Genomic DNA, 114679 nt, shown 5'->3' with positions numbered 1-114679 from the left:
CATTTTCCTTAGCCGTCAAATTCGCTACCAAATTGTAAAATTGAAAGACAAAGCCCACATCATCACGGCGGTAATTGGTCCGTTGACGTGAATTGTACTGGGCAATGTCCACTCCGTCAATAATGACCTGTCCCTCATCATTGGTATCCATACCTCCCAAGATATTGAGAATAGTAGACTTCCCAGCACCTGAAGATCCGAGTATAATGACCAACTCTCCCTTTTCAATCTCAAAATTCACATCCTGATTCGCAACAATTGTGTTGTCACCAACTTGATAATACTTAGAACTATTTTTCACTTGAATATAGGCCATACGACACCTCTTTCTAACTTTATTATAGCATAGAAAATAGAACCTGACCGGTTCTATTGTGTCCTATTTTACGACTGCCAAGGCAGCTTCGTAATTTGGATGCTCGTTGACATTTTCAAGATATTCTGTGTAAAGAATCTTGTTATCTGCATCTAAGATCAAAACAGCACGCGCTAGTAAATTCCATTCTTCCATGAGAAGGCCGTAGGTTTTCCCGAAAGAATGATCATAGTAGTCCGAAAGGGTAATAGCATTCTCTAGCCCTTCTGTCCCACAAAAACGAGCCTGTGCAAATGGCAAATCAGCTGAAACTGTGATAACTGTCACGCCCTCCATGTCTGATAATTCTTGGTTAAAACGGCGAGTTTGAGCAGAACAAATTCCTGTATCTACAGACGGTAAGATACTGAGCACTTTTACGCCTGAAAAGTCTGCCAGGCTTTTCTTGGTCAAATCATTAGCCATCAAAATAAAATCTGGAGCAATTTCTCCAACTTGTGGCTGTTTTCCTACTAATGTTACTTCTTTTCCGATAAATGTTGTCATGATTCTCCTCGCTTTCTAATGTTATTGTAAGCGTTCTATAGAAAAAATACCAATCATTTGACTGGTATTTTCATCAGATTTTAACAGCTTTCAAACGCAGAGCATTGAGCAAGACAGAAACGGAGCTCAAACTCATGGCTGCACCGGCTAACATAGGATTGAGGAGTGGTCCGCCAAAAATATATAGCAAGCCCATAGCAATAGGAATGCCTACTACATTATAGGCGAAGGCCCAGAAAAGATTCTGCTTGATGGTCCGCATGGTCGCACGACTAAGCTCTAAGGCACGAGCCACCACTCCTAAATCTCCTTGCATCAGCACGAGATCTGCCGACTCAATCGCCACATCTGTTCCAGTTCCCATAGCCATCCCGACATCTGCTTGAGCCAATGCGGGAGCGTCATTGATTCCATCACCCACCATGGCAACTCGTTTCCCTTGCACTTGTAAATCAGCAACAGCTGTCGATTTCTGCTCGGGAAGCACTTGGCTGATAACCTTTGAGATACCGATTTCTTTGGCAATAGCTTGCGCTGTCACTTCATTGTCTCCTGTCAACATGACCACATCTAGTCCCATGTCTTGTAGGTGTGCTATAGCTGTACGACTAGTTGATTTGACAGGATCCGCTACGGCGATAAGCCCCATCAATTGTCCCGCATAAGCCACGAAAACAGCTGTCTTTCCTGCTTTGGCATAGGTCTGGCTGACTGTCTGTCCTTTCGAAATGTCCACACCAATTTCTTCCATCAGTGCCTGATTTCCTAGATAGACTTGCTTTCCATCTAAGATTGCTGAAATCCCACGTCCAGACAAGGCTTCAAACTCTTGGCAGTCTTGTAAGGTTAGCCCTCTTGCCTTGGATCCTGTTAAAATTGCCTGACCCAGAGGATGTTCAGATCCTCTTTCTGCTGATGCTGCCAGAGTCAATAGGTCGGTTTCCGACACCCCATTGACCGTAAAAATATCTGTCACACTAGCCTGACCTGCTGTAATGGTTCCTGTCTTGTCAAGGACAACTGTATCTATCAACTGAGCCTGTTCCAAAGCTGAACCCGACTTGATGAGAATCCCTTTCTCCGCACCGAGACCTGTTCCCACCATGATAGCTGTTGGAGTCGCTAGACCAAGAGCACAAGGACAGGCAATCACCAGAACAGAAATGGCGATATTGAGGGCAAAGGTCCAGGACTGGCCACCAAGGAAAAACCAAGCCAGACCAGCCAAGGTCGCTAGGATCATAACCGTCGGAACAAAGACCGCTGACACCTTATCCGCCAAACGGGCAATAGAAGCTTTTGACCCCTGTGCTTCTTCGACCAACTTGATAATCTGCGACAAAACGGTATCCTGCCCAACCTCGGTTACCTGAAAAGTGAAGGAGCCATTTTCATTGATAGTCGCTCCAATCAACTGATCTCCCACTACTTTTTTAACGGGTAGACTTTCCCCTGTCACCATGGACTCGTCCACACGAGATTGACCTTCCAATAAAAGACCATCCACAGGAATTTTTTCTCCAGGACGAACCTGTAAAATATCCCCAATCATCAAATCTGAAACAGGAATATCTACTACCTGATCCCCCTTAATGAGGTGTGCAGTTTTTGGGGCAAGACCTACTAAATGTTGAATAGCTGTAGAGGTTTTTCCTTTTGAAACAGCCTCCAAGTATTTGCCCAAAGTGATGAGGGTCAAGATGACACCCGCAGACTCAAAATAGAGTTCGGGATGATGGCCAAAAGAAATCTTCCCAATCATTCCTAACAGCGTCATCACCAGACCCTGTCCTAGCGCAGCCATTGTCCCCACAGCAATCAAACTATCCATATTGGGATGACCTAGAAAGAGACTGCGCAAGCCATTTTGATAAAAAGAACGACCAAGATAGACGATGGGTAAGACCAGGATCAGTTGTAAAAAAGCAAAATGCAGAGGTTGCTGCATGGGTTGAATAACTCTAGGCAAAGGAAGACCAATCATACTGCCCATAGCAACATAGAGTAAGGGTAGGCAGAAAATTGTCGACCAGATAAATCGTTGCCACAAAATTTTTTCGCGTGATGGTTTATCGACTTCTTTTTCCTTTTCTGGATTTAAAACTAGATGGTAGCCAGCTTTTTCAACAACTTGTGCAAGATTTTCAGGCGATAGTTTCTCTTCATCAAAACGTACCGTTAACTTTTCTGTCGCTAGATTGACAACAGCTTGATCTACACCAACCTGCTTGCCCACAACTTTTTCCACCGTCATGGAACAAGCTGCGCAAGTGATTCCTTCAACTTTGTAGGTTTCTAATGCCATGATGTTCCCCCTTCTCGTTTTTTCATTTTAACAAATTTGATTACACTTGTAAACAAAAATGAAATAAAAAAGAAGGTTTCCCCTCTTTTTATTTACCTTTCAGCATACCTGTAATGCCACGTACCAGAATACGTCCTGCCTCACGCCCCACTACACTCATGATATTTTTTGTGAAGCGGTCCATAGGGCTGTCTGAGCAGCGACTACTTGTCTTTGCAGATTTTTGACTGGCTTTTTCTTGAGCCTCTGCCTGTCTTTCAACTTCTTTCTGAGCATCCTTTTCAGCCTTTTCTCGGGCTTTCTTAGCTTCCGCCTCTTCAGATTCTTTGATCAGTTGAGCTTCTTTTTCTTGAGTCATAGCGGCGATTTGCTCATGAGCTGACTCGCGGTTAATAGCTTCCGCATACTTGTCCATTAAACTCGAATTATTGAGCAACGACAGCACTACTACTGGGTCTGCAGTCCCCAAAAGACTTTTTGGTGGGTAAATCATCACCCGATCCGCAAAACTTGGGGTACCATCAACACCTAAAGTTGATACGACCGCTTCTCCCACCTGTAATTCTTGGATAACCTTGGCCAAATCCAACCCATCCTCTTGACGGAAGGTTTCGGCAACTGTCACAACTGTTTTCAGCTCTTTGGGAGTAAAAGCACGCAAACCATGCTGAATCCGATTGCCCAATTGACTAGCCACGCTGTCTGGAATGTCTGTTGGATTTTGAGTAACGAAGAAAACACCGACACCTTTTGAACGGATGAGACGGACAATAAGTTCGATTTTTTCCAAGAGAACCTTAGGCGCATCTTTGAAAAGAACATGAGCCTCATCAAAGAAGAAGACCATTTTAGGCTTATCCAGATCTCCCACTTCAGGCAAGGTTTCATAGAGTTCTGCTAGGAGAGACAAGAGCACAGTGGAGTAAAGTGTAGGCTGGTTGAAGAGCTGAGTAGCATTGAGAATGTTAATGATACCACGACCATCTTGATTTGTTCTCATCAAATCAGCAATTTCCAAACTTGGCTCGCCAAAGAAAATCTTGCCGCCCTGTTGCTCCAAAACGACCAGACTACGCAAGATTGCCCCAACGGAACGAGCAGGAATATTGCCATAATATTGACTCAACTCTGCGGCATGCTCCGCGACATAATTGAGCATAGCACGTAAGTCCATCATATCGATGAGCAAGAGCCCCTTTTCGTCAGCAACACTGAACACAATATTGAGAATGCTTTCCTGGGTCTCATTGAGTCCTAACAAACGTGTCAAAAGGACCGGTCCCATCTCAGAAATAGTCATCCGAACAGGCAGACCATTTTCCCCCATCACATCCCAGAGCTCAACAGGGTAGCTAGCTGGACTGTAGTCATCATAGTGGGTTGCGGTCAAACGCTCCGCAGCAATATTACCTGTATTTTCCTGAGTCAGACTAGTCAAATCACCCTTGATATCTGACAAAAATACTGGAATCCCTGCATCACTCAACTGCTCCGCCAAGACCTTCAAGGTCACTGTTTTCCCTGTCCCCGTCGCACCAGCAATAATACCATGGCGATTGAGGCGTTTTAGCACTAATTGCGCAGTCGCCTTCCCGTAACCAAATTGAATTGTATCAGACATAAGGTCTCCTTTTTTCTTGTATACTTTTCTCTATTTTACCATATCAAAATAGGATTTTCCTCTTGGAGACACGAAAAAAGAACTTGGACCAAAGTCTCAAGTTCTTTTACTTAGAGAAAATAGTTACCGTTCATATCTTATGAACCGAGTCCAGTCTCTCTTAAGCCACTTCTTCACTGGCTTCGGTGAATTGGCTGTTGTACAAGTCAGCGTAGAAACCATTTTGCTCCATGAGTCGGTCGTGGTTTCCTTGCTCAATGATATTCCCGTCTTTCATGACAAGAATGAGGTCCGCATTGCGAATGGTTGACAAGCGGTGAGCGATAACAAAAGAAGTACGTCCTTCCATGAGTTTATCCATCGCTTTCTGAATCAATTCTTCCGTACGTGTATCAACCGATGATGTCGCTTCATCCAAGATAAGTAATGGTGAATCTTTCAACAGAGCACGCGCAATGGTCAAGAGTTGCTTTTGTCCAACTGATAAGGTCACTGAGTCGTCCAGTACTGTGTCATAGCCATTTGGCAAGTTTTTTATAAAGTGATGTACACCGACAGCCTTGGCCGCAGCCTCCACCTGCTCATCGGTAATGTGATCTTGGTTGAAAATGAGGTTATCCTTGATAGTTCCCTCAAAGAGCCAAGTATCCTGCAGCACCATTGAAAAGGCATCGTGAACTTCTGTACGGCTCATATCGTGAACATTAACACCATCAATGGCAATCTGACCAGAATTAATCTCGTAGAAACGCATGAGCAGATTAACGATTGTCGTCTTACCAGCACCCGTTGGACCAACGATCGCCACCTTCTGACCTGGTTTGGCTTCAGAGGTAAAATCGTGAATAATCGTTTTCTCAGGATTGTAACCAAAGTGAACATGGTCGAAGGTTACATGACCTTTAACAGCTTCTAGCCGATTGGTCTTCCCTTCTTCTACTTCCATTTCCTCTTCATTAAGGAATTCAAAAACACGTCCCATAGCTGCGCTAGCAGATTGCAACTGGGTAATCCCTTGTGCAATTTGTCCGATAGGTTGCGTGAAAATACGCACGTAAGTCATGAAGGCGACGATGGTTCCCATAGTAATAGTCCCGTCAAGCGCAAGTGCCGCACCGACCACACAGACCATAACATAACCAAAGTTCCCAATAAACTGCATAAGTGGCATCATAATTCCTGAGAAAAATTGTGATTTCCACATAGAGTTATAGAGTTTGTCGTTAAGGTTTTTGAAATCAGACTTGGCTTGCTGACGGGCATTGTAGCTAGTTACTACATTATGTCCTGTATAGATTTCTTCCACATAACCAGAAATATTAGCTAGGTTGACTTGTTGCTTTTTGAAAAGTGGCTGACTTTTCACCATAATAATGGTAGAAAGAGCAAATCCTGCAAAGACAGAGAGGATAGCCGTTGTTGCCAAATGCCAGTCTGTCTTAAACATCATGAAGATAGAGCCAATCAAAAGCACAACTGAGGCCACCATAGCTACCAAGGACTGGTTGAATGATTGAGTCATCAAGTCCACATCATTCGTGACGCGAGAAAGAGTATCTCCTTGTGAATGACTATCAAAGTAACCGAGAGGAATTTTGTTGATTTTATCCGCAATCGCATTCCGCATGCGTTGCGCAAAATGTTGGATAATGGTAGTCACGATAAAACTAGCTGAGTAAGAGACGAGAGCACCAGCTACATAAAGGAGGGCCAGTTGACCTGCAATTTCACCGATTTTGGTTAGATTGATATCACCTGTCAGTCCCTTGATCATGAGGTCTGTCATTTCCTTGAGACGGTCAGGACCGATAACCGTGATGATACTTGAAATAACTGCTAGGACAACCGCTGCTCCAAAGAATCCCTTGTAGCCTTTGATATAGGGAGCCAGATTGGCAAATAGGCTTTTTTCTTGTTTTTTATTTTCCATTTTCCAACTCCTCCTTAGACAATTGTGAATAGGCAATTTCTTGGTAGACTTCATTGGTCGTAAGAAGTTCCTTGTGCGTTCCTTGACCAACAACCTTACCTTGATCCAATACCAAAATCAAATCCGCATCCATAATGGTTGAAATCCGTTGCGCTACAATCAGTTTGGTCATTTCAGCCGTTTTTTCCTTCAACTCTTTGCGCAAAATGCGGTCTGTCTTGTAATCCAAGGCAGAGAAAGAATCATCAAAGATGAGAATTTCGGGTTTACGAGCCAAGGCACGGGCGATAGCCAAACGTTGTTTTTGACCACCAGAGAAGTTTGTACCGCCTTGGGAAACTTCTTCGTCCAAACCTTTTTCCTTAGCTTCTACAAAGTCTTTAGCTTGCGCCAATTCCAAGGCTTCCCAGATTTGTTCATCGGTCAATGGAGACTGTTCAGACAAACCAAATGTCATATTAGAACGAATAGTACCACTAAAGAGCACTGCTTTTTGTGGAATGTAACCAACTTTATTATTGAGGTCATCATGTGAATAGTCATTGACATTGACACCATCCACCTTAATCCAGCCCTCCGTCGCGTCATAAAAACGTGGCAAGAGATTGACCAGAGTTGACTTCCCTGAACCAGTTGACCCGATAAAGGCTACGGTCTGACCTGCTTGGGCGGTAAAGGAAACATGCTCGATCACCGCACGAGAATTTTTGGTATAACGGAAGGAAACATCGTGGAATTCCACTTGCCCTGTTTGACCATTTCCTTCTTTTGAGCTTTCTGAAAATTGAACAGATGGTTCTAATGCCAACACTTCATTGATCCGACGTGTAGATACCAAAGCACGAGGCATAATAATGAAAATCGCAATCATCATCATAAAACCAATAACAACCTGCATGGCGTAAGATGAGAAGACCACCATATCAGAAAAGAGTGAAACACGGTCGCCAATGGCATCCTTTATGGCTAAAGCAGAAATTTGCATGGCTTCTGGACTGGTTTGATTGATGGCTGGAATCTTGATGTCATTGACCAAATGAGCCCCAATCCAGTAAATGGACAAGGTCAAGCCAGATGCTACTACTGTCATAACTGGATTCATGAGCGACATGAGACGGAAAACAAAGAGATTGAGTTTGGTCAAACCTGCATTCTCTTCCTTAAATTTCTCAGTTTGATAGTCCTCTGCATTATAGGCACGAACCACGCGTACACCTGATAAGGACTCACGCGTTGTCGCATTGAGGGCATCTGTCAAGCCCTGCACCTTACGCTGTTTTGGAAAAGCAAAGACCAGCAAAGTCGTCAATAGAATGAGCACTATAAGCACGGCAACTGCTACCGCACTGGTCCATTCATCACTCTTACCCCAAATTTTAGTCAAAGCCCAAACCGCCATGATTGGACCACGTGTCACCACCTGCATCCCCATTGTGATGAGAATCTGTAGCTGGGTCAAGTCGTTGGTAGTTCGTGTCAAAAGAGAAGGAATGGAAAATCTCTTGATTTCCGCATCTGAATAATCCATGACTTGATTAAAAATATCCCCACGCAGACGAGTAGTAAAGCTAGCTGCCGTACGAGATGCCAGAAAACCGACAGCTACCGCAATTAAGAAACTTCCCAACGAGAAGGCCATCATCTTAGAACCTGGTTCTAAAATATCCTTCACTTCTGTTCCCTTAGTCTGCAAGAGCGAGGTAATATCTGACATATACTCTGGACTCTTCAAGTCCATCCATACTGCTAAACAAATGAGGGCCGTACTCAAGGCAATCATTCCCCATTCTCTAGCATTCAACCGTTTAAAAATCTTAAACATGCATTACTCCTTTAAAAAGTGAAGAATCCTAAATTCCTTTAGGATTCGATATCATCTAATTGAATATTTTGAGATAATTTCTTCATCACACCACGAGCAACTTCTGTCTCTTCACGACTGATATCCGCTAACATGGTCTCATGAATGTAGACTACAAACTTCTCAAACTGAACTGCTTTTTCTCGGCCTAAGTCCGTCAAGGCAAGGTATTTGACGCGCTTATCTTTCTGGGATGGTTGAACTTGGATAAATCCATTTTTCTCCATCCGTTTGACCAAATTCGAAGCAACTGACTTGGAGATTTTTAATGAATCTTCAACATCTTTAATCGAATAAATCTGCTCAGGATTTTTATAGAGCAACTTCACAATAAAACCTTGCGGGCCTGCTAAATGCTCCACACCGCAATCGATTGCTGCTTTATCTAAAAATTTTTCAACCTGATTGACCAACCTCCGAAGCTGTTGAAGTGGGGTTTCCATGACTATCTCCATTCAATTAGTTATCATGATAACTATTATACACTAGATAGGGATAAAGTCAAGAAAAAAGTTCTCATGAAAACTATTTTTTTCAAAAAACTTTCTGAAAACAAAAACACTCCCATCAAAGAGAGTGTTTTGCCGAGTTTTCTTTTTAGAAGTATGAAACTAATTAATTTTTATCTCCTTTCTTTTTTGACCAGAAAAAGATTCCAGTCATTGCAGCCAAAATTGCCAAACCTAAAGCAAATAAGTTACTGCTTGTTTCACCTGTACGAGGTAAAACTTTTGCATTGCGTGTAGCCGGAGTTACTGGCGTATCTGTTGAAGTGACTGACACTACTTTACGGTAAACATGTGTTGTGTTGCCCTCTTTATCAGTAGTTGTTGTCACATACTCATAGCCTGGTAATTCTGAAGAAGTCTTCGTATCTTCTGTTCCTTCTTCATCGTCAGCTACTTTATTACCTTCTTCATCAACATGGTGGGTTACAACTGTCTTAGCAGGTGTTTCTTTCAAGCGATAAACATAAGTAATTTCAGTATTTCCTTTTACAACTTTACCAGTTTCTGCACCAATTGTTGAACTTGGTACCAACTCATAGGTTTTACCATCAAATTCAATTGTTGACGGTTTGTTGTCCGTGGTATCGTAGTCAGTATCTACTGGCGAAGCTGGGGTATCTGTCACAGAAGATGCGATGGTTTTACCATTTTCATCCACATAATGAACCATAACCATTCCCTTTGGTGTTTCTGGAGTTGGGCTTACAACTTCGCAGTATTGGTAAACAACGTGTTGTGTACCTTCTGCAACTTGACCATTTGCTGGCGCTGAGGTGTCTGAAATCTTCACAAACTCATAGGTCTTACCATCTTTCACCAACTTGTCTCCTTCAAGAGCACTTGTGTTGTAACCTGTACCAACTTCTTGGGCAGTAACAACTGGAGTTGTACCTTGGAGGCTACCAATAACCGTACCGTCTTTATCAACGATTTGGTGTTCGACGGTTACGCTACCTTTTGGTGTTTCTGGAGTTGAGGTTACAACCTTACGGTAAACGTAAGTTACTGTCTTAGTGCCTTCTTCAACATTGCCTGTTGGTGTAGCTGAACCGTCTTTTGGCTCTTCTTTTACCAACTCATACTCAATACCATCTGTTGAAGTTACTGTCTTAGGACGGAAATCTTCTGTTGTGGTGTCGTAAGGATTACCGTTTTTATTTACAGGAGCGTTTTCTTTAACATTTTTAGGAGCAACACCTGGAATTGGGTTACCCGCTTCGTCAACGTAATCTACAACCACGTTACCGATTACTGGAACGTATTCGAATGTAACTGTTTGTTTGCCAGCAGTGACTGTACCAGTTGCGTTGTTGTCCTTACCATCTGTATCACCGTTTGACTTGTAGGCATTGCCCTTATTGTCATAGAGATAACCTGGCTTAGGTTGTGTTTCGTAAGCTTCATCAATCGCTGAACCAGCTTCTTTAACAGTTGCCACAGTCGCTGAACCGTCGGCTGTTACCAATTCTTTATCCGTACCTTGGATAACGTGTTTTTCAACAACTTCACCACCAGTTTTCACTTCACGGTATTGGTAGATAACGTGTTGAGTTTCAGCTTTTACTTCACCATTTGCTGGCGCTGAAGTTGGAGCAACTTTGACATATTCATAAGTTTTGCCATCTTTTAAAAGCTTATCCCCAACGAGCGGTTGTGTAACATAAGCAGTACCAACTGTTTCATTTTCTTTCACAGTGGATTCTTCTGCTAAAGTTCCGATAACAATTCCAATATCGTCAATAATTTGATGTTCAACAGTCACTTTACCAACATTAGGCAAGCGGACTGACATACGGAAGAGATCATCATTGGAAAATTCAGTAAATCCATAACGCCCGAAATCACTCCAAAATTTATTGGCTCCATTAACTCCATCCGTATAGATTTCGTGTTCGCGTACACCGATATGCTTATCAAAGAAGGCTTTACCTGTTCCATAGGTAGCACTAGAAAATGCAGAAAACGGTACTGCGTCATGTGAAAGCTTAAAAGTTACTGTTGTAACTGTACCTTTTAATTGTACTGTCCCTGTTCCTGCTGGCACAAGTTTTAGAGACTGTGTCAATGTTCCTGCCTCTGTATGGTCTCCTTCATCAAGAACTGAACGATAGTATGTATTTCTTTCTGTAACTTTTATAGTCTTATCTGTAACAGTCAGATTAGTAGTTGACAGGCCAACTAGATTTACATCCTGATCTGAATTGATCAATTCAAGAACTGTATTGTTGAAAGAAGCACGAGCCGCAGTATTTGAATGATTTGCACTTTGAGCATATCCCCCCAATACCAGACAAGTCTATAATCGGATCTGTAATAGGTTCACTGAAAGTATAGGTCAGTGTTGCCATTTCCACTGCACCATTACGATTCAATATAGGCTGGATATTAGCAAACGAATCATCACCAATAAACTGTGGAGATTGGACCATAATACCCAATGCTGGAATTTCTGCTGGGTTAGGATTACCTGCAAATTGATTTGCTGTAGCTAAATAAGAAGACTGGTTATTACCATCAGTTAGATAACTTACTCCCTCAGCATTACTTCCAAGTGGTGCAATCGTCACTGTAACACTTACAACCGAACCATTATTTCTCTTTATTTAGTGGTTGCAGATTTATATTCAGGACTTCCTGCAATATTTCCAACAGAGGGATTGTTAATCTGATTTGATAACGACCAAGTTGAACTAAAGTTACTATAATCTTCAACCGTCGCGGCCTCAACAACTGTCTGTTGATATGTAAAAACGACATCAGCTACTCCTGCACCTAAAAACAAGGCTGTGCCAATGGTAAACCGAAGCCAGTCCACGCTTAAATCTACGCAATGAAAAATATTCTTGTTTATTAGCAAATATTTGATGTTTGTTTTTCATTTTATTCTCCTTTATTTCTAGATTATAGCTAGTGTCTATCCTAAGAACACGAAAAAAACTGCGAACTTTTCTCATTTCACAGATAAACTACAATTTCATTGCACTTTTAATATAGCAGACTATCAATTATAATTACTTGTTTTTTGAATATATTTTTATTCTATGAACAAACGTGATTTTTTATTCAATCGCGTTGAATATTCGGTTCAACAGCGAATTTTCCGAATATTCCATTTTATAAGAAATAATAATTCTCTAGTTAAAATATTTTAAAACTACAAAATAAAACAGGCCGAAACCTGTTTTACTGAACCTTTTTAGCCAACATGGTCGCAAAACGGAGACGGATTGGATTCCCATTTTCATCCAACTTATGGAGGTGACCGAAGTCTTCATTGTATTTGATAAATTCCCAGTCTTTGTAGTAATTACGTAATTCTCCTGCCTTAAAAGTGAATGGAAAATTCATAGTGCAGGGTGCATCTTCTGTATCCATGGCACAGACAATCAGATTGTAGCCACCAACCGCTGTTGATTCCTGCATATTTTTGATAATCGCAGGCACAGCCTCGGGATTGAGGAACATGAAAACAACCGTTGATAGGATGAAATCATAAGTCTGACGGAGATTAGCAGCATTGATATCATAGAGACCAAAGTTCATGTCCATATCTTCTGCATCAAGGACATTGGCTAGCATTTCCAGACTGACTTCGTTACGGTCCACAGCTGTCACATCAAAGCCCTTTTTAGCAAGGTAAAGAGCATTTCGCCCCTGACCACAGCCCAAATCCAGTACCTTACCCAGCGCCTTGACCACTTCCATGGCTTCAATCACTTCTGAATGCGTCCGACCATAATTGTATTTTTTTGCAAAATAGTCTTCTGGTTGACAGAAAAATTCCATAAAAAACTCTGTGTCATCTGTCAAAGGTATTACGCGGTGCCATGCTTGGGGTTCCACCATGGGAATATCCAAACGACGGTCAAAGACAAAGGTGTCCGTCGCCTCTCCCTCATCAGAAAGAGCTTCAAACTTAATCTGCCCCTTCAGAACCTTGATTTTCTCCCAAGTCCCCACCTGAGTATTGTGTTTATGGGTTATTTCTGTCGGAACCGTCTCCTTGGTCCAAACTGGCATTCGCTTATAAGCAACTAATTCTAACATGTCACTTCCTCAACTTCTATGATTTCTTCTATTATATCATAGATCAAAAAAGAACTAGATTTCTCTAGTTCTAGCGGCTATTAATCGACTTCATGGTTCGTTTCAAGTCACGTTCTTGTTCACGGCGCTTAATAGACTCACGCTTATCATAAGCGTGCTTCCCTTTGGCAAGTCCGATGAGAACTTTGGCGAAGCCGTCTTTGATATAAACTTTCAGAGGAACGAGGGTCATACCTGTGCCTTTGACTTCATTTTCTAATTGCTGGATTTGCTTTTTCCGTAGCAAGAGTTTCCGCGTTCTGGTTGGATCTTGATTCCAGATATTGCCCTCATCGTATGGGGCAATATGAACATTAACCAACCAAACCTCACCCTTTTTAATCTGGGCAAAGCCGTCTTTCAGGTTGATACGATCTGCACGGACTGACTTGATTTCTGTCCCTGTCAGTACAATTCCCGCCTCAATGGTATCGACAATGGTATAATCATGACTCGCCTTCTTATTTTGCGCGACGACGTTTCCTTGACCCTTGGCCATTTTTGCCTCCCTTCTTGGCTACTTCCTTGTAAAATGCTTTCTTTTTCTTCTTGTCTTTCCTTGGAGAATGCGGCTGTTCAGCTGATTTACGATACGATTTGCCCTTGCCTCGGCCTGACTTATCATCTCGGTCTCGGCTGGCGCGGCCTGACTTTTTACGATTAGACTTGGCAACTTTTTCCACCACATCAAGGTCCGACGGCAGGTACTCAAAGTCAATTTCTCCTGTCATCTTATCCGCCTTGGTCAGCTTGATTTTTATAGCCTGTCCAACTCGGAAAACAACACCAGATTTTTCCCCTTGCAAGGTCATGGTGCGCTCATTGTAGCTGTAATATTCAGGCAAATTAGTCACGTGAAGCAAGCCTTCTACCGTATTTGGCAATTCCACAAAGAGACCAAATTTTACAACGCTAGAGACCACACCGTCAAATTCTTGACCCACAAATTCCTGCATGTATTCCGCTTTTTTCATAGCTTCCACTTCACGCTCTGCATCAATCGCACGGCGTTCACGGCTAGAAGTTTGCTTGGCAATTTCAGGAATTTCTGCTTCAAAATGTGCAACTTTTTCCTCTGTCAGCTGACCATATTCCCGAACCATACGGTGAACCAAAAGGTCTGGGTAACGACGAATTGGGCTGGTAAAGTGAGTATAGAACTCCGCACCAAGTCCGTAGTGCCCTGCATTGTGCTCAGAATAACGTGCCTGTTGCATAGACCGCAAGAGCATCATGCTAAGCACTTCTGCATAGGGCTCACCTTCCACGCGCGCCATCAAATCCTGCAAGGCTTCTTGACTAATCGAGCTAGCAGTTCCGTAAATTGGCAGACCAAAAGTGCTCGCATAATCAATGAATTTCTGCAGTTTTTCAGACTTAGGCTCCTCATGGATACGGTAAATAAAAGGCAATTCTAACTTAGAAAAATGCTCCGCCACCGTTTCATTGGCTGCCAGCATAAAGGACTCAATCATCCGCTCCGCAATGCCACGTTGACGAAGGACAATATCCACAGGAAGACCGTCCTTGTTGACAATAATCTTGGCTTCACTGGTATCAAAATTCAGGGCACCGCGACCTGTCCGCATGGCTTCCAAGGTCTCATGGAGTTTGACCATAAGCTCTACACTTGGAAGAATTTTCTTAAACTGAGCAATCTTTTCCTTATCCCCAGCAATCATATCATTGACATCTGAATAGGTCATGCGGAAAGTTGTCTTGATAACAGTCTGTCCAATCCAATGCTTGACGACACGCCCCTTACGGTCAATTTCCATAATGGCTGACTGGGTCAAGCGGTCCACATTTGGATTAAGAGAGCAAATACCATTTGACAAACGCTCTGGCAGCATAGGCACCACGCGATCCGTCACATAAACAGAGGTTCCACGATTGAGGGCTTCCTTGTCAAGGACAGAACCTTCCGTCACATAGTAGGACACATCCGCAATGTGAACCCCCAATTCTAGGTTGCCATTTTTCAACTGCTTGATATGAACGGCATCGTCCAAGTCCTTGGCATCCGCCCCGTCAATGGTGAAGATAATTTCATCTCGTAAATCCAGGCGACCTTCCATATCCTTTTCAGACGGTGCTTCTGGAACCCGATTGGCTTCAGCTAATACTTCTTCTGGAAATTCGGAAACAATATCCATGGATTCCAAGACCTCGAGAACATCAATCCCCACATCATCCTTATGGCCTACGACATCACGCAGAGTCGCTACAAAATAATCATGCTTCTTACTTGGGTATTTTTCAATGTCTACCTTGATAATCTCCGTCCCTGTCAGAATAAGTGGCGATTTTTTCACATAAATTCGTTGCTGGATTTTTTGATTTTTAGACTTGATATAGCCAGCATACTTGGGCTTTTCTTCATCCAACACCAAGAGACCCACCGCAGTTTTTAGCGCATGGTCCAAAATATCAATGACCCGTGCTTCGGCCGCTGTCCCCTTGAGACGATCTGCCACCTTGGTAATGGCAACTTCTACCATATCGCCTTCAATAGCATGGTTGACATCATTACACCCCACAAAAAGGTCGTCCTCTTCCTCATCAACCGTTACAAAACCAAAACCGTTTTTATGAGCACGGAAAATCCCTTTAATGGTAATGGCTTTCTTTTCTTTCTTTTTCGGAAGGGAAATCCGCCCCTCCTTGTCAAAATGCAATTGCCCCTGGCTTTCCAACTTGGAAACCAGTTTGATCAATTCTACAAATTCCTTGGAGGAGCTAGCCCCCAGTTGGTCAGCAAGTTGGTCCATAGTTACAGGACCTACCTCTGCCAAATAATCTTTAATATCTTTTTTCATGATTCCTCTACAAAAAAAGGGACTGACAAGTCCCTGTACCATCTATTTACTTGAAATGATTACCAAACCAAGCGCTACCAACATCCATAAAAATACAAGGATAGCTGTCAAACGTTGCATAACCGCTTCAAATCCACGCGCCTTTGTACGTTCAAACAAGGCACCTGAACTCGCGTCAAATACATTACTAGATTGGTTTTTAGCGGGTTGTAAAAAAATCACCACTACTGTAATCACTGATAAAACTAAAAGAATGGTTAATAAAACTTGGTACATTTTTTGTTCACTTTCTTCAATAACTCTCTACAGTATACCATAAGTTCTATTTTGTTTCAAGGTGAAGGGTTACTTTTCTTTCCTTGGGACAATATTTGAGAACTTCTATTTTCTGAGGATGAGTTTTGCTGTTTTTACTGGTCAGATAATTCTTACTGCCACATTCCGAACATTGTAAATTGATTTTTACTCTCACACAATTTCCTTTACTTTGAGATAGTTTCTAAAATTGGTCAAACTCCAGCTAAAGTTGAAAAAGACAATGGCTGCTGTCACATAAAATACCATGCGGTAACCTAGATGCGTTGCCACCATGGAGCCGATAAAGGGACCAGCCACTTGTCCCATGTAGCTAAACATTTGGTTGTAGCTGAAAATCCGCGAAATCCCTTCTCTTGGTGTAATTTTACTAAGAAGTGAATTGATACTGGGCATGAGTGCCCCTACACCAAAACCGTACATAAAGCGCAAGATTCCCAACTGCAAGGGTGTTTGAGCCAAGGCACAGAGAAAATACATGGAAAAACTGTAAAAAAGTGCCAAGAGTAAGAGACGATGATTGCCAATACGGTCACCGATTTTTCCAAGAAAGGACGAGCTCAACATACTCGAAAAACCAAGAGCTGACACAATCAAACCTGATACAAACATGAGATTGCTGGTCTGCCCCAGATGACGAATGTAGAGCGTTAAAATCGGCGCAATAGACTGGGCAGAAATCTGGATAATCATACTGGTCACGAAAAGTCCCACCATAATTTGCAAACTTTTAACCTGCTTAAAGACCTCTCGCGTCGGCATAATATCTTCTCGTGTAATGGGTTCAAAATCTTCCTTCACCATAAAAATTGTCATGAGAGTACAGATAAGAAGGATAAAACCAACCAAGAGAAAAACTTGACGTATACCCAGCCATTCTGCCAACAGTCCACCGAGCAGAGGACCTATCAAGCTTCCACCTGTCACACCTGTCGCTAAGGTTCCGAGAGCATATCCCGAATGTCCCTTGGGCGCCTGACTCGCAATCAATGCAGTCGAATTAGGCACATAGCCTGCAAAGACACCATTCAAAATCCGTAAGACCAAGAGCCAGTAAACATTGGGTACAAAGGCCAAGCCTCCCATAGTAAAGGTCATGACCAAGGCTGCTCTAACCATCATAGGCTTGCGGCCAAAGCGATCCGCCAAGCACCCCCAAATAGGAGACACTAGGGCGGAAGCTAGAGCAGATAGAGAAACAGCTAAGCCCGCATACCACTCCACCTTACTTTTAGGAGCTCCCAATTCCTCCACATAGAGGACCATAAAGGGCATAACAAGTGAAAAGCTTGCCCCAGTAAAAAAATTACCAAGCCAAGCTACTTTTAAATTTTGACGCCAATTTACTGTATTCGTCGAAATAAGTCATCATCTTCTTTCTCTCTAAAGTCTTTGATTATTATAACACAAACAGACTATAAAGACAGATTTTTTAGGATATTCTTTTTAGAGCTTGATCAATTTGGGCAAATGTTTCTACCAAACTACCACTATTGTCAAAAATGACCTGGGCAAATGGTCGCTTCTGTGCAAGAGACATCTGGCTGTCCAAGCGTTTTTGAGCCTCATCATCAGTATAGCCGTTGCGCTCTTTGAGACGTTGCAACTGGATTTCTTCATCAACTGCTACTAGCCAGATTTCATCAAACCAGCTCACATAATCCGCCTCAATCAAGAGTGGAATGTCCATGAAAATCAAGTCCTGAGTCTGAGCTAGTTGGTCTTTTTGTCTGGCTAATTCTTTCCGGATGATCTCACTTTGCAGACGAGCAGACTTATTTAAATTTTCTTGGGAAGAAAAAATCAACTGCGCCAAGGCTGGACGATTGAGATTGCCGTCTCCATCCAAAATGCTTTCACCAAGCCAGCCAATCAGCGCTTCATAGAGTTTGCCCTCCTTGGCCTGCAGGTCATGGACCACTTGGTCCGCATCAATAACCTCATATCCCAACTGCCGCAAATACTTGGTCACGGTTGACTTTCCAGAGGCAATTCCACCTGTAATTCCGATGATTTTACTCATTTTTCCACCTGACACTGGGGACAAAAATGCGTTCCCCGACCTCCCAACTTAAATTTCTCAATGGGTGTCCCGCAACGCGCACAAGGCTCACCCGTCTTGCCATAAACCTGCAAGTAATCCTGCATAGTCCCATCCATGCCCAAGGCATTGCGATAAGTTCGAATGGTGGCCCCCCCTTTTTCAATCCCCAGCTGCAAGATGCGAATAATCTCCTGACGCAGTCCTTCACTTTCTTCGTTATTTAGGGACATAGCAGAGCGACTTGGATGAATGCAACTAGCCCACAGAGCCTCGTCTACATAGATATTCCCCAGTCCGACGACCAAGCCCTGCTCTAGCAAGAGCGGTTTGATTGGTTTTTTAGACTTGCTCAATTTTTCCTGGAATGGCGCCAGCGCAAAATCATCCTCCGTCGGTTCAGGGCCTAGCTTTCTCTTCTCAAAATACAATTCCAGTTCTGATTCTTTCAGCAATTCCATTGTCCCAAACTTGCGCACATCTTGATAGACCAAGGTTGAACCGTCTGTTAATTTGAAAAAGACATGAAAATGCTTATTATCAGGTACCGCGTCAGGAAAGAGCAGATACTTACCCTCCATCCGCAAGTGCGAAATTAAGACAAAATCTGTCAAGTAAAATAGCAAATATTTCCCACGACGACCAACAGACTGGATGACCTGACCAAGCAAAAAAATTGTAAACTCCTCAGCCCCCGTCACAATCATCTTTGGCACACCCACTTGAACAGAACGAATTTCTTTTTCAACGACAAGTCGCTCCAGCCCACGACGCACCGTTTCCACTTCTGGTAATTCTGGCATAGATTTCCTTTCTAATCTTCCTTAGAGTAACTTAAAATATCCCCTGGCTGACAATCTAAGGCCTGGCAAATAGCTAGTAAGGTCGCAAAGCGAATCCCTTTGACCTTTCCCGTTTTTAATATGGACAAGTTAGCTTGAGTTATCCCTACTATTTGCGCCAATTCCTTGGAACTAATCTTCCTCTCAGCCAGCACTTTATCAAGATTCACCTTAATCTCAGCCATTAAATAAAACCATCCATTTCTTTTCTTCTTTTAGAACTGTCCCATTTTTGACAATCACTGCTAAACAGGCAAATACCAGTAACAAAATCACATTATCTAAATATGGAAAAACATAGTTTAAGGCAAAGGTATCTAGACTTGTAAATGGCACATAACTAATAAAAATATCGTCAAGCAAACTGCAAATCATCATGAGGGCAGAGACCTTAAAAATCTCTTTTGAAAGCCGAGAAACATGTTCAGTAAATAAATTGCCTTCCAGTAGGTTCAAAAGAAATTTTCGAATACGACTGAGTGAGACAATAGGCAGCATTTCTGCCCACAACATTTGGAAGACCATTCTGAGCAGTTCTTTAGCAGGCTCCACCGTCTCATTCCAATCTAAAAATAGAAGCACTACTCCTAGCAGTCCTCGACCGATAATCCAAGTCAACAAGAACCAAGAAACAAATTTCTTACTTTTTTGCAAGCTCATAAGAACCTCCTGTTATTGTTTTAAAACAATTATCTCTTTTTAAAATTATCATCAAACAATAATTTTAAAAGTCAAGAAAAGCTGAGCCAAGCCCAGCTTTCTTTAATGTCCCATAGTAAAGCTATCTGTGAAATATTCTTCTAACATCAGCTGATGCTTAGCTGATACACTATCCAATTGCTCAATTTCCTCACGAGAGAAAAATTGTAGTTTCAGCGTTTCTTCATTCTTAAAATTCTCAATAGCGATGTCAGATAAGGCCTTTAATTCATAAATGAAAACCACTGTTTGAACGGCATCCCCATTAGGATATGCTTCCTCAAAGTTGGTGTAGACATTCAGCAATTGAACCGCCTCAACTGCAACACCCGTTTCCTCAAAAAACTCACGTTTGCAAGTATCGAGTGAAGACTCTCCTAACTCCATTGTGCCGCCTGGAATCGACCACGTCTTCTTATCCTCACGCAACTGCAAGAGCACCTTCCCCTCATCATTAGCCAAGATACCACCAGCGAAGTTAAGGATAATCTTATCATGCCCAACTTTTGAGCGGAGGTAGGAAATATAGTCTTGTGCCATTTCTTGTCTCTCATTCCTTTATAAGCTCGGGTTAAAAAATGATTTGTTATTGTCCTATGTTAATTTTAGGGGAATTTACAGTTTGACGCAGTGGTTGAGTGGTCTCTAATGCGTTGATAAATCAACTTTTACAGACCTACTCAACTTTGCGGAGGTGGGACGACAAAATCGAAGACTTAGTCTTACCGATTTTTGTCCCACTCTCAATACTCTTTCTCATTATAGCCAAAGTCAGCCAAATCTAACTTCTTATCACGCCAGTTTTTCTTGACTTTCACCCATGTTTCAAGGTAAACCTTGTCACCCAGCATGATTTCAATGTCACGACGAGCCATTTTACCGATTTTCTTGAGCATGTCACCTTGTTTACCAATGATGATGCCTTTTTGGCTATCACGTTCCACCATGATAGTCGCACGGATGTGAACTTTATCCGTCTCCTCGTCACGTTTCATCGAATCAATGACAACCGCTACTGAGTGCGGCACTTCTTGCTCCGTCAATTTGAGGATTTTCTCGCGGATCATTTCAGACACCAAAAAGCGTTCTGGGTGGTCTGTAATCTGGTCTTCTGGGAAATATTGGAATCCTTCCTCCAAGTTTTCTTTCAAGAGAGACAAGAGAGTTTCTACATTATTGCCTTGAAGGGCAGAAATTGGCACCACTTCCTTGAAATCCATTTGGCTACGGAAGTCATCAATCTGTTCCAAGAGTTGGTCTGGATGGACCTTGTCAATCTTATTGATCACCAAGATAACTGGAATTTTCGCCGCCTTGAGGCGTTCGATAATCATATCGTCACCCTTGCCACGTTTCTCATCGGCTGGCACCATAAAGAGAACGGTTTCTACTTCACGGAGAGTGCTATAAGCTGACTCCACCATGAAATCACCCAAGGCAGTCTTGGGCTTGTGAATACCAGGGGTATCGATAAAGACAATCTGCTCTGTCTCTGTCGTGTAAATTCCCATGATTTTATTGCGCGTCGTTTGCGCTTTATCGGACATGATGGCAATTTTTTGCCCCATGACATGATTCAAAAATGTTGATTTTCCAACATTTGGACGGCCAAGAATAGCCACAAAACCTGATTTAAAGGTCATACTTTCTCCTTAAAATAATAAATTCCAAATTTTCGGAATAAAAATAATCATCCCTGTCAACAAAGCAAAGCCAGAAACAAATAAAACTGCGCCTGCTGCCATGTCCTTGGCATTTTTTGCAAGCATGGAAAAGTGATAACCGCTAGCCAGGTCCACCACATTTTCAATAGCCGAATTGACAATCTCAAAAGCGATAACCAGGCTAATGCTCAAGAGCAAGAAGAGCCACTCGGTCACCGACACACGAAAAATCAATCCTGCTATCAAGACCAAGATAGCTGACACCGTATGCTTGCGCATGTTGCGCTCTTCCTTAAAAGCCGTAAACAGACCAGTGATGGCAAATTCCATACTGGCTACTAAATCACGGTTTTTCCACTTTTTTTGTGAGTTATTCTCGTGTAAGTCCATAAGCAGTCAAAATCTCTTCCTGTAGTCCAAACATTTCTGCTTCTTCTTCTGGTGTGTAATGATCATACCCGTTGATATGCAAGAAACCGTGTACCGCTAAAAATCCCATTTCCCGTTCATAAGAATGACCGTAGTCTTCCGCTTGCTCACGCGCCTTATCAATGGAAATGTAGAGCTCACCAATGTAGCTGTCAAACTCGTCCATCATCTCAGCCAATTCAGGATTGTCCACCAAGTCCTCCTCGTCAAAGAGGATTTCCTGCTCTGGCTTATACTCCAAACTCACCACATCTGTTGGGCGGTCAATCCCACGGTATTCCAAATTGACTTCGTGCACCCGTGTATTATCCACAAAAGTGACAGCCATTTCCTTATTTTCCTTACCAATCTTGCTAGCTGCAAAATTCAGCAACTCCGTAATTTGTTCCTGCATTTGAGACGATACTTGCCCCGTCTCATCCACCATTTCAATATACATGTTTTTCTCTTTTCTGTCTTTTTTCCATTATACCACAAAGCCAACCAATGCCGAAAGAAAAAAGGGACTGGGACAAGAGTACCTAACCTCTTACTTTTATATAATCTGATTTTCGATACGCAGTGATTTAGAGAAATTCTGTTACCATTTGCCAACCTAGAATTTCCCTTGCACAAACTTTAGTACCAATGAATCACTGCATAGTTGTCATTATAGAAGCTGGATTAGCGCTATTATCAAAAGCATCTTCTATAATTACCGTTTCTACACTAAAAAGATTTCCACCCTTGATTACCCCTACACCAGTACAAGCCAACACTGCTTGACCATCACCACTAGTAAGTCTCATCATTCATCGTTATATTACCAATAGAAGTCAGTGAATTGGCTAGACAATAGTCTTCAAAATTTGTTTTGGAGTTGTCTAAACATTATCAAAAAGATTAAGAATAGGACAGAAACAGTCTCACAAATATACAACTAAACCTATTTTAATTAAGAGTTGGAAAATATCTCACAACCCTTTTATTGTATCATGAAAAAAAATTAAAAAAATAGACTTGATTTTAATTTAATACGGATATACAATCAAGGTGTAAAATTTGTTGGATTAGCTTGTTAGAAAGGAGTTTTTTAAGAAGAAATCAAGCTGACTCCCCTATAAGATTATTTTTTAGAAAGGATTACAGTTATGAAGCGTTTTTTTCAAAACAATATTATTATTTACTGCCCTCAGTGGTGTAGTTACTCCATTTATTCAAGCAAGTACGATTTATGCAAATGAAAATACGAATGCTGATGGTGTTACTGTCTCTTCAGTAGAAAATAATTACTCATATGAGGATGAGAAATTATTCGACAATGGTACGTTAATTTTAGGAAACGAGGAATTTGAAGTTTTAAGTGCAATTGAAAATATACCAGATGAAGTAATAGCAAGTGGCTCAGAAAGAATAAATCAATATTTTCATGAGAAAGGGATTACTCGAATAAGAGTAAGTGATAAAATAAGACAAAAAAGAGGAACTGTAGGGTGTATTTCTGCCGTAGGTATTGCATTGGTTGTAAATCTCACACCAGCAAAAATTGCTAAGGCAAAAAGTGCATTAAAAGCCTTAGGCGGTGCTGCTAATTTTGTATATAAAACGGTTGGTCTCTATAACAAATTTAAAGCAACTAGAGCAAAGTTGGCAGCTGCTCAAGCTGCGGTTTCAGCGGCTGCTGCTAATGTTGGTGGACGCGAAATACTATTAGAATTGTTTTCACTAGGTAGTGTTTATTCAGAATGCTTTGAATAAAAAGATATTATATGAAAAAAAGAATTATTGATAATATCATTTTAATTTTAATCGCAACTTCTTTTATAATGAGTTATTTTATTAAAAATGATAGCAAAGAGTTTCTCTTAATTATTATTTTTCTGTTTGTATTATTTCTAACCTTTTACAAGCATAGAAAGTAAGGTTTTAATTTTTATATCGAATAAACCAAAAGACCTCGAATGAACAAGGTCTTTTGGTTTTGGGTTCAGCGAAAAGAGGAATAATTTCATTCTCCTAAGCCCTACTTATCGAAAATTAGACTATAAAAAAGCAATATGTGATATAATCGCAACCTTACAATCAAGTTACAAAATTATTTTTACCGAATATTCACGAAACAATAACTCCACATGAACAGCAAGAGCGTTTTTCCACTTGGAAATTGGCTCAAAAAAACTTTTTTACGAACGTTCTGCGATAGAATGAAGTCACAAAATATTTTTGACGCTACTCACACTCGGTAATTAGATCAAAAAAATTTTTTACCGAATCTTCCACGAGGAAATAAAGCCATTTTAAAAATTTTGAGGCTATTTTCACTTGAACACACACTAACTCACAAGCGCCAGCTTTCTCTTCGTTTGGATAAGAGTTCCATCTTGTCCAAGTTATAGTGATAGCGTTCTAAAATAGTTGGATTGAGAGTCCCATTTTCAAGAGCGGCTTTGACCGCACACTTGGGCTCTGTCCTGTGCTGGCAATTGCTAAATTTACAAGCTACAGCCAAGTCATCAATGACTGCGTGTCCATAGCATAATGGCTGTCAATTCCCTTGAATCCAGGCGTATCCACCACATAGTAATCTAAGTCTGAGCAGTAAATAAACGTACTGCTAGTCGTCGTGTGCTTGCCTTTTCCATCCTGTCTTTTAACGGCATTGACCTTGGCAGAGAATTCTTCCTGTAAGAGATTGACCAAGGTGGACTTGCCTGCTCCAGACGTCCCGATGAAAAGACCAATCCCACCCGCTACTAAATTTCCTTTTAGCGTATCAATAGAGTCTCGATCCTCACTGCTAATGGCCACTAGAGTAATATTGGAGTAGAGTTGCTGGATTTCCTCCATGACAGTCGCATAGTCAGGGCACAGATCCTTCTTACTCAAGACAATGGTCAAGTCGACTTCCTGCTGAGAAAAGACGAGCACGTAACGTTCTAACTTTGAGAGGGAAAAATTTTGGTCCAGCGGTATCAAGATGAACAGTTGGTCAATATTGGTCGCTAGCACCTGGTCTTGTTCTGAAAAATGATAACTTTTAGCCGTTGTATTGCTGGCTTTTTGAATCCTATTTTTCCGCTCAATCAATTGCAATTGCTCATGATTCCCTTCTGCGGATAAGGCAACAATGTCCCCCACAAACAAGTCTTCCTGTCCCTGTTTTTTAGGAATGTCTTCCACATGACCATCCGGCAAAACCTAAAATATAATTCATCTTATTTTCTGAAATAATCCGTGCACGTTGAAGGTTATCTTCTGTAAGAGCAAAATAATATTTTGGCATATAACTCCTTATTTCACCGCTTTCGTCGCAATAAAGGTCTTGATGTTGAGTTCATGGAGACGACCTACGCCATTGGTATCTTCGTATAGGTCTTGGAGCAGGAAGCCTGCTTTCAGCTGACCACCGATTTGCTCTTCTAGCGTATGCGAAAACTGCATGCCACAATCTTCTACCTCCATAAAGGCTCTAGCTTTTTCATCTGTCGTTGGGTCAAAAGGCATAGCCCAAATGATTTTTTCTTCATTTTCATCCACAAGATAGTTGACCCCATTGTCAAAGCCACCGAGGAAAATGCCTCCCTTTTTCAGCACCCGATAGGCTTCTGCAAAGATTGGCTCCACGTCTTTTACGTAGCAATTTGATACAGGGTGGAAAATCAGGTCAAATGTTTCGTCCTCAAATGGCAAGGGCTTCGTCATATCTCCTTGAATGGCTTCGATTTCATATCCTTCTCGTTCAGCCACCAAGCGTTCGGACTCAATTTGTTTACCTGAGTAATCCAGCACCGTACACGTTGCACCAAGTGCAGTAAAAATCGGCATTTGCTGTCCACCGCCAGAGGCTAATCCCAGGACTTTCTTGCCCTTCAAATCGCCAAACCAGTCATGAGGAACAGAAACAGTCGGTGTCAACAAAACATCCCAGGTGCCCTTTTTCGCATCCAAAAAGGTCTCATGAGAAACGGGAATTCCCCATTCCCAACCTTCTTCCACCCAACGGTCAATTGTTTCTTGGTTCATTTCTTGATAATTTTTCATTCTTTTTCTTATACTTTCTGTTGAATCTTATGCATTTGGGCGTAAACACCGCCCAAAGCAAGAAGTTGCTCATGATTGCCTCGTTCGATAATCCGCCCTGCATCCAGCACTAAAATCTGGTCTGCATTTTGGATGGTAGACAAGCGATGAGCGATGATAAAGGTCGTCCGTCCAGTCTTGACCACTTCCATAGCTCGCTGGATAATCTCCTCTGTTTCGGTATCAATATGAGATGTTGCCTCATCCAGTATCAAAATCTTAGGGTTTGAAAAGAGGGTCCGCGCAAAGGCAATGAGCTGGCGCTCACCACTTGAAAAGGCTGCTCCTTTTTCAACAACTGGTTCATAAATCCCCTTTTCAAGTCGTTTCAGCAAATCGCCCGCTCCAACTTTTTCAAGCGCATCAAGAATATCCTCATCGCGTGTATTCGCCTTGTCCATGGTTACGTTGGAAGCAATGGTTCCTGTAAAGAGGTAAGGATCCTGCAAGACAATTCCCATATAACTTCGTAGACTTTCCCGAGAATACTGGGAAATATCCTGACCATCAATAAGAATGCGACCCGACTGAGGATCATAAAAACGATAAAGCAAGTTCGTAATAGAGGATTTTCCCGAACCGGTATGCCCCACCAAGGCAATGGTCTGTCCTTTTTCAACGACTAAATTGATATCATGGAGAACTGGCTTGCCCTCTTCATAGGCAAAGTCAACACCTTCAAAGCGAACTTGTCCTTCTTTAACAACCAGTTCCTCCTCACTATCTGCTTCCGTCTCCTGGCCAAGCAAATCAAGCACCCGCTGGCCTGTTTCCATAGACCGTTGGACATTTGGTAATTGACGAACCAACATCCCCATGAGGTCAAAAAGCTCAATGACGTAGTTGAGGTAAACAAAGAGACGACCCGCTGTCATGGCTGCATGTCCTGACAAAAATTGTAGGCCAATCAAAGTGAGAATGGTAGCCACCACCATATTTTTGATAAATTCTGTCAGCGGCCATGAGGCGATAGACTGCGCCCAGATAATGCGATTATCTGCGTCCTTCATCTTAGTAACTGTCGTTTCAAACTCACTAAGCACATGTTGTTCTTGTCCAAACAGTTGAATCAGACTTGCCCCGTTCATGGTCTCGTTGACCTGCGTATTAACCTCACTTCTGGCATCATAAAATTCTTTCATAGGACCATTTGTCAGCTTAGAATAGAGGACTTGAATGCCATAAAAAACCGGAATAAGCAAGAGGAGCACCAAGCCCAAATTGACATTCATGTAAAAAATGATGCCGTAAGTAAAGATGACTCGCACAATATTGGACACAATATAGACCAACATGGAGTAAAACTGGTTGCGCAAAGTTTCCGTATCGTTGACAATCCGAGTTGCAATTTTCCCAGCAGGCTTGTCATCAAAGTAGGAAATCGGTAAATTTTGCATGACATCATAGGCACGATTCCGCAAATTTTCTGCAATTTTATTGGCCGAATGCACCAAAAGCCGTGTGGCCACATAAGAGAATAAACCACCCAAGGCAAGCAAGCCCATGTAAGATGCCAATCGCATCAAAAAGTCTGCCTGATCAAATGGAAGTTGCTTACTCAAGTCCGTCAAAGGACCATCAATCACTGCCTGTAAGAGCAAAGGTGCCAGCTGATTGGCCGCCGTTGCTAGCAGAAAGACCGTCACTCCCCAGAAAAAGAGGAATTTGATGTGCTTGATTTCTTTTAATAAAGGAATGATTACGCGCATGATTCCTCTCCTTTCTCTTCTGTTTGCTGACGTTGGTATTGTTCATAATACCAACCGCCCATCTCTAATAAATCTGCTGGGGGTCCTTCCTCGACAATAGCCCCATCATCTAAAACCAGCACCCAGTCAGCATGATTGACCGCTGATAAACGGTGTGTCACGATGATATTGGTTTTCCCTGCCCTTTCTTTTTGGATATTTTGGATAATCTGGCGTTCTGTTCGAGCATCCACTGCCGACAAAGAGTCATCCAGGATGAGCAAATCAGGGTCTCGCAAGAAGGCTCTCGCAATCGAAATCCGTTGCTTCTGTCCACCTGAAATGGATACCCCTCTCTCACCAATCATAGTATCCAGACCAGATGACATCCGTTCCAAATCTCCTTCAAAAGCTGCCGTCCGCACCGCCTGTTCAATTTCTTTCTGACTGGCATCTTCTTTTCCAAGGGCAATATTTTCTCTCACTGACTTGGAAAATAGAATGTGCTCTTGTGGCACATAGCCAATCAAGTCCTCGACCGAACGACGTTTGTAGGCTGTAATAGGCTGCCCATCCACTGCAAATGTCCCCTGTCCAAGCGGGTATTGACGTAGGAACTGACGTACCAGCGTCGTCTTGCCAGAACCCGTCTTTCCAACGATTCCGACTGTCTGACCAGCTTTCAGTCGCCAATTGATACCGCACAAGCTGAGACGGTCCGCATTTGGGTAGGCAAAGTCATAGTTCTCAAGGACAAAATCCTGCCCCTTCGCCAGCCATTTTTCACCGTCCGCCTCCATATCATCTCCTGTCGTAATCAATTCATTGACCTTACTGAAAGAGGTCTTACCTGTCTGATAAACCAAGACAAAGTCGGACAACATCCAAAAAGGCTCAATTAAAGAGACCATGTAAAGTTGTAAGGCGATGACCTGCCCCAGACTAACTTGACCCAAACGTAAGCAGTGCGCTCCCATAAAAAGGACGAGCGTTGTAGAGAGCCCAATCAGAAGAGAGCCCATCGGATGGTAAATGGATTGAAGGGCTGTAATTTTATCCCCCATATGGGACAACTCACGAGTACGCTTGGCAAACCGAGTACCTTGCACAGATTTTTTTGAATAAGCACGCGTCACCCGAATCCCTTCTACCGCTTCCAGGACTTCATTGTTGACCTCTGCTATAGCTATCCGCCGTTCTTCAATCAAGTCATCTTGCTTACGACTAATCAGATAAGAACCTGTCATCAATACCAGCATTGGCAGCATGGCAAGAAGGGTAATCTGCCAAGAAATGAGAAACATGGTTGGAATGATAAAAGCAATCATCCCGCCTGCATAGACCACAATCATCAGACCGTACCCCACCATTTCCATTAGCCCCTCAACATCTGTAGAAAAGCGGGTCATCATATCGCCTGAGCGAAATTTTTCATAAAAGGGCGTCCGCATGGAAACCAATTTTCGGAAGGCCTGCCATTGCATATCAAACTTAAAATTCACCGATCCTTGAAATAGCTTGTAATGCCAAATATAGGCTGATAGATAATTTATCAGCGTTGCAGCTACTAAAATCCCAACATTTGTCCACAAGGTTTCTGCTGTTAAAGCTTGACTAGACAACTTATCCACCAAGCCTTGAATAACCTTGGTTGGGACCAACATGGTCATATCGTAGACAATCAACAAGGCAGCAATGAGCAAATAGAGCCATTTATGCTGCTTGATATAATTAAAAATTAACTGAAACATTCTTCATCTCCTCTTTCCTAGTTCTTTTCTAAAACTCTCAATTTTACATCACTTCACCTCAAAAAATGTACACAAAAAGGCCCCAAACAGATTCCTCCATTTGAGACCTTGAATGGCTTAATTATTCTTAGTACACCTAAAAAGACTAAGAATATTTCTCAGAAAGGAGGGATTGCATATTCAATTTTGCGTTCATCATTGTGTTGTTCATGATGTTTCTCCTTTCTTAATGGTTTATTCGTGTTTTATTATAGCATATGGAAAGCGCTTGTCAAGAGAAATTTATAATTTTTTAATGATTAACAACTTTCACGAACAATCAGGCGAGTCGATAACATGACTTGGCGACCAACTTCTGTTTCTCCCTCCATACGACTTTTCAGTAGACGAAGAGCTTCATTGCACATCTGTTCAATAGGAATTTGTACCGTTGTCAAGGACGGCGATACGTACTTCGCAATGTGAACATCATTGACCCCGATAATCGCAATATCTTCTGGAATTTTGTAGCCAGCTTCTTTTATGGCTTTCATGGCTCCAATCGCAATCGGGTCATTGGCTGCTACAAAAGCCGTTGGCAGGGCAGATTGATCTGTCTTGAAGAGATAATCTCTCATCGCCACATAAGCCGAATCAACTGTAAAACTGGTCATAAGCACTGGAAAATCAGACGTATCAATTCCTAGACGATACAAAATTCGTTGAAAATAGCGTTGTCGTCCGTCATAACGTGGCTCATCGTAATCCTCTAATTCTGTTTTACGGGCACCACCTAGCATCCCCAATTTCTTGTGACCAAGTTCTAACAATTTCTCAATAGCCAGTATCATCCCTTGATACAGATTAGCATTAACAGCATCCACATCGTAATCCATGACATCATTATCAATGGTACAGATATGAGGAGTCACTGTTTTTAAGTAATTCAATTGTTCCTGAGTAAATTTTCCAATGGTCACAATCCCCAGTAAATCATCCTCAACAGTCGGCAAATTGGTCAATTGAAAAAACTTAGCTTCATAGCCTTCAGCCTTCACCCGCAACTCAATATACTTACGAAGCGAGAGGTAAAAAACATCCTCTAACTCTTCCTCATAAGAGTACCAGTAGCAGATTCCCAAGGCACCCATGCTTTTTTTCTTTCTCTTCTTCTTGCCTTTTTGCTCATAGTGGAGCAATTCAGCAATTTCAAAAATTTTTCGTTTGGTTTCATCCGTAACAGCCAAGCCCTGATCATAGTTCAAAACACGTGACACAGTTGCCTGAGAAACGCCTGCTTGATCTGCAATATCTTTTAAGGTTACCAATTCACTCCCCTCCTTTCTTCTATTTTACCTAAAACAAAGGGCAAGAACAAGTCTCACCCTCTGATTTACAGCATATTAAAGGTCAATTCCAAATGGAAGGATTCATCTAACAACTTATAGTTTTCAGCTAATTCTGGACCACAAGAATTAGAGCCAATACCAGCTTGTTTGGCATCTAAGAGCAAGACAAGATAGTCTGCTTCCACTAACTCATGGTCATGTTTGGTTTCAGTCAATGTTTCCAAACTGTAGTACGATGCATTAAAGCTGAAACCTTCCTGCGATTGAATATGCAGACCTTGGCCGACTTGATTTTGCAAGATAAGTTGATGAGCCCCTACATGAGAACCTGACTCTTGTGGGCGAATATGGTGTTCGTAGAAATCCGCTACAGGACTTTCAAATTGACCAAAGTAGCTGGCTTCTTGCTTATCCTGATACGCTTCCCAAGGTCCTTGACCAAGATAAGTCGCCTGACTCAAATCTTTCTTCAAACCAAGTTGCAAACCAACCCGCGGAAGGAATGGATGAAGAGGATTACGGGTCATATGAGACGAAACTTTTATCTGCCCTGCAGCTGTCAAAGTCCAGGTCGCTTGCACATCCAACACTTTTTCACGGTAAATTGGTGTCAATCCTACATGTGTATGCAAGACAAAATCCTCACCATTCTGCTCCCAGTCACAAGAGTAGAACTTGGTGAGCGGTTGATAGAAGCCTGCATCCTGCCAAGCTTGTCTCACACGGCGGTCATTATCTGTCGGAGCACGCCAAACTGTCCAAGTCATAGGACTTTCTAATTGTGATTGGTCATCAACTGACCAGTCTGAAAAGCCTCCACTTGTCTTGTCAAAAGTCCAAACGAGATTTCCTTTAGAAATTTCAAGACGATCAGCAAATTCTTCTACTTGCCAATCTGCAGTATTGACTGCTCTTTCCACTTCGGGCAAAACTAGCGCATGATCAAAGACCAAAACTTGTTCACTGGAAACGAAAGTTCCTGCTGGAAGAAGGGATTGATTTTCTGCTAATGCCACATGCAGATTGAGATGGGTAAGCACGGCAGTGTTAAAAGTAAATGGCAACTCCAATTCAGCTGTTTGCTTAGCTGGAATATCTGGTAGAACAAGGGCATATTCTGCCACAACTTTGCCATTTTCTTGGAGTTCTAGTTTGGCTTTGAAACGAGTTCCTGTTGCAGCAAAGAAGAGTTTATTTTCCAAAGTCACTGTACCTTTTTCAGGATCAACAGCTTTGATGACAATCGGACGATGAATAGCTTGAAATTCCTTCAAACCTTGGTGGGGAACACGGTCTGGAGAGACGAGACCATCCACACAGAAGTTACCGTCATTAAAGCGAGAACCATCATCGCCACCGTAACCAAACTGCGCCTTACCATTCTCATCTTCTGCCAGCACAATGGCATGGTCACACCATTCCCAAACAAACCCTCCCATAAAGGTTGGGTACTGCTGCATAAGCTCATAGTAGGCACGCAGGTCACCGGGACCATTTCCCATAGCATGTGAGTATTCGCAGAGAACAAATGGTTTTTCAGGATGTTTCAGATAGAGTTCTTCTGTCTCTTCCAAGGTTGGATACATGCGCGAGTAGCAAGAAAGATAGGTGGTATCATTGTCACGCTCAGGGTCCGCATAATGAAAGGCTTCATAGTGGCGAGGACGAATTGGATCCAATTTGTAGGCATACTTAAGCCCTTCTTCAAAGGTCACACCAAAGCCTGCTTCATTTCCCATTGACCACATAAAAATGCTGGCAAAGTTCTGATTTGGAATGATAGAGGCAGCCACGCGGTCCTTGATGACTTCGATGTAGCGTGGATCATCTGCTAATTTGTTGTAATTTGCATTCCAGCCACGGCCGTAGAGTTCAACTACGCCATGTTCTTCCACATCTGCTTCACTCATAACATAGAAGCCATATTGGTCACAGAGTTCGTAAAATTCTGGCGCTTTTGGATAATGTGCAGTACGAATCGCATTGACATGATGTTCCTTCATGAGACGCAGGTCTTCAATCTGCTCCTCAATCGTCACTGTTGCACCCGTCCGTGGTCGACTATCATGCTGGTTGACACCGTAGAGTTTAATTGGGCGACCATTCAAATGAAGCACATTTTCGATAAATTCAAATCGGCGGAAACCAACACGTTCACGGAACCATTCTCCCCCAACTTGGAAGACCAAAGTATAGAGTTCTGGCGTTTCGGCTGTCCAGAGCGCTACATTTTCTACTGTCAAAGCAGACCAATCTTGCCCTTCTTCTAGCAACTGACCATCAGGACTGTACAATTTATAGGCCGACACCGTCACATCTGGATCCATGACTAAGAAGTCCAAATCCAAACTAGCCTTAGAAAAATCATCTGTTAATTCTTGTTGCACCAAGTAATGGAAAAGGTGCTGTTTAGGGCGTTTCAAGAGATAGACATCTCGGAAAATGCCACTAGTACGGAATTTATCCTGATCTTCAAAATAAGTCCCGTCTGACCACTTAAGAACAAGGACAGAAAGCTGATTTTCCCCAGCCTGTAGATAAGGCGTCACATCAAATTCGGAAATGGAATGTGAAACTTGGCTGTAGCCCACCCATTGCCCATTGACCCAGACATAAAATGCCGAGTCCACACCTTCAAAGTTCAGATGAAAATCCAAGCCCAAATCTGCTTCCTCTACAGAAAATGCACGAGTATAGAGTCCCACTGGATTGTCCGTTGGAACAAAGGGCGGATCAAATGGAATAGCGTAGCGAACATTGGTATAGTTGAGTTGATCATAACCCGAATTTTGCCAAGTGGATGGTACTGCAATACTGTCCTTATGAGTAGCTATTAAGTCTTCCAAAGTCCAGTCTAACACATCCAAGATAGAGGCATAGTAAGAAAATTGCCACTGACCATTCAAGTCTAAAAAGCGGGCTGACTGCGAACGACGACTGGCTGTCAGCGCAGCCTCAGCACTCTCAAAAGGAATGTAGTAATTTCTCCGCGGCATCATATTGACATGGAGCATATCTACATTTTCATAAAAATTTTCGATTAACATATATTTCTCCTTTTACTTGATGGAACCAAGCATACCAGCTACAAAGTGTTTTTGTAGAATAAAGAAAATCAAAGCAGTTGGTAAAGTCGCTATGACAATAGCCATCATAATCACACCATAATCCGGTGAATAACTTGAGCCAAGATTGGAAATCAAGAGCGGAATCGTCTGATTTTCTGGTGTTTGTAAAACAATCAATGGCCAGAGATAGTTATTCCAAGCAGACAAGAAAGTAATGATCCCTGCTGCGGCATAGGTTGTTTTCATAGATGGCATATAAATACGGATAAAGCAACCTAATTCCGATAAACCATCAATCCGTCCCGCTTCCAACAAATCCTTGGGAAACATCTTCGTATTTTGACGGAAATAGAAAATTAAGAAAGCCGTTGAAATGTAGGGTAACATCGCTGCGGCATAAGTATCAATCCCAATAACTGGAACTGTATTGGACAAGCTACCAAATAAACGGAAAAGCGGAATCATCAGCGAAGCAAACGGAATCATCATGGCCAACATGAGGACATTAAAAACCATATCCTTGTATTTTGACCGATAAATTTCAAAGCCATAGCCAGCTAAGGAAGCGAAAAACAAGGCTAATACAGTCTGCAAAATAGATACGATAGCAGAATTTTTCAACGCACGCGCAATATCTGCTGTCTCAAATAAATTTTTCAAATTATCAAAGAAGTAGCTACCTGGCAACAAGCGACCATTGGTCACATCAATCGACTTATTGGTTGCACTGACCAAAAGGAAATAAAAGGGAAATGCAAAAACAATGGACATCAAAATGAGAAAAATATAGGTTCCAATATTCTTTTGCTTAATCATCGCGTCCACCTACCTTAAACTGAATCATTGAGAAAATCACAACCAGAATCACAATACCATAAGATACTGCCGCTGCATAGCCGAAATCTGGTGTGTATTTGAAAGACAAATTGTAAATGTATTGAGAAATAGTCATTGTCGCATTCCCTGGACCACCATTGGTGATATTCATAGGCTCATCAAAGAGCTGCAGGGTACCAATTGTAGAAGTAATGGAAGTAAAAAGAATAACAGGTTTCAAAAGTGGCATCGTAATCTTGAAAAACTGTTGACGCTCATTTGCTCCATCAATTCTCGCTGCTTCATAAACCTGCGGATCAATATTTTGCAAGGCAGACAAGAAGAAAATCATATTGTAACCTGTCCAACGCCAAGTAATCGCAATAATAATCAGAATTTTTGCCAAAAGCGGATCAGACAACCACAAGATTGGGTCTGAAATCAAGTGCAAACTCATGAGAAATTTATTGATAATCCCATCGTTTTGGAATAAATACTTGAACACAATTGAATAAGCAACCAAGGAAGTTACCGCTGGCAAGAAGACAATCGTTCTAAAAATCCCTTTGAATTTCAGCGTTTTTTTATTGAGAAGCACTGAAAAATACATGGCTAGAATGACCATTATCGGAACTTGAAAAATCAAGAATAAGAGGGTATTTTTCACTGCAACAATAAAATCTGGATCCTTGAACAAACGACTGTAGTTCTTCAGTCCAACAAATTCCATGTTCACACCTTTACCAGATTGCAAAGAAAGGATAAAGGATTGGACCATTGGATAAAAGTAGAATAAAAAGACAAGGGCAACTGGCACTGCAATAAAGAACCAGCCGACAATTTGTTTTTTAAGATGTGATTTCATCATTCACAACCTTTCCTAAAATAGAAAGCGGATAAAAGCTCCGACACGGGTCCAAGCATTCTATCCGCTACACATCTCTATCATCTGATAGCAGACGGAGAATCTTATTTGAGTTGGTCTTCGGCTTCTTGTTGAGCATCTGACAAGATCTTATCGAGATTTCCACCTTTCGTGTAATCTGTAAAGGCTTTGGCTAAGATATCTTCAATTTCATAAGTATTTGAGCCGTAGTTCACAGCTGGAATTTCTTGTGCCCAACCGGCAAAATCTTTATAGACTTCTTGTCCTCCGAAATAGTCTACTTTCATATCATACATTCCGGCTTCAGTAGCTGGCTTGTAAGAACCGATTGCACCAATTTGATCTGTTAATTGTTTGTAGAGTTCAGTTGAAGAACCAAATGTTTCTTTTAAGAATGCTGCTTCTTCTTTTCCATTTTGGTTGATAACATACCAGGATGAACCACCCATATTTGAAGCATTTACTGAGCCTTCTACAGATTGACGAGGGTAAGGTACAACTGCCCATTTACCAGCTTGTGAAGTTTCAGCGGTGATAGAAGGTGTCAACCAGTTACCTGCTGGCGCAGACCAAACAGTTCCTTTGTTGAAGGCACTAACGTACTGAGCCCAATCATTATGCACGTTCATCAATCCACCATCGTAAAGGACTTTCATATCTTCAAAAGCTTCTTTCAAAGCTGCATTGCCTTTGATAGTTGGAGTCTTGCCGTCTTCACCTGTATACCAAGCACCACTTGAGTTAATCATGGCACGAATTTGTCCCAAGTCATCCATTTGGTTAGTAATCGCTTTCACACCTGTTTTTTCTTGAACAACTTTAGCAATTTCGATGTATTGATCCCAAGTAATATCTTGTAAATCTTCAACCTTGTAGCCAGCTTTTTCTAAAATATCTGTACGGACGTACATCCCAGTTGACGCTGTATCAAATGGCACATTATACACTTCCTTGTCGAAAGTACCTGCAGCAATCTTGTAATCAACGAAATCTTTTGCATTGATAATATCTGTCAATGGGAAGAAACTATCTGGGTAAGCAGCCAAGAAACTTTGCGCACGATAATCTTCAATCAATACGATATTTGGCAAACCTTTTGTAACACCAGAACTAAGGGCTGTATTCAATTTTTGAACAATATCATCTTGCGCAGACTCAACGATTTTTACTTCTACAGGATCATCATCTGTTTTTTGGTAAATTTTGTCTGCCAACTCAACAGCTTTAACATTATACTTGGCATCCCATGCCCAGACAGTGATTGAATCTACATCTGCTTTATCAGACTTGCTCGATGAAGATGAACCACAACCCGCTAGCACTGCACTAGACAACAAAGCACCAGCAATTAGCATGCTTACCTTAGATTTTTTCATTGTAGATTTCCTCCTAAAATGTTGTAATTGATTTTCTACAATGACATCATAACAAAATGTAAGCGTTTCATCAATATACTTTTGCTATTTTTTTAAAAGTTTTACTAAAAAATATTTCACCTATCAAATAAGGATTCTCAAGCTGAATATGTAACCTAAAAAACGAATTAAGCAACCATTTTTAGTAAAAATAAAAAATCTTCCCAAAAACAAATGGAAGATTCCTAAAACCTTTTTACGAAAAAAGAACCTTGCCAAGACAAGATTCTTTCTATCTCTATGCTAGTTGCCGGGATTGAACCGGCGACCTCATCCTTACCATGGATGCGCTCTACCGACTGAGCTAAACCAGCGCTTTTCTATTATAACGTAAGTCCCACATTTTTGTCAACAAGAAAAACAAGACTGGAAGCCAATCTTGTTTCATCTTTTTAAGTAATTTCATTTTTCTTTTTCAAGTAGATCAAGCCAATTACTGCCACAGCTACTGTAACCATGACAAAAACAACTGCATTTCGTCCACCAAGACTAGCGCCATTTTCTAAACCACTAGCTTGCCCCATGCTAAATAACTGCGATGCTACTGCCGTTGCGAAAGCCCCTGCAAATTGTTGGAAGGTATTGAGAACGCTATTCCCATCTGCTGACTGCTCCTTAGATAATTTGGTTAAGGCAGAGGTCACCATATTGCTAGCACCAATTCCCATTCCCAACTTGACAGTCATATCTGCCAACAAAAGGAGCCAGACTGAATGCCCCATGATACAGATGAACATCGCACCGAGACCAAAAAGAACCGTCGTCAAACCAGCCAAAATTGGCTTAAAAGATCCTACCTTGTCAAACAAATAGCCAGATACTGGTGACATAGCTACCACGATCAGAGCACCTGGAAACATAAACATGCCCGCTTGAGTTGATGTCTGTGCTAATACCAATTGCAAATGATTAGGGAGAACAAAGGAAAGTGCCAAAGGTACAATTTGATAAGCAAAGACACCGTAAAGTAAGATGACAAAGGCGCGATTACTAAAGACCGCTAGATTCAAGAGACGATTTTTCTTGTTTAGCTGATAAAAAATGACCATAGCCACTAGTGCAACTAAAAAGAAAAGTAGGGATAATTTTTCGATGGACAAAAGTAACAAGACAAGCCCGATTCCCAAGAAAACAAATGCAGGGAGATTCAATTTCTCACTAATAAACACTTTTTTACTTGGAATTGAGAACAAGCCCACAATAGTGGATACGATAAGAAGCGGAGAGAGTAGCATGAAAATCATCTGCCAGCCAAAATGTGCCAATACAAATCCACCATAAGTAGGACCGATAGCTGGCGCCAACAAGGTCGTCATAGCAGCGATCCCCATCATAAAGCCGCGTTTTTCCAATGGCACATAATGCAGGATGATATGGTACATGAGAGGCAAGGCTAGCCCTGTACCAATCCCTTGTAACACCCGCCCTAACAAAAGGACCATCAAATTGGCCGCAAAACTATCTACAGCTACCCCTATCAAAAATAGCAGATTGGCCATCAAAAAAATCTGTCTCTCTGAAAAATTCCGAATCAGATAAGCTGACAAAGGAACCGTTGCAGCCACTGCCAACAAATTTCCCGTCGTCGCCCACTGAATTACTGTTGCGCCTACTCCAAACTCCGCCATCAGCGTCGGAAAGGTCACATTCATCGATGTTTCAAATAAAATACCACAAAAACTTAAAATTGCTGTCGCAATCATGGCTGGTACAACATGCCATTTTTTTGTCGTCATAGTTCCTCCTTATATGAAAAAATGGGCACTAATTTCTCTAGTGCCCATTTAATTACATGAATTAAAATACAGATTGTAGTCGGTCTGAACCGAACGAAATCTATTATATCAAAACATCCAAGGAATGACAAGATTTATTTTTCTGCTGTTACAGATTTATCTTCCACTTCTTGCGGATTTTCATAAGCATTGATAATCTCGGCCACAACTGGGTGGCGGACTACATCCTTGGCTGAAAAATGGACAAAATCAATTTGTTTAATGGCTTGTAATTTTTCCTGGGCATCAATCAAACCTGATTTTACATTGCGTGGTAGGTCAATCTGACTAGTATCACCATTGACAATCATTTTAGAATTGAAACCAAGACGGGTCAGGAACATCTTCATCTGCATAATGGTCGTATTTTGTGCCTCATCAAGAATGACAAAGGCATCATCCAAGGTACGTCCACGCATATAAGCCAGTGGTGCAATTTCAATGGTTTCCCGCTCCATAAGGCGCGTCGTCTGTTCCTTACCCAAGATCTGATAGAGAGTATCATAAACAGGACGAAGGTAGGGATCCACCTTTTCCTTGAGATCTCCTGGCAAGAAACCAAGACTTTCTCCCGCTTCTACTGCTGGACGTGTCAAGACAATCCGCTTAACCTGTCCTCGCTTTAAGGCCGTTACTGCAAGTGTCACCGCTAAAAAGGTCTTCCCAGTACCTGCAGGACCGATCCCGAAGACCACATCGTGTTTCTTGACACTGTCTACATAAACTTTTTGCCCTAGGGTCTTGACTCGAATCGGTTTTCCGTAGTTGTCCTTGATGATTTCTTCTTCATAAAGGGCTACAAACTTGTCAATAGTCCCTGCCTGAGCCATGGAAAGCGCCGTGACCACATCTGACGTATTGACTAGCATCCCACGACCAACCAAAACCAGCAGGGCTTGAATGGTCAATCGAGCAACTTCAACAGATTCCTCGTCATCCCCTAAAATCTGCACACGCTCTGTCCGCGCATGAATGACCACATCTAAGTTTTCCTCAATCAAACGCAAATGACGTTCGTTGCTTCCAAAAAGTGCCAACACATCATCAGGATGGCTCAAGGTTACTTCAACTGAAAATTCTTGCAAATTCAATTTCTTCCTTTTTTTCTTACTAGCTTCATTATAGCAGAAAATCCCAGACTGGTGAGATTTTCTTAATTTTCTCTCTCGATTCGCATGGTTAAATGCTCAGGTAAGCGAAAAATCTCTTCTCTGAGGAATTTCGGATAAACCACTTCCTCTTGTAATTGCTGAAAATCCAGCCAGAAAAAGTGATTTTCACGCTTCTTTTCCATCACAGTAAAGTCAGCTTTACTAATATTTGGTACTTCAATCAAAAAATACAAGCATAGCTCATGAAAGGCTTCACCACTAACTTCTTCCGTAAAAAAGCTTTGAGCCAGCCACAAGGGACGGATAATCTGAGCTGGGCAAGCCAACTCTTCTTGAATTTCTCGTAGAATAGCCTCTTCAGCACTTTCGCCAAACTGCACTCTACCACCTGGTAAATAGCTATAGGGAACTTGCTCCTCCCTCATGACCAATAACGAGAGCAGCCACACGGAGATTGAAACGTCCAGATTCCATTTTAAATGAAATATCCATGTCAATGTCCCAAATATTCTTCCCAAATCTGGTCAAAATGACCGAGGTTAAAGGCGAAGCTAGCTTGGTCTTCCAAGTAACGACTGACGGTATCGAAATCATCTGTGTGCTTAGGAAAAGTGGTATCGTCAAAGGCATGGTCTGCCAAAATCGCCAAGGGTTCATTGGACTTGGGATTGCGCTGGGTGATCAACCAGCTGTAAAATGATTTTCTCATATATTCCTTTCTGACCAACTAACGCAGTCCTAGCATAGATTCCTTAGCATGTACCATATCGGTTATCATCTGGCAATAAGGCGTCGGAATACCAGCACGTTTGCCCTTGAAAACAACAGCCCCATTAAGGTAGTCAATCTCAGTGCGGCGTTTGTGTTGGACCAAATCTTGGTGCATAGAGGGATAATGACTAGAAGCTTTCTTAGAAGTTTCCATGATGTATGCCCAAATGGCTTTTTCATCAATTCCGTCTGCTTCTGACTTAGCTACAGCGATAAATTCATCAAAAATATTCTTAACCAGATTCAGGCCTGCTTCTGTCCCAAACAATTCACCAATGGTACAGTCTAAAACGGCGCAAGTTGGATTCATCACTCCATTAACACAAGCCTTACGCCAGATAGCCTCAATCACATTGTCATCATAACTTGCATTGAGACCTGCTTGATTAAACATATCAATAATGTCAACCACAGACTGACCATCACCCACCATATTTTGCACAAAAACACTGCCTGGCCCCTGCAGATGAACATGTCCTGGTCCTTTGAGCCCCGCCAACCAGATGGTCACCCCAACCATAATATTTTCTTGATCCAGATAACGACGCATGGTTGTTGCATGCCCAAGTCCATTCAAAAGGCTCAAAACCTTGGTATGTTCCCCGATAATCCCTCGAATATTCTGGAGCATTTTTGGTAATTGGTCTGCCTTGGGCAAGAGAATGATCAAATCCGCAATCTCCGTTGCCTCAGTTGGCTTCATGATGGGCAGGTGAACACAATCCTCTACATCACCAGTCACCTTGAGCCCATTTTGAGAAATGGCTGCGATATGGTCTTCCCAATTATCCAGCAAAATAACCCGATTATCAGTCTTCGACAACTGGTAACCAAAACGACAGCCCATGGCTCCGCTACCTGCAATATACACTAACATGAGCTCACCCTTTCTAGATTAATTCTGTTCCAAATTGGTCCTGTTTGATTTTCTTAGCCTTCATGAGTCCACCAAGTGCTTTCTTGAATTGACCTTTTGACAAACCAAATGTTGCCTTGATGTCTTCTGGCGCTGATTTATCATTTAAGGTCATAAAGCCACCATTGCTCTCCAAGTAGGTCAAAATCATCTGGGCATCATTTTCCAACATCTCAAAGGAGCGTGGTTTAAGAGATAGATTGAGGGTACGGTCTACAGCCCGATAACCAATCACACGCGCATCCAAGACCTGACCCAAGCGTGGCTCTGTATAGCGTTCATTTGGATGAATAAAGCCCAACATATTGTTATCAGGTAGATAGACAAAGGTACCACTTATTTTCAGACGGAAAACGATAGCCTTGACATTTTGGTTTTGCATATTATCATAGGCTGGTCCAGCCATCTTTTGGAAATCTTCTTGAAAAGCTGGTAAGGCCCAAATGCGGTCTTTCTTGTCCACACTGTAGCGAACATAGAGTTGGTCACCTTTTTTCGGCCAAAGTTCCTTGATTTCTGGTAAAATATCCAGTGATACGACCACTTCCTTATCAGGAAGCCCTGTATCTAGAAAAACACCCAAGTCCTTACGAACGTCTGTAACAGTTCCCCAACCAAAGCTATCTTGGGTTGCTGTCACTTCCTTGGAGGTCAAACGTGGTTTTTGCTTCATGTCCAAGTAGGCGAAGCCCTTGACAGACTCACCTAGTTTGTGCTCCCCTTCTTCTTTTAAAAGAGCGAAGGTCACTCCCTCCTTTTGGACAAAGTAAAATTGTTCATTTTCATCGGTCACTAGACCCACAATAAAAGTTGCTAATAAATGGTTCATAATCTATTCCTTTAATGTTAAAAAGAGAGCCAGCAGAAACTGACTCAGGTCTTTTCTTATACAGACAGGAGTTCTTTTTCTTTCTCAGCTGTCATACTGTCAATTGTCTTGATAGCGTCATCCGTTGCTTTTTGGATGTCTTTTTCAAGAGTTTTCAACTCATCTTCAGTGATTTCTTTTGCTTTTTCAGCTTTTTTGGCTTCATCCATGGCATCACGGCGGATATTACGGATAGCAACTTTTGAGTTTTCTCCGACTTTTTTCACATCTTTCGCCAAGTGTTTACGAGTTTCTTCTGTCAAGGCTGGGATAACCAAACGAATAACAGTACCATCAGATTGTGGTGTCAAACCAAGGTCTGAAGCGTTAAGAGCACGTTCAATATCTTTCAAGATTGACTTATCAAATGGAGTAATCAAGAGAACACGCGCTTCTGGCACAGTGATACCAGCCAACTGATTAAGCGGAGTTTCTGCACCGTAGTATTCAACAGTGATACGGTCAAGTAGGCTTGCATTGGCACGGCCTGCACGGATTTGACCAAATTCACGCGCCAAGCTTTGGTGTGATTGCGCCATACGTTCTTGAGCTTTTGTTACGATTTCTTTTGACATATAGTTTCCTTTTCTTATTTATGTTCTGATTTATTTGAAACGGTTGTACCAATTTGTTCACCGAAGACAACGCGCTTGATATTTCCTGGCTCGTTCATGTTGAAAACAACTAGGTCAATGTCATTGTCCATTGAAAGTGTTGAAGCTGTCGCATCCATGATTTTCAGACCACGTTTGATGACTTCAACGTGTGTCAATTCGTCAAACTTAACGGCATTGGCATCTTTGCGAGGATCCGTATTGTAGACACCATCTACACCATTTTTAGCCATAAGAATGGCGTCCGCTTCAATTTCTGCTGCACGAAGGGCTGCAGTTGTATCTGTTGAGAAATAAGGTGAGCCGATTCCCGCACCAAAGACCACGATGCGGCCCTTTTCCAAGTGACGGAGGGCACGACCACGAATATAAGGCTCCGCTACATTTTGCATAGGAATAGCTGTCTGCACACGTGTATCCACTCCATACTGTTGGAGGCTATCTGCCATAACAAGCGCATTCATAACGGTACCAAGCATGCCAGTGTAGTCAGCCTGCACACGGTCCATACCAGCTTCTGCAGCTGGTTCACCACGCCAAAGATTTCCACCGCCGATAACCAAGGCGATTTGGACACCTGAGCTATGGACTTCTGCAATCTCTTTGGCCATTGCCTGAACAGTTGGAAGGTCAATACCGACACCACGTTCACCTGCCAAGGCTTCTCCTGACAATTTGATTAGAATACGTTCATATTTGGGTTTCATCATCTTACTCCTCTGTATTTATCTAAACTATTTTACCACAAAATTAGCAAAAAAAGAAAACCTTACGGTCTTCTTTTAGGAAATTTTCAATTTGCGACGAAGTGCCTTAGCGCGAGAACCAATTAGCTTATCCAGCTGGCGTGTTTTCAAGGTCAGAAGGACAAAGACTACTATTCCAGCTGAACCACTAATGGCAACATGAACAGCACAGATGAATTGACCAGACAGAGGCAGAATTTTAACAAGTCCAAACTCTACAAGCCAGATAACCACACCCATAATCAAGCTAATCCAACTAATGGTCAATATGTCTTTCTTCACATGAGCTTCATCAATCGGCACCACTTGCTTAATCCGCTTATAAAAGAGATAAACCGTTACTGTCAAGCCAATGGCTGAAGCAAGCAAGGAGCCATAAGCATGGAAGAGCCAAAGTGCTGGCAACTGCAAGATACATTTTACGGCAAGACCAATAAAGAAGTACTTAATCGCCGCACGATTTTCAAAGATAGCTGGAATCACTACACCAAAGATAGCATAGAGTCCTTGGATGAAAATCAAGAGAAGATTGGCAATGAAGAGCTGAATTTCCGCATTTGTAGCTAAATTATAAAAGCTGCTGTAGAGCGGACGAGCTAGGAGAACCGTCCCCGTAATAGCTGGAATGACAAAGATAAAGAGCATCTGCAAATTATCCTCGATTAACTTCCCAGTTCCTTTTTTATCCCCCTGGACAAAACGCTCCGTAATCAAAGGAATGGCCACACTTCCAAGCGAACCTGTCACCCCAATAATCAACATGGTAATCTTACTTGGATTAGCCGTCATATAAGAGTACAAAACAAGGAGACTCTTCTTACTTTGGTCCGTAATCAGCGCCATAAAATTGACGAAAGTCATTTGGTCAATCAATTGGAAAATCTGGAAGGCACAGCCCAAAATGATAAGCGGAATAGCTTCCCTCACCGTCTCCAAAATCAAGCCCTTCAAATCAATGGTGACTGAAGCCGGTTTTGGTCGGAAAACTTTCTTAACAAATCCCTGCTTATACATAGTGTAACCCAAGGTACCAACACTGGCAATCATTCCAATAAAGGCCGCAAATGTTGATTGAACAACCGCTTCCTTATAGTCACCTGATCCCAATTTCATAATAAAAAAAGTTGTTGCCAAAATCCAGATAACTCGAACAATTTGCTCCACAATCTGACTAACAGCATAAGGCTTCATATCGTGGTGTCCTTGGAAGAAGCCACGCATAATACTCATGGTTGGAAAGATAAAGAGAGGAGGAACGAGGCTATACATAACCGGAATCAACTCCTCTTTGGCACCCGACATTTGAGCCAAAAGAGGCGAAGATAGATACATGATAGCAGCAAAGACAACTCCCAAAATCACCATGAGTTTGAAAAATTCTCTTACCAAATAGTAAGAAATGTCCGAGCGACCCTTGATATTGTATTTAGCAATCTGCTTGGCAACTGCAGTTGGCAAACCAACTGTTGATAACAGTAAAAAGTTAGCATAGACCTGGTAGCCCATGTTGAAGAGAGCGTTAGCTTCTGCTCTGTGTTCTCCCATCCATCGATACCAGATGATAATGTAGATAACCCCCAGTAAACGGCTGATAAAACTACCAGCTGTTAACCAAGCTACTCCACGCACCATGGTCTCCTGACCATGCGACTGTTTGGTTTCTGTATTTTCAGACATAATATTCTCTCTCATTGCTTTCTTGTCTGTATATTATAAACTTTTCCTTCTAGCTTGTAAAACGGGAACATTTAGTTTAGAATGATAAGGACCTCTTTTACCAGTAAAATGTAAGGAATTAGTTATGAAAAAACACGCCTACTTAGTCATTGCCTATGATAAATATGAGCAACTTGCTTTTCAAATTTCACTGTTAGATGACCCTCGTAATGATATTTTTTTCCATATTGATAAACGAAGCCGTCTCACCAAAGAAGACCAAGACATGTTACAGGCTGCTGCTAAGCATTCTAAGGTATATTTCATACCTCGAATCGCTGTTTATTGGGGACATTTTTCTCTGGTGGAATGCGAGCTCTTACTTTACAAATCTGCCGCAGAAAAAGGGCCCTATGCCTTCTACCATTTGATTTCAGGCGCAGACCTCCCTCTGCAATCTCAGGATGTCATTCACGATTTTTTCCAAGATAAAACAGACAAGATTTTTATCACTCGCTATAACCAAGAAGAGGCTGAAAAATTAAAACTGTACAAGTTGGTTGAGCATTATCATCTCTCACGTCGCATTAATCCACGTAATCTCTCACCTTTTGCACGTAAAATCTTGCGTGCTTATCAGATTGCTGAAAATAAAATCCAAACTGCTTTAAAAATTGATCGCCTGCACGGAAAACGAAAAGAATTGGGCTTCGATGGCTTCTCTGAGTGGAAATCATTCAACCACGATGTCCTTCTGACAGTCCTAGAAAATGAAGCCTTTATTCGCAAACATTTCCGTTTCACTTTCTGTTCAGATGAGTATTTCTTCGCCATGGTGTTAAAACGTGCTAACCTATTGGAGAACATCTATCACTACGATCCTGTTGAAGAGGTTCCAGATGAATTCCAAGGAAATCTACGCTATATCAACTGGTGGGATGGGCGTCCCTATGAGTGGACAGATAGTGAAAAAGATATCGCTCAGCTTGAGAAAGGACGCGAGCTTGGTCATCTCTTCTCTCGCAAATTCAATCTTGAAAAACATCCTAAACTTAAGGAATACATTCTTTCGATTACACAATAAAAAGAGCCCGCGAGCTCTTTTTTTATTGTGCTGGTCCAGCGAATGACTGACTGTAATACACATATTGTGGATTGATATTTTTCCCTAGCAATTCGTCAACTCTTGCAAAAGAATAACCCTGTCCTGTCAAATAAGCTAATACACTGTCTAAAGAAGCCACCGTTGTCGGATGAATATCATGCATGAGAATGATACTTCCTGCTTGCGTGTGCGCCTTGACTTCTCCCAAAATAGCTGCTGGGTTCTTACTCTTCCAATCCAAGGTATCCACCGTCCAATAAATGGCTGGTAGATTGGTCACCGCCTGCACGGCCTGATTGACAGCACCGTATGGAGGACGATAAGAAGTTGGTCGTTGACCAGTGACCACCTGTATAGCAGATTGAGTATCTTCAATTTCCTGCTTGATTTGATCTGCCGCTAACTTGGTTAACTGCGGATGATTCCAGCTATGGTTGGCAATTTCATGCCCTTCTGCCTGCATACGCTTCAGAATAGCCTCATTTCCAGCAATATTTTTCCCTAAGACAAAGAAGGTTGCCTTGACCTTATATTTCTTCAACAAATCCAGCACCTGCGGTGTCGTCTCCGGACTTGGACCATCATCAAATGTAATAGCAATCCGCAGCTGGTTCTTTTTGGCCTCCTGTTCAGCCAAATAAGCTTCATATTCTTTTTTATCTGTTTCTGTCAGATAATCTACCTTAATTTCATCATAAAGTGTTGAAACAGGCAAGCTCAACTGGCGAACACCTGCCAAGTCACTTGGAAAATGAAGAGTCAACTGACTATTATCATAGCTAAAATCAAGACTCGCTAAGTCTAGTTTCTTCAAATCAGCTACAGCTTGATTTTTTTCATCCTCTGACTTACCTAACTTGCCTATTTCATCAACCAGCTGTTTTGCATAGGCTTCTACTACAGGCTGACTATTTGAAAATAGCTTGGTCAGATCGAAAGGTTGATTGTCTTCTGTTAAAAACAAGCTTCCCTCATCCTCTGACTGCTCTCCATCTAACTTCGCTCCTTTAATGTGATAAGAAATTGAGTGTAATCGCTCTTTTCTGACTTTGGGAAAATTTGTTTTTTCTTCTTTTGCCATTAAAAGATAGAGGCGATCGACAGCTCCTTTAGCTGGCTTTCGACCAATTTTCTTTTCAATAGAAGCATACATTTTCTGTTCCAGTGAAGAGATGCGTTTCCCATCTTTTCCTTTTGGAAAATAGGCAATTACTCGGCTGTGCCCTGTATTTCCTTCTTGTAAATCATAAGCTAAGGATGGTGCTAATTGCTTCTTTTTCAGCTCAATTGCCTGAGCCAAACTTCGGTCAATGTAGGTTTTATAGGCAAAAAAACTACCTACACCAACTACTGCTAACATGAACAGATTTACCAGCAATAACCACCACCACTTTTTCATTTACGTGCCCTCTTCTTATTTTCTTCCATACCATACTAAGCTATTTACAAGCTAGTGTCAATAAAATTATGGTAACAATTTTGTATGAAAAGGCTGAGAACTTGTCCCAGCCGATATCTAATCTTTAGTCTGCACGAATGACTTCCACACGGTAGCCATCTGGATCTGTAACAAAGTAGTAATGACCTGGATTTCCCGGAAGACCAGACAACTCTGTCGTTGGATAACCAAGTGCCTTATGCTTGGCATTATCCCCTTCTAGGTCATCGGAAGAAAGAGCCAAATGAGAGAAGCCATCCCCTACTACATATGGACCATGGTCAAAGTTGTAAGTCAATTCAATCTCAAACTCATCTCCTGGCAAGGCCATATAGACCAAGCTAAACTTGTGTTCTGGGTAGTCCTTACGACGGGTTTCTACAAAACCAAAACAATCCGCATAAAACTTCATTGAAGCTTCCAAATTCTCAACACGCAAACACGCGTGAAGCATTTTCAAACTAGCCATAATTCCTCCTTATTTTGGCATCACAATAATGGTGAAATGATGTCCGTCTAAATCCTCAAAAGCACCTCCAAAAATACCTCCGCGATCTCCTGCTTGTACTGTTACGCGACCACCATTTTCCGCAACCTTCTCTAAGAAAGCAACCACTTCTTCTGGACTTTCAACATCAATGCTCACTAAGGCATCATTGCCTGTAGCTTGAAAAGGCGCCATCCTAGCGAATACAGACTCAGAAAAATAAACAATCTGCCCATTTTTGCCCAGACGAATATCAACTACCGGTCCCGTCTCACCTTGGGGATAGGAAACTTCAAACCCTAAATCCGCAAAGAAGTCAGCAGTTGCTGAAACGGATTTGCTTGAAAAATTTAGCCACATTGATTGAACCATCATTTCTCCTAAGTAATTTCTATCACAAATATTCTAGCATATTGATAGAAAGAAGGGTACAAAAAGAGAGTGGGACAAAGATCGTGATTTCGCAGAAATCGATTTTGTCGTCCCACCTCCGCACAGTTGACTAGATTGGTCAAAATCGCTTGCCTAGCAAGAGATGAGAACATTCAGTCAACCACTGCGTCAAACTGTTAAAGTTATAAAAGTTTGAGAGCCTGAGACTTTTGTCCCAGGCTCTTCCTCCAGAATTACTTACCAAGGTAGTATTCTGAAACGATGTTCAATTTTTCGTCCAATTCAAATACCAATGGTGGGAAGTTTGGAATTTCAACGTCCATGATTTCATCGTCAGACAATTGTTTGATGTGTTTTACAAGGGCACGGATTGAGTTACCGTGTGCACCTACGAATACGTTTTTACCATCTTTAAGTGCTGGAGCGATTTTATCTTCCCAGAATGGAAGAGCGCGTTCCAAAGTCACTTTCAAGTTTTCAGCATCTGGAATAACTGAGTCATCAAGGTGTGCGTAACGACGGTCTGTGTGAGCTGAATGCTCATCATCTTTTGCCATATCTGGTGGCAATGTGTCGTATGAACGGCGCCAGATGTGAACTTGTTCATCACCAAATTGCTCAGCTGCTTCTGCTTTGTTTTTACCTGTCAAACCACCGTAGTGACGTTCGTTCAAGCGCCATGATTTTTCAACTGGTACCCAAAGTTGGTCAGCTGCTTCAAGAGCAAGGTTTGTTGTTTTAATCGCACGTTTCAAAACTGATGTGTAAGCAAGGTCAAATTCGATGCCAGCTTCTTTAATCAATTTACCAGCGTCAATCGCTTGTTGTGTTCCTTTTTCTGACAAATCAACGTCAGCCCAACCTGTGAAAAGGTTAGCTTTGTTCCATTCTGACTCACCGTGGCGAGCAAAAACCAATTTTACCATTCTATTGGATTCTCCTTTTTATTTTGAGGTTGCCCTCTTTTACCTTTCTATTCTACACAAAAAACATTAAAAAAGCTAGACTTATGGGAAGGTGGTTGCGTTTTCATGGTTTTATCTGTAAAAATCAGCCCTGAGACGGATAATCTTTCCAAACTTTTTTAGCTAAACATGATATAATGGAAAGGCTGATTAAGACACTATGGGTGTCTAAAAGACAGGAGTCATCATGAAAAAAGTCGCTATTGTCTCTGCCTACCGCTCTGCCATCGGCAACTTTGGAGGTAGTCTTAAAGACATGAAAATGGCTCAGCTGGGTGCCGATGTAACCAGTTATGCCCTCGAACAAAAAAATATTCCTACTACTCTTATTGATGAAGTGATTTTCGGAAATGTCTTATCTGCTGGTCATGGACAAAATATTGCCCGCCAGATTGCGATTACTGCAGGTATTCCTGAAGAAGTTTCAGCCTACACAGTCAATAAGGTCTGTGGCTCAGGCTTAAAAGCTGTTCTTCTGGCTGCTCAATCCATCCTCCTAGGTGACAACGATGTCGTGCTGGCTGGTGGTATTGAAATGATGAGCCAAGCAGCTTATATTAATAAAGAAGCTCGTTTCGGTAGCAAATTGGGCCACCTATCTCTAGCAGATAGTCTGCTCCTAGATGGTTTAACAGACGCTTTTTCTGGAGAGCATATGGGGATTACCGCTGAAAATGTAGCGGAACTCCACGGTATTTCCCGCGAAGAACAAGATGCCTTTGCCCTTTCTAGTCAGGAAAAAGCTACGCGAGCTCTTGAAAATGGTCGCTTCGCTGATGAGATTGTTCCTTTAGCCGTCAAACTTGGTCGTCAGAAAATCACCTTTGACACCGACGAGTATCCTCGCTCTACATCATTAGAAAAACTGGCTCAACTGCGTCCTGCCTTCAAAAAAGACGGTAGCGTAACGGCAGGAAATGCTTCTGGTATCAATGACGGTTGCGCTGTTTTGGTGCTGATGTCAGATGAGAAAGCTAATGAATTAGGGATTGAGCCACTAGCCTACATTGAAAGCTATGCAACTGCTGGTATCTCACCAGACCTTATGGGATTGGGACCAATTCCTGCTAGTCAAAAAGCACTCAAAAAAGCTGGCTTATCTGTTGAAAATATCGATCTCTTCGAATTAAATGAAGCCTTCGCAGCCCAAGCTATTCCTGTGGCCCGCGAATTAGGCATTCCAGCTGAAAAAATCAATGTGAATGGCGGTGCTATTGCCCTTGGCCACCCAATCGGTGCCAGCGGTGCTCGAATCTTGGTTAGCCTCATTCACGAATTAGAAAAACGTCAAGAAAAATTGGGCCTCTGCTCTCTCTGTATTGGTGGAGGGCAAGGGATTTCCCTTATTATTTCAAATGCAAAAGGATAGAAAATGAATATTGGTATAGATAAAATTGGTTTTGCTGCCCCCAGCTATGTCCTCGACTTAGCAGACTTGGCAGCTGCCCGCGATATTGACCCAAATAAATTTAAAATCGGACTCATGCAAAGCCAAATGGCTGTTGCTCCAGTCAGTCAAGATATTGTCACCCTAGGTGCTCAAGCAGCGCAAGCTATTTTGACCGACGAAGACAAAGAAGCTATCGACATGGTGATCGTCGGTACAGAGTCTAGTATCGACCAAAGCAAGGCAGCGGCCGTCTACATTCACGGCCTTTTGGGAATCCACCCCTTCGCACGCTCTATTGAAATCAAGGAAGCCTGCTATGGGGCAACCGCTGGTCTGAGCCTCGCTAAGAGTCATGTGGCACAATTTCCTGATTCAAAAGTCTTGGTAATTGCTAGCGACATTGCCAAGTACGGAATTGCTTCTGGTGGGGAGTCCACTCAAGGGGCTGGCGCTATTGCCATGTTGGTCTCTGCTGATCCTCGTGTTATGGTTCTCAACAATGATAATATCTGCCAAACCCGTGATATCATGGACTTCTGGCGTCCTAACTATGACAAGTACCCTCGCGTAGATGGAAAATTTTCAACTGAACAATACACTGATTGCTTGACGACTACCTTTGCTCGTTACCAAGAAAAAACTGGTAAGACTTTGGCGGATTTTGCAGCCATGTGCTTGCACATTCCTTTCTCAAAACAGGGACTTAAGGGACTTCAAGCTATTGCCCAAGAAGAGGATTTGGAACGCTTAACAGCCCGTTTCCACGAGGCTATCATTTACAACCAAATCGTGGGTAATATCTATACTGGTTCTATTTTCCTTTCTTTACTTTCTCTGCTGGAAAATAGCCAAGCTATCCAGACAGATGACCAGGTCCTCTTTTATAGTTATGGTAGTGGAGCTGTCTGTGAAATTTTCAGCGGACGCCTAGTTGAAGGCTTCCGTGATCAACTCGACAGCAAACGTTTGGAGAAATTACAAGCTCGTGAGCAATTGACTGTTGCGCAATACGAGGAAATTTTCTTCGAAGAAATCCAAGTAGACGCAGATGGTAACTCAGTTGAACTAACTGATACCGCTCCATTTGCCCTCCAAAAAATTGAAGACCACAAGCGAATTTATCGCAAAGGATAAAAATACGGAGCTGGGCAAAAAGTCCAACTCCTAATTTTATTTGAGCTAGAATTGCAAGACGCAGTGGTTGGGAGAAAGCCTTGCTATTTTAATAGCATAGTCTTTCCCCTGCACAGTTGTCGGGTGTTTCAGCACCCGACAACCACTGCTGATTGGCATCTTTGTTCGCTTTTCAAGCTTCAAAGATAGCCTAATCAACTGTGCGGGGGTGGGAGAGAAAAGGTCCAGTGGACGTTTTCTGCCTGAGCTAAAAAATAAGGGAGCGAAGGGAACTCTTTGTTGATTGCTATGAGTTCTTTCCCACTCCCTTTTGATGTGAAAGGAATCGTATGTCAGATTTTTCAGGATTTTATAAAAAAACACGCCAGGAGCGTATTCGTATTTTAGCTGACAAGACGGAGCTGTCTGAAGAAACATGTCAGATTTTAGAGGAAGACCGTAATTTACCAGAAACCGTTGCTGGAAAGATGGCAGAAAACCATCTTGGGACCTTTTCTCTGCCATTTTCTGTTGTTCCAGAATTTACAGTCAATGACTATGAATACCGCATCCCTATAGTAACAGAGGAGCCTTCTGTTGTCGCTGCCTGTTCATTTGGCGCCAAAATCATTGCCAAGTCCGGTGGCTTTACAACCAGCATTGAAGAGCGGCTCATGATTGGTCAGGTTGCCCTTTATGATGTAGTCGATATGGAAAAAGCTCGCGCTGAATTGCTGGAAAATAGCCAGCAGATTATCTCCCTTGCCAATCAAGCCCACCCTTCCATTGTCAAACGAGGAGGTGGTGCACGAAAAATTTCAGTGGAAATCAAGGAGCAGTTCCTCATTCTCTACCTACACGTGGATGTCCAAGAAGCTATGGGGGCCAATATCCTCAATACCATGCTTGAAGGGATTAAGGATTATCTGGAAAATGTGACCGCTGGAAAAAGTCTCATGGCGATTCTATCCAACTATGCGACTGATTCACTAGTGACAGCCAGCTGCCGTATTAAGATTTCCAGTCTCCATACAGATCCCGCCCTTGCTCAAGAAACAGCAGAAAAGCTAGCTCTTGCTAGCAAACTTGCTCAAGTCGATCCCTATCGGGCAGCTACGCATAACAAGGGGATTTTCAATGGGATTGATGCTCTTGTTGTCGCGACCGGAAATGATTGGCGAGCTGTTGAAGCCGGTTCCCACGCCTATGCCAGCCGTGATGGGATTTACCGCGGATTGTCAACTTGGACCATTGACGGAGAAGCATTAGTTGGGAGCTTGACCCTGCCAATGCCTATTGCAACTGTCGGAGGCTCCATTGGTCTCAATCCAAAAGTTCAGGTTGCCTTTGACCTCCTTGGTCACCCCGACGCCCGTACCCTAGCCGGTCTCATCGTGTCCGTCGGACTCTGCCAAAACTTTGCAGCACTGCGGGCTTTGGTGACATCTGGCATCCAGCAAGGGCATATGAAACTCCATGCAAAATCCCTAGCTATGTTGGCTGGAGCCATAGAAAACGAAATTGAAGAGGTCGCTCGTCTCCTTCGTCAAGAAAAACATATGAATTTGGAGACAGCCGAAAAACTTTTGACGCAGGTACGCACTCCATAGATATGTAAAAAGAACTTGGGCAAAAAGTTTCAAGTTCTCAAATTTTTATAGTTTTAACAGTTTGATGTAGTGGTTGACTGAATGTTCTCATCCCTTGCTACACAAGTAATTTCGAATAGAAGTGGGAGTGAAATAGTCTGGGGAGAGACTATTTCAGCCCGAACCTTAAATTAAAGATGTGAGGGAAAATCGATTTCTGCGAAATCACGATTTTTGTCCCACTTTCTTTCTAATCTTCTAACATCATTTCCAGTCGTGTTTTCTGCGCTGACATACCCAAGCGTTCATAAAAGCGAGCTGCACCTGCATTATCATTCCAAACATCTAAGGTCAGATTGTGACAGCCAAGTTCTTTAGCATATTCCTTAGCGAAGTCCATGAGTTTTTGGCCGATGGCTTGACCACGAGCAGACTCATCCACACAAAGATCATCGATAAACAGCGTTTTGATCAGCTCTAACACATTACTGTCAGCTTCCTTTATTTGACAAAAAAGGTGCCCTAAAATCTGCCCTTCTTTCTCATAAACAAAAATCGGTCTTTGGTCATCGAGCACCAGTTTCTCTAATTCTTCAAATGAGAACTTCTGCCCCTTTGCCTTAAAAATATCTGGACGCACCTGGTGATGCACCAATAAAATCTGCTGTAAAAAATGAATCAAGACTGGAATGTCTGTCTGACTTGCTCTTCGAATCATATGCTTTCTCCTTATGATGTTTTATCCTACCACAAAATAGTATCTTTGTAAAATCAGACCTGAGACGGATGTCAGCAGCAAGCCAATCCCTTATACTATAGGTGTATCCTAAATATTTCATCCTCTAGTTCACTAGACTAGAGGATAATCTCCTTGAAAGTCCAACCTCCGTGTTGGATTTTTTGTATTGTTTTACTTATCTCATTTCAAAACATCAAAAAATTATCATCAAGTTCTAATTCTTTTCTATAAAGCTCTGTTAGACACATATTTTACAATTATAGCTATGAAATCCACCAATGCTTAGTTGAAATTATCTACTTCCATAAATAAAATTTTCATCTACAACTTTGAGAGTCTAATAATTTTTACAAGTTGCCCCCTCTATAGTACGACAAAACAAGAGGTTCCCAACTTGTCCAACAAGATATTTTCTTTGACATATACTAATACTACTCTTGGTAAAGTATTAGGAGTAAGTTCCAAAATTTGTTTGTTCATATCTGCCACCTTTCATTTTAGGGAGATAAAAAAGCACCATATCGGTGCTTAATGATATTAACAATCGTAAAATACATACTTTTCACGTTGTAGTCTACATCTTTTTCATCTGAGTCATAGCCATATTCATCTTCAAAGTAATCATATTTATCTTTAATGCATTTATCCAATTTTGCCTCAAAAATATCGCTCTCTTCCTGTGGTCCATAGATAGCCGCTACAGGAAAAATAGGTGCTACTAAACGATAGCCAAAAATTTCGCTGAATGTATCTGCTTTTTCCGCTACACGTAGATAGCTTTCGATAATCTGCATGACTACCTCTCCTTTAGTTTATTCATAATATAATTATAACTCTATGGAAATGTTTTTTCAATTATTTCTCCATCCTCACAATCAAATTACACCTCAAATATATTAATAAAGAACTCACTTCCAAGTTTACTTTTTTAAAAGATGCTAAATCAGATATCTCCCCACATCACTAAAAAAATAAAATGTAACCAAAGTCTTGGAAAACTACTAAAGTTTTGCCCCAAAACATAGAAAAAAGCCTACTGCACAACGCTGAAACGTTGATACAATAGGCTTTTTAAGTCGCAACTATTTAACAGCGTCTTTAAGAGCTTTACCAGCTTTGAATGCTGGAACTTTTGAAGCTGCGATTGTGATTTCTTCTTTAGTTTGAGGGTTGCGACCTTTACGTTCTGCACGTTCGCGAACTTCAAAGTTACCGAAACCGATCAATTGTACTTTTTCACCAGCTGCAAGGTAGTCAGTTACTGCTGCAAATACTGCATCAACTGCTGCTGCTGAATCTTTTTTAGTCAATGAGGTTGCTTCTGCAACTTTTGCGATCAAATCTTGTTTATTAGCCATTTGCTAAGTCCTCCAATAATTTTCTGAGTTTTTACTCACCCTATTATCTTACCCGAAAAAACGATTATAGTCAAGTTTTTAACAGGTTTTTCAAACCTTTTTTCAAGATTTTCTACGGTACAAATCAAATAATATTTGGTCATTGTAGAGGTCAATTGTGTTGGCTTTTACATAGATACCCAAGTCGTTTTTTATATCTGATAGACTAACTTTTACTGTCGCTGCTTCTATGTCGATACTGATAAATGAGGGCAATTTATAATTATTTTGCAAGTAAGACAAGACCTCTGCTTTTGGAAACGAAAGACTTCCTGCTGAGATTTCCGTCACCGTCAACAAAACACTCCCATCTTCCAATTTACTCGGTTGGAAGTAAATATAGAGTGGTATGTCGGCTCCAAAGAGCTCATATTGTCCTTCAAACAAGACCAGTTGATTCGTAGCATAAACCTTATAGGTAAAACCTTTTTTCTGATAATCTTTGAGATAAGCCGCAATCGTGTCATTTAGCTGATCTCGACTGGTCGAAAATGTTCCAATTTTAGGATCCTTTTTACTGCTAACCACAATCTGGCTGGTATTTTCTCTGCTACTGGTTATCCTAAAAAAGAGAACCAGGCTGACAGCTATCAGAGCAGACAACAAGAGTAAAAAAGCCCATTTCCAACCATTAATTTTTCCACTTGTCTTTTGTTTCATGAATTTTCTCCATTACTGCTGCTTTCATGATTTCATAACCCGTATTATTGGGGTGAAAATTGTCTCCTTCATAGAGAAGATTATTGGTCTGATTGGAACTTGTAGAGGTCTGCGAAGACGAGGAGGAGCGGCTTGAATCAAAGCTATCCTGCCCATTCAAACCTTGGTACAGCAAATCATTGATAGGGACAAAATAAACATTGTCGTAACCTTTCAAGCTAGCTTCCGTAGTCTCATTCCAATTGTCCACAATCGTCTGCATATCCGTCATTTCAGGAAAATTTAGATAGTAAGGATTGTAAATGCCCAGTACGTAGATAGGGAGATCCTTATTTTCTTGTCGGGCAGTCTCAATAATCTTTTTAAGACGTTTGCTGTAAGCCTTGGCTGGCTTTGTGAAGGTAGAAATTTTTAAGCTCTGAATGTTATTTAGAATCACATAGCGCAAGTCATTTCCCCCGACCGTCAAAGTCATGACATCTGCCTTCTTTAGGCTGGCAGCTAACTGACTATCTTCCTGTATGCGCGCTAAAATCTGCTTGCTGGTATTTCCCGAAATACCATAATTTTCAGCAATGACTTCATAACCATATTCGTTGGTCAAAGACTGAGACAAGAGCGGGACAAAGCCACCTTGATTGGTCGAGTCTCCTACTCCCTGAGTCAAGGAATCTCCCAAAGCGACATAATGCAACTGTGGTCGAACCGTTTTTTCATAGTCTTTTTTTGTCAAAAGGGCTGGCGCTGTCGGAATCAAAGCTTGGAAAAGAAAGAGAAAACCTAAAAGACTGGTAAAAAAGAAGACCAGTCCTTGCAATATTTTTCGATTATTCATAGCGTACAAGAATAGCCCAGGCATCTTCGCCTGTATGTGTTTGGATAATAGAGCTTGTCTCTAAAACAGGAATCTCAACGGGAACAAATTCTTGCAATTTCGCCTTCATTTCCTCCGCAAAATCACGTGTCCCTGCATAGGAAATTCCCAATTCTGCAATTTTCTTGTCTCCAAGTCCAGCAATAAATTCATCCAGCCATTTTTTGAAAGTCTTAGCACCGCGTCCTTTTACAATCGGATTGAGGGCATCATTTTTCATTTCCATAATCACTCGAATGTTCAAAAGAGAGCTGAGAAGTCCTGTCACACGGCCAATACGTCCACCTTTAACCAGATTTTCCAAGGTAGAAACACCGATAAATAACTGCGTCTTATCATGAACTTCTTGAATGGCAGCTAAGATTTCTTCCTTGCTTGCGCCAGCTTGTGCCATACGAGCCGCTGTCGTTACTTGAAATTTTGTTGCCTGATCGGTAAAGCCAGAGTCAATGATTGTTACATCTGCACCTGACAAGGTCGCCCCTTGACGGGCTGCTTCTACCGTTCCTGAGAGAGCGTGGGACAAGGTAATCGCGATAATTTCGCTCCCATCACTAGCCAAACTTTCAAAAACTTCTGCAAACAAACCAACTGGTGGCTGACTGGTTTTAGGAAGATTTTTGCTCCCCTTCATCAAGTTCAGAAATTGACCTTCTTCGAGGTTGGCATCTGAGTAAACGACCCCATCAATCATGACGGAAAGTGGTACAACTGTGATATCTAGTTCCTTGACCAATTCTGGTTCAATCGTATTGCTAGAATCCGTTACAATTTTAATACTTGGCATTTCTCGTTCTACTTCACATTCTTTGAATTTCTTGACTACCATTATACCAAATTTTTAGAAAAATAGGTACTAGCAAATATAGTTTAGGAAAGCCCATCCAAGCCATCCCATTCTGCATAAAATTGTTTGAGGTAGGCTTCCATAAAAGCATGTCGCTCAGCTGCTAGTCTTTGTCCCGTTTCGGTATTCATATAATTTTTAAGGAGAAGAAGTTTCTCGTAGAAATGATTGATGGCTGTATCCCTGCCAGAACGGTATTCTTCCAAGGTCATTTGCTGGCGCGGGGACAGGTTTGGATTGTGAATAAGGCGGCTTTTGTTACCCGAATAGGCCATGGTCCGCGCGATTCCGATTGCCCCAAGAGCATCTAAACGATCCGCATCCTGCACCACCTGACCTTCTAAAGAAAGCTGAGCATCTAACTGCGTGCCTCCTTTAAAAGACATTTTTTGAATAATGTCCAAAATCTCTGAAATGATTTCCTCAGCTGCTTCCTGGTTTATCAGCCACTGTCTGACAATCGCTAAGCCCTGCTCTTCTGTCCCTGCAATCTTTTCGTCTGCCAAGTCATGCAAAAGGGCTGCCAACTGACAAATAAAGGAATCTGCTCCTTCTTCCCTTGCTAAGCGGATTGCCATATTTCTGACGCGGACAATATGCCACCAGTCATGACCGCTGGCTTCGCTCGCTAATCTACTCTCTACAAAAATCTCAGTTTCTCGTAGAATATCGTCTTTATTTTTCATATTTTTTCTTTCAAAAAAGTAAGAATCTGTATTCACTCGTGAAATGCTTTGATTCAGGAGATATTTTTTTGTCATCAAGGTAGTTTTTTGAAAGAATACTGACTGTATTTTGAAAAAAACTAACGATGGTGAAGGGAAAATTAGCCCTGAATAAGAGTACTGAACTGTGGATACAGGTTCTCAGCCACAGCCTACTTCTTCAATAACTCTCTTGCCTGTACACGAGCTGCTTCTGTCACATCACTACCAGCCAACATTTTGGCAATTTCTTCCACACGTTCTTCTCTTGTTAGCAAGCGAACACGAGAAACAGTTGAAGACTCGTCTGACACTTTTTCGATGAAAAATTGATAGTCAGCAATGGCAATAACCTGAGGCAAATGCGAGATAGCTAGCACTTGACCGTGTTGACCTATCTTGTAAATCTTTTGGGCAATGGCCTGGGCAACTCGTCCTGAAACACCTGTATCTACCTCATCAAAGACAATAGATGTCTTGTCTTCGCGACGAGCGAAGGCCGACTTGATTGCCAACATCAACCGCGACAATTCTCCACCAGAAGCCACCTTAACAAGTGGTTTAAAATCTTCTCCCGGATTAGCAGAAATGTAAAATTCCACCGTTTCATTGCCCTCGCGATTAAACTTGCCCTTGCTAAAATTAACCTTGAACTGAGCCTTTTCCATGTAAAGATCTTGCAATTCTTGACGGATTTCAGCCTCCAAATTTTCTGCCAAATCATGTCGAGCCTGACTGAGTTGATCAGCCAAGTGCAGAAGGTCTTTTTCTGCATGCTTGAGTTGACTTTCCCAATCGCCGTCAGATAAATCGTTGCCGGTCAAGAGGTTATATTCATCTGTGATTTTTACCAAATAATCCAAGACATCGTCAACAGTACCGCCATATTTTCGAGTGATGGTATTGAGCAGGTCTAATCGACTTTCTAACTGGAGTAGACGATTGCCATCAAAGTCCAGATTGTCCAAAACATCACCCAAAGTCTTGGTCACTTCTTCAACCACATAATAAGCTTCCGTCAGACTGTCTGATAATTCCTTGTATGTAGGGTCAAATTCTTCTAGACTTTGCAGATCATTCATGGCAGACCCCAAATTAGATAAACTTGAAAAATCTTCATTATCCAGCATGGTAAAGGCATTTGTCAGAGTGTCCGCAATCTGCTTATGGTTGAGCAGTTTTTCTCGTTCTTTTTCTAACTTAACATCCTCACCTGCTTGGAGAGCAGCCGCTTCAATCTCTGCCATTTGGTACTCCAGCATTTCAATCCGCGCCTTATGCTCCTGCTCATTTTTTTGCTTATCAACCACCTGCTTACGAAGGGTACGATAACGATCAAAAATGCCCTGATACTCCGCCTTTAACTGCCAAAAATCGGCCTCTCCAAAACTATCCAACAAGTGAATATGGTGCTGAGCTTTCATCAGTTCTTCCTGATCATGTTGACCATGGATATCCACCAAATACTGACCAACTTCACGGAGAACAGATAGATTGACCAACTGACCATTGATACGACTGACGGAGCGCCCATTCGCCAAAACTTCGCGACGGATAATCAGTTCCTCTGCCACCTCAATCCCTTGGTCTGCCAAAAAATCCGTTAACAGACCTTCTTCAACAGCAAAGAGCCCTTCCATCTCTGCTTTCGTTTTTCCATGCCGAACAACATCCGTTGTCGCCCGTGCTCCCAAGAGCAGGTTCATAGCGTCAATAATGATGGATTTACCCGCACCTGTTTCTCCCGTCAGCACCGTCATACCCTTATCAAAAGTCAGATGAACCTCTTCGATAATGGCGAAATTTTTAATTGAAATTTCTAAGAGCATACCCTACCAGACTTTCATGGTTTGTTCCATTTGTGGAATAATAGCCTCATCTTTGACAATCAACAAGATGGAGTCATCATCAGCAATGATACTAAAAATCTCATCTGCAAAAAATTCTAAAATTTGGCGTTTTACAACTGTTGTGCTTCCTGGTACCAAACGCAAATTGATCATGTTGTTCATGGTTGATAAGTGATGAATATTGCTCGTTTGTAGCTTAGCAGCATTTGTTTTAGAAAAGCCGTAAATGTAGCCATTTTCTGATGGAACTTTGATAATGCCCAATTCTTTAATATCTCGTGAAACAGTGGCTTGTGTAGCGACCACACCCGCTTCTTTTAAACGTTCAACGATTTCATCTTGAGTGTCAATTGGATAGCGCAAAACCAATTCTTTTATCAATTGTAAACGATCACTTTTCTTCATTTTTCTTAAATTCCTCGTGTGCTTTTTTTGTAATTTCCGAAATGTGTTCGGCTACTACATTTTGAGCGTCAGCCGATTTTTTCAAATGAGCTAAAAATTCAATGTTTCCATGTCCGCCTTGAATCGGTGAAAAATCTAACCCTCTAACTGTAAATCCGTAATCCACGGCAAAATTTGTCACCGTTTCTAGAACTTTTTCATGGACTGACTTATCTTTGACGATTCCATTTTTACCAATCTGCTCGCGCCCCGCTTCAAATTGGGGCTTGATAAGAGCGACAACTTGACCGCCATCCGCTAGAATCCCATGCAGAGCGGGCAAAATTAAATCCAACGAAATAAAACTCACATCAATTGAGGCAAATGCTGGCAGACCTTCTGTGAAATCAGCAACCTCTGCATAACGGAAATTGTACTGTTCCATCGAGCGCACGCGCTTATCTTGGCGTAGTTTCCAAACCAGTTGGTTGGTCCCCACATCTACTGCGTAGACTAGCTTGGCACCTTTTTGCAGCATAACATCGGTAAAACCACCTGTCGAAGCACCGATATCAATCGTAGTCTTGCCTTCAACGGAAATACCAAACACTTCCAGTGCCTTCTCTAGTTTTAGGCCTCCACGACTGACATACTTGAGCTTTTCCCCCTTGAGTTTTAGCTCCGTCGCCTCGTCAATCTTTTCGCCTGGCTTGTCATAGCGCTCGCCATTGAGAACGGAGACTACTAGCCCCGCCATGACGCCACGTTTAGCCTGTTCTCGCGTTTCAAAGAGACCTTGTTTGAAGGCCAAAACGTCCACTCTTTCTTTAGGCATTGAGTCGCAACCTTTCTATCAGTTTTGTTATTTGACCTGCATCAAACCCTTGATTTTTTTCTAGTTTTTGGAAAATGGCTAGCGCTTGATTTAGTGAATCCTCGAGAACTTGATAGGACTTTTCCAAACCAAGCAGGCTTGGATAGGTTGACTTTTCTGCTGACAAGTCTTTCTGAGGGGTCTTGCCAATTTCTTCAAAAGTCGCTGTCACGTCTAGGATATCATCACGCACTTGGAAAGCGAGTCCAACTAATTCACCTGCCTGATGAAGCTCGGTAAGAACTTCTTCTGACTGCTCAGCCAAAATCCCTGCCGCCTTAAATGGAAAAGCCAACAATTTCCCAGTCTTATTAGCATGAATCTGGGCCAATTCTTCTAGGGATAAGTCTTTTTCTTCTCCCTGCATATCTAACATCTGTCCACCCACCATGCCAAAGGTCCCTGAAGCAAGTGACAGTTCTGAAATCAACCTCACTCGTATCTCCGCTGGCAAATCAGCGTCAGCAATCAATCCAAAAGGATCCAAAAAGAGAGAATCCCCCGCCAAAATAGCTATCGCTTCGTCATACTTCTTATGATTGGTCAGACGACCTCGACGGTAGTCATCATTGTCCATGGCAGGCAGGTCATCATGAATCAACGAGCCTGTGTGAATCATTTCCAACGCTGCTGCGACCTGATAGTGATTAGTCGTCAAGCCAATTCCAAACCCTTCTAACATCTCCAACAACACCATCGGGCGAATCCGCTTGCCACCACAATTGATTGAGTACAAGATGGCCTCAATCAAGTCTGACGAAACCGTCTTGTGCGTCTTGCTATAGTAACGATGAAGAGCTTCATCAATCTTCTTCAACTCAGCCATTATGCATCTATTTCCACTTCTGTACCGTCAGCTTGCATGACTTTTACCAAGGTTTTTTCTGCTTCGTTCAGCGTTTTTTGCAAGTCCTTGGACAACTTCATTCCTTCTTGAAAGGCAGTAAGTGCCTCTTCTAAGGCTACATCACCTTGCTCCAACTTGGTCACAATGGCTTCCAAGGCTGCTAAGTTCTCTTCAAATGTTTGCTTGTTTTTCGACATGTTTTACCTCTGTATCTACTCGACCATCCCGCATCCGTAGGGTCAAGGTTTTGTTTTCTTCAATTTTTTCTACGCTATCTAGTACGCGACCATCCTGCTCCAAAATCGCATACCCTCGCGCCACAATTCGTGTTGTATCTAGCATGGCCAAGGCCTCCATGAGCTTATCAGCGCGAGCCATTTTGTTGTCATAGATATTGGCCATATTGCTCTTTAGCAGACGCTCAAACTGACCAACCCACTCTTTGTAAACAGAAACCTTCTTTCCCATATCCAAGCCACTTAGTCTTTGAGACAACAGCTGACTTTTCTGCATTTTTTCACGAAAAATAGTCTGTACTTGGCTGTCTAGACTAGTGGTCAAGCGGTCCAATTTCTGCAAATATCCGTCATAAAGCCGTTCTGGCTGACGAAAAATAACAGACTGCCCTAGACGATTGAGCTGGCTACGCAGGTAAAGAATACGATTATTGACTGCTTGGCTGGCACGATTTTCCTGCTGGCGAAAGTGGTTGAGAATATCTAGCTTAGCAACTGGCGTCGCAAGCTCCGCTGCAGCTGTCGGGGTTGCTGCCCGTCTATCTGCCACAAAATCTGCTAAGGTCGTATCTGTTTCGTGACCAACACTGGAAATAATTGGCAACCGAGACTCAAAAATAGCCCGCACAACGATTTCTTCATTGAAGGCCCAAAGGTCTTCAATAGAACCACCACCACGGCCAACAATCAGAACATCCAAATCCTCACGAGCATTGGCTTTTCGGATATTAGCAGCCACTTCTTGCGCAGCCCCCTCACCTTGCACCTTGGTCGGAAAGAGCAAGATTTCTACGCCAGGGAAACGACGACTAACCGTCGTGATAATATCTTGAATAACCGCCCCACTCGGACTAGTGATCACACCAATCTTCTTAGCAAATTGAGGCAAGGCTTGCTTGAACTCTGGATTAAACAGTCCCTCTTTTTGAAGAGCGTTTTTCAATTGTTCAAACTGGACAGCGAGCGCTCCAATCCCGTCTGGTTCTATCTTTTCAATGACAATCGAATAGGACCCGCTCGGCTCATAAAGCTGCACGCGTCCCACAACATTGACCTTCATACCTTCTTCAAGGTCGAACCCCAACTTTTTATAAACACCCGCCCAGACCGTAGCTTGAATAACAGCCTTGTCATCCTTGAGTGAAAAATACTGGTGACTGGGACGCTTTCTAAAGTTAGAAACTTGACCTGTCAAATAAACCCTTTCTAGATAAGGGTCGCGATCAAATTTTAATTTCAAATATTTTGTCAAACTGCTGACTGACAAATAGTCTGTAGGTTGCAAACTTGACTCCCTCTCATGTGACACAATTTATACAATTATACCATTTTTTTGCATAAAACAATAAAATTTAAAGCCTAAAAACAAAGAAAGAGTGGGACAAAAATCATGATTTTGTAGAAATCGATTTTGTCGTCCCACCTCCGCACAGTTGACTAGATTGGTCGAAATTGCTTGCGTAGCAAGGGATGAGAACATTCAGTCAACCACTGCGTCAAACTGTTAAAGCTATAAAAATTAGAGAACCTGAGACTTTTGTCCCAGGCTCTCTAAAGGAGATTATGAAAAATATTTAGGATTGATATTAGTATACCCTCTGCCAATAAATTTCTCATCGGTCTTGAGGCTGATTTTATTTTTCTTGCCAGATTTTTTGAAGATAGGCAAGGGTCAACTGACTGGTATCTGGGACAAGGGCAATGTCGTCTCCCAGGTCCTCAGCTTTACCAACACCAACAGGGAGAGCACCCGCAGCCTTGATGGCTGTGATTCCAGCAAATGCATCTTCGATCCCAATCGCTTCTTCAATGGCAACATCAACCTGCTCAGCTGCTGCTAGGAAAATATCTGGTGCTGGCTTAGAAGCCGCAACCTTGGCTGGATCCGCTACAGCATCAAAATAATCTGTCAACTCCATCTGTTTCAAGAGGAAGGGACCATTCTTAGAAGCGGAAGCCAAGGCAATCTTGATGTCCGCTGCTTTCAACTCTTGCAAAAGTTGTAAAATTCCAGGATAGACATCAGCTGGCGTTACCTTCTGAATCATATCTACATAGTTATCATTTTTGCGAGTGGCGAGACGAGCAAATTCTTCCTCAGAAACAGAGACGTTTCCCAAGTCCAGAATCTTGCGAAGAGAGTCATCACGTGAGACGCCTTTCAATTGTTCGTTAAATTTGCGGTCAACGCCTTGAATCCCTAATTCTTCAGCTAAGGCTTTCCAAGCCAAATAGTGGTACTCGGCTGTGTCTGTGATGACACCATCCAAGTCAAACAATACTGCTTTAAACATTTCTTTCCTCCTGAGTCAAGCTATAACTTTCTAGCTGACCCTTCACTTTTATCTTAAAGGTCATCTTCTTAATGTGGGCTGGTAATTGATTGCGGAAAACAGGACGATCATTTTCAAAATGCAAGCCTGCAAATCCATAAACCAAGCCCAACCAGCTACCACCCATATTGGCCGCATGAATGCCATGACTAGCATTTCCTTGACCATCTGCCATGTCCATAATGCCAGAATCTGCAAAGAAGTTATAGGCTACTTCATCACGTCCCAAGCGACTAGCAATAATCCCATGAATGGCCTTAGATAGACTGCTATCGTGAGTCGTCAATGGTTCATAGTAATCAAAATCGCGTTCCTGTTGCTCTAAGCTGACTGGATAGAGCATGTGGGCCAAGAGTGTGTCTGCCTGCTTGAGCACCTGATGTTTGTAAATCTTAATCGGATGATAGTGGAGCAAGAGCGGGTAGTTTTCCGCAGGAGTTCCTGCAAAATCCCAGACTTGCTTGTCCAGAGATGTATCATCCTGCTTGGTCAAAAGCCGCTCAGCATCAAAACCAAGATACATGTCATCAGCTGCCTTTTGCCAGTCAGCTGCTTCTTGAGCATACTCACCAAAACGCTCTGCTAATTGTGCTGCGTAAGTGAGGTTGTGCTGAGCCATTTTGTTGGTGTAATAGTTGTTATTAACAAGAGCCGTATATTCATCAGGACCTGTCACTTCATGGATTTCAAAGCCACGCTTGGAGAAGAAGCCGAAACTCAGCCAGAAGCGAGCTGTTTCATAGATAAGCTCCTTAGCTTCCTTGATAAAGCCTGTATCTCCAGTGACTTTTTCATAAAGAGCAAAGGCATAGGCAATATCGCCATTAATATGAAATTGAGCCGTTCCAGCAGGATAATAGGCTGAGGTTTCACGACCTGAAATTCCCCGCCATGGGAAAAGAGCCCCTTTAAAGTTCAACTCAGCAGCACGCTCTTGAGCTAGAGGGAGTTTATTGAGACGATAGGTCAATAGACTCTTGGCAATCTCTGGTTGGGTAAAGATGAAGAAGGGTAGGAGATACATTTCCGTATCCCAGAAATAATGACCTTCATAACCCTCACCCGTCAAGCCTTTGGCACCGAAATTGGTCAAGCCATCACGACCAGCTGAGTTGAATAAATGATAGAGATTGAAACGAATGCCTTTTTGAAGCACCTCATCTCCTTCAATAACAATATCAGATACCTGCCAAAATTCATCAAAAATAGCAATTTGCTGGGTTTTCAAGTCATCGTAATCTACCGCTTGGAAATGATTCTCGCGTGACAAACGGTAAAAACTATCAAATGTGACAGACTGACCTTGAACTACATCAAGCACCTGTTCCACACTCGTAAAGTCAAAATACAAACTCAAGCCACTATGACGGGTTAAGAGACGATTTCCCTCAAATATCAAGTCTGCACTGGCTTCGCGAATACGAGGATCAAAATCTTCATCAGACTTAGCGGCAATATGATGCGCAGCTTTTTTCAAAGAAACTTGACCTGAGAAATTCAGCGCTGTCAGCGTCCATCTTTGCGCATATGTATCGCGTTCAGCATGGCTGGTAAAACTTTCTAAGTCAATCTGTAGCTGTTGACCGGTCGCATTTTCATAGACAAAAGATTCTTGCAAAATCCCTTGCGCCATATTGAGTTCCCGTTTTTCAGAAACCAATCTATCAAAAACTTGACCATCAACCTGGACATCCAAAGAACGGAAATCAAATAGTTTGACCATGGTTTCATGTTCTTTAGCGTAGCCGTAAGCATTTTCTCCGTAGATAATGTCATGAGACTCATAAAAACCATTGACGAAAGAGCCTGGTGTAGACTCTTCTGTCACAAACGGATAGCTAGCACGTACTCCTATAAAACCATTGGCTTGGGCAAAAAGTGTCTCCATATTGCCCACAGCCTTGGTTGGTAAATCGACTAAAGTAAGAATAAAATCTTGCATAAACACTCCTATTTCTCACCGTCCATCCGTACACCTTGCAGGAAGTAACGGTTGAAAATGATGTAGAGAATAATGATTGGAATAATGGTCAAAACTGACGCCGCCATCACACGGTTCCACATTTGACCACCTTGGTCAGCTTTTTGCAACATCTGCAAACCAACTGTCAAGGTAAATTTATTTTGCGTTTTCAAGTAAAGCATTGGAGACATGAAGTTATTCCAAAAAGCCATGAAAACAAAGACTGCCTGCGTCGCGATAGACGGTTTTGCCAAGGGCATAACAATCCGGAAGAAAGTTCCTGTACGGCTTAAGCCATCAATCCGTGCAGCTTCTTCTACATCAGTTGGGAAACTGAGGAAGAATTGGCGCATCATAAAAATATTTCCGATATTGACTGCCGCTGGGAGAATGAGTGCCCAATAGCTATCCAAGAGTCCTAATTTTGTGATAATCAAATAGTTGGGAATCAAAAGAACTTGAGTCGGCACCATCATCATGGCCAAGATGCCGTAGTAAATCTTAGAACGACCAGGATAGTGGAGACGAGCGAGACTATAACCAGCCATGGTATTCAGGAAAAGGTTAATGGCTGTACCAATGGTTGAAATGATGACTGAGTTAATAAACCATTGTACAAACATAGAGCCTGACTCTGGACTGAAAAGATACTGGTACTGTTCTGTCGTGAAGTTTTTTGAAATGATGGACAGGCTTCCGCTTGTAATCTCAGAAAGAGGTTTGAAAGACGCCGAAACTGCCCACATAAATGGATAGAAGGTAATAAAAGCGTAGCCTATCAAGATAATATACAGAAGGACTTTCAGTGCTTGTGATTTTTTAGTTGTTTTCAAGACCGTTACCTCCATTTAATTTTTCAGCAATTCGTGTCACGATAAAGATTATCACTGCTAACAAGAGCGCCAGAACTGCCGCATAACCCATTTGATTATTTTGACCAAAGGCATATTGGTAAATCAAAAGCGATACCGTCAAAGTAGAGTTGGCTGGACCACCCGTACCACCTGAGAAAATGTAAGACTGGTCAAACATTTGGAAGGTTCCGATAATCCCTGACAAGAGTACATAGGTTGTAATTGGTCGAAGATAAGGAATTGTGATATAGCGCAATTTTTCAAAAGCATTAGCTCCATCAATCTCAGCTGCTTCATAAAGTGAATAAGGTAAATCCACCAATGAAGCCAGATAAATGGTCATAAAGTAGGGAACTGTTGACCAGATATTCATGACCATGATCACTTTCAAAGTCCAGTTGGTATCATTGATAAAGTTAATCGGTTGCTCGATGAAATGGAGGTTGAGCAACATTTGGTTAATTGGTCCATTTTGGTTAAAAATGAACATAAAAATCAAGGTCAAGGCTGCTGAACTGGTCAAAGTAGGTAAGAAATAAATCAAACGGAATAGCTTTTTCCCTTTAACGTCACGATTGGCTAACACATAAGCCATCACAAGAGCAATAATGGTCTGAGCTGGTACCACAATCAAGGCAAAGAAACCTGTATTTTGCAAGGCACGAATTAATTGTTTATCACTTAAGAGATTGTGAAAATTTTTAAAATTATTCCATTCATAGGTGTGAGCAATTAAATTTACATTGTGAAATGTCAGATAAATCGCAAAGAGAATGGATAGGATGAAAAAGACAAAAATCACAAGAAGGGCTGGGGCTAGGAAACTATATCCTTGAATCATCTCTTCTAATTGTCTTTTAGTTGACTTTGGTTTTACTGGTGTCATCATAATTCTCCAAAAATGCCTGATGTAAAAAGAGAAGGTGGAGCTTGCCACCCTCTTCTTTTAGATTGACTTATTTGCTAATTTTGCTGTTGGCATCTTCATCAATTTGTTTCAACGCTTTTGCCAAATCAGCTTCAGTAGCCCCTTTCTTGAAAGCATCTGAGATGAAGTTCCCATATGAACCAACAAGAGTTGTCAAGTTTGTGCCATCTTGCCATGCAATAGCATACTCAATCGCATCCTGGTGAACTTGGAGGCGTGGGTTGTCAGCCAGGAATTTTGAACCATCTGCTACGTCTGGACGAGTCGCAAGGGTACCAACTCCTTCTGTCCAAATAGACATACCTTCTTTACCAGATACGAATTGGATCCATTTGTCAGCCAATTTTTTAGAATCTGTATCTTTGTACTCACCCCAACCAACTGTGAATTCCATTGTTTTTTGTTCGCCAAGGAAGCTCATGTTTGGAATAATGTCAAAGTTCAAGTCTTTGTATTGTTCTTGGAAAACTTTGTAGTTCCAGTTTCCAGAGAGGGCAAGGGCGAATTTACCAGTACCAAAACCAGCACCTTCATCGCCGGCACCAATTTGTTGAGGTGTTACAACTGCACCAGTATTGTAGAGGTCAAGAGCAATCTTCAAGTTCTTAGCAATTTTTTCATTTGAAACGTTGATTGTACCATCTTCTGCGATTGGTTCTTGTCCGTCAGCAACGATGAATTGCCAGTTACGAGCCAAGTCAGCATTGAAGTTCATAAGGTAAACATTGCCTGCACCATAAGCTGCATCAATTTTCGCTTGTGCTGCTGGAGCCCATTTCACGAAATCTTCGTATGATGTTGGTACATCTGCCACGTTCAAGCCAGCTTTTTCAAAGATATCTTTGTTGACATAGAGTGCCAAAGTCGATACGTCTTTTGGAGCTGCATAGATTTTACCATCTGTTTCAAAGGCTTTTGCGATTGTTGAGTAAAAATCATCTTTATTGATGACTTTTGAAAGGTCATTCAAGACACCTTCTTTTTGCAAGTATGGGTAGAAGCTTGAGTCGATGTAGAATACGTCTGGGGCTGTACCACCCGCAAGGTCAGTTGGCAATTGAGTTGTGATATCTGTGTAGACTTTTGACTCAATTTTCACACCATTGTCTTTTTCAAATTGCTTGATCAATTTGTTAAGAGCCGCATTTTCAGTATCACTACCTTTCCAGTAGCCAATTGTCAATGTTTTGTCGTCTGAAGATTTTGATGAGCCTGATGAACAAGCTACCAAAGTTGCTGCTGTCAATACTACTGCACCTGCAGTTACGACTTTTTTCCAAGTTTTCATAAAAAATCCTCCTAGATTTTATAAATTAATGATTAACGAATCTGTAAATTGGTAGACTTGACCTTTTGAAAGGAATTCTACGGCTGGGCCTTGACCTTTTGTCAAGATAACTTTTTCTTGGTCTACTTTAACTGTTATTTCTTGACCTTGATAGTCAAAGCCAAATGTCAAACTAGTCCATTCTGCTGGCAAGTGAGGTTCGATGCGCAATTGACCATTGACGATACGAACACCACCATAACCAAAGACAACCATTTGCCAAATTCCACCGAGACTAGCAGCGTGAATACCTGGGTCTGATGACTTCATGTACTCACCCATGTCAATATTGCTGGCTTGTTTGAAGAAATCATAAGACTTATCTAGTTTCCCAAGGTCAGCTGACAAGATTGCGTGAGTGGAAAGGCTGAGTGAACTATCGTGTGTTGTTTTTGGTTCGTAGTAATCAAAGTTTTTCTCTTTGAGTTCTTTTTCAAAGAGTCCTTCGAACAAGAGGAGCAACAAGAGTACATCTGCTTGTTTGGTGATTTGCATCTGGTTGACTTGTTCCAAGTTGTAATCATGGAAGAGTGAGTCAACGCCGTCAGCTTCCTTGTACTTGGTCAAGTCAAGTAGCGCCTTACTCAAATAGCTATCATCCTGAGGAATAATGCCTTCTTCAGTTGGCTGTGGCAAGAGAATCTTCGCTGATTTTTCTTTCAAAGTTGCTACCAATTCAGGCAAATCAAATTTCTCTGCTAATTTCGCATAAACGGCTGGTTTGCTTGTTGCCAATTCTTCAATCAAATTGGTTACATAGACCATATTCCAGTGGGCAGTATAGTTGGTATAGCTATTGTTGTTAACGTGTTCCTTATACTCATCTGGACCGATTACATCGCGAATTTCGTAGTAGTCCTGCTCTGCATTGTACTCCAAGCGACTAGCCCAGAATTTTGCAGTATCCACAAGAATTTCATATCCTTTTTCGTCGGCGAATTCTTGGTCTCCTGTTACATCCAAGTATTGCTTGACACCAAAAGCCACGTCTGAAGTGATATGTTGTTCGATAAAGCCTGACCAGATTTTAGTTGCTTGACCGGTCACAATATCAGCTGCTCCCCAAACTGGTGTTACTTCACCGTCTGTAGGCCAAGCCGCTTCCCATGGATATTGGGCACCGACATAACCATTGCTTTCTGCTTTTTTGTGAGCTCCATCAAGACCAAGGTAGCGGTAGGTCACCAATTTCTTAGCAATTTCAGGGTGAGTAAAGCTGAAATATGGCAACATGAAGATTTCTGTATCCCAGAAAGTATGTCCTTTGTAGCCTTCACCTGACATGCCTTTGGCACCGATATTCATGCGTTCATCGTGGGCTGGAGTCATGACATGCAAGTGGTATTGGGCAAATCGAATCGCCAACTGGTCACGGTAATCTGAACTTTCAATAGTGATTGGATGCTTGTCCCAGATTTTCTGCCATTCTTGCGCAGATTCTTCTAAAAGTTGTTCAAATGTCAAAGCTTCCAAGTCTGTCAATTCAGCAACCGCAAGCTGACGAATAGCCGCCACTTCTGTATTTTCTAAGTCATTGTCAATGGATGTATAAATAGAAGAACGTTTTTCAAAGCTCGTTGCTATTTGTCCTGCTAAGCTAAATGCGTAATTCATCATGAAACCACGACGAGTTGTCTCAGGGCGAAACTCTGTCAACTCTACACCTGCAAACTTATGTTCAGCTGTCTGGACAAATTGAATCTTGCTTTGTGTGGTCACAGGCATCATTTGGATGTAACGCCCTTCCATCAAACCTTTTTCACCATCAGTAAAATGTTGGCTTCCTTCGTTTGATAGCTGACCGTTGATTCCTGATCGGACTTTGACCTTCAATTCCTTATCTGTCAAGTTTTCTAAGGTCACTTGGCTAGCAAAGAAATGACGACGAGCTTTTGAAACAAATCGACGGAAGGTAAATTTGACTTTAACATCTTCTTTTTCCCAGATAAACTGACGTGTCAATTCGCCCGTTTTTAAGTTCAGTGTTTTAACATAGTCACTCACTTGACCTTGGATCAGGGATAATTTTTGTCCATTTAATAAGAAATTCATCCCCAACATATCTGGTACATTTGGTAATTCCGTCACTTCATTTTCATCGAAAGCATTAAAAGTACCAGCTACGAAGGTATCGCGGACTTCACCAACGTAAGACTCTTCTTCGCTACTACGAGCAGCCAGATAGCCATTTCCGAGGACCATGATACTTTCTGTCTTTCCAAGGAAATTTTCATTGAATCCTCGTTGTTGAATTTGCCAGAGATTATCTGGACTGTAGTGCATTAAGGTTGACATTCTTTTTTCTACTCCTTATCAAAATAATATTGATTTCTAAAGATTAGCACAATAAAACCAAAGAGAAACAATCCCAGTGCCAAGAAAAATGGAAGCTGGAAAAACAAACTAGTGATACAAAAGCTACCACCTATCACACCATATAGCAGGAAAGGTTTTTTAATACCATATTCATCTCTACAATACCAAGCAATCATTCGAACAATGACGATAATGGCTAGAAAGGATAGGAGTAAAGGAACTGTCTTAATGCTTTCCAAGAACAATCACCTCACTTTTCCCAATCACATCATGCAAAAACTTTCCCTGACGAACATAAACAAGGACTGAAATCAGCATAAAGGCAAGACCACCATAGGGAATCAGATAAAGCAGTTTTGCTGCTTCTCGCTGTCCCATCTCAGCTGCTGACTTAGTCACTGGTGTCACCGCCAGACCTGCAAAATATTTTCCCAAAGTCTGCCCTTCAAAATAAAGGCATGCTAAGGTATTGTAAAGGACGAAGAGGATATGAACCAACCAAACCTCACTTGCATTTTTACCTTGAAATAAAATGACCAGCAAAAACTCAAATGGCAAATAGATTATCATCATATCAATCAGACTAGCTAAAATTCGTTGTAGAAATAAGAGTTTTTTCATTTCGAAACCTTTCTAAAACGTTTTAGTTAACTGTATTTTACTGCAAGCGCATTCATTTGTCAAGAAAAAAAGCGCAAGAAAAATAAATTTCTTACACTACTTAAATTTTTGCGCTCTCACGTACTATGATTTCATAAGGGAGTAAGCGATGAGTGACCTCATCCTCTTCAATCTGATGCAACAAATCTTTGACTGCCTGACGAGACATCCGTTCGATATCCTGCCGAACCGTTGTCAAACTCGGAGTAACATAGCTTGCCAAGACCATATCATCAAAACCAACCACAGCTGGTGAAATTTCTAAATTTCTTTGCCGTAAGGCTTTCAGCACACCAATTGCCATTAAGTCACTCGCAGCAAAAATAGCATCAACGTTTGCCACATCCTCCATTTGGCAGATATATTGGAAGGCCTCCTCCTCTGAGAAATGTGCATAAACAACTTGGGGATTTCTTACTTTCGAACGATAGCCAGCTTCCCGTTTCTGTGATACTTCATCCTGTTTGGTTCCATTCAAAAAAAGAATATTCTCATGCCCCGCCTGCATCAATCGTTCCGTCACCTCTGCTGCAGCTTGTTCATTGTCAATAGAAATGGTCGAAATGCCACCATTTCCTACTTGAAGATCAATGGCTACAGTTGGTAAGGTAAAGGTTGCTAATTCTTGATAATAAGGATCAGTTGTCTTCAGTCCTTGAATTAAAAGGCCAGAAATACTATGTTCTGCACAGAACTGTTTAAGAGACTTTTCCTTTTGCTTTTTAGTCGTCGTTCCATAAAATACAAACTCATAATCTGTCTCGTCCAGATAATGGCTAACACCACTCAAAATCTCAAAGGGCATAGTCACCCCTTTTTCCACCTTCAACTCACTCAGAATCAAGGCAATAATTTTTTTATGCTTACTGGATAACTTTCTCGCAGCTTGGTTGGGTATATATTCTAACTTTTTAGCAGCATCTAAGACTTTTTGTCTCGTTTCTTCGCCAATATCCCCATAGTTATTAAAAACCTTTGAGACTGCGCTGACAGATACGCCTGCTTCTTTGGCGACATCTTTTATCGTTGCATTTTTTCCTAATGCCATAAAAAGCTTCCCTCCCATTTTTTCTTTTTACACATTTTACTACAAACGTTTTCATGTGTCTAGAAACATTTTGCTTTTTCCAAAAAGAAAACACCGTTTCACAACGATGTCTTCAAGGAGATTATGAAAAATATTTAGGATTGATATTAGTATAACCTCTACAAATAAATTTTTCATCGGTCTTGAGGCTGATTTATTTTTTTAAGCTCGACTCACAAGCACGGAAAGTTTGTTCCATGAGCATAGTAATGGTCATAGGCCCTACACCGCCAGGTACTGGGGTAATGTAACTAGCATGTGCTTCTATATCCGCAAAATCCACATCTCCACAAAGTTTGCCATTTTCATCGCGGTTCATGCCTACGTCAATGACAACTGCACCTTCTTTGACAAATTCTTTGGTGACAAATTTTGCACGACCAATCGCTACCACCAGAATATCCGCTTGGCGAGCGACTTCAGCTAGATGTTCAGTACGCGAATGGGCAATGGTCACTGTTGCATTAGCATCCATCAGAAGCTGAGCCATGGGTTTTCCGACAATGTTCGAGCGACCAATTACCACGGCCTTCTTACCTGCAAGATCAATCTTGTATTCCTTGAACATTTCCATGATACCAGCTGGTGTTGAAGGAATCATGACAGCATGACCAGACCACAGTTTCCCCATATTCATCGGGTGGAAACCGTCCACATCCTTTTCTGGCGCAATAGCAAGGAGCACTTTTTCCTCATCAATGTGAGTTGGAAGAGGTAGTTGCACCAAAATCCCATGCCAGCTATCGTCCGCATTGTAGTTGGCAATCATATCCAATAATTCGGCTTCCGAAATGCTTTCTGCTACACGCACAACTTGGCTACGGAATCCTGCTGCCAAGGCTGATCGTTCCTTGTTACGCACATAAACTTGGCTGGCTGGATTTTCCCCCACCAAGATAACCACCAAACCTGGAACCTGACCTGTTTCCGCCTCTAATCTTGCTGTTTTTTCTGCCAAGTCAGCCTGCATTTTAGCCGCCAAAGCTTTCCCATCAATAAGAACCATATCCACCTCACCTTTTTCTTTCTATTGTACCAAAAACAAAGGCAAATCCACACTATCTGCTCATTTTTTTCAAATAAGTGAGCTGAAAAAGGTAAAAAACGAATGTTAGGAGGGAAGAAACTAGGATATATTTGCTAATTTCAATCCATGAAAGTAACATCGAGCCAGAAGCAGCATTATTTAACAATAAAACGAATTTTGAAAAGCTAAACAAATAAGCTAGTGCAGGAAACTGACTCTGTCCAACAGCCATTATCCCGATAAATCCTAAAAATAAGGCTACAAAACTAGGAGCTGCAAAGGAATGAATTCTCAGGGACAAATACGACTGCAAACTGATAAGTGGCAGGATAAATAGTGTCGTTAGCAAGGCAATGCTAAGTAGAGAGATCGGATACGTACTATCAAATTTTAATACGAGTCCCACAATACTATAACAAGCAAAGAGAAGTAATTGTGCCACAAAAACAAGACCAGTCGCTACTAGCATTTTCGTCCCAATCATTTTCCCGTGAGAGTAAGTAGATAAGAGCATGAGTTTCAAGCCATTTTTTCGGTGTTCATTGTGCCAAATAAAGGCTAGGACCAAACCAACCAAGGCCGGAAAAAAGAACATACCATAAAATAAATAAACCTGTGTAAAAAGACTCAGCCATTGATGTGTCAATACCTGGCGATTTCCTAGATAATTTGCTGTTCCAAATAGCATTGATAAGAGAGGTAAGAGCAAGATGGGAAGCCATAGTTTAGAACGGCGTAGTTTCATCAGTTCGAGAGAGAGACTAGACATATTCATTTCCTTTCTTTCCTTTTACAATCAACATAGCAAATACTACCAACAAGGCTAAGCTTGCCAAATAGGGATAGAGTGAAACTTCGCGAAGTTGATAAACAAAGTGCCCACCCACCCTATTAGGATTCAAATTCATCAGTAAACCATACCAAGAATAAGGACTAAAATGGTAAAGTCCTGCTGGTACAAACAGTAAAATAATACTCACCAAAGACCCAATCAGCGCAATCGATAGACTAATCAGTTGATTACTGAAGTAGAGCGAAAAGAAAAAATGCATCATCAATACTGCCATTGAAACCAAAAGTGTCCCCAACTGGACTCCTATAAATCTCTCCCAAGGCATATCCTCGAGTAACCCTTTCACATGCAACAAGAGACCGAGTAACAGGGCGTTAGAAATCTGCAGGAGACAAACTTTTCCAAAAATATAGGCAAATTTTGTTGCAATAATGGTAGAAAATCGCAATCCTGTCACTTGCAGCATCTTCCACATCTGATGACGGTTTTCTAACTGAATGCTCATACTGGCTAAACTAGCTAAAAAAATCGGTAGCAAAATGACATGATAAAGACTAGCTGCGTCTACTGTCAACAAAATAGCTTGTTCCGGAGCGACCTGATTGCCTTGTCGTGAAAAAAGTTGAACACCACACAGTAAGAATTCCAAAAAAGCAAATAAAGCAAGCAATAAAAACAGATGTTTTCCTTTGTATTTGCTTTTTTCAATCTGACTTAATTTCATATCCCCTCCTATAGATGACTATCTTTTGTAAAATCTAAGAATAACTCTTCCAAGCTTTTTTCTTGTTCATTGACACGATAAATCTGAATGCCTGCTTTCATTAATTTTTCCAGATACTGTGCAACTACTTCATCTGGTTGGTAAGACAAGAGCAAGCCATTTTCTGTCACTTCTCCCATATCTAACAAGTCACTCGCTAAGGGATTATCCGAAGTTCTCAGGAAAATCCGTCCTCCATGTCGGTGTTTGAACTGTTCAACCGTTCCTTGATAAAGTAGCTTCCCTTTCCCAACAATCCCAATCTGGGTCACCATTTTTTCAATCTCATCCAAGGCATGAGAGGAAATCATAACCGTTGTTTGAAAGCGTTCTGGTAAACTTCGGATCAAGCGACGAATTTCTTCACGCGCTTGCGGATCCAGACCATTTGTCGGCTCATCTAAAATGACAAACTCTGGTCTTCCCATGATCGCCATCGCAATTCCTAAACGTTGCTTCATTCCAAGTGAATAATGCTTCACCAACTTATTTTTGTGTTCTAATAATCCAACAATAGCAAGTACCTCATCTACATCTTGAGGGGATAGACCTTTCAAACGTTGTAAAATCTGTAGATTTTCAAGACCACTTAGATTATCGTAATATGCTGGCTCTTCAATCATACAGCCTATTTTTTTAACTAGACTTGCCCTATTTTTCTCAATCATGGGCAAACCTGCAATCTCAATTTGTCCCTCCGATACTTGTAACAGACCGCAAACCATCTTCATTATAGTTGATTTTCCAGCACCATTTGGGCCTATTAAGCCATAGATTTGCCCTTTTTCTATAGATAATTCTTCAATCGCAACGACTTCTTGCTTGCCAAATCTCCGCTTAACATGTTTTAATGCAATAACTGTTTCCATAGTGAAACCTCCTTTTCGCTATCCAGTATACTGCCTCTACTTTATCTCTCCGTGATGCCCTCCTTAATTCTCCCTTAATTTTTTTCAAATCGGTTCATGTACCATCTCCTTTATGATATACTGATAAAAAATTAGGGAGGGAAACATGATACTGACGAACCGGAAAATTTTGATTGTGGATGACACCTTAGAGATTCTCGATATGATCAAAGAAAGTCTCACCATTGCTGGGTTTGAAAATATTCTTACTGCTAAAAATCAAACAGAGGCCCTTGCTCTTTTAGACAGTGAACAAATCGAACTAGCCGTCTTAGATATCATGTTGCCTGACGGATCTGGATTTGAGATTCTCCGATATATCCGCCAAACTTCTCAACTTCCTGTCTTATTTTTGTCTGCCATTTCAGATATTGAAAAACAATACCAAGGCTTCGAACTAGGAGCTGACGACTATCTTGTTAAACCATTTCGTCCCAAAGAACTTGAACTGCGGATTCGCTCGATTCTAAGACGTGCCTATCCCGAAGAATTGACCACTTTGCAACTCAGCCACTGTATTATTGATTTTGAAAGGGCCCTTGTTCTTAGAGAAAATAAGGAAATTTCCCTCACTGCAAAAGAATACAACCTGCTAAAATTACTGACCGATAACGCCAATAAAATTTTGAGTTTTGAACAAATCCTCAGCAGGGTCTGGGGTGAAAATTTTCAAGGTTATGAAAATACACTGATGGCTCACATCCGAAAGATTCGTCAAAAGATTGAAGAGAACCCCTCCCAGCCTCAACACCTACTGACCGTGAAAGGACTTGGCTACCAGCTCCGCACTCATCTATGAATACGATTAAATATTTCTCAAAAACCCTCCTCCAATACTTTCTAACCCTCCTTAGCCTCGTCACCATTGCCATCATACTCTTTATTGCAGGCTTCTATTTTTTGTTCCAAAGTGATATGAACTCACAAAATTCCCCGTCAAGTCTTTATAAAGAAATCACACAAACTGGGCAAATTCTTGTGACAGATACGATCAAACACCAACTGGATAAAGAAGATATTTGGATGATGAGCCTAAACCAAGACGGAGAGATTGAAACTTCCTACAAACTACCTCAAAAAATTCAGCGCACCTATAGTCGATCGGATCTTGTTCGTTTTAGCCGTTGGTACCTAGAAGACTATCCTGTTTATACCTATGTTGTAGGGGAAAAGATTCTAGTCCTTGGCTTCCCAAAGAATTCCTACATTAAGATTTCAGGCAGTTTTCAAACTTCAGCCTTCCTAAAACTTACCTATCTCTCTTTAGGAATCATTGGCATCCTTCTCTTTACCTACTTCCTATTTTTCTGGAGAAGTCGCTTAGCTCTAAAAAGAGAAATCGAGCCGATTACACAAGCCCTCACGCAATTACCTCAAGAGAGTTTCCTTCAGTTAAATGAAGCCGGTAACCTTAGTGAAATCAAAACAGCCCTAAACCAATCCAGCCAACTTCTCCAACAAACACGAGATATGCAAAGCCATTGGATTCGCGGTATCAGCCATGACCTGCGTAGCCCACTCACATTAATAGCAGGCTATACTGAACAGCTCGAACAGTTGCATGGCACTAACAAACAAACCCAACAAATTCATCAAGCTATTCACCAAATGACCGATATCATTTCTAATCTAAATCTTCTCTATCTCCTTGATAGCCACGAAATGAAAAAAGAACTAAGTTCATTAGACATCACACGATTGATACGGCAAGTATCCGTTGATTTTTTAAATCACCACCAAGAAATCACCTTAGAAGTTGTTCTCCCTAAACAACCCATTTTCGTCACTGGAAACGCTAGCTTATTAACACGCGCTATCATGAATTGTTTGAATAATGCTATCCGCCACAACCTTGATCCAATTATTCGATTGCAGCTGGAAGAATCAGATCAAACATGCCGGATTATCCTCCAAGATAATGGCTCCATTACTCCTGAAAAAGTTATCGAATTAGAAAATAAAGACCGTAACTACAGCAACCACGGTATGGGAACGATTATTACCAAGCAAATCATGCTTTTACACCAAGGAAATTGTCAATTTCATTACCTACATCCTGGGCTGGAGGTTGTTCTTACTTTACCAACAGATACAAAGGACTAACAGTTTAGTCCTTTCTTTTCTGACTTTATTACTCTTAAAGTATCTAAACCCGAATTATCTTGCATTTTATTATATGCTCGTTTCGCTTTTCACCTCTATCCTTGCTCTTTTTTCACATATTCGGTATAATATCATGCGGATTATGATTCTATAGAAAAGGATGAAAGAGATGTACTCGAAACGAGTTTATTTTATTATTGGCTTTATGCTCTTTGCGCTCTTTTTTGGCGCAGCAAATTTGATTTATCCAGCTTATCTGGGGCTTTACGCTGGACAACATATTTGGACAGCTATTTTAGGTTTTTGTATTACAGGTGTTTCCTTGCCACTTTTAGGTGTCATGGCAGTCGCTTCGTCTGGTGTGGATGATTTGGAAAGTCTGGCGCAACCTATTTCAAAATGGTATGCCATTGTTTTTACAGCCATTCTCTCACTGGCAGTCGGTCCTTTTTTTGCAATTCCAAGAACTGGGGCAACGTCATTTGCCATCGGAATTGCGCCTGTACTCGGACATAGCTGGCCTGTCAAATTAGGCTACGCCTTGCTCTTTTTCGGTCTTGCCTACCTTCTGTCCGTTTATCCTGGCAAATTAGCAGAAAATATCGGAAAATACCTGACACCAAGTTTAATCTTGATCATCACCATCTTGATTGGTGCCTCCTTTCTTCATCCAGCTGGAAATTTGGGAAGGCCTTACAATGCTGGAAAATCTATCAACCTAGCCTTTGCTTCCCACCCTTTTATCGCAGGACTCATTCAAGGCTATGGGACAATGGATGCCTTGGCTTCTCTGATTTTTGCATCACTGGTTATCGAAGCCAATAAGATTTTTGGTATCACAAAAAGAAAAGAAATCACAAAAGTGACTCTGATTTCCGGTCTCATCGCGATTGGATTGCTAGCTTTTATTTATGTTTTCATCGGTCGCATCGGTGCCACTTCCCAATCCCTCTTCTTTATGAAGGTGGGACTCTTTACCTACAACGGTGATCCAGTCAATGGGGGACAAATTCTCAGCCATACTGCAAGATTTTTCTTAGGAAATATTGGCCAAGCCTGCTTGGGAGTTGCTATTTTCTTAGCTTGTCTCACAACTGCAACAGGATTAATCACTTCTAGTTCTTCTTACTTCCACAAAATTTTTCCTAGATTGTCACAAGTAAGATGGACACAAATTTTTACACTCCTATCAGCAAGTTTTTACTTTGGTGGTTTGGATGTCATCATCCGTTGGTCAACACCTGTTCTCTATCTTTTTTACCCCCTAACCATTACCTTGATTTTTCTGGTGCTAAGTCGAAAACTCTACCACAATCATCCTTTGGTTTATCGAACAACTATTTTCTTTACGCTCTTCCCAGCTCTCTATGACGCGACTGAAAGCCTAGCTGAGCTCACCTACCTCTTCCAAATGCCCCAGACACTTAGCCATTTCTTCCGTGACACTATTCCTTTCGGTGCCTACTCCTTGGGATGGATTTGCTTTAGCGTGACTGGCTACCTCATCGGGTTCATCGTATTACAATTTCAAACCAGCAAAAAAGGATAGCGCAAACTATCCTTTTTTTGATTACAAAACTTTCGATAAGAAATCCTTGGTCCGTTCTTCACGAGTGTGTTCAAAGACTTGCTCTGGTGTCCCTTCTTCGACAATGTAGCCACCGTCCATGAAGATAACACGGTCTGCCACTTCACGTGCAAAGCCCATTTCATGGGTTACAATCACCATAGTCATCCCTGACTTCGCCAAATCTTGCATAACAGCCAGTACTTCGCCAACCATCTCTGGGTCAAGCGCTGAAGTGGGCTCATCAAAAAGGAGAACATCTGGATCCATAGCCAGACCACGCGCGATAGCAATCCGTTGCTGCTGACCACCAGACAGACTCTGAGGGTAGGCGTCAGCCTTGTCTGGCAAGCCAACTGTTTCTAACAATTCACGCGCCTTAGCTTCTGCTTCAAACTTAGCAATCCCCTTTGTTTTGATAGGTGACAAAGTAATATTTTTCAAAACCGTCATGTTTGGAAAGAGGTTAAATTGTTGGAAAACCATGCCCATCTTTTCCCGCATTTTGAAAATATCATTGGATTTGTCCGTAATATCGACACCCTCAAAAGTAACCGTTCCCTTGGTAGGTACTTCCAGCAAATTCATGGTGCGTAAGAAAGTAGATTTACCAGAACCAGAAGGGCCAATAATCACGACCACTTCCCCCTGTTGAATGTCTAGGTCAATCCCTTTCAGAACTTCATTATCTCCATAATATTTGTGTAAATCTTTGATTGAAATAATGGCATCAGACATGTTGAGCTCCTTTGTTCAAAATTCTTTCAAATACTTGCATAATCAAGGTTAAAATACTTGTCATAATCAAGTAATAAAAGGCTGCAAAAATCAGTGGTGTCAATGGAATGTAAGAGGTTGACTGAACTGTCTGCGCACCATTCCACAACTCCATCACCCCGATAGTAGACAAGAGCGAACTGTCTTTGACAATGGTGATAAATTCATTTCCCAAAGCCGGTAAAATATTTTTCAGCGCCTGAGGCATGATAACGTAGCGCATAGCTTGCTTAGGACGAATACCTAGAGAGTAAGCAGCTTCTAACTGCCCCTTTGGCACCGCATTGATCCCTGCACGAACCGTCTCAGAAACATAAGCACCTGAGTTCATGGAAATGATGATAATCCCTGGCAACAAACGTGACAAATCAACGGATAAAATACCAAGTTTAAAAGAAGGCGCAGCAATGTGCATCATAGCAAATGCAATCATAATCTGTACCACCATTGGGGTTCCACGGAAAATCCAGATATAGATATTGCAAAACCAGACTAAAGGCTTGAACTTGCTTCGTTGACCAAATGCCAAGAGAATCCCCAATACGCTTCCAAAGAAGACAACACAGGCAGCAATAATGAGCGTAACAACTGCACCATAATTATAATAATCCAAATATTTTGGTAAAAACGAAAAATTCATTTCTTATCCTATCTTTTCTAAAATAAATATTACTATAACACAAGCAGAATAATTATTCAATTACTTTGATATAAATATTCATTTTCAAACATAAAAAAAAGCACCTGCGTGCTTCTTTTTAATACAACAACTCATAAATTTCCATGGCGATAAGGTCGATGCTGTCGAAGGTATAAGTTTCACGAGCAGCAACATCGCGCAAGGTAAATACAGAGCCATTTTCTTCGTCGTGACTGAAAGCAACCTCAGCAACCACAACGCCATCACGTTCAAAGTTACGTTTCAATGTGCCACCGTCAGTAGCCATTGCTTCCAATCGACTGATAATTCTCACCAAATGTGATTCCATGTCAATTCTCCTATTTCTTTATATACATGTATTCTACCATACTTTCCTTGAAAAGTCTTACAATATTCTTGAAAGTCTCGTTTTTTTACAGGAAAATTCTCTCTCAATCATAGCAGATTCTTGCATTTTAAGTAAATCTTGTTATAATAAAACTGTATTTGACCTTTATTGACTATTGATAAAATACACAAGTTTGAAAGAAAGAAGAATGCCTATGTTATGCCAAAATTGCCACATGAACGACGCAACCATTCATCTCTATACTAACCTTAACGGAAAACAACAGCAAGTGGATCTCTGCCACAATTGTTACCAGATTATGAAGACAGATCCAAACAATGCCATTTTGAAAGGACTGGGAGATTTCCATAATCCAAATGATATGGATCCTTTCAGCGAGTTTTTTAATAATATTGGAGGCATTACAGGACGTACGCCAGCCGGAAATCCAAATTACGGGAAAACACCACCAACCCAAGCAGGACAAAACAGAGGCGGTAATATTCCACCTCAAAGACCGCAGGAACCTCAGCAGCCTAATGGTCTTCTGGAAGAATTTGGGATTAACGTGACCGATATTGCTCGCCGTGGAGACATTGACCCTGTCATCGGCCGTGACGAAGAAATCACACGCGTGATTGAAATCCTCAACCGTCGCACCAAAAACAATCCTGTCCTCATCGGAGAACCTGGTGTCGGTAAAACAGCCGTTGTCGAAGGACTAGCTCAAAAAATTGTTGACGGCGCTGTTCCACAAAAACTACAAGGTAAGGAAGTCATCCGCCTTGATGTGGTCAGCCTGGTGCAAGGAACCGGTATCCGTGGACAATTTGAAGAGCGGATGCAAAAGCTCATGGAAGAAATTCGCAATCGTCGTGAAGTCATTCTCTTCATTGACGAAATCCATGAAATCGTAGGGGCCGGCTCTGCTGGTGATGGAAATATGGACGCTGGAAATATTCTCAAACCAGCCCTTGCCCGTGGCGAACTCCAATTGGTCGGCGCAACCACTCTCAACGAATACCGCATTATCGAAAAAGATGCAGCTCTTGAACGCCGCATGCAACCAGTCAAGGTGGAGGAACCAAGTGTGGACGAGACCATCACCATTCTAAAAGGCTTGCAAAACAAATACCAAGACTACCACCATGTTCGCTATACTGATGAGGCGATTGAAGCGGCTGCAGTTCTTTCCAACCGCTATATCCAAGATCGCTTCCTGCCTGATAAGGCCATTGACTTGCTAGATGAATCTGGGTCAAAAATGAATCTGACTCTCAACTTCGTTGATCCAAAAGAAATTGACAAACGCTTGATTGATGCTGAAAATCGCAAAGCGCAAGCAACTCAAGATGAAGATTTTGAAAAGGCTGCCTACTACCGTGACCAAATTGCCAAATACAAGGAAATGCAGAAAACCAGCCTTAGTGAAGAGGATATTCCTCTGATTACTGAAAAAGAAATCGAAGCCATTATCGAGCAGAAAACCAATATTCCTGTTGGTGATTTGAAGGAAAAAGAACAAACTCAACTCATCCATCTAGCAAGTGACCTCAAGGCTCATGTCATCGGTCAAGATGAGGCTGTAGATAAGATTGCCAAAGCCATTCGTCGCAACCGTGTCGGACTTGGAAGTCCAAATCGTCCTATCGGTAGCTTCCTCTTTGTCGGTCCAACTGGTGTCGGTAAAACAGAACTTTCTAAGCAGTTAGCAATCGAGCTCTTTGGCTCAGCTGATAGTATGATTCGATTCGACATGTCCGAATACATGGAAAAACACGCTGTCGCCAAGCTGGTTGGTGCGCCTCCAGGTTATGTCGGCTATGAAGAAGCTGGGCAATTGACTGAAAAAGTTCGCCGTAATCCTTATTCTCTCATCTTGCTTGACGAGGTTGAAAAGGCACATCCAGATGTCATGCACATGTTCTTACAAGTCCTTGATGATGGTCGATTGACAGATGGTCAAGGTCGAACAGTCAGCTTCAAAGATACCATTATCATCATGACCTCAAATGCAGGTACTGGTAAGGTTGAGGCTTCCGTTGGTTTTGGTGCTGCACTGGAAAATCGTAGCCAGTCTGTCTTAGGACAACTTGGCAACTTCTTCAGTCCTGAATTTATGAACCGTTTTGACGGTATCATTGAATTCCAAGCCCTTAGCAAAGCTAACCTTCTTAAGATTGTCAGCCTCATGCTTGATGATGTCAATAAACGCTTGTCAAGCAACGGTATCAGCCTTCATGTCACCGATAAGGTCAAGGAAAAATTAGTTGACTTGGGCTATGATCCAAAAATGGGTGCCCGTCCATTGCGTCGTACCATTCAAGACCAAATCGAAGACGCCATTACAGATTTCTACTTGGAAAATCCAAACGAGAAAAATCTACGTGCCGTCATGACATCAAGCGGTAATATCCAAATCAAAGCTGCTACAAAAGCATAGAAAAAACAGACCGCGGTCTGTTTTTTCTATTTCTTTAATAAGTTGAGTCTTTCCATTCCACATGACAATCGAAAATTTGTTGATTTTCCACCTGAGCATGTCCTTCAATTTCATCAATTAAAATGCGCGCTGCTTCTTGGCCTTCTTCAAAAGCTGGTTGCACAATAGTAGAAACTGTTGGAGAAGAAAAATCTGTCCACTCTAAATTGTCAAAGCCGATAAGTCCTACTCGTGGCATATCTAGTTTCAAGTGCTTCATAGCTGACAAAACGGTTGGTAAGGCCCAGCAATTTGGCGCGAATACCAAGGTCTTCTGATCCGCTGGAACCGTCTCTGCTAAAAATTGCTGAATATCTTTTTCCATATCTGGGCCATTATCAATGACCAAACTATCGTAATCGTGACCACTTTCTGTCAAAGCATCCACAAAACCCGAGGCCCGTTCAATTCGCGTACTAAGTAGGCTGGTATCTGCTGTCACCATAATAAATTTTTCATAGCCTTTTGCAATACTGGCCTGCACCATATCATAGACAGCATCATAATTATTGGTTTTCACCCAATTTGTCTTGTGCTCATAGAGTTGACTATCAAAGAAGACCATGTGTTTTTGCTTATCCTCAATAATTCGGCTGTACTTACGGAAGTTAGAAGTCGGCTGAATAATAAATCCTTCTACTCCCATATTGAGCATATTTTCAATATATTGATCTTCATTTTTTGAATCGTAATTACTATTGCCAATCAAGACTTGATAGCCTTTTTTCTGGGTCACATTTTCAATCCCTTTGACAATTTGATTAGAGAAGGTGTTAGTGATATCTCCTATCAAAACACCAATCAACTTACTATTTTTAGAATTGAGGCTGCGCGCCACCATACTTGGTCGATAGCCCGTTTCCTCCACTACTGCCTGAATTCGCTCTCGTGTTTCGTCGGACATTTTATCAAAGCGTTTATTCAAGTAGAAAGATACCGTTGTCTTAGACGTCCCTGCCAATTTGGCAATATCCGTAATCGTGATTTTCTTTCCCATATCCGCACACCTCCTTTGTTAGCGAATTCTTCCTTTTATTATATCACGTAAAAAAACTTTTTTCAGAAAAAACTATGTATTTGAGACAAAAATGGGATGAACAATTCTGTCCATCCCAAAGCGACATGTATAGATTAGGCAAGGATTCCCAACCAGCTACCGATAATACCGATGACAACTGTCAAGAGTACCAACCAGTAAGTGTTCCATTTTTTGTTTTTAATCAAATAGAACATCAAGGCCGTGTAAAGAACTGGTAGGAGTGCTGGTGCGATTTTGTCCAACATACCTTGGATTGTCACGATTTTTTGTGCTGCACCTGCTGCTTCAACTGAAGGTTTAAAGGTGAATGGGATTGTCAATTTCACTTGTGTTGCTGCCAAGCTTGAGATAACTGTTACACCGACAATGTTGGCTACACGAGATACTACTGCCATTTGTTCACTGAGTTTTTCAATGAAGCTTGTACCAAGTTTGAAACCGTAAAGACCAGTCGCCAATTTGATACCTGTCAAGATGGCATTCATGCAGACGAAGAATAGGATTGGCCCCAAGATAGAGCCGTCTGTAGCAAGTGAAGCGGCAATAGTTGAGAAGAGTGGTGCCAAACAGAATTGTGAAAGTGAATCACCGATACCTGCAAGTGGTCCCATGAGGGCCATTTTGATACCACGGATTTCTTCTTCTGGACGGTCATTATCTAACATTGCCAAATGCAAGCTAGTGATGAATGGCAAGAAGTGTGGGTTTGTGTTGTAGAATTCTGTATTGTCATCCAAGGCTTTGCAAAGTGCTTCTTTGTCGGCGCCATAGTATTTCTTCAATGCTGGATAAACAACGTTGGCATAACCAAGACCTTGGTAGTTGCTGTAGTTGAAACCGTTTTGGAGGAAGAAGGCGCGGAGCGCTGTAATAACGTAATCACGTTTTGCTAATTTTTTAGATCCAGTCATCTTGGTCATCTCCTTCTGCTTTCGTGTCTGTGCTTGCCATAGCTGGTTTTCTGTAAACATCAATAAGAGCAAAGATTGTAGCGATAATAGCAACACCGATTGTTGGAACACCTGTTACAGAACCTGCTGATACAGCTGTCAATACGCCATCTGCATTTGGTACGGATGTCAATACTGGCAAACCGAAGTAAACTGCGAGTACATAACCAAGAAGAACATAAGGAATAAGGTCTTTCTTAGCCATAACTGAGAGAATCATTGCAAAACCAATTGCTGGAAGCATTTTACCTGCCAATGTCAAACCATTAATCAATACTGGTGGAATCAAGGCAAAGAGGCTAGTCAACATATCCGTTGAAAGGGCACCAATCAAACCAAGTACAAAACCGATTACTGCAAATGCCCAAACTGTACCATTTGCTGCAAACTTGAAGCTAGCAAGATTGCCATTTTTAAGTGATTTTTTAGCAATACCAGGTGCACCAGCGAAGGCTGTATAAGCAAATGTTTGCAAGAATTGAATACCGACTGCAATTGGAACAGTCAAGGCAAGAGCTGCTTCTGGAGTCACTGCTTTAGCAGTTCCAGCAGTTGTGATTGCCATAAGTGTACCGAAGATACCAGGACCTATTGGGTTTGGTGGTACAGTACCGCCGGCACCAACACCGAATCCCATGTAAGCCAATTCAGAGATAGCTCCGACTGCAAGGGCTGTAGGAATATCACCAAGGATGATTCCGACACCAAACGACAAGATGATACAACGGTTAGTGTAGATTCCTAGCAACATACCGCTGAAACAGAAGGCTGTCCACAAACCGATTAAGACAGCTTGCATGATATTGATATCCATAATTTTCTCCTTTATTTATGAATGGTAGTTAACAATATTAAATATAGTCGAGGATGTTGACTTCAATAGCACCATCATTTCCTTGCGGAGTTGTTTTGGTATTAAAGACTACACCATGATCTTGACTCAATTTGCGGATAGCTTCTTTGTCTTCCGCACCAAGGAAGATGGAACGAGTGACCTGTTCTTTTCCTTCTGCATTGTGGATATTACCGATATTGAGTTCTTTGATTGGCACGCCACCTTCCACCAAGCGAAGGGCATCCTGCACATCTTTCACAACGATAAAGATCGTTTGTGCTGGATTGGCTTTGTGAATAATGTCAATCACTTTTTGTACACTGAAGAAACGCATAGCGATTGAATCTGGTACAACTGTTTTCATCAATGTTTGTTGAATTTTATCCTCAGAAACTGCATCGTTGGCAACGATAACCGTATTACATGAGAGGAATTTCACCCAAAGTTGTCCTTGTCCATGAATCAAACGTTCATCGACACGTGTCATTACAATATTTGGTGCTGTCATAAGAGACCTCCTAAATTTTTCTATAAACTTTTTATATTACCAATACAATTCCCAGTCTTTGTAGAATCGGGTGAGGGCTTCTAGGTAGTAGTAATCTCCCCAGATATTACCTTCGTCAACGCCTTTTCCTGAATGCCATGAATAAACACCGTGCAAGAGAAGAGGACGACCTTCTACAAATTCATCATTAGTATAATTTTCAATTAAGCTACGAAGCATAGCATGCATGGCATACTTGTAAGTCAACTTGTCTTCATCAACTTCTGGCAAGTACTTTAACATTTCGTGGATACCACAAACTGCTGTTGCTGTTGCTGATGTGTCGCGAGCATGACCTGAGCCATCTCCGAAAATCAAATCCCAGTAAGATACCTTATCTTCAGGAAGACGGTTCAAGAAGTAGTTGGTCATTCCTTTGAAGAGATCGATTTGCTGCTCATCTTTCATTTTACGGTAGCTTAGTGGAATACCGTAAACACCCCAAGCCTGACCGCGAGCCCATGCTGAATCATCGCTGTAACCTTGACGGGTTACCCCTTTAACTGGCTCACCAGTTTCTGGGTCAAAGTAGAACGTGTGAAAGGCTGACGCATCATCACGAACAACGTTGTTAGCTGAAGCGTAGAAATGATTTTCAGCAATCTCTTTATATTTGACATCCCCAGTTTGCTCATAAGCAAAGAAGAGCAGTTGGATGTTAAGCAAGCAGTCTATAATCAAACGGTAGTGATCTTTATGACCAAGTTCACCCCAGGCTTGAATGAAGCCACCTTTTTCTTGGTAACGTTCAATCAATTTGTCAGCTGCTTTAATAGAGGCTTCCAAGGCTTTTTCATCACCATTGATACGATACTCAGCCATACATGATGGTGTGTAAAGGAAACCTAGGTCATGGTGATCAAGTTCAACGCGGTTATTAACACGATCAAGGAATGATAGCACATTTTTGTGGGCCAATTCTTTGATCTGTTCATCTCCCTTGTACTCGTAAGCCAACCAAAGGCATCCTGTCCAGAAAGCATTGGTCCACTCAGTGTTATCCATGACTTTGTAGATGTTGTCAAAAGTTGCTGGTGTTGGGTAATCTTCACCAAAGTAACCCATGTTGACGTAAACCTGTTTAAGCGCTTTTTCAATAGCTGCTTCAACTTCTGCTTTGGTCAACAATTTGGTATCCAAGAAGCGCTCTGGGCGTTCAATGGTTTCAATGTTTACTTTTTTAATCGTTGGCATTAGATACCTCCCTCGAAGTCATCTTCGTCGTCATCGCTTGCAAGGCTAGCAAAGTCTGCGATACCTTTGTGACAAGAATCTAACACTTTCTCTACCAACTGACCTAAATCAGCTGCGATTACCCGAGAGAAGACAGCTTCTAATAACATTGCCAAGTTGAGTCCTGAAAGAACTCGAATATTTTTGTCTGCGTATTCCACTGATAAGGTTGATGAAACGTTAAATGGTGTACCACCAAGCAGGTCTGTCAAGATGAGAACATCCTGTGCGTCAACCAATTCTGTACAAACTGCTGCTTTAACTTGATTAGAAGACATACCTGATACGAAGTCAATTCCGACGACATCTTCTTGTTTCCCTGCAATCAATTCGAGGGAGCTCAAGATACCTGTTGAGAAGTTCCCATGAGCTACGACAATTACTTTTACCATTCCTTACTCCTTAAGTTTACCGGTTTACTTTTATGTCACGATTATAGCGCTTTCATGACCCCTTGTCAACAATTTTTAGAAAAAATTTGCTAATTTTTTTATCAACCTCATTTTTACAATTCTTTCTTCCATTAAATGACAAAAATATGTGTTTCTATTTTTTATTTTGACAAATTCTGTAGAACAGCATCTGACACACTCTCAAAACAGCTATACGATGGCCTTTATTTGTCACTTACGACAAATAATCTTTCCAACCTTCTCTAATAGATTTTCTTAAAAAGAAAATGTATGCGTTTTATTTTCTGAATGTTTTTAGCTTTCTTTGTTGACAAAACCGGTTTACCGTGGTATGATTCAGGTAAACAGGTTTACCTGAAGAACATACTATTCTACGGAGGACATATCCATGGTTGAACAATTCTCAATGGATCAATTTTCACTCAAAGGCAAAGTTGCCCTTATCACAGGTGCTTCATATGGCATTGGCTTCGCTATTGCCACTGCCTACGCAAAAGCTGGTGCTACTATCGTATTTAATGATCGCACACAAGAAGCTATAGAAAAAGGTCTTGCCAACTACGAAGCAGCGGGTATCAAGGCGCATGGTTATGTTTGTGATGTAACTGATGAAGAAGGCATCAATGCCATGGTGGCTCAAATCGAAAAAGAAGTTGGTGTCATCGACATCTTGGTCAATAATGCTGGTATCATCAAACGTGAACCAATGCTTGAAATGAAGGCTGCTGACTTCCGCCAAGTCATCGACATTGACCTCAACGCACCATTTATCGTATCAAAAGCTGTCCTTCCTTCTATGATTAAAAAAGGACATGGTAAAATCATCAACATTTGCTCTATGATGAGCGAACTCGGTCGCGAAACAGTTGCTGCCTACGCGGCTGCTAAAGGTGGTTTGAAAATGCTCACTAAGAACATCGCTTCTGAATTTGGTGAAGCAAATATCCAATGTAACGGTATCGGCCCTGGCTACATCGCTACTCCACAAACTGCACCACTTCGCGAATTACAAGAAGACGGTTCCCGTCATCCATTCGACCAATTCATCATCGCAAAAACTCCTGCAGCTCGCTGGGGTGAGTCCGATGACCTTTCTGGACCAGCCGTTTTCCTTGCTTCAGACGCTTCAAACTTCGTAAATGGGCATATCTTATACGTTGACGGCGGTATCCTTGCTTACATCGGTAAACAACCTTAATTGAAATGAACATTGACTAATCAGAAAGGAAGAAACTCTATTATGAAAATTGCATTGATTAACGAAAATAGCCAAGCTGCTAAAAACAGCATCATCTTTGACGCATTGAAAACTGTTGCGGATGCAAAAGGTTTCGAGGCTTACAACTACGGTATGTATGGCGTTGAAGGTGAAAACTCATTGACCTATGTACAAAACGGTATCTTGGCTGCTATCCTCCTCAACTCAGGCGCTGCTGACTTTGTTATCACAGGTTGCGGTACTGGTATGGGCGGTATGCTTGCCTGCAACAGCTTCCCAGGTGTTGTCTGTGGTTTTGCTGCTGATCCACTTGATGCCTACCTCTTCTCACAAGTAAATGGTGGTAATGCTCTTTCTCTCCCATTTGCAAAAGGTTTTGGCTGGGGAGCTGAAGTCAATCTCCGCTACATGTTTGAACGTCTTTTTGAAGATGAAGTGGGTGGTGGTTATCCAAAAGACCGTGCTGTCTTTGAACAACGCAATGCTCGCATTCTCAACGAAGTCAAAGAAGTAACCCATACTGATATGTTGACTATTTTGGAAAATATCGACCAAGAACTCCTCAAAGGAGCTATCGCTGGTGAACATTTCCAAGAGTACTTCTTCACAAATTGCCAAAATCAAGAAATCGCAGACTATCTCAAAACTGTTTTAGCATAAATAGTCTGATGCAGAAAGGATCCTGTCATGTCTAAGATTCTCTTTTTCGGGGAACCCCTGCTACGGATTAGTCCTACTAATCCTAGCCACTTTACTGACCAAGTAACCAGTCAGATATTTTATGGTGGCTCTGAGGTCAACATCGCTCGTAACCTACAAGCCTTTGGCCAGAATACAAAGTTAGCTATCGCTTTGCCAACAAATAGCATCGGAGATAGTTTTATCCAGTTCCTACAGGCAGCCCAGATAGATACCCTGCATGTTCAGCGTGTTGGAGAGCGTATCGGCATTTACTTCTTAGAAAATGCCTTTGGTTGCCGCCAAGGTGAAGTGACCTATGACCGTGCTCATTCCAGCCTCCATGATTTTTCAACTGAGAATCTTGACTATGACAGTCTTTTTGTAGATGTAGACCACTTCCATTTTAGTGGAATTACCATCGCCCTCAGCCAGCAAGTTCGGACTAGTCTGCGCCAGCTTTTGGAAGAAGCTAAAAAACGTGGGATCACGATTTCCCTAGATCTCAATTTCCGCAGTAAGCTGATTTCACCGCTAGATGCCAAACATATCTTCTCAGAATTTGCACATTATGCCGATATTTGCTTTGGAATTGAACCGCTCATGGCAACCTCTGAAGACACTAGCTTTTTCAATCGTGAATTGGCTACACCAGCATTGATTCACCGGCGTATGCAGGATTTGATGGCGGTCTTTGGTTTTAAATCCATTTTCCATACAGTGCGAAGTACAGATAACTTAGGGCGCAACGTTTATCAGGCCTACATGGCAAGTTCTGATGGTGATTTCGTCACTTCTAAAGAGTTAAAAACCGCTGTTCTACAACGGGTTGGCAGTGGAGACGCCTTTGTAGCTGGTGCCCTTTATCAACTGAAAAAAGCTAGCACACCACAAGAAATCGTGGACTTTGCCGTAGCCAGTGCGACACTCAAATGCACCATTGAAGGTGATAACATGTTTGAATCTGCTTATCGTGTAGAACAAGTTCTCAACCAAGCGAAAGACATCATCCGTTAGAAAGAATTATCATGACAAAATCTCAAACTGTTTTACAAATTAAAGAACAAAAAGTAGTGGTCGTTGTCCGTGGCAATAGCGCCGAAGAGGCCATTCAGTCCTCACGCGCTTGTATCGCAGGTGGCATTACGGCTATTGAAGTAGCCTACACAAACAGCAAGGCCAGCCAAGTTATTGAAACCTTAACTGCTGAATATGCCGACCGACCTGATGTGGTCATCGGTGCTGGAACTGTGCTCGATGCTGAAACTGCCCGTATGGCTATCCTAGCGGGTGCCAAATTTGTCGTATCACCTGCCTTCAATGCCGAAGCCGCTACTCTCTGCAATCGCTATGCCATTCCTTACATGCCAGGTTGCATGACCCTGACTGAAATCACCACAGCTCTTGAAGCCGGCTGTGAAGTGGTCAAAGTCTTCCCTAGTGGCGTTTTGGGAACAGGATTTATTTCTTCCGTTAAGTCCCCACTCCCTCAAGTCCAAGTCATGGTTACAGGCGGTGTCAATCTCAACAACGCCCCAGACTGGTTATCAGCAGGAGCTGACGCCATTGGTATTGGTGGTGAATTCAACAAACTATCTGCCCAAGGAGAATTTGCAAAAATCACTCAAATTGCTAAAGAATACGTCGCTAAAGTTGGCAGATAAGACTGAGATGGGTTTTCTCCATTTCAGTTTTTTTCTTAATCGTGATATTTCCCAGTCTATTTCCTTTATTTTTTAGTATAATGGAAAAAGGATACTACTAAAGGAGCAAGTTATGGAACATCCAACTTTCGGCCAAAAACAAGAGGGCGTCTCATACGTCAATCGCTACGGTGTCTATGCCGTAATTCCTGATAAAAGTCAGACAAAAATAATCCTCGTTCAAGCTCCAAATGGCGCCTGGTTCTTGCCTGGCGGCGAAATTGAAGCAGAGGAAGATTCTATTCAAGCTCTCGAACGTGAATTGATGGAGGAGCTCGGTTTCACTGCAAGATTGGGGCAATATTACGGTCAAGCCGACGAATACTTCTATTCTCGTCACCGTGACACCTACTACTATAATCCTGCTTATATCTACGAAGTAACAGATTTTACTCAAGTAGACAAACCGTTGGAAGACTTCAACAACCTCGCTTGGTTCCCAGTCGATGAAGCCATTGACAAACTAAAACGTGGCAGTCATAAATGGGGAATTGAAGCATGGAAAATTTCCAAAAATTCTAAATAATCTCTAGTCAAACCCGAACGATAGTGCTATAATGAAGCTACAGATAGGAGGCTCGCATGAAACTCATCAACACGACCAATACCAATCCCATACTTGTCCAGAATCAGCTGGCTAACACGGACGCCTTTTTGGTGGAAACCTATTCTGCTGGAAACACGGATGTCGTTTTCACTCAAGCGCCCCTCCATTACGAAATTTTGATTAGCAACAAGTACCGCGCTGTTCAAGAAAGAGAAATCCAAGGAATTAGAGAATTTTTCCTCAAACGGAAAGTTGATACAAAAGTGATTGACCAAGCCGGTATCCAGACAATTCACACAGATCGTCTGATTGAAATGTCTATTCCCATTGTTACTGAATAAGAAAAGACTGATGATATTTCAGTCTTTTTTGCTTGCTCATGATTTTTCCACCATAATCAAGAATGGTGGTGTATTGATTTGATTCAGCGGCTGATAGAGCATCACTACAAAATCTTCTTGAGGCAGTTTTTTGACAAAATCAAGCACAGCATCTTTTTCAAGATTTCCCCCTTCATGACCATAATAAATCATGAGGGACAAGCGACCACCAACTTCCAGTCGTTCTAAAATTTTCTGAATGGCTTCCAAAGTCGTATGAGGCTGAGTAATGATGGATTTATCAGCCGATGGCAAGTAACCCAGATTGAAAATGGCTGCACGAATTGGCTCCGCCACATACTGGTCCACATGCTGGTGCCCATCTAAAATGAGTTCTGCATTGCCAATGTTTTGCTCTTCCAAACGCTGACGGGTCCTCAGTAAAGCCTGTTCCTGGACATCAAAGGCATAAACTTTCTTCGATAATCTCGCCAGAAAAGCCGTATCATTCCCATTTCCCATGGTTGCATCAACAGCGACAGCCTCATTATCCAAAACTTCTGCTAAAAAATCGTGTGACAGATGAATGGGACGTTTAATCATATTTTCTCCTATCCAAATACTTCAAAATAAGAAATAGCTTCCAAAAGAGGCATATTCACATTGCCACGACCATAACAATCTAAAAAATAATCTCTATAAATATCTGTACCTAGGTTTCTTTTTAGGGACCATAGTACCCAATAAAGATCAATATGTTTATCTCCTAGACCTGCATGGTCCCAATCAATAAAAGCCTCAAATTTCCAGTCTTTTAAGATAAGATTGGGTAAACAAAAATCTCCGTGAACTATTGTATCACTCTTTAAAAGCTTAGAAAATTCTTGAACCTGCTGATAAGCCTGCTCTGCAGTCTCATGTTTCTGGTGAGATAAAAGATAATCCGGACTAAATCTACCTTGTTTGTAGCCTTCCTCTACTTCCTTAAGGTAGCTTGAAATCTTTTGAGGTAGTAAACCATCTACAGGTTTCATATCATGAAGAGCTCGCATAGATTTGGCTAAAATGTGACACAAATGTTTCGGATCAGCTAAGTAACATTCTGAACTCGCATCTTTGCCATCTACCTTAGCTGTCAACAACCAATCTTCTCCCTCAGACAAATAAGAAATGACTTCTTGAGCCAGACCTTTTTGAAAAAAATACATGGTTAATTCAGCTTCTTTTTGTAAGCTCCCCAACTTGGCTCTTTTCAAAAAATATCCCTGTTTTGTATCAATAAAATAAACACGTGCCTGCGGAGAGCTACTGGTATCATACACAGCCTGAGCCTGATTTATTAACGAACGAAATTCCCTTGGAAACTCTAACGGATTAACTATAATAAGTTCCTTTTTCATCTATCCACCTTACACCCTTGCCAACTTCCACGGCGTTCCATTTCTTGGTCAATGGCATTGAGGACTTCCCATTTATTGAGGCTCCACATAGGGCCAATCAGCATGTCACGAGGAGCATCACCGGTAATGCGATGAATAACCATATCAGCAGGAATAATCTCTAGTTGGTCACAAATGATCGAAACATACTCTTCTTGACTCAGCAACTGCAATCTTCCCTCGTGATAATCTCGTTGCATGCGGGTATTGGTCATGAGGTGCAAGAGGTGCAGCTTGATGCCATCAATATCATTATCCGTTACACAACGGCGGACATTTTCCACCATCATCTCATGGGTCTCACCAGGCAAGCCATTAATAAGGTGGGATACAATTTCAACCTTTGGCGCTTGTTTGCGTAAGCGGGCGACTGTTTCCTTGTACAAATCATAAGAATGGGCACGGTTAATCAGTTCTGACGTATGTTCATAGGTCGTCTGCAAACCCAATTCCACTGTCACATGCATACGCTGACTCAATTCTTCCAAGTAGGCAATGGTCTCATCAGGCAGGCAATCTGGACGCGTTCCGATATTGATTCCCAACACACCAGGCTCATTGATAGCCTGCTCATAGCGCTCACGGATAACCTCTACCCTTTCATGTGTATTGGTAAAATTTTGGAAGTAAACCAGATACTTGTTCACCTCTGGCCACTTGCGGTGCATGAAGTCAATCTCATGGTAAAATTGCTCACGAATCGGCGCTTCAGGCGCCACAATCGCATCACCAGACCCAGACACCGTACAAAATGTACAACCACCTTTTGCCACCGTACCGTCACGGTTAGGGCAATCAAAGCCCGCATCAATCGGCAACTTGAAAATCTTTTCTCCAAATAATTCACGGTAATAGTCATTGACTGTTCGATAACGTTTTTTCATAAAAATAGTATAGCAAAATTTAGCATTTTTTTCTTTTTTTCGAATAAATTTGCGAATAAATAAGTATGAAGATTCTACTATTCCTATTTCTCGGTGGCTCACTTGGTTCATTTCTAGGTTTGGTCATCGATCGTTTTCCCCACCACTCCATCATAGCCCCTGCTAGCCATTGCAATCATTGCAAAATACACCTCAAGGCTTGGGACTTGATTCCCATTCTTTCCCAACTTTCTACTAAATCAAAATGCCGTTACTGTCAAGCAAAAATTCCTTACTGGTACCTCCTGCTCGAAATGACGACTGCTCTTCTTGTGACACTAACAGCTTATCAGATCCTGTCCGTCACAACTTGTTTAGTCCTCCTAACAGGCTTGGTACTCGGTATTTATGACATCAAACACCGTGAATATCCTATCATGGTTTGGATGAGTTTCACCTTCTTGACACTCTTGTTTTCCTCTCTAAACTGGCTTTTCCTCCTCTTTTTGGTCCTAGCCCTTTTAGCAGAAAAATACGACCTCAAAATTGGCTCTGGTGACCTATTTTACCTAGCTACATTGTCCCTGATTCTCCCCTATAACAGCTTACTTTGGCTCGTTCACATCAGTAGCATTTTAGGAATTTTGACCTATTTTTATCTTTATCGAAGCAAACTGCCCTTCGTCCCATTTCTTTGGATAGCCAGTATTCTTGTTTTGGTCATCTTTTAAAACTGAAATATGCATGTGAATAGATACACATTCCACCGCAAGGTGGTTTTTTATGCTATAATACTGATTAAAAGGAGTAAGCCTATGTACAATGATGATAGCTTGACCCTGCACACAGATTTATACCAAATTAATATGATGCAGGTCTACTTTAACCAAGATATTCATAACAAACATGCTGTTTTTGAAGTCTATTTCCGTAAGCAACCATTTGAGAATGGCTATGCAGTTTTTGCAGGTTTAGAACGCGTCGTGGACTACCTATCCAATCTACGTTTTTCTGAGACAGATATTGCCTATCTACGCGATCAAGGATATCCTGAGAAATTCCTCGATTATCTGGCAAACCTCAAAATGGCATTAACTGTTCGTTCCGCAAAAGAAGGCGATCTCGTTTTTGCCAACGAACCAATCCTGCAAATTGAAGGGCCTCTTGCCCAATGCCAGCTAGTTGAAACTGCTATTCTAAATATTGTCAATTATCAAACGCTCATCGCCACCAAGGCCCGCCGTATCAAAACGGTGATTGAGGATGAGCCTCTCTTGGAGTTCGGTACACGCCGTGCTCAAGAAATGGACGCTGCTATCTGGGGAACACGCGCCGCCTTTATCGGCGGAGCTGGTGCTACTTCAAATGTTCGAGCAGGTAAACTCTTTGGCATCCCAGTCTCTGGCACTCATGCCCACGCTCTAGTGCAGACTTTTGGTAATGACTATGATGCCTTCAAGGCCTATGCCAGCACCCATAAAAACTGTGTCTTCTTAGTAGATACCTACGACACCCTTCGTTTAGGCGTCCCTGCTGCAGTTAAGGTCGCTCGAGAATTTGGGGACAAAATCAACTTCCTCGGCGTTCGCATCGACTCAGGAGATATGGCTTATATTTCTAAAAAAGTTCGCCAACAGCTGGACAATGCCGGTTTCCCTGAGGCTAAAATCTACGCTTCAAACGACTTGGATGAAAATACAATTCTCAACCTCAAGATGCAAAAAGCCAAGATTGATGTCTGGGGAGTTGGGACTAAGTTAATCACCGCCTACGATCAACCAGCACTCGGAGCGGTTTACAAGATTGTTTCGATTGAAGACGAAAATGGAAATATGAAAGACACCATTAAATTGTCTTCAAATGCAGAAAAGGTTTCAACACCAGGTAAAAAGCAAGTTTGGCGCATTACTTCCCGCGAAAAAGGCAAATCAGAGGGAGATTATATCACCTTTGCTGATACAGATGTGGCACATTTGGAAAGTATCCACATGTTCCACCCAACTTATACCTACATCAATAAAACTGTGGAAAACTTTGATGCCGTTCCACTACTCGTCCCTGTCTTTGAGAAAGGAGAGTTGGTTTATCAACTTCCTAGCTTGCAAGAAATTCAAGACTATGCCCACAAGGAATTTGACAAACTCTGGGATGAGTACAAACGCGTGCTCAATCCACAGGATTACCCTGTTGACCTAGCGAAGGATGTCTGGGACCACAAGATGAATCTCATTGATAGCGTCCGCAAGCAGGCTCTCGGAAACTTATCCAAATAGGAGAATCGTATGACCTTACAAGAAACAATTATCAAAGAACTAGGTGTTCTACCAAGCATTGATCCTCAGCAAGAAATCCGTCGGTCCGTTGATTTTTTGAAAGACTACTTGAAAAAGCACAGCTTTCTAAAAAGTTATGTTCTGGGCATTTCTGGAGGACAAGACTCTAGCTTAGCTGGGCGCCTAGCACAGATTGCCATCGAAGAACTCCGAGCAGAAACAGGTGATGACAGCTATCAATTTATCGCCATCCGCCTCCCTTACGGTGTACAGGCAGATGAAGACGACGCTCAACGCGCGCTTGCCTTTATCCAACCAGATCTTAGCTTAACAGTCAATATCAAAGAATCAGTTGACGGACAAGTAGCGGAACTTGCTAAAGCTGGTCTTGATATTTCCGACTTCAACAAGGGAAATATTAAGGCACGTCAACGCATGATTACCCAGTATGCTATTGCTGGCGAGTACAAGGGAGCCGTTATCGGTACCGACCATGCTGCAGAAAATATTACTGGCTTCTTTACAAAATTCGGTGATGGCGGTGCAGATATCTTGCCACTCTTCCGCCTCAATAAACGTCAAGGTAAGCAATTACTAGCAGCACTCGGAGCAGAAAAAGCTCTCTACGAAAAAGTTCCTATCGCAGACCTAGAAGAAGACCGCCCTGGCTTGGCTGACGAAGTCGCACTCGGTGTTACCTACAATGACATTGACGACTACCTAGAAGGAAAAACTGTCACACCAGAAGCTCAAGCAACCATTGAAAATTGGTGGAAAAAAACAGCTCATAAGCGCCATCTTCCCATCACTGTTTTCGATGATTTTTGGAAATAAATGACAATTCAAAAACCAGCCTAGGAGCTGGTTTTTGTCATGTTAAAATGAATCCATTGTTTATAAAGTAAATAAGCTAAAACCCCACCCAAGGTATTGGTCCAAAGGTCATCTACTTCAAAGACTCGTTCTGCATTGATAAGCAGGTCCAAAAGCAGCTGAGTACACTCGATAAAAAGGCTCATACAAAAAGAATAGAGAGTAGCTGCTTTTAGGCTCTGCCATTTTTTAAAAAGAAAAATAAGACAGAAAACGAGGGGAAAGAGAAGAAAAATGTTACTGAAATTTTGCAGGAGGACAAAGAGAAATCCTTGGATAGTATGGATTTTATGGCCGTTGACAAAGCTATTAAAAGGCGTCAAAAGGAAATAAAGTCTCCCTATTTGAACAATACCTGGTGTGGAAAATCCTTTGATACTTGGAAATAGCCCTTGTGGAAGAAAGCACATGAAAGAAATAGCCAGAGCGTAGACTCCAGCTAAAACTTTTGTAAAACTTCTTCCCAAGTGAGTCAGTTGACCATTTTCTTGAAAGAAATGTCTCATTAAGGTTGAATCTCCCGAATTCCTGCTTTTGCTTTCGCAGCGGCAATCCTAGCCTTAGCACGTTCGCGATCTTTGTTGAGCGTCTTAGAACGCAACTGTCCACAGGCAGCATCGATGTCTGTACCATGTTCTTGACGAACCACACAGTTAACACCATTTTTCTTGAGGCGATCATAAAAGGCTGCCACACGTTCTGGAGTTGAGCGACTGTATTGGTCATGCTCAGAAACAGGGTTATAGGGAATCAAGTTGATATAAGACAACTTACGGATTTTCTGGGTCAAATCAGCCAATTCTTGCGCCTGTTCCACTCCGTCATTGACTTCATTCAGCATAATGTATTCAAAGGTCACACGGCGATTGGTCACTTGGATATAATCTTCAATAGCTTCAAAGAGTTCTTCGATTGGAATGCGACGGTTAATACGCATCATGCGTGAACGAATATCGTTATTTGGTGCATGAAGAGAAACTGCCAAATTAACCTGCACACCTTCACGAGCAAATTCACGGATTTTTGGTGCCAAACCAGAAGTCGATACCGTAATGTGACGAGCACCAATTGCCAAGCCTTTATCATCGTTAACGACACGCAGGAAGTTCATCACATTATCATAGTTATCCAGGGGTTCACCAATCCCCATGACCACGATATGGCTGACGCGCTCGCCCTGACCACGCTCATCGAAGTATTTTTGCACCAACATAATCTGCGCAACAATCTCACCACTGGTCAAATCGCGCTGTTTTGGAATCAGACCAGAAGCACAGAAGCTACAACCAATATTACAACCAACCTGCGTCGTCACACAAACAGACATCCCGTAGTGCTGGCGCATGAGCACTGTCTCAATCAACATACCGTCTGGCAATTCAAAGAGGTATTTCACCGTTCCATCTTTGGATTCTTGGACAATACGTTGTTTCAAGGGATTGAAGACAAATTGCTGGTCTAATTTTTCAATCAAGGATTTTGGCAAATTGCTCATCTCCTCAAAAGATTGAACCCGCTTTTGATAGAGCCATTCCCAAATTTGAGTGGCACGGAATTTTTTTTCGTCGTTTTCAAGTGCCCAATCCAACAATTGTTGGCGCGTGAGGGCATAAATAGATGATTTCATGTTGCTCCTTATTTCTGGCGAATTACAAAGCCACGTTTGGCTTCTTGAATTTCACGGTTTGATTTTTTCTTATCTTGTCGTTGACGGCGTTCCTGTTGCTGTTTTTTGGCAGGAGCTGTCTTTTCATTAACAGTAAAATGGCGACCTTGTTGAGCACTAGCCCCCTTGGCACCATTACTATGATTGTTATTTCGATTGCGATTATTACGGCTGCGACGGCGTTTGGGCTTCTCTTCTGGTTCTGCCGGTAATTCCTGCGGATTTGGATTTTCCAAGACAAAATAAGCACAGCCAAAGTTACAAAATTCCGTCAAATAATCTTCTAGGCGACTAATTTTAATATCTGTTTTGACAGCTTTTTCATCTTTGTAAAATCCCTTGAGGCGCAATTGTTCATTGCCCCAATCTCCCACAATATAATCAAACTTGAGCATAATTTGTGAGAAGCGTTGTCCAAATACCGTCTGGTCGAAGGCATCACGATAATCTTCCACCAAATCCAATTCAATATTTTCTGCTACAACCTTATCTCCTACCCGTGCAAAACTGGGGCCCGGAAACTTGTTGTAATTGTACATTTCTGGAGAAATTTCTTTCTTCATCTTTTTTCCTTTACTAGAGTCCTAATTCATTCATTATATCGTATTTTAGGAAAATTTGCTGAGCTTTTGCCATGGATGATAATTTTCAGACAATTTTATCCGAAAGAAAAGACGAGCAACTTACTCGCCTTTTGTTTTTTCTAGGTAATCAATGGCATCCTGTACTGTTTTTACAGGTACGACTTTGATGTGCAGATGGTTTTCTTCCGCAGCTTTTTTAGCTTCTTCGTAGTTGGTTTTGGCATCTGGCTTAACTTTTAGCACTTCTTTATTCACTGGATTATTGGGAACAAAGAAAACACTAGCTCCTGCTTTAGCGGCTGAGAGAACCTTCTTATCTGCTCCACCAATATCTCCGACAGAACCGTCCTGTTCAATAGTCCCAGTCCCAGCAATGGTACGCCCGTCACGTAAATCTGGATTGGCCAACTGGGTATAGATCGCTAAGGTAAACATAAGACCAGCACTTGGTCCACCGATATTTCCCGTTTCAAAGTCAATGGCTGTGTCACTCTTGACTTCTGTATGGTCTACCAAGCCAATCCCAATGCCATTTTTGCCATTTTCTAACTTGATAATCTTCCCATCTGCTGATAATTTTTGGTTCTGACTGGCATATTGAACGCTGACCTTATCTCCAATTTTCAAACCACCAACGTAATCAATCAATTCCTTTGAACTTTGGAAAGTTTTACCATTAACACCTGTGACAGTATCGGCAATATTGAGAACTGATTTGAAGGTTGAATTATCCACTACATTTAAAACATAGACCCCGAAAAAGTCCATAGAGGCTTCCTCTCCTGCCAATTTCAGCGCTTGGTACTTAGCCATATTTTGGGAAGTTTCCATATAAAATTGACTGATACGGTAGTAATCCTCACTGTTTGAGCCTCCCGTCATTTCTTTTTCAGTGTAGATATCCGAGTTTTTATCAAAATAAGCCATCAATAATTGGATTGCCGTTGCTGATTTTACTTGAACATAAACAAAGTTGTAAGAACCTTTAGCACTATCTTCCTTATTTTCCACTGTCAAAACCGAGCGAATATCAGAAGCACCACCAGGACTTTCGATGTAGTAGGGTAAGGGGAAGATGAGAGCAAGCCAGAGAAGAATGGTCACCAGACCAATTGAACTAAATAGAAATAATTTTTGATGTTTTTTCATTGTTTTCCTTTTTCTAATATAGCAGAAACTGCCTGCGGTACATAATCTTCAATCGTTGCCCCAAAATGAATCAGCTCACGAATACCTGATGAGGAAATCTCGCGGTGTTTCAGTTTGGCAGTCAGGTAAACGGTATCTAACTTTTCGGAGAGAGCTTGATTGTAAAATTCCATTTTCATTTCATAAGCCAAGTCCGTTCCATTGCGCAACCCTCGTACAAGATGAGTCGCCTCTAATTCTTCTGCTACAGCCACCGCTAACTTATCTGACGACGTTATCACCGTAACATTTTCCAAATGCGCAAGGCTAGCTTCTACCATCTGTCGCCGTTCATCCACAGAAAAGAAGCCTGTCTTTGCTTGATTGTAAAAAATCCCCACATATAGCTGGTCAAATAGCTGACTAGCTCGCTCAATCAAGTCAATATGTCCATTTGTTATCGGATCAAAAGACCCTGTAAACAAGCCTATTTTTTTCATTATTTATCCTCATTCTGACAAGCATATAAGTATAAAAAAAGCAAGACAGGAAGCAAGCCTATACAAGAATACTTACTAAAGCCAGCCAACAGCCAAGTTATTACATTGGGCAAAAAACATACCAGAGCACAAAAGAGATAAAGTGGGTTCCGACTTTTTGATAAAGCTCCCGCCCCCTCCTGATTCTTCAAGTGATAGCCTTTTATCAAGTCTTCCAATTTTTTCAATCGCACCAAGAGATAGACCAAAATTCCAATGATAATGACTAAAAGTCCCCAAAATAGTGAATGCATGCTGCACCTCCTACCTCACATAAACTGTAACCTTGCTGATACCATATGTCTTTTGTTTCCAAATGCCCAGCTCTGCGATTTCTTCCGGTAACTCTACAGACTTATCCGTCTCACAGACCACCATGACGTCCTGGGACAAAAGCTGGCGCTGACAAAATTCCTCGATATTTGCCACAATCTCTTCCTTGGCATAAGGCGGATCCAAAAAGACCAAATCAAACTGTCCGTCTAATTGACCCAAAGCATGATTCGCTTCCATCTTCAACAACTGAAACCGACTCTCTTCTTTGGTCATACGGATATTTTCTTGAACAATGGCTTGAGCTTTCCGATCACGTTCGACCAGAACAGCGGATTCCATCCCCCGCGAAACAGCTTCAATAGACAGACCACCACTGCCAGCAAAAAGATCAAGTACACGCCCTCCATCAAAGTAGGGACCAATCATATTGAATATGGCGCCTCGCACCTTGTCCGAAGTAGGACGCGTGGTTTTTCCTTCTAAAGTCTTGAGCGGACGACCGCCATATTTTCCAGAAACAATTCTCATACCTAGTATTATATCAAAAAGTTTATTAAAAGAAAAAGACAGCCTAACAGCTGTCCTCAATTTATCTAATTCACTTTTACTTTGCCGTCCCATTCATTGAGACCATAACTTAAAATATAAATTTCATTGTAGCCTGCTTTTTTCAAGAGAAGAGCTGTTGATGTTACGCGTTGCCCACGGTCATTTTCGTAAATCAAAACTGGCTTGTCCTTACGAATAGCACCTAGACTTTGCTTGATTTGCTCTGAAGGAATATTACGGGCACCAAGAATATGTTTTTTACTAAATTCAGCTGGTGTACGCAAGTCAATGACTTGTGCACCATGCATTTTTTCAGCAAATTCCTTGTTTTCAATCAACGTCGCTGCACGTTTTAGACGCCAGTAATTGTAGCCCATCCAAGTCAACAATAAAACCAGTGTCACCAATAAAATTAAGAGAGTTGAGTTCATTTTTCTGCTTGCTCCTTTTTCTTCTGATACTCTTCTTCCAGCCGATGTTCTCTGCGCAAAATCAATTCTGCCTGAATGTAGTCCATCTTATCCAAAAGACCTACTTGATAAATCTGGAGGAGTTCGATTTTCATCATTTCAATGTCGTAGAGGCGATTTCCCATATAGACAAAGATACCAAATCGTTTGAGCAATTGTTGCACATCGTAAAGGGTTTTCATAGGAAAATTTTAGCAAAAATCCGCTCTATTTTCAAGGTCTATTTCACATCCCGCTCTTTCTGCTTTCATTTTTTAGAAAAGATAGACAAAAGAGCACCTTTCGATGCTCTCTCTTATAAGCCTGGGGCTTGTCCTAATTCTGCTGCCAGCATCCAAATCGTCTTTTCAACACTCGCTTTTGCCACATTGAAAATGTCATTTGTCACACTGTCTCCTTCTTCATCTGTTACAGCAAATCCTTTTGTAAACAAGCCTGCTAAATAACGATAAACTTCCAAGACACGCGCTAGCTGTTCTTCTAAAGACAAATTATAGTCTCCTTTAACTTCTGTCAACTGGCTATTGCTGCTAAATTCCGCCAACGTTGAAAATGGAGCGCCTCCCAAGGTAATCAAGCGTTCACTCATTTCATCTAGATAACCGTCCAACTCCGCCATGTATTCATCCATCTTTGGGTGCCAAACCATAAATCCAGCACCTCGCATGTACCAGTGAACTTGGTGCAAGATTGAATGCGCAACTGACAAATCTGCCACCGTCTGGTTCAATACTTTCTGTGTCTCTGGAAAATTGATTGTTACTGTCTTAGATTTGGCAAAACTTGCCACTTCCACTGCTGCTTGATAATGGTTCATATCATTGCCCTCTTTTCTTTTTATTTATAATCATTATAAATAAAAACCGTCAACATTTCAATCTTTTAGTCCATAAATTAGAAATGTTCTAAAATAGCCAAAAAATAAGAAAAACAAACAAATCCAACTAGGGTATAATAGAAGAAAAGGAGAAAAACGCATGAAAAAAATTGTTTTTGTTTGTCTAGGTAATATCTGCCGCAGTCCTATGGCAGAGTTTGTGATGAAAAATCTGACCACAGATATTGAAATAGAAAGTCGTGCAACATCCTCATGGGAGCATGGAAATCCTATCCACAGGGGTACGCAAGGAATATTGAAGCAATATCAGATTCCCTACGAACCGACCAAAAGTTCCCAACAATTGACTAGGGCAGATACGGAGAAATTCGATCTTATTATCGGTATGGATCGCAATAACATCCGTGATTTAAAGAAGATGGTTCCTGCTCATTTGCATTATAAGATTCATCCTTTTACTGTGGAGTGTGTCCCCGACCCTTATTATACAGGGGATTTTGAAGAAACCTACCAGCGCGTCTTAGCAGGTTGTAAAGAATGGTTACAAAAATTGAAGCAGATGAATTCTATGTAATATTTTTGTAATATTTGTCCAAACATGGTAGAATGGACCTAGTTTACAGAAAGAGATGTAGTACATGAAACAGTTATCTTTTGATAGTGAAAAATTCAAAGAACTAAGGGTTTATCTGACTCGGACAAATTTAGAAATAGCAGCTGCCGTTATCATTTTTCTCTGTGCTTTAAGCATGTTTTTTGGACGCATTCCAAGCAAGCAAAGTTTAACTTTGGACAATGGAAAAATAGTTTATACAGGCTATGTTGCCAATAACAAGCTCAATGGCCAAGGAAAAATTACTTTTTCAAATGGTGATACCTACCAAGGAAACTTCAAAAATGGTGTTTTTGATGGTAAGGGAACCTTTAAAGCCAAAGCAGGTTGGACCTATGTGGGACAGTTCAAAAAAGGTGTTGCTGACGGTCAAGGAAAATTAACAACTGAGACAAATATTGTCTACGAAGGAAAGTTCAAAGAGGGAATTTATCAAGATGCGCATTAAATGGTTTTCAATCGTTCGAGTAACCGGTCTTCTACTGGTCCTCCTCTATCACTTCTTTTTGAAGGGATTCTCAGGTGGATTCGTTGGTGTTGATGTCTTCTTTACCTTCTCCGGCTTCTTGATTACCTCCCTTCTTTTAGACGAATACACGCGCAATCAAACCATCGATATTCTTGGTTTCTTTAAACGCCGTCTCTATCGAATTGCGCCTCCATTGGTTCTCATGATATTGCTTGTGACGCCACTAGCTTTACTCGTTCGAGGAGATTTTTTAGCTAGTATTGGCAGTCAGATTGTCGCAAGCCTTGGTTTTGTGACCAACTGGTTTGAAATGATGCTGGGAAATGGTTATGAAAATCAGTACACCCCTCATCTTTTTGTTCACACATGGAGTCTAGCTGTTGAAGTCCACTTCTACATCCTTTGGGGATTAGCAGTTTGGGGATTGACAAAAATCACCAAGTCTATTGGACAGTTGCGTGGCTTTGTCTTTCTCATCTCAAGCGCTGTTTTTTTGCTCAGCTTCCTCAGCATGTTCATCTCCAGCTTCTTTGTAGAAAGTTTCTCTACTATCTACTTCTCTTCTTGGACACATATCTTCCCCTTCTTTCTTGGCGCAGTTCTAGCAAGTTTGGTAGGGGTACAATTTCCAAGCAAAGCCTTTAAGAAGCTCCATCAGGTCTGGAACATGAAAGAAAGTCTCTATTGTCTCGGAGGTGGAGCTGGACTCCTCTTACTACTGACCTTCCTCTTAAAATTCGACAACATCTGGACCTATTTACTTGGTTTCCTCCTTGCTAGTCTTGCAGCCACATCTATGATACTTGGTGCACGTTTGCTACATGAAGAGACACCTGATATAGAAGAACCAGCCATTCTGACCTTCTTCTCAGATATTTCTTATAGCATTTACCTTTTCCATTGGCCACTTTATATTATCTTTAGTCAACTTTTTACCAATAATTTACTTGCAGTATTGCTGACGACTTTCTTCTCTATTCTGCTTTCAGCTATTTCTTTCTATATTCTAGAGCCCTATATCGCTGGAAAATCTATTTCTGTTTTCAAACTGGATTTAGACTTGAACCCATATAAAAAATGGTTTCTTGGAACTTTTGCTCTTCTGAGCTTGACAACTATGATCATCAGTCTAACAGCACCAAAGGTTGGTAGTTTTGAAAAAGAAATGCAAATCAGCAATCTCCAACAAGCAGATAGTCAAATGCTGGCTACACGAAACGCTGCTGAAAATGCGACTGCAAGTGATTATAATATCAAAGCAGGAACTACTATTTTCGGGGACTCTGTCACTGTTCGAGCTAGCTCAGCTATTCAGGAAATTCTCCCTCAGGCTCAAATTGATGGGGCGGTCAGCAGAAACCTCTCTGAACTGAGCAAACTCATTCAACTTTATAAAAATAGTAATACCTTAAAACAAGATGTCGTCGTTGCTCTTGGTACCAATACGGTTGACAACTATCAAGAATTACTAGATAAGCTGATCTCCGAATTTCCAAAAGGGCACCACCTTATCTTTGTCACTCCTTATAACGGCAACTTCGGCCAGACAGATTCGATTGCCTATCAGACAGGTGAATATGAAAAAGAACTAGCCAAGAAATATGACTATATTACCATTGCGGACTGGTATCAAGCATCTATTGCTAACCCGAATATCTGGGCCAATACTGATTTGGTACACTTTAACTTAGAAGCTGGTGGCGGTGAACTCTTTGCCAAAACCCTACAAACAGCCCTCACCGAAGCTGCTAAAAAACCAATAAAAAAATGAGAGTGTAACAAAAATCGTGATTTCGACGAAATCAATTTTGTAGTCATAACGTTCGCGTCAAAATAGGGCAATAATCTTGATTTATCAACATATTAGACTCCACTCAACCACTGCCTTAAACGGTTATCACTATAAAAGTGAAAGAACTTGAGACATTTGTCTCAAGTTCTTTTTTTATTTTTGTTTACTCTGAAAACGAAGAGTAAAGCGATATTGGTCATAATAAGGGAAAACTGCTAAGAGCACTGTCAAGGCTAGAAGCCATCCTCCTAAAATATCCGTTGGGAAATGTACTCCGACATAGATCCGCGATAAAGCTACCAAAACCGCAACAAGAACCAAAGCAACTTGACAACCTAATCGTAGGCTTCCTTTTTTCATACGTTGCTGCAGGACAATCACCAGAAAACCAGCAATTAAAAGTGTCGAAGCCGTATGCCAGCTCGGATAGGAGTAACCTACCGTCCCTACTAACCAGTCAATGGTTGGGCGCGGACGTTGATAGACAGACTTAAGAACAGTTGATAAGATGCCCATTAAGGCAAAATTTAAGACCAAAAAGTAGGCTTCTGCCTTCCATTTTTTCCAATAGAAGAAGCTAGCCAACAGTATTGTGATCACAAGTGTGACACGAACATTACCAAGGAGAGTAATGCGTGTCCAAAATAAGGTAGCTGTGGCTGGTAAACTTCCTCGAAAAGCAGACTGAATTCCTTCATCAAAGCTAGCCAAAGTCTCAGGGTAAAATTTGACTGTATAGCCTAAGATGACAAAAAATAAGGCAGCAAAGGACGCATAGCGTAAATAAGATTGTTTGTTTTTCATAAAATAAGGATAGAATAGCTAGCTTAAATTTTTTTTAAGTAGGGTCTAAAAGCTATGTAGAAAATGTAGAATACCAGAGCAAACAGGACACCTTCTAAAAGATTGAAAGGCAATACCATACCAAACAAATAATTATTCAGACCCAAAATTTGTTTGATATCAAAGTTTGCAAAGGCTGCATAAACAGGAACAGCGTAAATATAATTGAGAACAATCATTGACACTGTCAAACCGAGTGTACCAACCAATGAAGCAAATACATAATTCTTTAAAGTAGGATTTTTCTTCCATAGAAAGGCCATTGCCAGAACAAAAACTCCAACTGCAACGATATTCATTGGTAAACCAATTAAGGTAGACGGACCAGCATTGTTAAAAATAAATTTTAAAACTGTCCGAATCAATAAGATTGCCCATGCTGCTTTCATATCAAGTAGCAACATGCCTACTAAAATCGGAATAATGGAAAAATCAATTTCCAAGAAGCTTGCCGTTGGAATCAAGGGAAACTTCAAATACATGAGCAGAAAAGAAACTGCCGAAAGGATAGCTATATAAGCCATTTTGCGTGTTTGTGTCATAAAAAAATTCCTCCAATTTTGACAAATTGAAAGAAGCCTCAAAGGTATGAATTGGACTATATCTGCATACGCCAAAAAACCTTCGCCTTCTCCCATCCAGACTCTACTGTCGGTTGTGGAATCACACCACATCAGCTTTCGCTCGCGGACTAATGACAAACGCCTCTGCCAAATACCACCGGTCGGGAATTACACCCTGCCCTGAAGACAAGTTAATCATACCAAAAAAACCTTGTGGAGGCAAGGCTTTTATCTATTTTGTTAACAATATCACATTACTTCAATTTATCCGCTTCATAGGTATGCGTCAACTCCAGACCTACAAAATGCTGTTGGCGCAAGGCTTCATAGACAATCATACAGACCGTATTGGATACGTTGAGGCTACGTACATGCTCGTCATTCATCGGAATTCGCAAGGCTTTTTCAGGATGATGACGCATAAATTCTTCTGGTAATCCCTTGTCCTCACGTCCAAAGAGAAAATAATGAGCTTGGCCGTCATCAAAGTTTTCTTCCGAATAGGTCTTATCGGCAAATTTAGAAATCAAGTGCACCTGACCATCTGCAGTTGCCATAAATTCTTCTAGATTTTCATAAAAGCGAACATCTAGCTTATCCCAATAATCCAATCCTGCACGCTTCATCTTGCGGTCATCGATAGGAAAACCCATGGGCTTAATAATGTGGAGCGGGCTATTGGTTGCCGCGCAGGTACGTGCAATATTGCCTGTGTTTTGTGGAATTTGTGGTTCGAACAAGACGACATGATTGCGAGATGCCATTTCTTGATAAGAAAGAGTTTCGATATTCATAATGTAGCTTTCTATTTTTTACAAAAAAAATGCCACACTGCCCGGAGTCAAGCTCAGCAAACAGCATGGTGAATGACAAGTCATTCACTTAAATCACAACAGGTTTGATTTAAATAAATGAATATCTTGTTTTCAATTATATCACAATTCAGTGACATTTCAAGGAAAATACCCAATAAATTCAGCTATTTTTGTAAAATTTATGACTTATTTTCTGGATAATTTCGCTTGAGAGAAAAATGGTCTGGAACAGGGTCTTCTCCCCCTTCTACAAAGGGATGACAACGCAAGATTCGTGCCACTCCCATGAGCAATCCTTTCAGACCATGCTTGTCCAATGCTTGCAACATATAGGTAGAACAAGTAGGATGATAGCGACAAGCTGGGAGAGTGAGCGGTGAGATAAAACGCTGGTAAAATCGCACCAGCTTTTTTAGAATCCAAACCATTATTTTGTTTTAGTGACAGCCATTGTATGGAGTTGGCTGACTTCTTTTTTATTGAGACGGCGGTATTCTCCTGGACGAAGACCTGTCAAATCAAGGTTCCCAAACTTCGTACGGGATAATTTATCCACCAATAGGCCGACTGCTTCAAACATCTTCTTGACCTGATGATTGCGTCCTTCATGAATGGTCAACTGTACCACAGAGCGATTTTTAACAGGGTCAACCTTGAGGATTTCGTAGACCGCTGGCTTCGTTTTCTTACCATCAATCACGATTCCCTGTGTCAAGGGACGAAGCACTTCCTTGTTGGCAATCCCCTTAATACGCGCTAGATAAACCTTGTCAATCTCATTACGTGGGTGAATCATCTCATCTGTAAAGTCCCCGTCATTGGTCAAAATTAAAACACCAGATGTATCCCAGTCCAAGCGTCCAACTGGATAAATCCGCTCTTTAACAGTTGGCAATAAATCCACCACTGTCTTGCGCCCCTTATCATCTGATACACTTGAAATAACACCACGAGGCTTGTTAAGAAGATAATAAACCTTCTCTTCGTTATAAATAGGCTGACCTTCTACTTCTACCAAATCCCCTGATTTAATGGTTGTACCTAATTCACGGATAACTTGGCCATTCACCGTTACCAAACCTTGCTTGATTAGTTCCTCAGCCTTCCGACGGCTAGCAATCCCTGCATGGGCAATATATTTGTTAATTCTCATCTTGATTTTCTCTTTCTAGAAACAATTCTGTTTCTTGGTCTGTAATTTCCAGACCTGATACATCTGGTAATTCTTCCAGATGATTAATCCCCATGTAGTCCAGGAAATACTCCGTCGTTACATAAAGATTGGGACGTCCGATTACATCCTTTTTCCCATTCTCCCGAATCAGGTCAAAAACCTGCAACTTGCTGATAGCCCCACTCGAATTGACTCCGCGAATCTCATCAATTTCCACTCTCGTGATGGGCTGTTTGTAAGCAATAATCGAGAGAGTTTCCAGCAAGGCACGAGACATGGACTGGTTAATTGGTGTCTTAGCATAAACGTGCAAGAGCTCCGCATAGTCTTTCTTGGTCACCAGCTTATAGTGGTTTGATGTCTCATAGAGCATAAGTCCAGACTCTGCATCGTTTTCATACTTTTGAGCTAATTTTTCTAATTGCTGACCAACCGCTGACGGTTGCATTTCTAGCATTTCTGCTAGGTTGCGCTGTGTCAGACCATCCTCGCCTGCAACGAAGAGCAGAACTTCAATTTCAGCTATTCGACTCATCTTGACTCCTTACTAGGTAAATTTCTCCGAAGTTTTCTTCTTGCTTCACTAAGATTTCCTGCACCTTGACCAATTCCAAGGTGGCTAAAAAAATGGTGATCACTTCGTTCATATCCCGACTTTCCTTGAAGCAGTCGGACAGACTTATTTTTTTCTTTTGTCCAAATCGACTGCGAACCTGATCCATCATATCTTCAATCTTGTATTCATCACGAGCAATGGTCGCATGGGACTGGCGTAATGCTGCCTGCTTTTCAGCCATTACTTTTGAAAAAGCCAAAAAGAGGTCAACTGTCGTCTTATCCTGGGCCAAGGTCACATCATCGTAGACCAATTCCAGCTTGGGCTTGGAAAAATAATTAGCCCGTTCATCATGTTGTTGCCCCATTTTTTCACTGATAAGCTTGAACTTACGGTATTCCTCCAACTGACTCAAGAGAGCCTGCTCGGGATCGTCTTCCTCAGGTATTTCTTCTACCACCTTGGGTAAGAGCCTGCGACTTTTAATCAGCATGAGTTGGCTGGCCATCAGCATATACTCACCTGCAACTTCTAAGCGCATGGCTTGCAGGGTCGCGATATAGGCGAGATACTGCTCAATGACCTCTGTAATGGGCACTTCGTAGATATCCATCTGGTACTTGGAAACCAAGTGCAGGAGCAAATCCAAGG

Annotated in this window: 122 protein-coding genes, 1 tRNA gene and 1 riboswitch (2 of these 124 cut by a window edge); of the genes, 21 read left to right on the top strand and 102 right to left on the bottom strand. The window is 41.6% G+C overall.

Features of this window, described 5'->3' with window-relative positions; genetic code table 11:
* The 25 genes from ACHUFA_RS01845 to ACHUFA_RS01725 form a co-directional block, all read right to left on the bottom strand.
* Positions 1 to 316 carry the 5' end (the start) of an ABC transporter ATP-binding protein gene (locus ACHUFA_RS01845; RefSeq protein WP_394404742.1) on the bottom strand. The gene continues 386 nt to the left of window position 1, outside the view, so 316 of the gene's 702 nt are visible here — the first part of the coding sequence; the start codon lies at positions 314 to 316; the stop codon falls past the left edge of the window.
* Positions 317 to 379: 63 nt separating this feature from the next.
* Positions 380 to 862 (bottom strand): thiol peroxidase, encoded by a 483-nt coding sequence (tpx, locus tag ACHUFA_RS01840; protein WP_394404741.1) that lies wholly within the window; start codon positions 860 to 862, stop codon positions 380 to 382.
* A 73-nt stretch (positions 863 to 935) separates the two neighbouring features.
* Positions 936 to 3167, bottom strand: coding sequence for a heavy metal translocating P-type ATPase (locus ACHUFA_RS01835; RefSeq protein WP_394404740.1), 2232 nt, complete (start codon positions 3165 to 3167; stop codon positions 936 to 938).
* Between the two features lie 88 nt (positions 3168 to 3255).
* Complete coding sequence (locus tag ACHUFA_RS01830; RefSeq protein ID WP_394404739.1) at positions 3256 to 4788, bottom strand: helicase HerA-like domain-containing protein; 1533 nt, start codon at positions 4786 to 4788, stop codon at positions 3256 to 3258.
* Between the two features lie 160 nt (positions 4789 to 4948).
* Positions 4949 to 6718 carry an ABC transporter ATP-binding protein gene (locus ACHUFA_RS01825; protein WP_394404738.1) on the bottom strand — a complete coding sequence of 590 codons (1770 nt, stop codon included), beginning with the start codon at positions 6716 to 6718 and terminating at the stop codon, positions 4949 to 4951.
* A complete protein-coding gene (locus ACHUFA_RS01820) occupies positions 6708 to 8540 on the bottom strand; it encodes an ABC transporter ATP-binding protein (RefSeq protein WP_222346768.1) in 1833 nt (610 codons plus the stop codon). Before ACHUFA_RS01820 ends, ACHUFA_RS01825 begins: the two co-directional genes overlap by 11 nt.
* 38 nt (positions 8541 to 8578) lie before the next feature.
* Positions 8579 to 9022 carry a MarR family winged helix-turn-helix transcriptional regulator gene (locus ACHUFA_RS01815; protein ID WP_222346770.1) on the bottom strand — a complete coding sequence of 148 codons (444 nt, stop codon included), beginning with the start codon at positions 9020 to 9022 and terminating at the stop codon, positions 8579 to 8581.
* A 172-nt stretch (positions 9023 to 9194) separates the two neighbouring features.
* A complete protein-coding gene (locus ACHUFA_RS01810; RefSeq protein WP_394404737.1) occupies positions 9195 to 11297 on the bottom strand; it encodes a MucBP domain-containing protein in 2103 nt (700 codons plus the stop codon).
* A 1-nt stretch (position 11298) separates the two neighbouring features.
* On the bottom strand, positions 11299 to 11655 hold the full coding sequence (locus tag ACHUFA_RS01805; protein WP_394404736.1) for a hypothetical protein: 357 nt from the start codon (positions 11653 to 11655) through the stop codon (positions 11299 to 11301).
* A 32-nt stretch (positions 11656 to 11687) separates the two neighbouring features.
* A complete protein-coding gene (locus tag ACHUFA_RS01800; RefSeq protein ID WP_222346773.1) occupies positions 11688 to 11903 on the bottom strand; it encodes a hypothetical protein in 216 nt (71 codons plus the stop codon).
* Between the two features lie 368 nt (positions 11904 to 12271).
* The gene (tehB, locus tag ACHUFA_RS01795; protein ID WP_394404735.1) at positions 12272 to 13135 is read right to left on the bottom strand and encodes an SAM-dependent methyltransferase TehB; all 864 of its coding nucleotides are present in this window, start codon (positions 13133 to 13135) and stop codon (positions 12272 to 12274) included.
* Positions 13136 to 13205: 70 nt separating this feature from the next.
* Positions 13206 to 13673: an SsrA-binding protein SmpB gene (gene smpB, locus ACHUFA_RS01790; protein ID WP_394404734.1), complete on the bottom strand. Its 468-nt coding sequence runs from the start codon at positions 13671 to 13673 to the stop codon at positions 13206 to 13208.
* Positions 13636 to 15993: a ribonuclease R gene (gene rnr, locus ACHUFA_RS01785; RefSeq protein WP_394404733.1), complete on the bottom strand. Its 2358-nt coding sequence runs from the start codon at positions 15991 to 15993 to the stop codon at positions 13636 to 13638. Before rnr ends, smpB begins: the two co-directional genes overlap by 38 nt.
* Before the next feature lie 42 nt (positions 15994 to 16035).
* The gene (secG, locus tag ACHUFA_RS01780; RefSeq protein ID WP_222346787.1) at positions 16036 to 16269 is read right to left on the bottom strand and encodes a preprotein translocase subunit SecG; all 234 of its coding nucleotides are present in this window, start codon (positions 16267 to 16269) and stop codon (positions 16036 to 16038) included.
* 46 nt (positions 16270 to 16315) lie between these two features.
* Complete coding sequence (gene rpmG, locus ACHUFA_RS01775; RefSeq protein ID WP_075099873.1) at positions 16316 to 16465, bottom strand: 50S ribosomal protein L33; 150 nt, start codon at positions 16463 to 16465, stop codon at positions 16316 to 16318.
* Positions 16462 to 17670: a multidrug efflux MFS transporter gene (locus tag ACHUFA_RS01770; RefSeq protein WP_222347177.1), complete on the bottom strand. Its 1209-nt coding sequence runs from the start codon at positions 17668 to 17670 to the stop codon at positions 16462 to 16464. The genes rpmG and ACHUFA_RS01770 overlap by 4 nt, the downstream gene beginning before the upstream one ends.
* 70 nt (positions 17671 to 17740) lie before the next feature.
* Positions 17741 to 18331, bottom strand: coding sequence for a dephospho-CoA kinase (gene coaE / locus ACHUFA_RS01765; RefSeq protein WP_394404732.1), 591 nt, complete (start codon positions 18329 to 18331; stop codon positions 17741 to 17743).
* On the bottom strand, positions 18328 to 19152 hold the full coding sequence (gene mutM, locus ACHUFA_RS01760) for a DNA-formamidopyrimidine glycosylase (protein WP_222346796.1): 825 nt from the start codon (positions 19150 to 19152) through the stop codon (positions 18328 to 18330). The genes coaE and mutM overlap by 4 nt, the downstream gene beginning before the upstream one ends.
* Positions 19153 to 19163: 11 nt before the next feature.
* Positions 19164 to 19376, bottom strand: a complete 213-nt coding sequence (locus ACHUFA_RS01755) for a helix-turn-helix domain-containing protein (RefSeq protein ID WP_222346798.1) — start codon at positions 19374 to 19376, stop codon at positions 19164 to 19166.
* A complete protein-coding gene (locus ACHUFA_RS01750; protein ID WP_222346799.1) occupies positions 19369 to 19851 on the bottom strand; it encodes a hypothetical protein in 483 nt (160 codons plus the stop codon). The genes ACHUFA_RS01755 and ACHUFA_RS01750 overlap by 8 nt, the downstream gene beginning before the upstream one ends.
* 102 nt (positions 19852 to 19953) lie before the next feature.
* The gene (locus tag ACHUFA_RS01745) at positions 19954 to 20430 is read right to left on the bottom strand and encodes an NUDIX hydrolase (protein ID WP_394404731.1); all 477 of its coding nucleotides are present in this window, start codon (positions 20428 to 20430) and stop codon (positions 19954 to 19956) included.
* A gap of 203 nt (positions 20431 to 20633) precedes the next feature.
* On the bottom strand, positions 20634 to 21533 hold the full coding sequence (gene era, locus ACHUFA_RS01740) for a GTPase Era (RefSeq protein WP_222346802.1): 900 nt from the start codon (positions 21531 to 21533) through the stop codon (positions 20634 to 20636).
* A 9-nt stretch (positions 21534 to 21542) separates the two neighbouring features.
* Positions 21543 to 21944 carry a diacylglycerol kinase family protein gene (locus tag ACHUFA_RS01735; protein ID WP_222346803.1) on the bottom strand — a complete coding sequence of 134 codons (402 nt, stop codon included), beginning with the start codon at positions 21942 to 21944 and terminating at the stop codon, positions 21543 to 21545.
* Positions 21925 to 22422 (bottom strand): rRNA maturation RNase YbeY, encoded by a 498-nt coding sequence (ybeY, locus tag ACHUFA_RS01730; protein WP_394404730.1) that lies wholly within the window; start codon positions 22420 to 22422, stop codon positions 21925 to 21927. Before ybeY ends, ACHUFA_RS01735 begins: the two co-directional genes overlap by 20 nt.
* Positions 22423 to 22615: 193 nt before the next feature.
* On the bottom strand, positions 22616 to 22774 hold the full coding sequence (locus ACHUFA_RS01725; RefSeq protein WP_394404729.1) for a hypothetical protein: 159 nt from the start codon (positions 22772 to 22774) through the stop codon (positions 22616 to 22618).
* 706 nt (positions 22775 to 23480) lie between these two features.
* Here ACHUFA_RS01725 and ACHUFA_RS01720 point away from each other — a divergent pair.
* Complete coding sequence (locus ACHUFA_RS01720) at positions 23481 to 23720, top strand: hypothetical protein (protein ID WP_394404728.1); 240 nt, start codon at positions 23481 to 23483, stop codon at positions 23718 to 23720.
* A 741-nt stretch (positions 23721 to 24461) separates the two neighbouring features.
* On the opposite strand, the gene rsgA is transcribed toward ACHUFA_RS01720, so the two are convergent.
* The 19 genes from rsgA to ACHUFA_RS01625 all read right to left on the bottom strand — a co-directional run bounded on the left by rsgA (position 24462) and on the right by ACHUFA_RS01625 (position 45473).
* Entirely contained in the window at positions 24462 to 25157 is a 696-nt protein-coding gene (rsgA, locus tag ACHUFA_RS01715; protein ID WP_222383459.1) for a ribosome small subunit-dependent GTPase A, read from the bottom strand.
* 96 nt (positions 25158 to 25253) lie between these two features.
* Positions 25254 to 26003 carry a class I SAM-dependent methyltransferase gene (locus ACHUFA_RS01710; RefSeq protein ID WP_222346817.1) on the bottom strand — a complete coding sequence of 250 codons (750 nt, stop codon included), beginning with the start codon at positions 26001 to 26003 and terminating at the stop codon, positions 25254 to 25256.
* Between the two features lie 8 nt (positions 26004 to 26011).
* On the bottom strand, positions 26012 to 27751 hold the full coding sequence (locus ACHUFA_RS01705; protein ID WP_222346818.1) for an ABC transporter ATP-binding protein: 1740 nt from the start codon (positions 27749 to 27751) through the stop codon (positions 26012 to 26014).
* Positions 27742 to 29481 (bottom strand): ABC transporter ATP-binding protein, encoded by a 1740-nt coding sequence (locus ACHUFA_RS01700; RefSeq protein WP_222346820.1) that lies wholly within the window; start codon positions 29479 to 29481, stop codon positions 27742 to 27744. Before ACHUFA_RS01700 ends, ACHUFA_RS01705 begins: the two co-directional genes overlap by 10 nt.
* 299 nt (positions 29482 to 29780) lie before the next feature.
* Entirely contained in the window at positions 29781 to 30788 is a 1008-nt protein-coding gene (locus ACHUFA_RS01695) for a LacI family DNA-binding transcriptional regulator (protein WP_394404727.1), read from the bottom strand.
* Between the two features lie 65 nt (positions 30789 to 30853).
* Positions 30854 to 33856 carry a glycoside hydrolase family 2 TIM barrel-domain containing protein gene (locus ACHUFA_RS01690; protein ID WP_394404726.1) on the bottom strand — a complete coding sequence of 1001 codons (3003 nt, stop codon included), beginning with the start codon at positions 33854 to 33856 and terminating at the stop codon, positions 30854 to 30856.
* Positions 33857 to 33868: 12 nt separating this feature from the next.
* Positions 33869 to 34693, bottom strand: a complete 825-nt coding sequence (locus tag ACHUFA_RS01685; RefSeq protein ID WP_394404725.1) for a carbohydrate ABC transporter permease — start codon at positions 34691 to 34693, stop codon at positions 33869 to 33871.
* Positions 34686 to 35558 (bottom strand): carbohydrate ABC transporter permease, encoded by an 873-nt coding sequence (locus ACHUFA_RS01680; protein ID WP_222347178.1) that lies wholly within the window; start codon positions 35556 to 35558, stop codon positions 34686 to 34688. The genes ACHUFA_RS01685 and ACHUFA_RS01680 overlap by 8 nt, the downstream gene beginning before the upstream one ends.
* A gap of 104 nt (positions 35559 to 35662) precedes the next feature.
* The gene (locus ACHUFA_RS01675) at positions 35663 to 36955 is read right to left on the bottom strand and encodes an ABC transporter substrate-binding protein (protein ID WP_394404724.1); all 1293 of its coding nucleotides are present in this window, start codon (positions 36953 to 36955) and stop codon (positions 35663 to 35665) included.
* Positions 36956 to 37235: 280 nt separating this feature from the next.
* Positions 37236 to 37308: transfer RNA gene (locus tag ACHUFA_RS01670), tRNA-Thr, on the bottom strand.
* Between the two features lie 78 nt (positions 37309 to 37386).
* Positions 37387 to 38730, bottom strand: a complete 1344-nt coding sequence (locus tag ACHUFA_RS01665; RefSeq protein ID WP_394404723.1) for an MFS transporter — start codon at positions 38728 to 38730, stop codon at positions 37387 to 37389.
* A 134-nt stretch (positions 38731 to 38864) separates the two neighbouring features.
* A complete protein-coding gene (locus ACHUFA_RS01660; RefSeq protein WP_394404722.1) occupies positions 38865 to 39854 on the bottom strand; it encodes a PhoH family protein in 990 nt (329 codons plus the stop codon).
* A gap of 68 nt (positions 39855 to 39922) precedes the next feature.
* Positions 39923 to 40378 carry an NUDIX hydrolase gene (locus tag ACHUFA_RS01655; RefSeq protein ID WP_394404721.1) on the bottom strand — a complete coding sequence of 152 codons (456 nt, stop codon included), beginning with the start codon at positions 40376 to 40378 and terminating at the stop codon, positions 39923 to 39925.
* Positions 40375 to 40590, bottom strand: coding sequence for a YozE family protein (locus ACHUFA_RS01650; protein ID WP_222346841.1), 216 nt, complete (start codon positions 40588 to 40590; stop codon positions 40375 to 40377). The genes ACHUFA_RS01655 and ACHUFA_RS01650 overlap by 4 nt, the downstream gene beginning before the upstream one ends.
* Positions 40591 to 40608: 18 nt before the next feature.
* Positions 40609 to 41529, bottom strand: coding sequence for a 2-dehydropantoate 2-reductase (locus tag ACHUFA_RS01645; RefSeq protein WP_394404720.1), 921 nt, complete (start codon positions 41527 to 41529; stop codon positions 40609 to 40611).
* A gap of 13 nt (positions 41530 to 41542) precedes the next feature.
* Positions 41543 to 42397, bottom strand: coding sequence for an RNA-binding virulence regulatory protein CvfB (cvfB, locus tag ACHUFA_RS01640; protein ID WP_394404719.1), 855 nt, complete (start codon positions 42395 to 42397; stop codon positions 41543 to 41545).
* Between the two features lie 56 nt (positions 42398 to 42453).
* Positions 42454 to 43011: a ribosome recycling factor gene (frr, locus tag ACHUFA_RS01635; RefSeq protein ID WP_222346847.1), complete on the bottom strand. Its 558-nt coding sequence runs from the start codon at positions 43009 to 43011 to the stop codon at positions 42454 to 42456.
* A 14-nt stretch (positions 43012 to 43025) separates the two neighbouring features.
* On the bottom strand, positions 43026 to 43757 hold the full coding sequence (gene pyrH, locus ACHUFA_RS01630) for a UMP kinase (protein ID WP_222347179.1): 732 nt from the start codon (positions 43755 to 43757) through the stop codon (positions 43026 to 43028).
* Between the two features lie 75 nt (positions 43758 to 43832).
* Positions 43833 to 45473, bottom strand: a complete 1641-nt coding sequence (locus ACHUFA_RS01625) for a putative polysaccharide biosynthesis protein (RefSeq protein WP_394404718.1) — start codon at positions 45471 to 45473, stop codon at positions 43833 to 43835.
* Positions 45474 to 45597: 124 nt separating this feature from the next.
* Here ACHUFA_RS01625 and ACHUFA_RS01620 point away from each other — a divergent pair, with 124 nt between their 5' ends.
* Positions 45598 to 46536, top strand: coding sequence for a beta-1,6-N-acetylglucosaminyltransferase (locus tag ACHUFA_RS01620; protein WP_394404717.1), 939 nt, complete (start codon positions 45598 to 45600; stop codon positions 46534 to 46536).
* A gap of 22 nt (positions 46537 to 46558) precedes the next feature.
* On the opposite strand, the gene ACHUFA_RS01615 is transcribed toward ACHUFA_RS01620, so the two are convergent.
* From ACHUFA_RS01615 to ACHUFA_RS01600, 4 genes are all read right to left on the bottom strand, one after another.
* Complete coding sequence (locus tag ACHUFA_RS01615) at positions 46559 to 47956, bottom strand: polysaccharide deacetylase family protein (RefSeq protein ID WP_394404716.1); 1398 nt, start codon at positions 47954 to 47956, stop codon at positions 46559 to 46561.
* Positions 47957 to 48080: 124 nt separating this feature from the next.
* A complete protein-coding gene (gene gloA, locus ACHUFA_RS01610; RefSeq protein WP_222346853.1) occupies positions 48081 to 48464 on the bottom strand; it encodes a lactoylglutathione lyase in 384 nt (127 codons plus the stop codon).
* A gap of 9 nt (positions 48465 to 48473) precedes the next feature.
* Entirely contained in the window at positions 48474 to 48854 is a 381-nt protein-coding gene (locus tag ACHUFA_RS01605) for a VOC family protein (protein ID WP_394404715.1), read from the bottom strand.
* Positions 48855 to 49108: 254 nt separating this feature from the next.
* Positions 49109 to 49801: a phosphoglycerate mutase gene (locus tag ACHUFA_RS01600; RefSeq protein WP_222346857.1), complete on the bottom strand. Its 693-nt coding sequence runs from the start codon at positions 49799 to 49801 to the stop codon at positions 49109 to 49111.
* 226 nt (positions 49802 to 50027) lie between these two features.
* Here ACHUFA_RS01600 and ACHUFA_RS01595 point away from each other — a divergent pair, with 226 nt between their 5' ends.
* The 3 genes from ACHUFA_RS01595 to ACHUFA_RS01585 all read left to right on the top strand — a co-directional run bounded on the left by ACHUFA_RS01595 (position 50028) and on the right by ACHUFA_RS01585 (position 53953).
* Complete coding sequence (locus ACHUFA_RS01595; protein ID WP_394404714.1) at positions 50028 to 51209, top strand: thiolase family protein; 1182 nt, start codon at positions 50028 to 50030, stop codon at positions 51207 to 51209.
* A gap of 3 nt (positions 51210 to 51212) precedes the next feature.
* Positions 51213 to 52364 carry a hydroxymethylglutaryl-CoA synthase gene (locus ACHUFA_RS01590; RefSeq protein WP_394404713.1) on the top strand — a complete coding sequence of 384 codons (1152 nt, stop codon included), beginning with the start codon at positions 51213 to 51215 and terminating at the stop codon, positions 52362 to 52364.
* 329 nt (positions 52365 to 52693) lie between these two features.
* On the top strand, positions 52694 to 53953 hold the full coding sequence (locus ACHUFA_RS01585; RefSeq protein ID WP_222346870.1) for a hydroxymethylglutaryl-CoA reductase, degradative: 1260 nt from the start codon (positions 52694 to 52696) through the stop codon (positions 53951 to 53953).
* A 229-nt stretch (positions 53954 to 54182) separates the two neighbouring features.
* Here ACHUFA_RS01585 and ACHUFA_RS01580 read toward each other — a convergent pair whose 3' ends face one another.
* From ACHUFA_RS01580 to ACHUFA_RS01460, 25 genes are all read right to left on the bottom strand, one after another.
* On the bottom strand, positions 54183 to 54650 hold the full coding sequence (locus tag ACHUFA_RS01580; protein WP_394404712.1) for a GNAT family N-acetyltransferase: 468 nt from the start codon (positions 54648 to 54650) through the stop codon (positions 54183 to 54185).
* Positions 54651 to 55168: 518 nt separating this feature from the next.
* Positions 55169 to 55465, bottom strand: coding sequence for a peptidase (locus ACHUFA_RS01575; RefSeq protein WP_318530319.1), 297 nt, complete (start codon positions 55463 to 55465; stop codon positions 55169 to 55171).
* 288 nt (positions 55466 to 55753) lie between these two features.
* On the bottom strand, positions 55754 to 56029 hold the full coding sequence (locus ACHUFA_RS01570; RefSeq protein WP_222346874.1) for an HU family DNA-binding protein: 276 nt from the start codon (positions 56027 to 56029) through the stop codon (positions 55754 to 55756).
* Between the two features lie 102 nt (positions 56030 to 56131).
* Positions 56132 to 56728 (bottom strand): YpmS family protein, encoded by a 597-nt coding sequence (locus ACHUFA_RS01565; protein WP_222346876.1) that lies wholly within the window; start codon positions 56726 to 56728, stop codon positions 56132 to 56134.
* A complete protein-coding gene (locus ACHUFA_RS01560; RefSeq protein ID WP_394404711.1) occupies positions 56700 to 57563 on the bottom strand; it encodes an SGNH/GDSL hydrolase family protein in 864 nt (287 codons plus the stop codon). The genes ACHUFA_RS01565 and ACHUFA_RS01560 overlap by 29 nt, the downstream gene beginning before the upstream one ends.
* Entirely contained in the window at positions 57556 to 58389 is an 834-nt protein-coding gene (locus ACHUFA_RS01555) for a DegV family protein (protein WP_394404784.1), read from the bottom strand. The genes ACHUFA_RS01560 and ACHUFA_RS01555 overlap by 8 nt, the downstream gene beginning before the upstream one ends.
* A gap of 83 nt (positions 58390 to 58472) precedes the next feature.
* Complete coding sequence (locus ACHUFA_RS01550; RefSeq protein ID WP_394404710.1) at positions 58473 to 59135, bottom strand: HD domain-containing protein; 663 nt, start codon at positions 59133 to 59135, stop codon at positions 58473 to 58475.
* 191 nt (positions 59136 to 59326) lie between these two features.
* Positions 59327 to 60982, bottom strand: a complete 1656-nt coding sequence (recN, locus tag ACHUFA_RS01545; protein ID WP_394404709.1) for a DNA repair protein RecN — start codon at positions 60980 to 60982, stop codon at positions 59327 to 59329.
* 3 nt (positions 60983 to 60985) lie between these two features.
* Positions 60986 to 61408: an arginine repressor gene (locus tag ACHUFA_RS01540; protein ID WP_222346883.1), complete on the bottom strand. Its 423-nt coding sequence runs from the start codon at positions 61406 to 61408 to the stop codon at positions 60986 to 60988.
* A complete protein-coding gene (locus ACHUFA_RS01535; RefSeq protein WP_222346885.1) occupies positions 61395 to 62222 on the bottom strand; it encodes a TlyA family RNA methyltransferase in 828 nt (275 codons plus the stop codon). The genes ACHUFA_RS01540 and ACHUFA_RS01535 overlap by 14 nt, the downstream gene beginning before the upstream one ends.
* Positions 62215 to 63087: a polyprenyl synthetase family protein gene (locus ACHUFA_RS01530; RefSeq protein ID WP_222346887.1), complete on the bottom strand. Its 873-nt coding sequence runs from the start codon at positions 63085 to 63087 to the stop codon at positions 62215 to 62217. Before ACHUFA_RS01530 ends, ACHUFA_RS01535 begins: the two co-directional genes overlap by 8 nt.
* Complete coding sequence (locus ACHUFA_RS01525) at positions 63087 to 63305, bottom strand: exodeoxyribonuclease VII small subunit (RefSeq protein ID WP_222346889.1); 219 nt, start codon at positions 63303 to 63305, stop codon at positions 63087 to 63089. Before ACHUFA_RS01525 ends, ACHUFA_RS01530 begins: the two co-directional genes overlap by 1 nt.
* Entirely contained in the window at positions 63280 to 64629 is a 1350-nt protein-coding gene (gene xseA, locus ACHUFA_RS01520) for an exodeoxyribonuclease VII large subunit (protein ID WP_394404708.1), read from the bottom strand. Before xseA ends, ACHUFA_RS01525 begins: the two co-directional genes overlap by 26 nt.
* 349 nt (positions 64630 to 64978) lie before the next feature.
* A complete protein-coding gene (pgmB, locus tag ACHUFA_RS01515) occupies positions 64979 to 65638 on the bottom strand; it encodes a beta-phosphoglucomutase (protein ID WP_394404707.1) in 660 nt (219 codons plus the stop codon).
* Positions 65631 to 67619, bottom strand: coding sequence for a glycoside hydrolase family 65 protein (locus tag ACHUFA_RS01510; RefSeq protein ID WP_394404706.1), 1989 nt, complete (start codon positions 67617 to 67619; stop codon positions 65631 to 65633). The genes pgmB and ACHUFA_RS01510 overlap by 8 nt, the downstream gene beginning before the upstream one ends.
* A gap of 8 nt (positions 67620 to 67627) precedes the next feature.
* Positions 67628 to 68488, bottom strand: a complete 861-nt coding sequence (locus tag ACHUFA_RS01505; protein WP_222346904.1) for a carbohydrate ABC transporter permease — start codon at positions 68486 to 68488, stop codon at positions 67628 to 67630.
* Positions 68460 to 69383, bottom strand: a complete 924-nt coding sequence (locus ACHUFA_RS01500) for a carbohydrate ABC transporter permease (RefSeq protein ID WP_222346906.1) — start codon at positions 69381 to 69383, stop codon at positions 68460 to 68462. The genes ACHUFA_RS01505 and ACHUFA_RS01500 overlap by 29 nt, the downstream gene beginning before the upstream one ends.
* Positions 69384 to 69450: 67 nt before the next feature.
* A complete protein-coding gene (locus ACHUFA_RS01495; protein WP_222346908.1) occupies positions 69451 to 70710 on the bottom strand; it encodes an ABC transporter substrate-binding protein in 1260 nt (419 codons plus the stop codon).
* Positions 70711 to 70728: 18 nt separating this feature from the next.
* Positions 70729 to 73044 carry a glycoside hydrolase family 65 protein gene (locus ACHUFA_RS01490; protein ID WP_394404705.1) on the bottom strand — a complete coding sequence of 772 codons (2316 nt, stop codon included), beginning with the start codon at positions 73042 to 73044 and terminating at the stop codon, positions 70729 to 70731.
* Between the two features lie 246 nt (positions 73045 to 73290).
* Complete coding sequence (locus tag ACHUFA_RS01485; RefSeq protein ID WP_222346912.1) at positions 73291 to 73686, bottom strand: RDD family protein; 396 nt, start codon at positions 73684 to 73686, stop codon at positions 73291 to 73293.
* 100 nt (positions 73687 to 73786) lie between these two features.
* Positions 73787 to 74773, bottom strand: coding sequence for a LacI family DNA-binding transcriptional regulator (locus ACHUFA_RS01480; protein WP_394404704.1), 987 nt, complete (start codon positions 74771 to 74773; stop codon positions 73787 to 73789).
* A 193-nt stretch (positions 74774 to 74966) separates the two neighbouring features.
* Positions 74967 to 75818 carry a bifunctional methylenetetrahydrofolate dehydrogenase/methenyltetrahydrofolate cyclohydrolase gene (locus tag ACHUFA_RS01475; protein WP_394404703.1) on the bottom strand — a complete coding sequence of 284 codons (852 nt, stop codon included), beginning with the start codon at positions 75816 to 75818 and terminating at the stop codon, positions 74967 to 74969.
* A gap of 52 nt (positions 75819 to 75870) precedes the next feature.
* Positions 75871 to 76608 (bottom strand): ABC transporter permease, encoded by a 738-nt coding sequence (locus tag ACHUFA_RS01470; RefSeq protein ID WP_222346918.1) that lies wholly within the window; start codon positions 76606 to 76608, stop codon positions 75871 to 75873.
* Complete coding sequence (locus ACHUFA_RS01465; RefSeq protein ID WP_394404702.1) at positions 76601 to 77356, bottom strand: ABC transporter permease; 756 nt, start codon at positions 77354 to 77356, stop codon at positions 76601 to 76603. The genes ACHUFA_RS01470 and ACHUFA_RS01465 overlap by 8 nt, the downstream gene beginning before the upstream one ends.
* Before the next feature lie 8 nt (positions 77357 to 77364).
* The gene (locus tag ACHUFA_RS01460; RefSeq protein WP_394404701.1) at positions 77365 to 78264 is read right to left on the bottom strand and encodes an ABC transporter ATP-binding protein; all 900 of its coding nucleotides are present in this window, start codon (positions 78262 to 78264) and stop codon (positions 77365 to 77367) included.
* A 145-nt stretch (positions 78265 to 78409) separates the two neighbouring features.
* Here ACHUFA_RS01460 and ACHUFA_RS01455 point away from each other — a divergent pair, with 145 nt between their 5' ends.
* From ACHUFA_RS01455 to brnQ, 3 genes are all read left to right on the top strand, one after another.
* Positions 78410 to 79102 carry a response regulator transcription factor gene (locus ACHUFA_RS01455; protein ID WP_394404700.1) on the top strand — a complete coding sequence of 231 codons (693 nt, stop codon included), beginning with the start codon at positions 78410 to 78412 and terminating at the stop codon, positions 79100 to 79102.
* Positions 79099 to 80406: a sensor histidine kinase gene (locus ACHUFA_RS01450; protein WP_394404699.1), complete on the top strand. Its 1308-nt coding sequence runs from the start codon at positions 79099 to 79101 to the stop codon at positions 80404 to 80406. The genes ACHUFA_RS01455 and ACHUFA_RS01450 overlap by 4 nt, the downstream gene beginning before the upstream one ends.
* Before the next feature lie 169 nt (positions 80407 to 80575).
* Complete coding sequence (gene brnQ, locus ACHUFA_RS01445) at positions 80576 to 81955, top strand: branched-chain amino acid transport system II carrier protein (RefSeq protein ID WP_394404698.1); 1380 nt, start codon at positions 80576 to 80578, stop codon at positions 81953 to 81955.
* A 21-nt stretch (positions 81956 to 81976) separates the two neighbouring features.
* On the opposite strand, the gene ACHUFA_RS01440 is transcribed toward brnQ, so the two are convergent.
* From ACHUFA_RS01440 to ACHUFA_RS01430, 3 genes are all read right to left on the bottom strand, one after another.
* Entirely contained in the window at positions 81977 to 82711 is a 735-nt protein-coding gene (locus ACHUFA_RS01440; RefSeq protein ID WP_394404697.1) for an amino acid ABC transporter ATP-binding protein, read from the bottom strand.
* Complete coding sequence (locus ACHUFA_RS01435; protein WP_394404696.1) at positions 82704 to 83390, bottom strand: amino acid ABC transporter permease; 687 nt, start codon at positions 83388 to 83390, stop codon at positions 82704 to 82706. Before ACHUFA_RS01435 ends, ACHUFA_RS01440 begins: the two co-directional genes overlap by 8 nt.
* A gap of 118 nt (positions 83391 to 83508) precedes the next feature.
* Positions 83509 to 83739 (bottom strand): DUF1797 family protein, encoded by a 231-nt coding sequence (locus tag ACHUFA_RS01430; protein WP_222346934.1) that lies wholly within the window; start codon positions 83737 to 83739, stop codon positions 83509 to 83511.
* A 214-nt stretch (positions 83740 to 83953) separates the two neighbouring features.
* Between ACHUFA_RS01430 and ACHUFA_RS01425 the strand changes: the two genes are divergently transcribed.
* A complete protein-coding gene (locus tag ACHUFA_RS01425; RefSeq protein ID WP_394404695.1) occupies positions 83954 to 86182 on the top strand; it encodes an ATP-dependent Clp protease ATP-binding subunit in 2229 nt (742 codons plus the stop codon).
* A gap of 34 nt (positions 86183 to 86216) precedes the next feature.
* On the opposite strand, the gene ACHUFA_RS01420 is transcribed toward ACHUFA_RS01425, so the two are convergent.
* From ACHUFA_RS01420 to ACHUFA_RS01395, 6 genes are all read right to left on the bottom strand, one after another.
* Positions 86217 to 87218 carry a LacI family DNA-binding transcriptional regulator gene (locus tag ACHUFA_RS01420; protein WP_222346937.1) on the bottom strand — a complete coding sequence of 334 codons (1002 nt, stop codon included), beginning with the start codon at positions 87216 to 87218 and terminating at the stop codon, positions 86217 to 86219.
* A 134-nt stretch (positions 87219 to 87352) separates the two neighbouring features.
* On the bottom strand, positions 87353 to 88171 hold the full coding sequence (locus ACHUFA_RS01415; protein ID WP_394404694.1) for a PTS system mannose/fructose/sorbose family transporter subunit IID: 819 nt from the start codon (positions 88169 to 88171) through the stop codon (positions 87353 to 87355).
* Complete coding sequence (locus ACHUFA_RS01410) at positions 88158 to 89024, bottom strand: PTS mannose/fructose/sorbose/N-acetylgalactosamine transporter subunit IIC (protein ID WP_394404693.1); 867 nt, start codon at positions 89022 to 89024, stop codon at positions 88158 to 88160. The genes ACHUFA_RS01415 and ACHUFA_RS01410 overlap by 14 nt, the downstream gene beginning before the upstream one ends.
* 37 nt (positions 89025 to 89061) lie before the next feature.
* Complete coding sequence (locus ACHUFA_RS01405; RefSeq protein WP_222346943.1) at positions 89062 to 89553, bottom strand: PTS sugar transporter subunit IIB; 492 nt, start codon at positions 89551 to 89553, stop codon at positions 89062 to 89064.
* Positions 89554 to 89589: 36 nt separating this feature from the next.
* Positions 89590 to 90786 (bottom strand): glycoside hydrolase family 88 protein, encoded by a 1197-nt coding sequence (locus ACHUFA_RS01400; RefSeq protein WP_394404692.1) that lies wholly within the window; start codon positions 90784 to 90786, stop codon positions 89590 to 89592.
* Positions 90786 to 91217 carry a PTS sugar transporter subunit IIA domain-containing protein gene (locus tag ACHUFA_RS01395; RefSeq protein ID WP_394404691.1) on the bottom strand — a complete coding sequence of 144 codons (432 nt, stop codon included), beginning with the start codon at positions 91215 to 91217 and terminating at the stop codon, positions 90786 to 90788. The genes ACHUFA_RS01400 and ACHUFA_RS01395 overlap by 1 nt, the downstream gene beginning before the upstream one ends.
* 409 nt (positions 91218 to 91626) lie before the next feature.
* On the opposite strand from ACHUFA_RS01395, the gene ACHUFA_RS01390 reads away from it, so the two are divergent.
* The 6 genes from ACHUFA_RS01390 to ACHUFA_RS01365 all read left to right on the top strand — a co-directional run bounded on the left by ACHUFA_RS01390 (position 91627) and on the right by ACHUFA_RS01365 (position 95726).
* Positions 91627 to 92436 (top strand): gluconate 5-dehydrogenase, encoded by an 810-nt coding sequence (locus ACHUFA_RS01390; protein WP_222346948.1) that lies wholly within the window; start codon positions 91627 to 91629, stop codon positions 92434 to 92436.
* 42 nt (positions 92437 to 92478) lie between these two features.
* On the top strand, positions 92479 to 93117 hold the full coding sequence (locus ACHUFA_RS01385; RefSeq protein WP_394404690.1) for an RpiB/LacA/LacB family sugar-phosphate isomerase: 639 nt from the start codon (positions 92479 to 92481) through the stop codon (positions 93115 to 93117).
* Between the two features lie 27 nt (positions 93118 to 93144).
* Complete coding sequence (locus ACHUFA_RS01380; protein ID WP_394404689.1) at positions 93145 to 94152, top strand: sugar kinase; 1008 nt, start codon at positions 93145 to 93147, stop codon at positions 94150 to 94152.
* An 11-nt stretch (positions 94153 to 94163) separates the two neighbouring features.
* Positions 94164 to 94799 carry a bifunctional 2-keto-4-hydroxyglutarate aldolase/2-keto-3-deoxy-6-phosphogluconate aldolase gene (locus ACHUFA_RS01375; RefSeq protein WP_394404688.1) on the top strand — a complete coding sequence of 212 codons (636 nt, stop codon included), beginning with the start codon at positions 94164 to 94166 and terminating at the stop codon, positions 94797 to 94799.
* A gap of 112 nt (positions 94800 to 94911) precedes the next feature.
* On the top strand, positions 94912 to 95364 hold the full coding sequence (locus ACHUFA_RS01370) for an NUDIX hydrolase (protein WP_394404687.1): 453 nt from the start codon (positions 94912 to 94914) through the stop codon (positions 95362 to 95364).
* A gap of 56 nt (positions 95365 to 95420) precedes the next feature.
* Positions 95421 to 95726: a DUF1827 family protein gene (locus ACHUFA_RS01365; protein WP_222346957.1), complete on the top strand. Its 306-nt coding sequence runs from the start codon at positions 95421 to 95423 to the stop codon at positions 95724 to 95726.
* Positions 95727 to 95762: 36 nt separating this feature from the next.
* Here ACHUFA_RS01365 and mnmM read toward each other — a convergent pair whose 3' ends face one another.
* Genes mnmM through mnmL form a run of 3 tightly spaced genes read right to left on the bottom strand, consistent with a single transcriptional unit; the run spans position 95763 to position 98028 of the window.
* Positions 95763 to 96308 (bottom strand): tRNA 5-(aminomethyl)-2-thiouridylate-methyltransferase MnmM, encoded by a 546-nt coding sequence (mnmM, locus tag ACHUFA_RS01360; RefSeq protein ID WP_394404686.1) that lies wholly within the window; start codon positions 96306 to 96308, stop codon positions 95763 to 95765.
* A gap of 8 nt (positions 96309 to 96316) precedes the next feature.
* The gene (locus tag ACHUFA_RS01355; RefSeq protein ID WP_222346961.1) at positions 96317 to 97105 is read right to left on the bottom strand and encodes an aminoglycoside 3'-phosphotransferase; all 789 of its coding nucleotides are present in this window, start codon (positions 97103 to 97105) and stop codon (positions 96317 to 96319) included.
* On the bottom strand, positions 97102 to 98028 hold the full coding sequence (gene mnmL / locus ACHUFA_RS01350) for a tRNA modification radical SAM protein MnmL/YtqA (RefSeq protein ID WP_222346963.1): 927 nt from the start codon (positions 98026 to 98028) through the stop codon (positions 97102 to 97104). Before mnmL ends, ACHUFA_RS01355 begins: the two co-directional genes overlap by 4 nt.
* Positions 98029 to 98093: 65 nt before the next feature.
* Here mnmL and ACHUFA_RS01345 point away from each other — a divergent pair, with 65 nt between their 5' ends.
* The 3 genes from ACHUFA_RS01345 (at position 98094) to nadE (ending at position 101114) form a co-directional block, all read left to right on the top strand.
* Positions 98094 to 98738 (top strand): prepilin peptidase, encoded by a 645-nt coding sequence (locus ACHUFA_RS01345; protein ID WP_394404685.1) that lies wholly within the window; start codon positions 98094 to 98096, stop codon positions 98736 to 98738.
* Between the two features lie 84 nt (positions 98739 to 98822).
* Entirely contained in the window at positions 98823 to 100280 is a 1458-nt protein-coding gene (locus ACHUFA_RS01340; RefSeq protein ID WP_222346967.1) for a nicotinate phosphoribosyltransferase, read from the top strand.
* 9 nt (positions 100281 to 100289) lie between these two features.
* Complete coding sequence (gene nadE / locus ACHUFA_RS01335) at positions 100290 to 101114, top strand: NAD(+) synthase (protein ID WP_222346970.1); 825 nt, start codon at positions 100290 to 100292, stop codon at positions 101112 to 101114.
* Between the two features lie 20 nt (positions 101115 to 101134).
* Here the strand turns inward: nadE and ACHUFA_RS01330 are convergent, their stop codons facing one another.
* The 10 genes from ACHUFA_RS01330 to ACHUFA_RS01285 form a co-directional block, all read right to left on the bottom strand.
* Complete coding sequence (locus tag ACHUFA_RS01330) at positions 101135 to 101659, bottom strand: VanZ family protein (protein WP_222346971.1); 525 nt, start codon at positions 101657 to 101659, stop codon at positions 101135 to 101137.
* Positions 101659 to 102780, bottom strand: coding sequence for a dual-specificity RNA methyltransferase RlmN (gene rlmN, locus ACHUFA_RS01325; RefSeq protein ID WP_222346972.1), 1122 nt, complete (start codon positions 102778 to 102780; stop codon positions 101659 to 101661). Before rlmN ends, ACHUFA_RS01330 begins: the two co-directional genes overlap by 1 nt.
* A gap of 8 nt (positions 102781 to 102788) precedes the next feature.
* Positions 102789 to 103382, bottom strand: a complete 594-nt coding sequence (locus tag ACHUFA_RS01320) for a YutD family protein (protein WP_394404684.1) — start codon at positions 103380 to 103382, stop codon at positions 102789 to 102791.
* Positions 103383 to 103502: 120 nt separating this feature from the next.
* Positions 103503 to 104552: a SepM family pheromone-processing serine protease gene (locus ACHUFA_RS01315; protein ID WP_394404683.1), complete on the bottom strand. Its 1050-nt coding sequence runs from the start codon at positions 104550 to 104552 to the stop codon at positions 103503 to 103505.
* A complete protein-coding gene (coaD, locus tag ACHUFA_RS01310; protein WP_222347181.1) occupies positions 104549 to 105034 on the bottom strand; it encodes a pantetheine-phosphate adenylyltransferase in 486 nt (161 codons plus the stop codon). The genes ACHUFA_RS01315 and coaD overlap by 4 nt, the downstream gene beginning before the upstream one ends.
* Positions 105031 to 105324 carry a hypothetical protein gene (locus tag ACHUFA_RS01305; protein WP_394404682.1) on the bottom strand — a complete coding sequence of 98 codons (294 nt, stop codon included), beginning with the start codon at positions 105322 to 105324 and terminating at the stop codon, positions 105031 to 105033. The genes coaD and ACHUFA_RS01305 overlap by 4 nt, the downstream gene beginning before the upstream one ends.
* 10 nt (positions 105325 to 105334) lie before the next feature.
* Complete coding sequence (gene rsmD, locus ACHUFA_RS01300; RefSeq protein WP_222346976.1) at positions 105335 to 105874, bottom strand: 16S rRNA (guanine(966)-N(2))-methyltransferase RsmD; 540 nt, start codon at positions 105872 to 105874, stop codon at positions 105335 to 105337.
* A 65-nt stretch (positions 105875 to 105939) separates the two neighbouring features.
* Complete coding sequence (locus ACHUFA_RS01295) at positions 105940 to 106326, bottom strand: rhodanese-like domain-containing protein (RefSeq protein ID WP_222346977.1); 387 nt, start codon at positions 106324 to 106326, stop codon at positions 105940 to 105942.
* The gene (locus tag ACHUFA_RS01290; RefSeq protein ID WP_222346978.1) at positions 106323 to 106547 is read right to left on the bottom strand and encodes a YqgQ family protein; all 225 of its coding nucleotides are present in this window, start codon (positions 106545 to 106547) and stop codon (positions 106323 to 106325) included. Before ACHUFA_RS01290 ends, ACHUFA_RS01295 begins: the two co-directional genes overlap by 4 nt.
* A gap of 113 nt (positions 106548 to 106660) precedes the next feature.
* Positions 106661 to 107182, bottom strand: a complete 522-nt coding sequence (locus ACHUFA_RS01285) for a Dps family protein (protein ID WP_222346979.1) — start codon at positions 107180 to 107182, stop codon at positions 106661 to 106663.
* Between the two features lie 160 nt (positions 107183 to 107342).
* Here ACHUFA_RS01285 and ACHUFA_RS01280 point away from each other — a divergent pair, with 160 nt between their 5' ends.
* From ACHUFA_RS01280 to ACHUFA_RS01270, 3 genes are all read left to right on the top strand, one after another.
* On the top strand, positions 107343 to 107777 hold the full coding sequence (locus ACHUFA_RS01280; protein WP_394404681.1) for a low molecular weight protein-tyrosine-phosphatase: 435 nt from the start codon (positions 107343 to 107345) through the stop codon (positions 107775 to 107777).
* Between the two features lie 64 nt (positions 107778 to 107841).
* Positions 107842 to 108264, top strand: a complete 423-nt coding sequence (locus ACHUFA_RS01275) for an MORN repeat-containing protein (protein WP_222346981.1) — start codon at positions 107842 to 107844, stop codon at positions 108262 to 108264.
* Positions 108254 to 110056, top strand: coding sequence for an acyltransferase family protein (locus ACHUFA_RS01270; protein ID WP_394404680.1), 1803 nt, complete (start codon positions 108254 to 108256; stop codon positions 110054 to 110056). The genes ACHUFA_RS01275 and ACHUFA_RS01270 overlap by 11 nt, the downstream gene beginning before the upstream one ends.
* A 174-nt stretch (positions 110057 to 110230) precedes the next feature.
* Here the strand turns inward: ACHUFA_RS01270 and ACHUFA_RS01265 are convergent, their stop codons facing one another.
* From ACHUFA_RS01265 to ACHUFA_RS01235, 7 genes are all read right to left on the bottom strand, one after another.
* Entirely contained in the window at positions 110231 to 110881 is a 651-nt protein-coding gene (locus tag ACHUFA_RS01265; RefSeq protein WP_222346983.1) for a phosphatase PAP2 family protein, read from the bottom strand.
* A 23-nt stretch (positions 110882 to 110904) separates the two neighbouring features.
* Entirely contained in the window at positions 110905 to 111462 is a 558-nt protein-coding gene (locus tag ACHUFA_RS01260; protein ID WP_222346984.1) for an ECF transporter S component, read from the bottom strand.
* A gap of 80 nt (positions 111463 to 111542) precedes the next feature.
* Positions 111543 to 111675, bottom strand: a riboswitch (FMN riboswitch).
* Positions 111676 to 111737: 62 nt separating this feature from the next.
* The gene (locus ACHUFA_RS01255; RefSeq protein ID WP_222346985.1) at positions 111738 to 112277 is read right to left on the bottom strand and encodes a tRNA (cytidine(34)-2'-O)-methyltransferase; all 540 of its coding nucleotides are present in this window, start codon (positions 112275 to 112277) and stop codon (positions 111738 to 111740) included.
* Positions 112278 to 112477: 200 nt separating this feature from the next.
* Positions 112478 to 112726: a membrane protein insertion efficiency factor YidD gene (gene yidD / locus ACHUFA_RS01250; protein ID WP_222346986.1), complete on the bottom strand. Its 249-nt coding sequence runs from the start codon at positions 112724 to 112726 to the stop codon at positions 112478 to 112480.
* Complete coding sequence (locus tag ACHUFA_RS01245; RefSeq protein WP_394404679.1) at positions 112726 to 113451, bottom strand: pseudouridine synthase; 726 nt, start codon at positions 113449 to 113451, stop codon at positions 112726 to 112728. The genes yidD and ACHUFA_RS01245 overlap by 1 nt, the downstream gene beginning before the upstream one ends.
* Positions 113441 to 114007 (bottom strand): SMC-Scp complex subunit ScpB, encoded by a 567-nt coding sequence (scpB, locus tag ACHUFA_RS01240; RefSeq protein ID WP_222346988.1) that lies wholly within the window; start codon positions 114005 to 114007, stop codon positions 113441 to 113443. Before scpB ends, ACHUFA_RS01245 begins: the two co-directional genes overlap by 11 nt.
* Positions 113991 to 114679: the 3' portion of a segregation/condensation protein A gene (locus tag ACHUFA_RS01235; RefSeq protein ID WP_222346989.1), read on the bottom strand. Its footprint extends 31 nt past the window's final position; only the last 689 of its 720 coding nucleotides appear in the window; the start codon falls outside the window, past its right edge; its stop codon occupies positions 113991 to 113993. Before ACHUFA_RS01235 ends, scpB begins: the two co-directional genes overlap by 17 nt.

The organism is Streptococcus hepaticus (genome assembly GCF_043656315.1).
GTDB lineage: Bacteria > Bacillota > Bacilli > Lactobacillales > Streptococcaceae > Streptococcus > Streptococcus hepaticus.
This window is presented reverse-complemented; position numbering and strand designations above follow the sequence as displayed.

Excerpts from the sequence above, each read along its gene's own strand:
- ACHUFA_RS01295 (WP_222346977.1), bottom strand. The coding sequence starts at position 106,326 with ATGAACTCAACTCTCTTAATTTTATTGGTGACACTGGTTTTATTGTTG.
- ACHUFA_RS01380 (WP_394404689.1), top strand. The coding sequence starts at position 93,145 with ATGTCTAAGATTCTCTTTTTCGGGGAACCCCTGCTACGGATTAGTCCT.
- ACHUFA_RS01700 (WP_222346820.1), bottom strand. The coding sequence starts at position 29,481 with ATGTTTCAGTTAATTTTTAATTATATCAAGCAGCATAAATGGCTCTAT.
- ACHUFA_RS01575 (WP_318530319.1), bottom strand. The coding sequence starts at position 55,465 with ATGCAGATTATCGAAAGCTATCTACGTGTAGCGGAAAAAGCAGATACA.
- ACHUFA_RS01480 (WP_394404704.1), bottom strand. The coding sequence starts at position 74,773 with ATGGCATTAGGAAAAAATGCAACGATAAAAGATGTCGCCAAAGAAGCA.
- ACHUFA_RS01820 (WP_222346768.1), bottom strand. The coding sequence starts at position 8,540 with ATGTTTAAGATTTTTAAACGGTTGAATGCTAGAGAATGGGGAATGATT.
- ACHUFA_RS01375 (WP_394404688.1), top strand. The coding sequence starts at position 94,164 with ATGACAAAATCTCAAACTGTTTTACAAATTAAAGAACAAAAAGTAGTG.
- ACHUFA_RS01555 (WP_394404784.1), bottom strand. The coding sequence starts at position 58,389 with ATGCCAAGTATTAAAATTGTAACGGATTCTAGCAATACGATTGAACCA.
- ACHUFA_RS01645 (WP_394404720.1), bottom strand. The coding sequence starts at position 41,529 with ATGTTAGTGTATATTGCAGGTAGCGGAGCCATGGGCTGTCGTTTTGGT.
- era (WP_222346802.1), bottom strand. The coding sequence starts at position 21,533 with ATGACCTTTAAATCAGGTTTTGTGGCTATTCTTGGCCGTCCAAATGTT.
- mutM (WP_222346796.1), bottom strand. The coding sequence starts at position 19,152 with ATGCCAGAATTACCAGAAGTGGAAACGGTGCGTCGTGGGCTGGAGCGA.
- ACHUFA_RS01615 (WP_394404716.1), bottom strand. The coding sequence starts at position 47,956 with ATGAAAAAGTGGTGGTGGTTATTGCTGGTAAATCTGTTCATGTTAGCA.
- mnmM (WP_394404686.1), bottom strand. The coding sequence starts at position 96,308 with ATGATTAAACGTCCCATTCATCTGTCACACGATTTTTTAGCAGAAGTT.
- smpB (WP_394404734.1), bottom strand. The coding sequence starts at position 13,673 with ATGGCCAAGGGTCAAGGAAACGTCGTCGCGCAAAATAAGAAGGCGAGT.
- ACHUFA_RS01475 (WP_394404703.1), bottom strand. The coding sequence starts at position 75,818 with ATGGTTCTTATTGATGGGAAAGCTTTGGCGGCTAAAATGCAGGCTGAC.
- ACHUFA_RS01825 (WP_394404738.1), bottom strand. The coding sequence starts at position 6,718 with ATGGAAAATAAAAAACAAGAAAAAAGCCTATTTGCCAATCTGGCTCCC.
- ACHUFA_RS01505 (WP_222346904.1), bottom strand. The coding sequence starts at position 68,488 with ATGGAGGTAACGGTCTTGAAAACAACTAAAAAATCACAAGCACTGAAA.
- ACHUFA_RS01675 (WP_394404724.1), bottom strand. The coding sequence starts at position 36,955 with ATGAAAAAATCTAAGGTAAGCATGCTAATTGCTGGTGCTTTGTTGTCT.
- ACHUFA_RS01510 (WP_394404706.1), bottom strand. The coding sequence starts at position 67,619 with ATGCAAGATTTTATTCTTACTTTAGTCGATTTACCAACCAAGGCTGTG.
- brnQ (WP_394404698.1), top strand. The coding sequence starts at position 80,576 with ATGTACTCGAAACGAGTTTATTTTATTATTGGCTTTATGCTCTTTGCG.
- ACHUFA_RS01385 (WP_394404690.1), top strand. The coding sequence starts at position 92,479 with ATGAAAATTGCATTGATTAACGAAAATAGCCAAGCTGCTAAAAACAGC.
- ACHUFA_RS01280 (WP_394404681.1), top strand. The coding sequence starts at position 107,343 with ATGAAAAAAATTGTTTTTGTTTGTCTAGGTAATATCTGCCGCAGTCCT.
- ACHUFA_RS01585 (WP_222346870.1), top strand. The coding sequence starts at position 52,694 with ATGTCAGATTTTTCAGGATTTTATAAAAAAACACGCCAGGAGCGTATT.
- ACHUFA_RS01525 (WP_222346889.1), bottom strand. The coding sequence starts at position 63,305 with ATGTCGAAAAACAAGCAAACATTTGAAGAGAACTTAGCAGCCTTGGAA.
- ACHUFA_RS01570 (WP_222346874.1), bottom strand. The coding sequence starts at position 56,029 with ATGGCTAATAAACAAGATTTGATCGCAAAAGTTGCAGAAGCAACCTCA.
- gloA (WP_222346853.1), bottom strand. The coding sequence starts at position 48,464 with ATGGCTAGTTTGAAAATGCTTCACGCGTGTTTGCGTGTTGAGAATTTG.
- ACHUFA_RS01410 (WP_394404693.1), bottom strand. The coding sequence starts at position 89,024 with ATGGATATCAATATCATGCAAGCTGTCTTAATCGGTTTGTGGACAGCC.
- ACHUFA_RS01270 (WP_394404680.1), top strand. The coding sequence starts at position 108,254 with ATGCGCATTAAATGGTTTTCAATCGTTCGAGTAACCGGTCTTCTACTG.
- ACHUFA_RS01355 (WP_222346961.1), bottom strand. The coding sequence starts at position 97,105 with ATGAAAAAGGAACTTATTATAGTTAATCCGTTAGAGTTTCCAAGGGAA.
- ACHUFA_RS01460 (WP_394404701.1), bottom strand. The coding sequence starts at position 78,264 with ATGGAAACAGTTATTGCATTAAAACATGTTAAGCGGAGATTTGGCAAG.
- yidD (WP_222346986.1), bottom strand. The coding sequence starts at position 112,726 with ATGGTTTGGATTCTAAAAAAGCTGGTGCGATTTTACCAGCGTTTTATC.
- ACHUFA_RS01500 (WP_222346906.1), bottom strand. The coding sequence starts at position 69,383 with ATGATGACACCAGTAAAACCAAAGTCAACTAAAAGACAATTAGAAGAG.
- ACHUFA_RS01680 (WP_222347178.1), bottom strand. The coding sequence starts at position 35,558 with ATGAAATCACATCTTAAAAAACAAATTGTCGGCTGGTTCTTTATTGCA.
- ACHUFA_RS01400 (WP_394404692.1), bottom strand. The coding sequence starts at position 90,786 with ATGCCAACGATTAAAAAAGTAAACATTGAAACCATTGAACGCCCAGAG.
- nadE (WP_222346970.1), top strand. The coding sequence starts at position 100,290 with ATGACCTTACAAGAAACAATTATCAAAGAACTAGGTGTTCTACCAAGC.
- ACHUFA_RS01550 (WP_394404710.1), bottom strand. The coding sequence starts at position 59,135 with ATGAAAAATAAAGACGATATTCTACGAGAAACTGAGATTTTTGTAGAG.
- ACHUFA_RS01490 (WP_394404705.1), bottom strand. The coding sequence starts at position 73,044 with ATGTCAACCTTAATGCACTACAGTCCAGATAATCTCTGGCAAATTCAA.
- ACHUFA_RS01415 (WP_394404694.1), bottom strand. The coding sequence starts at position 88,171 with ATGACTGGATCTAAAAAATTAGCAAAACGTGATTACGTTATTACAGCG.
- ACHUFA_RS01345 (WP_394404685.1), top strand. The coding sequence starts at position 98,094 with ATGAAGATTCTACTATTCCTATTTCTCGGTGGCTCACTTGGTTCATTT.
- ACHUFA_RS01275 (WP_222346981.1), top strand. The coding sequence starts at position 107,842 with ATGAAACAGTTATCTTTTGATAGTGAAAAATTCAAAGAACTAAGGGTT.
- tehB (WP_394404735.1), bottom strand. The coding sequence starts at position 13,135 with ATGTTAGAATTAGTTGCTTATAAGCGAATGCCAGTTTGGACCAAGGAG.
- cvfB (WP_394404719.1), bottom strand. The coding sequence starts at position 42,397 with ATGAACCATTTATTAGCAACTTTTATTGTGGGTCTAGTGACCGATGAA.
- pgmB (WP_394404707.1), bottom strand. The coding sequence starts at position 65,638 with ATGTTTAAAGCAGTATTGTTTGACTTGGATGGTGTCATCACAGACACA.
- ACHUFA_RS01430 (WP_222346934.1), bottom strand. The coding sequence starts at position 83,739 with ATGGAATCACATTTGGTGAGAATTATCAGTCGATTGGAAGCAATGGCT.
- ACHUFA_RS01340 (WP_222346967.1), top strand. The coding sequence starts at position 98,823 with ATGTACAATGATGATAGCTTGACCCTGCACACAGATTTATACCAAATT.
- ACHUFA_RS01625 (WP_394404718.1), bottom strand. The coding sequence starts at position 45,473 with ATGTCTGAAAATACAGAAACCAAACAGTCGCATGGTCAGGAGACCATG.
- ACHUFA_RS01245 (WP_394404679.1), bottom strand. The coding sequence starts at position 113,451 with ATGAGAATTAACAAATATATTGCCCATGCAGGGATTGCTAGCCGTCGG.
- ACHUFA_RS01315 (WP_394404683.1), bottom strand. The coding sequence starts at position 104,552 with ATGAAAAAACATCAAAAATTATTTCTATTTAGTTCAATTGGTCTGGTG.
- ACHUFA_RS01560 (WP_394404711.1), bottom strand. The coding sequence starts at position 57,563 with ATGAATAATCGAAAAATATTGCAAGGACTGGTCTTCTTTTTTACCAGT.
- ACHUFA_RS01735 (WP_222346803.1), bottom strand. The coding sequence starts at position 21,944 with ATGGACTTACACGAGAATAACTCACAAAAAAAGTGGAAAAACCGTGAT.
- ACHUFA_RS01290 (WP_222346978.1), bottom strand. The coding sequence starts at position 106,547 with ATGAAAACCCTTTACGATGTGCAACAATTGCTCAAACGATTTGGTATC.
- ACHUFA_RS01665 (WP_394404723.1), bottom strand. The coding sequence starts at position 38,730 with ATGACGACAAAAAAATGGCATGTTGTACCAGCCATGATTGCGACAGCA.
- ybeY (WP_394404730.1), bottom strand. The coding sequence starts at position 22,422 with ATGTATATTGAAATGGTGGATGAGACGGGGCAAGTATCGTCTCAAATG.
- ACHUFA_RS01255 (WP_222346985.1), bottom strand. The coding sequence starts at position 112,277 with ATGAATATCGAAACTCTTTCTTATCAAGAAATGGCATCTCGCAATCAT.
- ACHUFA_RS01450 (WP_394404699.1), top strand. The coding sequence starts at position 79,099 with ATGAATACGATTAAATATTTCTCAAAAACCCTCCTCCAATACTTTCTA.
- ACHUFA_RS01320 (WP_394404684.1), bottom strand. The coding sequence starts at position 103,382 with ATGAAGAAAGAAATTTCTCCAGAAATGTACAATTACAACAAGTTTCCG.
- ACHUFA_RS01605 (WP_394404715.1), bottom strand. The coding sequence starts at position 48,854 with ATGGTTCAATCAATGTGGCTAAATTTTTCAAGCAAATCCGTTTCAGCA.
- ACHUFA_RS01725 (WP_394404729.1), bottom strand. The coding sequence starts at position 22,774 with ATGATGAGACTTACTAGTGGTGATGGTCAAGCAGTGTTGGCTTGTACT.
- frr (WP_222346847.1), bottom strand. The coding sequence starts at position 43,011 with ATGTCAAAAGAAATCGTAACAAAAGCTCAAGAACGTATGGCGCAATCA.
- scpB (WP_222346988.1), bottom strand. The coding sequence starts at position 114,007 with ATGAGTCGAATAGCTGAAATTGAAGTTCTGCTCTTCGTTGCAGGCGAG.
- ACHUFA_RS01425 (WP_394404695.1), top strand. The coding sequence starts at position 83,954 with ATGTTATGCCAAAATTGCCACATGAACGACGCAACCATTCATCTCTAT.
- ACHUFA_RS01580 (WP_394404712.1), bottom strand. The coding sequence starts at position 54,650 with ATGATTCGAAGAGCAAGTCAGACAGACATTCCAGTCTTGATTCATTTT.
- ACHUFA_RS01470 (WP_222346918.1), bottom strand. The coding sequence starts at position 76,608 with ATGTCTAGTCTCTCTCTCGAACTGATGAAACTACGCCGTTCTAAACTA.
- coaE (WP_394404732.1), bottom strand. The coding sequence starts at position 18,331 with ATGAGTAAAATCATCGGAATTACAGGTGGAATTGCCTCTGGAAAGTCA.
- ACHUFA_RS01420 (WP_222346937.1), bottom strand. The coding sequence starts at position 87,218 with ATGGGAAAGAAAATCACGATTACGGATATTGCCAAATTGGCAGGGACG.
- ACHUFA_RS01540 (WP_222346883.1), bottom strand. The coding sequence starts at position 61,408 with ATGAAGAAAAGTGATCGTTTACAATTGATAAAAGAATTGGTTTTGCGC.
- ACHUFA_RS01285 (WP_222346979.1), bottom strand. The coding sequence starts at position 107,182 with ATGAACCATTATCAAGCAGCAGTGGAAGTGGCAAGTTTTGCCAAATCT.
- ACHUFA_RS01750 (WP_222346799.1), bottom strand. The coding sequence starts at position 19,851 with ATGAGCTTGCAAAAAAGTAAGAAATTTGTTTCTTGGTTCTTGTTGACT.
- ACHUFA_RS01370 (WP_394404687.1), top strand. The coding sequence starts at position 94,912 with ATGGAACATCCAACTTTCGGCCAAAAACAAGAGGGCGTCTCATACGTC.
- rlmN (WP_222346972.1), bottom strand. The coding sequence starts at position 102,780 with ATGAAATCATCTATTTATGCCCTCACGCGCCAACAATTGTTGGATTGG.
- ACHUFA_RS01595 (WP_394404714.1), top strand. The coding sequence starts at position 50,028 with ATGAAAAAAGTCGCTATTGTCTCTGCCTACCGCTCTGCCATCGGCAAC.
- ACHUFA_RS01405 (WP_222346943.1), bottom strand. The coding sequence starts at position 89,553 with ATGACAGCACCAAATATTGTAATGACACGTGTCGATGAACGTTTGATT.
- rsmD (WP_222346976.1), bottom strand. The coding sequence starts at position 105,874 with ATGAGAATTGTTTCTGGAAAATATGGCGGTCGTCCGCTCAAGACTTTA.
- secG (WP_222346787.1), bottom strand. The coding sequence starts at position 16,269 with ATGTACCAAGTTTTATTAACCATTCTTTTAGTTTTATCAGTGATTACA.
- rnr (WP_394404733.1), bottom strand. The coding sequence starts at position 15,993 with ATGAAAAAAGATATTAAAGATTATTTGGCAGAGGTAGGTCCTGTAACT.
- ACHUFA_RS01365 (WP_222346957.1), top strand. The coding sequence starts at position 95,421 with ATGAAACTCATCAACACGACCAATACCAATCCCATACTTGTCCAGAAT.
- ACHUFA_RS01710 (WP_222346817.1), bottom strand. The coding sequence starts at position 26,003 with ATGAAAAATTATCAAGAAATGAACCAAGAAACAATTGACCGTTGGGTG.
- ACHUFA_RS01495 (WP_222346908.1), bottom strand. The coding sequence starts at position 70,710 with ATGAAAACTTGGAAAAAAGTCGTAACTGCAGGTGCAGTAGTATTGACA.
- ACHUFA_RS01305 (WP_394404682.1), bottom strand. The coding sequence starts at position 105,324 with ATGCATTCACTATTTTGGGGACTTTTAGTCATTATCATTGGAATTTTG.
- ACHUFA_RS01705 (WP_222346818.1), bottom strand. The coding sequence starts at position 27,751 with ATGCGCGTAATCATTCCTTTATTAAAAGAAATCAAGCACATCAAATTC.
- ACHUFA_RS01830 (WP_394404739.1), bottom strand. The coding sequence starts at position 4,788 with ATGTCTGATACAATTCAATTTGGTTACGGGAAGGCGACTGCGCAATTA.
- ACHUFA_RS01395 (WP_394404691.1), bottom strand. The coding sequence starts at position 91,217 with ATGGTAAAAGTAATTGTCGTAGCTCATGGGAACTTCTCAACAGGTATC.
- mnmL (WP_222346963.1), bottom strand. The coding sequence starts at position 98,028 with ATGAAAAAACGTTATCGAACAGTCAATGACTATTACCGTGAATTATTT.
- ACHUFA_RS01260 (WP_222346984.1), bottom strand. The coding sequence starts at position 111,462 with ATGACACAAACACGCAAAATGGCTTATATAGCTATCCTTTCGGCAGTT.
- ACHUFA_RS01650 (WP_222346841.1), bottom strand. The coding sequence starts at position 40,590 with ATGAGAAAATCATTTTACAGCTGGTTGATCACCCAGCGCAATCCCAAG.
- ACHUFA_RS01530 (WP_222346887.1), bottom strand. The coding sequence starts at position 63,087 with ATGGCTGAGTTGAAGAAGATTGATGAAGCTCTTCATCGTTACTATAGC.
- ACHUFA_RS01535 (WP_222346885.1), bottom strand. The coding sequence starts at position 62,222 with ATGCCTAAAGAAAGAGTGGACGTTTTGGCCTTCAAACAAGGTCTCTTT.
- ACHUFA_RS01435 (WP_394404696.1), bottom strand. The coding sequence starts at position 83,390 with ATGAATTTTTCGTTTTTACCAAAATATTTGGATTATTATAATTATGGT.
- ACHUFA_RS01755 (WP_222346798.1), bottom strand. The coding sequence starts at position 19,376 with ATGGCTGAGATTAAGGTGAATCTTGATAAAGTGCTGGCTGAGAGGAAG.
- ACHUFA_RS01265 (WP_222346983.1), bottom strand. The coding sequence starts at position 110,881 with ATGAAAAACAAACAATCTTATTTACGCTATGCGTCCTTTGCTGCCTTA.
- ACHUFA_RS01815 (WP_222346770.1), bottom strand. The coding sequence starts at position 9,022 with ATGGAAACCCCACTTCAACAGCTTCGGAGGTTGGTCAATCAGGTTGAA.
- pyrH (WP_222347179.1), bottom strand. The coding sequence starts at position 43,757 with ATGAAACCCAAATATGAACGTATTCTAATCAAATTGTCAGGAGAAGCC.
- ACHUFA_RS01465 (WP_394404702.1), bottom strand. The coding sequence starts at position 77,356 with ATGAAATTAAGTCAGATTGAAAAAAGCAAATACAAAGGAAAACATCTG.
- ACHUFA_RS01600 (WP_222346857.1), bottom strand. The coding sequence starts at position 49,801 with ATGGTAAAATTGGTTTTTGCTCGCCACGGTGAGTCAGAATGGAACAAA.
- ACHUFA_RS01485 (WP_222346912.1), bottom strand. The coding sequence starts at position 73,686 with ATGAAAAAACTCTTATTTCTACAACGAATTTTAGCTAGTCTGATTGAT.
- recN (WP_394404709.1), bottom strand. The coding sequence starts at position 60,982 with ATGCTCTTAGAAATTTCAATTAAAAATTTCGCCATTATCGAAGAGGTT.
- ACHUFA_RS01685 (WP_394404725.1), bottom strand. The coding sequence starts at position 34,693 with ATGATTAAGCAAAAGAATATTGGAACCTATATTTTTCTCATTTTGATG.
- ACHUFA_RS01330 (WP_222346971.1), bottom strand. The coding sequence starts at position 101,659 with ATGAGACATTTCTTTCAAGAAAATGGTCAACTGACTCACTTGGGAAGA.
- ACHUFA_RS01440 (WP_394404697.1), bottom strand. The coding sequence starts at position 82,711 with ATGTCTGATGCCATTATTTCAATCAAAGATTTACACAAATATTATGGA.
- ACHUFA_RS01590 (WP_394404713.1), top strand. The coding sequence starts at position 51,213 with ATGAATATTGGTATAGATAAAATTGGTTTTGCTGCCCCCAGCTATGTC.
- ACHUFA_RS01455 (WP_394404700.1), top strand. The coding sequence starts at position 78,410 with ATGATACTGACGAACCGGAAAATTTTGATTGTGGATGACACCTTAGAG.
- ACHUFA_RS01835 (WP_394404740.1), bottom strand. The coding sequence starts at position 3,167 with ATGGCATTAGAAACCTACAAAGTTGAAGGAATCACTTGCGCAGCTTGT.
- ACHUFA_RS01565 (WP_222346876.1), bottom strand. The coding sequence starts at position 56,728 with ATGAAACAAAAGACAAGTGGAAAAATTAATGGTTGGAAATGGGCTTTT.
- ACHUFA_RS01690 (WP_394404726.1), bottom strand. The coding sequence starts at position 33,856 with ATGTTAATCGAAAATTTTTATGAAAATGTAGATATGCTCCATGTCAAT.
- ACHUFA_RS01745 (WP_394404731.1), bottom strand. The coding sequence starts at position 20,430 with ATGGCACAAGACTATATTTCCTACCTCCGCTCAAAAGTTGGGCATGAT.
- tpx (WP_394404741.1), bottom strand. The coding sequence starts at position 862 with ATGACAACATTTATCGGAAAAGAAGTAACATTAGTAGGAAAACAGCCA.
- ACHUFA_RS01390 (WP_222346948.1), top strand. The coding sequence starts at position 91,627 with ATGGTTGAACAATTCTCAATGGATCAATTTTCACTCAAAGGCAAAGTT.
- ACHUFA_RS01620 (WP_394404717.1), top strand. The coding sequence starts at position 45,598 with ATGAAAAAACACGCCTACTTAGTCATTGCCTATGATAAATATGAGCAA.